This window comes from Streptomyces sp. NPDC048825 (assembly GCF_043198355.1).
Taxonomy (GTDB): Bacteria; Actinomycetota; Actinomycetes; order Streptomycetales; family Streptomycetaceae; genus Streptomyces; species Streptomyces xiangluensis.
The window spans coordinates 227579-342921 of the sequence record NZ_JBICUR010000011.1 but is presented as its reverse complement, the minus strand read 5'-3'; the positions used below and the strand labels follow the sequence as shown (position 1 = coordinate 342921).

At 67.5% G+C, this 115343-nt stretch carries 91 protein-coding genes, 3 tRNA genes and 2 pseudogenes (2 of these 96 running past the window's edge); 40 read left to right on the top strand and 56 right to left on the bottom strand.

The annotated features are described in order from the left end of the window. The 4 genes from ACGFNK_RS26805 to ACGFNK_RS26790 all read right to left on the bottom strand — a co-directional run. On the bottom strand, positions 1-555 hold the 5' end (the start) of the coding sequence (locus ACGFNK_RS26805) for an amino acid adenylation domain-containing protein (RefSeq protein ID WP_393419892.1). It extends 5913 nt beyond the left edge of the window; only the first 555 of its 6468 coding nucleotides appear in the window; it begins with the start codon at positions 553-555; its stop codon lies off the left edge, out of view. Further along, a complete protein-coding gene (locus ACGFNK_RS26800; protein WP_393419890.1) occupies positions 552-3644 on the bottom strand; it encodes an amino acid adenylation domain-containing protein in 3093 nt (1030 codons plus the stop codon). The genes ACGFNK_RS26805 and ACGFNK_RS26800 overlap by 4 nt, the downstream gene beginning before the upstream one ends. 26 nt (positions 3645-3670) lie before the next feature. Beyond that, positions 3671-4714: a TauD/TfdA family dioxygenase gene (locus tag ACGFNK_RS26795; RefSeq protein ID WP_393419888.1), complete on the bottom strand. Its 1044-nt coding sequence runs from the start codon at positions 4712-4714 to the stop codon at positions 3671-3673. 153 nt (positions 4715-4867) lie between these two features. Next, positions 4868-14071 carry an amino acid adenylation domain-containing protein gene (locus ACGFNK_RS26790; RefSeq protein WP_393419886.1) on the bottom strand — a complete coding sequence of 3068 codons (9204 nt, stop codon included), beginning with the start codon at positions 14069-14071 and terminating at the stop codon, positions 4868-4870. Between the two features lie 328 nt (positions 14072-14399). Between ACGFNK_RS26790 and ACGFNK_RS26785 the strand changes: the two genes are divergently transcribed. After that, a complete protein-coding gene (locus ACGFNK_RS26785) occupies positions 14400-15695 on the top strand; it encodes a helix-turn-helix domain-containing protein (RefSeq protein WP_393419885.1) in 1296 nt (431 codons plus the stop codon). A 34-nt stretch (positions 15696-15729) separates the two neighbouring features. On the opposite strand, the gene ACGFNK_RS26780 is transcribed toward ACGFNK_RS26785, so the two are convergent. Together ACGFNK_RS26780 and ACGFNK_RS26775 are read right to left on the bottom strand one after the other, a co-directional pair. Further along, positions 15730-16476: a 4'-phosphopantetheinyl transferase family protein gene (locus ACGFNK_RS26780; protein WP_393419883.1), complete on the bottom strand. Its 747-nt coding sequence runs from the start codon at positions 16474-16476 to the stop codon at positions 15730-15732. An 83-nt stretch (positions 16477-16559) separates the two neighbouring features. Next, entirely contained in the window at positions 16560-18785 is a 2226-nt protein-coding gene (locus ACGFNK_RS26775) for an MMPL family transporter (protein ID WP_393419881.1), read from the bottom strand. A gap of 184 nt (positions 18786-18969) precedes the next feature. Here ACGFNK_RS26775 and ACGFNK_RS26770 point away from each other — a divergent pair, with 184 nt between their 5' ends. The 3 genes from ACGFNK_RS26770 to ACGFNK_RS26760 all read left to right on the top strand — a co-directional run bounded on the left by ACGFNK_RS26770 (position 18970) and on the right by ACGFNK_RS26760 (position 21847). Then, the gene (locus tag ACGFNK_RS26770) at positions 18970-20244 is read left to right on the top strand and encodes a sensor domain-containing protein (protein ID WP_393419879.1); all 1275 of its coding nucleotides are present in this window, start codon (positions 18970-18972) and stop codon (positions 20242-20244) included. 5 nt (positions 20245-20249) lie between these two features. After that, on the top strand, positions 20250-20918 hold the full coding sequence (locus ACGFNK_RS26765) for a response regulator (protein ID WP_393419877.1): 669 nt from the start codon (positions 20250-20252) through the stop codon (positions 20916-20918). 179 nt (positions 20919-21097) lie between these two features. Then, positions 21098-21847 (top strand): DUF4097 family beta strand repeat-containing protein, encoded by a 750-nt coding sequence (locus tag ACGFNK_RS26760; protein ID WP_393419875.1) that lies wholly within the window; start codon positions 21098-21100, stop codon positions 21845-21847. 97 nt (positions 21848-21944) lie between these two features. Here the strand turns inward: ACGFNK_RS26760 and ACGFNK_RS26755 are convergent, their stop codons facing one another. From ACGFNK_RS26755 to ACGFNK_RS26735, 5 genes are read right to left on the bottom strand one after another with little or no spacing between them, the layout of a single operon-like run. Beyond that, entirely contained in the window at positions 21945-23474 is a 1530-nt protein-coding gene (locus ACGFNK_RS26755) for an aldehyde dehydrogenase family protein (protein ID WP_393419873.1), read from the bottom strand. A 38-nt stretch (positions 23475-23512) separates the two neighbouring features. After that, on the bottom strand, positions 23513-23800 hold the full coding sequence (locus tag ACGFNK_RS26750; protein WP_393419871.1) for an acyl carrier protein: 288 nt from the start codon (positions 23798-23800) through the stop codon (positions 23513-23515). A 57-nt stretch (positions 23801-23857) separates the two neighbouring features. Further along, entirely contained in the window at positions 23858-25555 is a 1698-nt protein-coding gene (locus ACGFNK_RS26745) for an acyl-CoA dehydrogenase (protein WP_393419869.1), read from the bottom strand. Beyond that, complete coding sequence (locus ACGFNK_RS26740) at positions 25552-27237, bottom strand: acyl-CoA dehydrogenase family protein (protein ID WP_393419868.1); 1686 nt, start codon at positions 27235-27237, stop codon at positions 25552-25554. The genes ACGFNK_RS26745 and ACGFNK_RS26740 overlap by 4 nt, the downstream gene beginning before the upstream one ends. Next, positions 27234-28997 (bottom strand): fatty acyl-AMP ligase, encoded by a 1764-nt coding sequence (locus tag ACGFNK_RS26735; protein ID WP_393419866.1) that lies wholly within the window; start codon positions 28995-28997, stop codon positions 27234-27236. Before ACGFNK_RS26735 ends, ACGFNK_RS26740 begins: the two co-directional genes overlap by 4 nt. Positions 28998-29562: 565 nt before the next feature. Here ACGFNK_RS26735 and ACGFNK_RS26730 point away from each other — a divergent pair. Further along, on the top strand, positions 29563-30105 hold the full coding sequence (locus ACGFNK_RS26730; RefSeq protein WP_393419864.1) for a DUF1707 domain-containing protein: 543 nt from the start codon (positions 29563-29565) through the stop codon (positions 30103-30105). Positions 30106-30420: 315 nt separating this feature from the next. Here ACGFNK_RS26730 and ACGFNK_RS26725 read toward each other — a convergent pair whose 3' ends face one another. The 3 genes from ACGFNK_RS26725 to ACGFNK_RS26715 form a co-directional block, all read right to left on the bottom strand. Next, on the bottom strand, positions 30421-30786 hold the full coding sequence (locus ACGFNK_RS26725) for a TM2 domain-containing protein (RefSeq protein WP_393419862.1): 366 nt from the start codon (positions 30784-30786) through the stop codon (positions 30421-30423). A 496-nt stretch (positions 30787-31282) separates the two neighbouring features. Beyond that, complete coding sequence (locus ACGFNK_RS26720) at positions 31283-32305, bottom strand: hemolysin family protein (RefSeq protein WP_393419860.1); 1023 nt, start codon at positions 32303-32305, stop codon at positions 31283-31285. After that, on the bottom strand, positions 32302-33639 hold the full coding sequence (locus ACGFNK_RS26715) for a hemolysin family protein (RefSeq protein ID WP_393419858.1): 1338 nt from the start codon (positions 33637-33639) through the stop codon (positions 32302-32304). Before ACGFNK_RS26715 ends, ACGFNK_RS26720 begins: the two co-directional genes overlap by 4 nt. Positions 33640-34914: 1275 nt before the next feature. Here ACGFNK_RS26715 and ACGFNK_RS26710 point away from each other — a divergent pair. Continuing rightward, complete coding sequence (locus ACGFNK_RS26710; RefSeq protein WP_393419856.1) at positions 34915-35367, top strand: hypothetical protein; 453 nt, start codon at positions 34915-34917, stop codon at positions 35365-35367. 251 nt (positions 35368-35618) lie between these two features. Here the strand turns inward: ACGFNK_RS26710 and ACGFNK_RS26705 are convergent, their stop codons facing one another. Then, positions 35619-35915 (bottom strand): multiprotein-bridging factor 1 family protein, encoded by a 297-nt coding sequence (locus ACGFNK_RS26705; RefSeq protein ID WP_393419854.1) that lies wholly within the window; start codon positions 35913-35915, stop codon positions 35619-35621. Between the two features lie 191 nt (positions 35916-36106). On the opposite strand from ACGFNK_RS26705, the gene ACGFNK_RS26700 reads away from it, so the two are divergent. Beyond that, a complete protein-coding gene (locus tag ACGFNK_RS26700) occupies positions 36107-36952 on the top strand; it encodes a hypothetical protein (RefSeq protein WP_393419852.1) in 846 nt (281 codons plus the stop codon). Positions 36953-36998: 46 nt separating this feature from the next. Next, positions 36999-37961: a hypothetical protein gene (locus tag ACGFNK_RS26695; protein WP_393419850.1), complete on the top strand. Its 963-nt coding sequence runs from the start codon at positions 36999-37001 to the stop codon at positions 37959-37961. 100 nt (positions 37962-38061) lie between these two features. On the opposite strand, the gene ACGFNK_RS26690 is transcribed toward ACGFNK_RS26695, so the two are convergent. Then, positions 38062-38145 (bottom strand) — tRNA-Leu (locus tag ACGFNK_RS26690). A 490-nt stretch (positions 38146-38635) separates the two neighbouring features. Between ACGFNK_RS26690 and ACGFNK_RS26685 the strand changes: the two genes are divergently transcribed. The 8 genes from ACGFNK_RS26685 (at position 38636) to ACGFNK_RS26650 (ending at position 48537) form a co-directional block, all read left to right on the top strand. Further along, positions 38636-39493 (top strand): FhaA domain-containing protein, encoded by an 858-nt coding sequence (locus tag ACGFNK_RS26685; protein ID WP_393419848.1) that lies wholly within the window; start codon positions 38636-38638, stop codon positions 39491-39493. A 10-nt stretch (positions 39494-39503) separates the two neighbouring features. Then, positions 39504-40022, top strand: coding sequence for an FHA domain-containing protein (locus ACGFNK_RS26680; RefSeq protein WP_344394504.1), 519 nt, complete (start codon positions 39504-39506; stop codon positions 40020-40022). A 120-nt stretch (positions 40023-40142) separates the two neighbouring features. Continuing rightward, positions 40143-41684, top strand: coding sequence for a Stp1/IreP family PP2C-type Ser/Thr phosphatase (locus tag ACGFNK_RS26675; protein WP_393419846.1), 1542 nt, complete (start codon positions 40143-40145; stop codon positions 41682-41684). A gap of 32 nt (positions 41685-41716) precedes the next feature. Further along, positions 41717-43153: an FtsW/RodA/SpoVE family cell cycle protein gene (locus tag ACGFNK_RS26670; RefSeq protein WP_393419844.1), complete on the top strand. Its 1437-nt coding sequence runs from the start codon at positions 41717-41719 to the stop codon at positions 43151-43153. Beyond that, complete coding sequence (locus tag ACGFNK_RS26665; protein ID WP_393419843.1) at positions 43150-44619, top strand: peptidoglycan D,D-transpeptidase FtsI family protein; 1470 nt, start codon at positions 43150-43152, stop codon at positions 44617-44619. Before ACGFNK_RS26670 ends, ACGFNK_RS26665 begins: the two co-directional genes overlap by 4 nt. A gap of 172 nt (positions 44620-44791) precedes the next feature. Beyond that, on the top strand, positions 44792-46822 hold the full coding sequence (pknB, locus tag ACGFNK_RS26660) for a Stk1 family PASTA domain-containing Ser/Thr kinase (protein ID WP_393419841.1): 2031 nt from the start codon (positions 44792-44794) through the stop codon (positions 46820-46822). A 108-nt stretch (positions 46823-46930) separates the two neighbouring features. Next, positions 46931-47296, top strand: a complete 366-nt coding sequence (locus ACGFNK_RS26655; protein WP_393419839.1) for a hypothetical protein — start codon at positions 46931-46933, stop codon at positions 47294-47296. Between the two features lie 203 nt (positions 47297-47499). Next, positions 47500-48537 carry a restriction endonuclease gene (locus ACGFNK_RS26650; RefSeq protein ID WP_393419837.1) on the top strand — a complete coding sequence of 346 codons (1038 nt, stop codon included), beginning with the start codon at positions 47500-47502 and terminating at the stop codon, positions 48535-48537. 104 nt (positions 48538-48641) lie between these two features. Here the strand turns inward: ACGFNK_RS26650 and ACGFNK_RS26645 are convergent, their stop codons facing one another. From ACGFNK_RS26645 to ACGFNK_RS26620, 6 genes are read right to left on the bottom strand one after another with little or no spacing between them, the layout of a single operon-like run. Further along, on the bottom strand, positions 48642-49388 hold the full coding sequence (locus tag ACGFNK_RS26645) for a class E sortase (RefSeq protein ID WP_393419835.1): 747 nt from the start codon (positions 49386-49388) through the stop codon (positions 48642-48644). Positions 49389-49401: 13 nt separating this feature from the next. Continuing rightward, complete coding sequence (locus tag ACGFNK_RS26640; RefSeq protein ID WP_393419833.1) at positions 49402-50607, bottom strand: class E sortase; 1206 nt, start codon at positions 50605-50607, stop codon at positions 49402-49404. Further along, positions 50604-51242 carry an aminodeoxychorismate/anthranilate synthase component II gene (locus ACGFNK_RS26635; RefSeq protein WP_393419831.1) on the bottom strand — a complete coding sequence of 213 codons (639 nt, stop codon included), beginning with the start codon at positions 51240-51242 and terminating at the stop codon, positions 50604-50606. The genes ACGFNK_RS26640 and ACGFNK_RS26635 overlap by 4 nt, the downstream gene beginning before the upstream one ends. Beyond that, positions 51239-51400: a hypothetical protein gene (locus ACGFNK_RS26630; RefSeq protein ID WP_206440922.1), complete on the bottom strand. Its 162-nt coding sequence runs from the start codon at positions 51398-51400 to the stop codon at positions 51239-51241. The genes ACGFNK_RS26635 and ACGFNK_RS26630 overlap by 4 nt, the downstream gene beginning before the upstream one ends. Positions 51401-51431: 31 nt before the next feature. Next, complete coding sequence (locus tag ACGFNK_RS26625) at positions 51432-52112, bottom strand: class E sortase (protein ID WP_386340005.1); 681 nt, start codon at positions 52110-52112, stop codon at positions 51432-51434. Positions 52113-52130: 18 nt separating this feature from the next. Beyond that, positions 52131-52910 carry a DUF881 domain-containing protein gene (locus tag ACGFNK_RS26620; RefSeq protein ID WP_393419828.1) on the bottom strand — a complete coding sequence of 260 codons (780 nt, stop codon included), beginning with the start codon at positions 52908-52910 and terminating at the stop codon, positions 52131-52133. A gap of 142 nt (positions 52911-53052) precedes the next feature. Here ACGFNK_RS26620 and crgA point away from each other — a divergent pair, with 142 nt between their 5' ends. Continuing rightward, positions 53053-53307 (top strand): cell division protein CrgA, encoded by a 255-nt coding sequence (gene crgA, locus ACGFNK_RS26615; protein WP_388674723.1) that lies wholly within the window; start codon positions 53053-53055, stop codon positions 53305-53307. Between the two features lie 270 nt (positions 53308-53577). Here crgA and ACGFNK_RS26610 read toward each other — a convergent pair whose 3' ends face one another. Together ACGFNK_RS26610 and ACGFNK_RS26605 are read right to left on the bottom strand one after the other, a co-directional pair. Then, a complete protein-coding gene (locus ACGFNK_RS26610) occupies positions 53578-54474 on the bottom strand; it encodes a rhomboid family intramembrane serine protease (RefSeq protein ID WP_393419826.1) in 897 nt (298 codons plus the stop codon). Positions 54475-54702: 228 nt separating this feature from the next. Then, positions 54703-55230 (bottom strand): peptidylprolyl isomerase, encoded by a 528-nt coding sequence (locus ACGFNK_RS26605; protein WP_386340017.1) that lies wholly within the window; start codon positions 55228-55230, stop codon positions 54703-54705. Positions 55231-55562: 332 nt separating this feature from the next. Between ACGFNK_RS26605 and ACGFNK_RS26600 the strand changes: the two genes are divergently transcribed. Then, positions 55563-56276, top strand: a complete 714-nt coding sequence (locus ACGFNK_RS26600; RefSeq protein WP_393419823.1) for a DUF5324 family protein — start codon at positions 55563-55565, stop codon at positions 56274-56276. Between the two features lie 223 nt (positions 56277-56499). On the opposite strand, the gene ACGFNK_RS26595 is transcribed toward ACGFNK_RS26600, so the two are convergent. Continuing rightward, positions 56500-56572 (bottom strand) — tRNA-Ala (locus tag ACGFNK_RS26595). Positions 56573-56748: 176 nt separating this feature from the next. Between ACGFNK_RS26595 and ACGFNK_RS26590 the strand changes: the two genes are divergently transcribed. Both ACGFNK_RS26590 and ACGFNK_RS26585 read left to right on the top strand, forming a co-directional pair. Then, positions 56749-57297, top strand: a complete 549-nt coding sequence (locus ACGFNK_RS26590) for a DNA-binding protein (RefSeq protein WP_344394530.1) — start codon at positions 56749-56751, stop codon at positions 57295-57297. A 130-nt stretch (positions 57298-57427) separates the two neighbouring features. Next, positions 57428-59041 (top strand): protein kinase, encoded by a 1614-nt coding sequence (locus ACGFNK_RS26585; protein ID WP_393419821.1) that lies wholly within the window; start codon positions 57428-57430, stop codon positions 59039-59041. Positions 59042-59120: 79 nt separating this feature from the next. Here ACGFNK_RS26585 and ACGFNK_RS26580 read toward each other — a convergent pair whose 3' ends face one another. Together ACGFNK_RS26580 and ACGFNK_RS26575 are read right to left on the bottom strand one after the other, a co-directional pair. Continuing rightward, on the bottom strand, positions 59121-60548 hold the full coding sequence (locus ACGFNK_RS26580) for a hypothetical protein (RefSeq protein WP_393419819.1): 1428 nt from the start codon (positions 60546-60548) through the stop codon (positions 59121-59123). A 210-nt stretch (positions 60549-60758) separates the two neighbouring features. After that, positions 60759-60887 (bottom strand): DLW-39 family protein, encoded by a 129-nt coding sequence (locus ACGFNK_RS26575; protein ID WP_003999697.1) that lies wholly within the window; start codon positions 60885-60887, stop codon positions 60759-60761. A 326-nt stretch (positions 60888-61213) separates the two neighbouring features. On the opposite strand from ACGFNK_RS26575, the gene ACGFNK_RS26570 reads away from it, so the two are divergent. Then, complete coding sequence (locus ACGFNK_RS26570; RefSeq protein WP_393419817.1) at positions 61214-61546, top strand: DUF6344 domain-containing protein; 333 nt, start codon at positions 61214-61216, stop codon at positions 61544-61546. Between the two features lie 505 nt (positions 61547-62051). On the opposite strand, the gene ACGFNK_RS26565 is transcribed toward ACGFNK_RS26570, so the two are convergent. The 9 genes from ACGFNK_RS26565 to dnaA form a co-directional block, all read right to left on the bottom strand. Continuing rightward, positions 62052-62125 (bottom strand) — tRNA-Ile (locus ACGFNK_RS26565). Positions 62126-62290: 165 nt separating this feature from the next. Further along, entirely contained in the window at positions 62291-62998 is a 708-nt protein-coding gene (locus tag ACGFNK_RS26560; RefSeq protein ID WP_393419815.1) for a DUF3566 domain-containing protein, read from the bottom strand. A 17-nt stretch (positions 62999-63015) separates the two neighbouring features. After that, positions 63016-65607: a DNA gyrase subunit A gene (gyrA, locus tag ACGFNK_RS26555; RefSeq protein ID WP_386340037.1), complete on the bottom strand. Its 2592-nt coding sequence runs from the start codon at positions 65605-65607 to the stop codon at positions 63016-63018. A 42-nt stretch (positions 65608-65649) separates the two neighbouring features. After that, entirely contained in the window at positions 65650-67692 is a 2043-nt protein-coding gene (gene gyrB / locus ACGFNK_RS26550; protein WP_393419813.1) for a DNA topoisomerase (ATP-hydrolyzing) subunit B, read from the bottom strand. A 310-nt stretch (positions 67693-68002) separates the two neighbouring features. Next, complete coding sequence (locus tag ACGFNK_RS26545) at positions 68003-68545, bottom strand: DUF721 domain-containing protein (RefSeq protein ID WP_393419811.1); 543 nt, start codon at positions 68543-68545, stop codon at positions 68003-68005. After that, a complete protein-coding gene (recF, locus tag ACGFNK_RS26540; RefSeq protein ID WP_393419809.1) occupies positions 68542-69666 on the bottom strand; it encodes a DNA replication/repair protein RecF in 1125 nt (374 codons plus the stop codon). The genes ACGFNK_RS26545 and recF overlap by 4 nt, the downstream gene beginning before the upstream one ends. A 106-nt stretch (positions 69667-69772) precedes the next feature. Next, positions 69773-70648: a phosphogluconate dehydrogenase (NAD(+)-dependent, decarboxylating) gene (gene gnd, locus ACGFNK_RS26535; RefSeq protein WP_393419807.1), complete on the bottom strand. Its 876-nt coding sequence runs from the start codon at positions 70646-70648 to the stop codon at positions 69773-69775. A 130-nt stretch (positions 70649-70778) separates the two neighbouring features. Next, positions 70779-71909, bottom strand: a complete 1131-nt coding sequence (gene dnaN, locus ACGFNK_RS26530; protein ID WP_393419805.1) for a DNA polymerase III subunit beta — start codon at positions 71907-71909, stop codon at positions 70779-70781. Positions 71910-72855: 946 nt separating this feature from the next. Beyond that, positions 72856-74784, bottom strand: a complete 1929-nt coding sequence (dnaA, locus tag ACGFNK_RS26525) for a chromosomal replication initiator protein DnaA (RefSeq protein ID WP_393419803.1) — start codon at positions 74782-74784, stop codon at positions 72856-72858. Between the two features lie 418 nt (positions 74785-75202). On the opposite strand from dnaA, the gene rpmH reads away from it, so the two are divergent. The 9 genes from rpmH to ACGFNK_RS26480 all read left to right on the top strand — a co-directional run bounded on the left by rpmH (position 75203) and on the right by ACGFNK_RS26480 (position 82222). Next, positions 75203-75340, top strand: a complete 138-nt coding sequence (rpmH, locus tag ACGFNK_RS26520; RefSeq protein WP_030354375.1) for a 50S ribosomal protein L34 — start codon at positions 75203-75205, stop codon at positions 75338-75340. Between the two features lie 21 nt (positions 75341-75361). Beyond that, positions 75362-75733: a ribonuclease P protein component gene (gene rnpA, locus ACGFNK_RS26515; RefSeq protein ID WP_078491857.1), complete on the top strand. Its 372-nt coding sequence runs from the start codon at positions 75362-75364 to the stop codon at positions 75731-75733. Continuing rightward, positions 75730-76095, top strand: coding sequence for a membrane protein insertion efficiency factor YidD (gene yidD, locus ACGFNK_RS26510; protein WP_033321307.1), 366 nt, complete (start codon positions 75730-75732; stop codon positions 76093-76095). Before rnpA ends, yidD begins: the two co-directional genes overlap by 4 nt. A gap of 3 nt (positions 76096-76098) precedes the next feature. Further along, positions 76099-77412, top strand: a complete 1314-nt coding sequence (gene yidC / locus ACGFNK_RS26505) for a membrane protein insertase YidC (protein WP_393419801.1) — start codon at positions 76099-76101, stop codon at positions 77410-77412. 15 nt (positions 77413-77427) lie between these two features. Further along, the gene (locus ACGFNK_RS26500; RefSeq protein ID WP_344394543.1) at positions 77428-77940 is read left to right on the top strand and encodes a R3H domain-containing nucleic acid-binding protein; all 513 of its coding nucleotides are present in this window, start codon (positions 77428-77430) and stop codon (positions 77938-77940) included. A 139-nt stretch (positions 77941-78079) separates the two neighbouring features. After that, positions 78080-78796, top strand: coding sequence for a 16S rRNA (guanine(527)-N(7))-methyltransferase RsmG (rsmG, locus tag ACGFNK_RS26495; RefSeq protein ID WP_393419799.1), 717 nt, complete (start codon positions 78080-78082; stop codon positions 78794-78796). 301 nt (positions 78797-79097) lie between these two features. Beyond that, positions 79098-80171 (top strand): ParA family protein, encoded by a 1074-nt coding sequence (locus tag ACGFNK_RS26490; protein ID WP_344394699.1) that lies wholly within the window; start codon positions 79098-79100, stop codon positions 80169-80171. Next, entirely contained in the window at positions 80168-81280 is a 1113-nt protein-coding gene (locus tag ACGFNK_RS26485) for a ParB/RepB/Spo0J family partition protein (RefSeq protein WP_393419797.1), read from the top strand. The genes ACGFNK_RS26490 and ACGFNK_RS26485 overlap by 4 nt, the downstream gene beginning before the upstream one ends. Positions 81281-81604: 324 nt before the next feature. Next, positions 81605-82222 carry a GNAT family N-acetyltransferase gene (locus tag ACGFNK_RS26480; RefSeq protein WP_386340067.1) on the top strand — a complete coding sequence of 206 codons (618 nt, stop codon included), beginning with the start codon at positions 81605-81607 and terminating at the stop codon, positions 82220-82222. An 89-nt stretch (positions 82223-82311) separates the two neighbouring features. Here the strand turns inward: ACGFNK_RS26480 and trxA are convergent, their stop codons facing one another. From trxA to ACGFNK_RS26445, 7 genes are all read right to left on the bottom strand, one after another. Continuing rightward, entirely contained in the window at positions 82312-82644 is a 333-nt protein-coding gene (gene trxA, locus ACGFNK_RS26475; protein WP_386340070.1) for a thioredoxin, read from the bottom strand. Positions 82645-82686: 42 nt separating this feature from the next. Continuing rightward, positions 82687-83658 carry a thioredoxin-disulfide reductase gene (trxB, locus tag ACGFNK_RS26470; protein WP_393419794.1) on the bottom strand — a complete coding sequence of 324 codons (972 nt, stop codon included), beginning with the start codon at positions 83656-83658 and terminating at the stop codon, positions 82687-82689. Between the two features lie 175 nt (positions 83659-83833). Then, positions 83834-84760, bottom strand: a complete 927-nt coding sequence (locus ACGFNK_RS26465; protein WP_393419792.1) for an anti-sigma factor family protein — start codon at positions 84758-84760, stop codon at positions 83834-83836. Next, a complete protein-coding gene (sigM, locus tag ACGFNK_RS26460) occupies positions 84757-85473 on the bottom strand; it encodes an RNA polymerase sigma factor SigM (RefSeq protein WP_393419790.1) in 717 nt (238 codons plus the stop codon). Before sigM ends, ACGFNK_RS26465 begins: the two co-directional genes overlap by 4 nt. A gap of 25 nt (positions 85474-85498) precedes the next feature. Then, positions 85499-87217, bottom strand: a complete 1719-nt coding sequence (locus tag ACGFNK_RS26455; RefSeq protein WP_393419788.1) for a protein kinase family protein — start codon at positions 87215-87217, stop codon at positions 85499-85501. A gap of 119 nt (positions 87218-87336) precedes the next feature. Then, positions 87337-89580, bottom strand: a complete 2244-nt coding sequence (murJ, locus tag ACGFNK_RS26450; RefSeq protein WP_393419786.1) for a murein biosynthesis integral membrane protein MurJ — start codon at positions 89578-89580, stop codon at positions 87337-87339. 46 nt (positions 89581-89626) lie between these two features. Beyond that, on the bottom strand, positions 89627-92023 hold the full coding sequence (locus ACGFNK_RS26445) for a DUF6049 family protein (protein WP_393419784.1): 2397 nt from the start codon (positions 92021-92023) through the stop codon (positions 89627-89629). A 233-nt stretch (positions 92024-92256) separates the two neighbouring features. Between ACGFNK_RS26445 and ACGFNK_RS26440 the strand changes: the two genes are divergently transcribed. After that, complete coding sequence (locus tag ACGFNK_RS26440) at positions 92257-93723, top strand: CCA tRNA nucleotidyltransferase (protein ID WP_393419782.1); 1467 nt, start codon at positions 92257-92259, stop codon at positions 93721-93723. Positions 93724-93839: 116 nt separating this feature from the next. Here the strand turns inward: ACGFNK_RS26440 and ACGFNK_RS26435 are convergent, their stop codons facing one another. The 4 genes from ACGFNK_RS26435 to ACGFNK_RS26420 all read right to left on the bottom strand — a co-directional run bounded on the left by ACGFNK_RS26435 (position 93840) and on the right by ACGFNK_RS26420 (position 97600). Further along, complete coding sequence (locus ACGFNK_RS26435; protein ID WP_388674939.1) at positions 93840-94334, bottom strand: hypothetical protein; 495 nt, start codon at positions 94332-94334, stop codon at positions 93840-93842. A gap of 99 nt (positions 94335-94433) precedes the next feature. Beyond that, positions 94434-95714 (bottom strand): MFS transporter, encoded by a 1281-nt coding sequence (locus ACGFNK_RS26430; protein ID WP_393419780.1) that lies wholly within the window; start codon positions 95712-95714, stop codon positions 94434-94436. A gap of 75 nt (positions 95715-95789) precedes the next feature. Next, on the bottom strand, positions 95790-96872 hold the full coding sequence (locus ACGFNK_RS26425) for an inositol-3-phosphate synthase (RefSeq protein WP_393419778.1): 1083 nt from the start codon (positions 96870-96872) through the stop codon (positions 95790-95792). 44 nt (positions 96873-96916) lie between these two features. Continuing rightward, a complete protein-coding gene (locus tag ACGFNK_RS26420) occupies positions 96917-97600 on the bottom strand; it encodes a PadR family transcriptional regulator (RefSeq protein ID WP_386340102.1) in 684 nt (227 codons plus the stop codon). Positions 97601-97975: 375 nt separating this feature from the next. Here ACGFNK_RS26420 and ACGFNK_RS26415 point away from each other — a divergent pair, with 375 nt between their 5' ends. After that, positions 97976-100687, top strand: a complete 2712-nt coding sequence (locus ACGFNK_RS26415) for a transglycosylase domain-containing protein (RefSeq protein WP_393419775.1) — start codon at positions 97976-97978, stop codon at positions 100685-100687. A 173-nt stretch (positions 100688-100860) separates the two neighbouring features. Further along, on the top strand, positions 100861-102375 hold the full coding sequence (locus ACGFNK_RS26410) for a glycosyltransferase family 87 protein (RefSeq protein ID WP_393419773.1): 1515 nt from the start codon (positions 100861-100863) through the stop codon (positions 102373-102375). A gap of 78 nt (positions 102376-102453) precedes the next feature. Here the strand turns inward: ACGFNK_RS26410 and ACGFNK_RS26405 are convergent, their stop codons facing one another. The 3 genes from ACGFNK_RS26405 to ACGFNK_RS26395 form a co-directional block, all read right to left on the bottom strand. Then, positions 102454-103485, bottom strand: coding sequence for an alanine racemase (locus tag ACGFNK_RS26405; RefSeq protein ID WP_386340111.1), 1032 nt, complete (start codon positions 103483-103485; stop codon positions 102454-102456). A 65-nt stretch (positions 103486-103550) separates the two neighbouring features. Further along, positions 103551-104672 (bottom strand): peptidoglycan bridge formation glycyltransferase FemX, encoded by a 1122-nt coding sequence (gene femX, locus ACGFNK_RS26400; RefSeq protein WP_393419771.1) that lies wholly within the window; start codon positions 104670-104672, stop codon positions 103551-103553. A gap of 210 nt (positions 104673-104882) precedes the next feature. Beyond that, the gene (locus tag ACGFNK_RS26395; protein ID WP_393419769.1) at positions 104883-105197 is read right to left on the bottom strand and encodes a hypothetical protein; all 315 of its coding nucleotides are present in this window, start codon (positions 105195-105197) and stop codon (positions 104883-104885) included. A 275-nt stretch (positions 105198-105472) separates the two neighbouring features. Between ACGFNK_RS26395 and rpsF the strand changes: the two genes are divergently transcribed. The 4 genes from rpsF to rplI all read left to right on the top strand — a co-directional run bounded on the left by rpsF (position 105473) and on the right by rplI (position 107190). Then, positions 105473-105763 (top strand): 30S ribosomal protein S6, encoded by a 291-nt coding sequence (gene rpsF, locus ACGFNK_RS26390; protein WP_033321285.1) that lies wholly within the window; start codon positions 105473-105475, stop codon positions 105761-105763. 74 nt (positions 105764-105837) lie between these two features. After that, entirely contained in the window at positions 105838-106443 is a 606-nt protein-coding gene (locus ACGFNK_RS26385; RefSeq protein WP_393419767.1) for a single-stranded DNA-binding protein, read from the top strand. 45 nt (positions 106444-106488) lie between these two features. Next, entirely contained in the window at positions 106489-106725 is a 237-nt protein-coding gene (gene rpsR / locus ACGFNK_RS26380; RefSeq protein WP_003949403.1) for a 30S ribosomal protein S18, read from the top strand. An 18-nt stretch (positions 106726-106743) separates the two neighbouring features. Continuing rightward, entirely contained in the window at positions 106744-107190 is a 447-nt protein-coding gene (gene rplI / locus ACGFNK_RS26375; RefSeq protein WP_393419765.1) for a 50S ribosomal protein L9, read from the top strand. Between the two features lie 241 nt (positions 107191-107431). Here the strand turns inward: rplI and ACGFNK_RS26370 are convergent, their stop codons facing one another. Continuing rightward, complete coding sequence (locus ACGFNK_RS26370) at positions 107432-108784, bottom strand: MATE family efflux transporter (RefSeq protein WP_393419916.1); 1353 nt, start codon at positions 108782-108784, stop codon at positions 107432-107434. 444 nt (positions 108785-109228) lie between these two features. Between ACGFNK_RS26370 and dnaB the strand changes: the two genes are divergently transcribed. Next, positions 109229-110701, top strand: a complete 1473-nt coding sequence (dnaB, locus tag ACGFNK_RS26365; RefSeq protein WP_386340127.1) for a replicative DNA helicase — start codon at positions 109229-109231, stop codon at positions 110699-110701. A gap of 90 nt (positions 110702-110791) precedes the next feature. Here the strand turns inward: dnaB and ACGFNK_RS26360 are convergent, their stop codons facing one another. After that, complete coding sequence (locus ACGFNK_RS26360) at positions 110792-111358, bottom strand: dihydrofolate reductase family protein (RefSeq protein ID WP_393419763.1); 567 nt, start codon at positions 111356-111358, stop codon at positions 110792-110794. Between the two features lie 379 nt (positions 111359-111737). On the opposite strand from ACGFNK_RS26360, the gene ACGFNK_RS26355 reads away from it, so the two are divergent. After that, the gene (locus ACGFNK_RS26355) at positions 111738-113129 is read left to right on the top strand and encodes a serine hydrolase domain-containing protein (protein ID WP_393419761.1); all 1392 of its coding nucleotides are present in this window, start codon (positions 111738-111740) and stop codon (positions 113127-113129) included. Positions 113130-113245: 116 nt separating this feature from the next. Here the strand turns inward: ACGFNK_RS26355 and ACGFNK_RS26350 are convergent, their stop codons facing one another. Both ACGFNK_RS26350 and ACGFNK_RS26345 read right to left on the bottom strand, forming a co-directional pair. Further along, on the bottom strand, positions 113246-113698 hold the full coding sequence (locus ACGFNK_RS26350; protein ID WP_393419759.1) for a GNAT family N-acetyltransferase: 453 nt from the start codon (positions 113696-113698) through the stop codon (positions 113246-113248). A gap of 41 nt (positions 113699-113739) precedes the next feature. Next, positions 113740-113862, bottom strand: a pseudogene (locus tag ACGFNK_RS26345) (MarR family transcriptional regulator); the annotation flags it as partial. Here ACGFNK_RS26345 and ACGFNK_RS26340 point away from each other — a divergent pair. After that, positions 113862-114314 (top strand): annotated as a pseudogene (locus tag ACGFNK_RS26340) (MFS transporter); the annotation flags it as partial. The pseudogenes ACGFNK_RS26345 and ACGFNK_RS26340 overlap by 1 nt on opposite strands. 31 nt (positions 114315-114345) lie before the next feature. Here the strand turns inward: ACGFNK_RS26340 and ACGFNK_RS26335 are convergent. Beyond that, a complete protein-coding gene (locus ACGFNK_RS26335; protein ID WP_393419757.1) occupies positions 114346-115212 on the bottom strand; it encodes a GNAT family N-acetyltransferase in 867 nt (288 codons plus the stop codon). Between the two features lie 5 nt (positions 115213-115217). Then, positions 115218-115343 carry the 3' end of a DUF2269 domain-containing protein gene (locus ACGFNK_RS26330; RefSeq protein WP_393419755.1) on the bottom strand. 411 nt of this gene lie beyond the right edge of the window, so the window shows 126 of its 537 coding nt (coding positions 412-537); its start codon lies off the right edge, out of view; the stop codon is at positions 115218-115220.

The following is a 115343-nucleotide window of genomic DNA, read 5'->3' as shown; positions in this document are numbered from 1 at the left end:
GAGTTCCTGGATGAGGACGCTCACCGACAGTCCGTCGACGACCAGGTGGTGGAAGGCGACGACGAGCCGGTGGCGGTCGGGTGCCAGGGCGATCAGCAGGCCGCGCGTGAGTGTTCCGCCGCTGTCCAGCGCGAAGGGGGCACGCAGTTCGGCGTCGGTCAGCTCGTCCCGGCGCCGTTCGGCAGCAGGGCGATCCAGGTCGGTCAGGTCGGCGTGTCGCAACGGGGGCAGTTCGCTCAGCAGCCGTGCCTGCGGTCTGCCGCGCACCTCCTCGGTGGCCAGGCGCAGTCCTTCGTGCCGTGCGAGCAGCCAATCGAAGGCCCGGGTGAGCGCTGCGGCGTCCAAAGGGCCGTCGATGTCGAGGGCGGCCGGCACGGTGTAGGAGCCGCCGGTCGGGTCGAGAGCATGTGCCGTCCACAGCTGGAGCTGGCTCTCCGAGAGGACGACCTGCAGGGCGTCGGGCCGACGGGGCACATGGGTCGTGGCGGAATGCTGCTGCGGACGGCGTGCTGCGAGGGCACGCCGGGCTCGTTCAAGACGTTCGGAATCGGTCATGACTGTTCCTCGGTGGCGTCATCGGCGGAGCCGGTGGTATGGGTCGAGTCGGCTGCATCGGACGGGTCGTCGAGCGTGGCGAACGCCTCGGCGAACTCGCTGACGAAGCCGTCCTGGTCGTGCTCGAGCAGCAGGCGCGCCTGGTCCGCGACAGTGGGCGCGGTGAGCAGTTCCTGCAGCGGGAGTTCAGCCCCCATCAGTTCGCGGACGCGGGCGACGGTGTGCATGACGCGGATCGAGTCGCCGCCGAGCGCGAAGAAGTTGTCGTGGGCTCCGACGCGCCCGACGCCAAGGACGGTGCGCCAGATCTCCGCGACGACCATTTCAGCCGGGGTACGCGGCGCGACGAACTGGCTTCCCTGTTCAAGATGTCCGTCCACAGGGTCCAGCAGAGCGCGCCGGTCGGTCTTGCCCTGTGCGGTCAACGGCACCCGGTCCAGAGCGACGAAGACCGCAGGCACCAGGTAGGCGGGCAGGACGGCGGCGCAGTGCTCGCGCAGCTGCTCCACGGTGGGCGGCCCGTCCGCGCCTGGTACCACCCAGGCGACCAGACGGCCGTCGCGGGCGTCGGCCACCGCAGCGGTAACGGCGGGGTGACGCAGCAGAACCGCCTCGATCTCGTCGGGCTCGATGCGGTAGCCGCGCACCTTCAGCTGGCTGTCGGCCCGCCCGCAGAACTCCGGCAGGCCGTCGGCGCCGATCCGGACGAGGTCTCCGGTGCGGTACAGCCGGGCGCCGGCTGTGCGGGAGAACGGGTCAGGAACGAACCGTTCGGCGGTCAGCCCGCCCCGGCCCACGTATCCGCGCGCGACGCCGGCGCCGCCGACATACAGCTCCCCGATCACCCCGGGTGGCACGGGTGCCATCGCGTCATCCAGTACGTGGAGCGTGGTGGCGCCAACCGGACCGCCGAGGTTGATCCGCCCCTCGTCTGTGACGATCCCAGCCGTGGCGTTGGCCGTGGTCTCGGAGGGCCCGTACAAGTTCCACAGCCGTACCCCCGGCAGGATCCGGCGGGTACGTTCCACCAGCTCGGCAGTGAGTGCCTCGCCTCCCAGCAGTACATCCAGGGAGCGCTCGCGAGGGGCAGTCCCGGCGTTGGCCGACTCAAGGCCCCGCAGCGTCTCGTCCCACAGCCGGGGGACGGTGTTGACGGTTGTGACGTCGGGGCCTACGACGGCGTCGACAGAGGAGACCGCCGCCGCCAGCGTCTCGGCGGGTCGCTCCCCTGCCGGTGGCAGCATGACCGTGCCGCCGAGCACCAGCGGCCCCCACAGCTGCTTGAGGGATGCGTCGAAGATCGGCGCTGCGGTCGCCGGCAATACGGTGTCCGGTCCGATCAGACCGATTTCGGCCAGCCAGCCGAGGTAGTTGACAACGTTGCGGTGAGTGACCGCGACGGGCTTGGGCCGGCCAGTGGACCCGGAGGTGAAGAGCACATAGGCGAGGTGGTCGGGGCTCAGGGCCGACAGGGTGTCCACTGCCGGCGGGTCGGCGTCTGTCTCATTGCCGACGCTGTTGTCCGGCACCAGGACCAGCTGACGGCCACTGCTGTCCCCCAGCAGTGGCGCCGTGTCCGCCGTGGCCACGCAGACGCGGGCGGACGCGTCGCTGAGGAGGGTGGCGATCCGGTCGGCCGGGTCGCCCGGGTCGACGATCAGGTAGGCGGCCCCGGCGCGCAGTGCGGCCAACTGGGCCACCAGGCGGGTTACGGGCTCCGGCACGAGGATGGCGACGATGTCTTCGGGGCCCGCGTTCAGGCCAGCCGCCAACCGATCGGCATCCGTCAGGAGTTGACCGTACGACAGTTTGCTATTTCCGCTGCGTACAGCAATCGCACCTGGCGTTCGCGCGGCAATGCGGCCGATCAGTCCGGGCAGGGTGGCGTCCTGCCAGTCGATGGCCGTGGGCGTCGCGGGAGCGGCCGACGACGCGGCGGGGGTGCCGAGGCCGACCCGGCCGATCCGCCTCCCGGGCGCCCGCTCGATCTGCTCCAGGACAGCGGTGAGCGCTTCCAGGAGCTGGCCGGTCACCTCCGCGCCCAGCTCGACGGCGTGCGCGCCTTCGAGGTTTAGCTCGACCAGGTCGCCGCGCCGCACAGCAGCGAGGTGGAGCCCGGGCCCGGTGCCCCGCACCGTGAGCCCCACGACGGACCAGCTGCCCACGCGCTCCGGCACCTGAGTGAATGAGAAGCCGATCGGCCCGATCACCGCGGACAGATTCCCCAGCAGCTCGACGCTCTCACGCTGGACGGCCCGTGCTGTCCGCACTGTGTCGACCACGTCCGCCAGAGTGCGGGCAGCGTCGAACTCATGCCTCAGCCCTAGCCAGGAACTCAACGGACCGAGAACATCCCCAAGTTGAGGCACCTCGCGAAGGCCGGTGCGTACCCTAACGCCGAGCGCCTGGGCACCGCCGAACCTGTGCAGGACCACGAGCCAGGCGGCAAGGAGCAGGGCTTCGGCGTCGGCGTCCGGATCAGCTAGGCCGACGGTCCGCGTCCCCGCCTCCGGGGCGGAGGGTTCACCGGCCTCGAGGGCGGCGGCCGAGGGCGCAGTCCCCAGCGAGCGCAGCCGCGCCAGCACCTCACTCGCCTCGTCGAATCCGCCGTGCGCCGCCTCCTGGCCCGCGCGGGCTCGGGCCGCATCGGGATCGTCGAGGACCTCGTGCAGCCACGCGGCGGCATCGACGTACTGCAAGGGATCGCCTTGGTCCGTCGCGGTCGCGGGCCCGTCCCGCAGCTCGCGCTCCAGTTCACCTGCGAGGAGCAACAGGCCCTCGGCGTCCAGGACATGGGTCGATGCAGCGAGTTCGACGCGGCCGTTGTCCACGAGAGCGACGGTCCAGGGGCGGTCTTCGCTCTCGGGCAACGGCTCGGCGAAGACGCTCAGCGTGGGCGGACCGCCCACCGGAGAGGGCACCACTACGGTGCGCAGCACCTCGTGACGCCGTGCAACGGTATCGACCGCGTCGGCGAGCCGGGTCTTCGAGACCGCTGCGGGAACATCGAGCACAAGCGTGGCCACCGTGTCGTCGTGGGTGGCGTCGTTCTGGTGCGGGCCCGCGCGGAAGGTCTCCGCGACGGGCACGGATGTAGTAGCGGATGTCGCCGTGTTCACCGTCTGTCCCCCTGTATGTGTGTGGTGGTGCCGTCCTGCGCGAGGGCGGCGGCTGTCGGCCGGGTCTCCACCTGGTGCCAGTCCGCCGCACCAGCCATGGCGACCCGGATCTCCCGCTTGCCGGTGAAGGGCGCACGGCCGTGTGCGGCCAGCAGGTTGTCGACGACCAGGACATCGCCGAGCTGCCAGTCGAAGCTGGTCGTCTCGGCTGCGAACGCGGCCCGGATCGCGTCGAGTTCGGAATGCGTGAAGTCGCTGCCGTCCCCGGTCCTGCTCGTTTTGGGCACGCGGTCCCGCCCGACCTGCCCGAGGAGTTCTGCGGCCAGCTCGTCGCCGATGGTGCTCAGGTGGAAGCTCGTGGCCTGGTTGAACCAGACCCACTCGCCGGTGTCGGGGTGCCGCACGACAGCGGGCCGCAGGGCTTCCGTGCGCAGGTGGTCGTCGGCGATGCGCTCCAGCCGCACCCGCGTGCGCTCGGCATAGGCGTCCAGGCCGCTCTCGTCGCAGCCCAGCGCCTCCTGCCAGGAGATTCCGACGCCCGGCGTGTAATTGCGTACGTAGCGGACCCCGTGCCGCTCGAGGCGAGCGAGCAGGTCAGCGGGCAGCCGACGCAGCACCTTTCGCGAGTCAGCAAGCGGGGTCTGCCCTCCGCTCTGCGCGGGCAGAGCGCAGGAGAATCCGAGGACGCGGGGCCAACTCCAGCTGTAACAGGCTTCGTTGTGCATCTCGATGGTCTGGTCGGCCGGGTACTCGGTGGAGGAGTAGACACCGTCGTCCAGCTCGCTTCGTGGCGTGGCGCCGTCCTGGTAAGAGAGCGCTCCGTCGCCACCGACGGCCTCGACGACGGGGCGCACCGCGTCGGCGCCCTCGTCGAATTCTCTGAAGAGAACCGCGCCGTACTGGTGCAGCTGCTCGCGAACGAGCTCCGCGTTGGCCCGCACCCACGCGGTCAGCGGGACGCCGGGCTGCTGCGGCGTGGCGAGGACGGGCAGTGCCGAGGGCTCCATCGGGCGGAAGCTGACGACCGATGCGTCGGTCAAAGATCGTCGCCTGAGAGGTGCTTGGGGCATGCGGGACGTACGAAGGGACATGTGTTCTCCGAAGGTTGTCGGATGGCGCGCGAGGGCTCGGGCGTCGCCGGGCAGGCGAAGCCGTACTCCGGGGGATCGCAGCGTGAGAAGGTGCGGCCGGACTCAGCCGCGAGGACGGATGGGTGGACCGAGACGAGCTGCCCGGCGGGCGCGGCCCAGGGCGCGCTCACTCCGGGCCTGCTCCTGCAGTCCCGCGCGCACCTCGCCGACCGTCGCCGTGTCTTCGGCCAGTGCCGTCAGGGCGATACAGAACCGGTCGGCGAGAGCGGCAGCCCGCTCGGCGGAGACCCGCACAGTGTCGTGATTGAGGGCGATGGCGAGCCGGCCCCTCTCCGGGGCGACGGACACCGTGACGGGAAGTTCGGTCTGCTCGTGTGTCTCAGTGCGGGTCACCGACAGTCCCGGGAGCCCCGTACTCAGATCGGCGAAGGGGAAGTTGGCCACGATCACCGAGGTGTCGAAGAGGGCGGACGAGCTGGTCTGCCCGCTCCACACGGCAATCCGCGCGAGAGGGGTGTGGATGTGGTCATGTGCCTGATTCAACGACTGCTGTACGTCCCTGGCCCAGGTGCCGATCGACAGTGCGGCGGGCACTCGGGTGCGCAGGGGAACCGTGTTGATGAACATGCCCACCATGCGGTCCACGTCCTCCAGGTCCGCAGGGCGTCCGGAGCCCACGCTGCCGAAGACCACGTCGTCCCCACCGGTATCAGCAGCGAGGGTGAGGGCCCACGCTGCGTGCACCATGCCGCCCAGGGTGACGCCTAGGCGCCGTGCGGTCTCTTGCAGCCGTGCGGTGTCCGACGCCGGCAGATGCACCATGTGGTCCCGGTGGACCGCAGGGCGCTCCCTCGGCGGGGCGAGTGCCGTCGGGGTGAAGCCGTCGAGTGTTTGAGTCCAGAACTCCCGGGCGGCATCCAGGTCTTGTCGGGCGGACCACCGGGCGAAGGTCCCGAAGTCCAGCGCCTGGGCGAGCCGCAGGGTTTCTCCCTGTCGACTCGCGGCATAGTGCTCGAGTACGTCGCCCAGCAGGATGGGCAGCGACCAGCCATCGAACAGCACGTGGTGGTTGGTCCATACGAAGGCCCAGCGATCGGCCGCGAGCCGGGCCACGGCGAGCCGAGCGAGAGGCCCTTCGCCCAGGTCGAAGCCGATGTGCCGGTCCCGTGCGACGAAGGCGTCGAGACCCGCGTCGGGGTCGGACGTCAAGTCCAGGAAGCTGACTGGAAGCTCACGTGCGGCAGGTACCACGAACAGCGGACGTGCTACGTCCTGCCACACGCACACGCCACGCAGGACGGCGTGCCGGTCGACGGCCGCCTGCCAGGCGTCGGCGAACGCCCGGTGGTCCAGGTCTCCTTCGAGTATGCAGACGAGCTGCTCCACGTAGACGCCCCCGCCCGCGGCACCGTCCTCGGCGAGGGTGCGGAAGACCATGCCTTCCTGCGTCGGTGTGAGTGGCCACACCGCCGTCAGATCGCCCCAGCGCGCGGTCCAGTCGCGCACGGCAGAGACCGGGGCGGTGCCGTGCCGCACCCCGGTGGCGAGCATCGGCGCGTCCCGCTCGTCGGCGAGCGTACTCAATTCGTCGATGACGGCGTCCACAAGCGCGTCAGCCTGTGCCTGCCCGACGTGTTCCACCTCGACGGCGAGACTGCCATCAGTGACCAGGCTCTCCACCACGATCGCCGCGGGACGCGTCCCGTGCTGATTGCGGACCCGGCCGAAGCCGGGCGCGAGGAGTTCGATCGAGGCATCGGAGTCGGTGCTGGTGCTGACCCGGCCCAGATAATTGAAGTTGAGGTGCGGTGCGGGAAGCGACTCGAACAGTCGGGCAAGGTCCTGGTCGTGCGTCAGGTGCCGCACCACGCCGTGATCGATTCCGCGGTGCACAAGGTCGCGCAGCCGGGCACGAACATCCCACAGTGTGCCGAGGGGACTGTCGTCCGCGGCGATCACTGGGAAGGGCGCGAGAGTGGTGAACCAACCGACCGTACGCGACAGATCGAGGTCCGGATGCAGATCCTCGCGGCCATGGCTCTCCAGTTCCACAACGACCGTATTCAGTCCGGCGATCCGGGCCTGGGCGCGGGCCGTCGCGGTCAGGAGCCCTTCCTCGAAGGTGCCGCCCAGCTGCTGCACGAGCGCGTGTCGGATCCGCTCGGTCTGCTCGACGGTGAGTTCGCGTCTAGCCCGGAGTGCGGTGCCCTCGGTCCCGGGCGACGTCATGGTCCGCGTCGGCCCGGTGAGGGCGGCGAGTTCCTCGAGGTCCGCGCGGACCTGATCGAGGACCTGCGGGTCGAGGGCCCGTCGGCGCAGTTCGGCGGTCCACTGCCTGTGTGTGGTGCCCTCGGCCTGGAGTTCCGGAGTCCTGCCCTCACGTACGGCGGCGAGCGCGTACTCCAGGTCCTCCAAAATGATCCGCCAGGAGACGGCGTCCATGACCAGGTGGTGGGCGGCCAGCACCAGCCGCTGTGGGCTTCGTGGGCCGAGGTCGGCCAAGTGTGCCCGCAGGAGCGGGCCGTGAGCCGGGTCGATCCGGGTGTGCAGGTCGTCGGCGACCTCCCGCAGCCGATGTTCGACCTGGTCGCCGGGGACGGCGGACAGGTCGGTGTGCTCCACCGGCACGTCGGCCACCGCCTCGACCACGGCGCGTACTCGGCCATGGTCGCTGTCCGTGAAGCGGGTGCGGAGTGCCTCGTGCGCGCCGGCCACGGCGTTCAGCGCGGTGGCCAACTCGTCAGTGCTGACCCGGGTACGCACCCCGAGGAGCAGGCCCATGTTCCAGTGGGCCGGTGCGATCAGGTCTAGTTCGTGGAACCACTGCTGGATCGGGCTGAGCTCGTCGGTGCTGTCGCCCTGCGGGCGGGTTCCGGCTGTCGTGCCGGTGGTGACGTGCGGGGCGAGGAGGGCGATGGTCGGGTGCTGGAACAACTGCCGTGGCGTGAGTCGGATACCGCTCCGTCGGGCCCTGGCCACCACCTGGATCGACTGGATGGAGTCCCCGCCCAGGGCCAGGAAGTCGTCGTGGACTCCGACCCGTTCCAGGCCCAGAGCCTCGCACCAGATTTCGGCCAGTCGTCGTTCCACCTCGTTGCGGGGTGCCACGAGGTCCTGCGCGGCCGATTCCCAGGAGGGCGTCGGCAGAGCCCGGCGGTCCACCTTGCCGTTCACCGACAACGGCAGCGCCTGCACCGCCATCACGACAGCCGGCACCATGTGCGCGGGCAGCCGTTCGGCCACCCATGCGCGTATCGCCTCCGGCTCACACACGGATCCGGCGCGGGCGACGACGTACGCCACCAGGCGCCGTTCGCCCCCGCCCGGTGGCGCCACCGCCGCCACCGCTGCGTCGGCTACCCCGGCCGCTCCGCGTACGACCGCCTCGATCTCGCCCAACTCCACGCGGAAGCCACGGATCTTGACCTGTTCATCGACCCGGCCGTGGAACTCCAGCGCACCTCCGGGGCCAAACCGCACCAGATCACCCGTGCGGTACATACGTGCCCCGGGCACCTTCGAGAACGGATCCGGAACAAACCGCTCGGCCGTCAGCCCGCCCCGTCCCGCATACCCGCGCGCCACACCGGCACCGCCGACGGACAGCTCGCCCACACCTCCCACAGGCACCGGTCGCAGCTCCTCGTCCAGCACATACACAGTGCGGCCCGGCAGCGGCCGTCCCAGCGGAACAGTGCCCACGATGTCGGCGGTGGCCTCGTGGGCGGTGGCGGTGATGACGGTCTCGGTCGGTCCGTAGGCGTTGAGGACGCGGCCTCCCACGGTGCGCTGCCAGCTGTCAATTTCGGCAGCCGGCATGGCATCGCCGCCGACGACGGTGAGGCGGACGGCCAGTCCGTCCGGTACGGCAGCACCGTCGGCGAGATCGGTGGCCAGTTGCCGCCACAGTCCGGTCGGCGGGTTGAAGACGGTGACCCGGCGTTCCTCCAGGAAGGCGAGCAGTTCTTCGGTGCCGAGGAGTCCGTCGGGCCGGATCACGGCCGACCCGCCCGCGGTCAACGGTGCGAACAGTTGCTCGGTGCTGACGTCGAAGGAGAACGAGCCGAAAACCAGGACCCGCTCGCGGGCGGTGAGGCCGAAGGTCTCGCTGATCTGTGCGAGGTGGGCGGCCAGTTGACCGTGTGTCACGGCCACGCCCTTGGGGCGACCGGTGGAGCCGGACGTGAAGACCAGGTACGCCAGGTCGTCCTCGTGCGCCCTGTCCAAGCCTGTCCGGTCGGCGTCAGCAGTGAGGTCGAGACCGTCGATCTCCACTACGGAGGTGCCGGCGGGCAGCAGGCTGCCGATCAGCTCGCGTTGTGCGACACCGCTCACGACGGCCCGGCAACGCGCCTCGTCCGCCATCAGCTGCAGCCGTTCGGCGGGATACGTCGGGTCGAGCACCAGCCAGGCACCGCCCGCCCGCAATACGCCCAGCATTGCCACCGCCATCGCAGCCCCACGCGGGAGGCATAGCCCCACCACCGAGTCCGGACCGGTCCCCGACCGCCGCAGCCGCTCGGCCACCACGGCCGATGCGCGCTCCAACTCTCCGTATGTCCAACTCCGTTCACCATCGACCAGGGCCACATCACCCGGCGCCGACAGCGCATGCGCCACAACCGCCTCCGCCACCGGCCGCCCCGCGGCGGACTCCGCCTGGGCACCCGACCACGTCAGTGCGACCTTGGCATCACTCATGCCCAGTTCGCCGAAGGTTGTTTCCGGATCGCCGGTGAGTGTGTCCAGAGCCCGACCGAAGTCGTCGAGAAGCCGCTGCGCGGCGCCCTCGTCGAAGGCCGCGGCGTCGGCACACAGCCGCAGCTCCAGGTGCTCGCCGGGCATGACTTGCACGCTCACCGGATAGGTGGTGCGCTCCAGAAGGCGGCTGCTCTCCAGCGTGAAGCCATCGGTGGTGAAGCCTTCGAAGGGGTAGTTCTCGACGACGACGATGGAGTCGAAGAGCTGAGCCCCAGCCGGAGCTCCGGCCCAGGACGTGACCTCTGCGAGCGAAGCGTGCTGGTGATCGGTGAGATCGTGCAGTCCCTGGAGGACGGAGTCGAGCAAGTCGTCGGCCCGCATGTCGTCGGAGATCCGCACGCGTAACGGCAGGGTGTTGATGAACAGGCCGACGGTGCCCTCGATGCCATCGATCTCGGTGGGCCGCCCGGACACCACGCTGCCGACCGTCAGATCCCGGGCACCGGTACGCCGGGCGACGACAAGAGCCCAGGCGGCGTGGACCAGCACGGCGAGAGTGACGCCACGTCCACGGGCGGCTTCGTACAGAGCATGCGACTGCTTACCGGTCAGCCGCAGCGTGGGCTCGTACCGGTCGGCGCCGTGCACGGCGGCCGCGGCCCTGGCCGGTGCGAGCAGCGCCGGAGTGCTGAAACCGGTGAGCTGCTTGCGCCAGAAGGTCTCGTCCTCGGCGCCGTCACGGTTCTCCCTCCAGCGCACGAATGCGCCGTAGTCGGGGGCGGGTGCGAGTTCGATGTCAGTGCCGGAGCGCAGGGCGGTGTAGAGCGCGAAGGCGTCGCCCGCGACGACGGGGAGCGACCACCCGTCGAGCAGGATGTGGTGGTTGGTCCACACGAAGGCCCAGCGGTCGTCGGCCATGCGTACCAGCGCGAGGCGTACGAGCGGGCCACCATCAAGCTCGAATCCCGCGCTCCGGTCCCGCGCCAGAAATGTCTCCAGGCGCTCCCGCGCCGGCTCCCCGCTGCCCGCGGCCGTCCAGTCTTCGTATACGACAGGTACGTCGATGTCCTGGGGGACCACTAGCAGAGGGCGGTCGACGTCTTGCCAGGAGCAGCGGGCGCGCAAGGCCGAGTGCCGGGTGATGGCACCGCGCCAGGAATCAAGGAAGGCTCGCGGATCGAGCTCTCCACTCAGGGTGCACACCAGCTGCTCGGTGTAGGCGTCCGATTGCGGCTCGGCGAGGGCGTGGTAGAGCATGCCCTGCTGGAGCGCGGACATGGGCCAGACGGCGTGCAGCGGGCCGAGGGAGCGCTCCCAGGCTGCGAGCCGGTCGGCGGGCAGCCCGGCGGTGTCGACAGTGTCCGAGGCGCTGCCGTCCGTGCCCGGACCGTCGTCGTCTCCGATTGACAGCTCTACCTGGGGAGCAAGGCGGGCGATGGTCGGATGCTGGAACAACTGCCGTGGAGTGAGGCGGACACCGGCCCGCCGGGCCTTGGCCACTACCTGAATCGACAGGATCGAGTCCCCGCCCAGGGCCAGGAAGTCGTCGTGCACACCGACCCGCTCAAACCCCAGAACTTCGCACCACACCTCGGCGAGCCGCCGCTCCACTTCGCTGCGGGGCGCGACAGAGTCCCGGTCGGGCGTCTCCCACGACGGTGCCGGCAGCGCCCGGCGGTCCACCTTGCCGTTCACCGACAACGGCAGCGCCTCCAGCACCATCACGGCGGCGGGCACCATGTGGGCGGGCAGGCGTTCGGCCACCCACTCCCGTATATCCTCCGGCTCAGACACGGTCCCGGCCCGCGTCACCACGTAGGCCACCAGACGCCGGTCACCATCACCCGGCGGCGCCACCGCCGCCACGGCCGCGTCCGCCACCCCGGGCGCGCTCCGGATCACGGCCTCGATCTCGCCCAACTCCACCCGGAAACCACGCACCTTGACTTGCTCGTCGACCCGGCCGTGGAACTCCAGGACACCGGTAGCGTCGAAACGCACCAAGTCACCCGTGCGATACAAGCGCGCCCCCGGCACGTCCGAGAACGGGTCGGGAACAAATCGCTCGGCCGTCAGGCCGCCCCGCCCCGCGTACCCGCGCGCCACACCCGCACCACCGACGTACAGCTCGCCCACGCCTCCGGTGACGACCGGCCGCATCGCCCCGTCCAGCGCGTACACGGTGGTTCCGGCGATCGGGGTGCCGATGGGCACGGAACCGCCGGGAACGTCCGCGCAGACGTAGCCGGTCGCCCAGACAGTGGCCTCGCTCGGCCCGTACTCATTGGCCAGAGCGCACTCCGGGAGCACGGCCCGGTGCTCGGCGACAAGGTCCGGTGGGCAGGACTCGCCCGCGACCACGATGGTGTGCAGCGAACGCCCTGGTCCGCCGGGGCGGTTCAGGAGAGCGCGATAGAAGGAGGGGACGGTCAGAGTGTGTGTCAGCCTGTGCCGCTCCACGAGGTCGGCCAGCTCGTCGGCGTCCTTCACCTGGTCGGCGTCGGGGACCACCAAGGTCCCTCCGAACGTCAGGGCCCAGAAGACGCCGGCGTAGGCGCTGTCGAAAGAGAAGGAGGAGAGCAAGAGGAAGCGCGGTGGGCGCGGGCCGTAGAAAGCGCCGCGCGCGTCGGTGGAGCGGGCCAGCGTCCGGTGGTTCACGGCCACGCCCTTGGGGCGGCCGGTGGAGCCCGAGGTGAAGACCAGGTACGCCAGATCGTCCTCGTGCGCCGCGTCAAGGCCGGTTCGGTCGGCGTCGGCGGTTAGGTCAAGGCCGTCGAGCTCCAGGATGGGGGTGTCCGCGGAGACGACACCGACTGTCAGTTCCCGCTGGGCCGCGCCCCGGACTACTGCGGCGCATCGGGCCTCGGCCGCCATCAGCCGCAGCCGACCTACCGGGTAGGAGGGGTCGAGCGCCAGCCAGGCTCCACCCGCGCGCAGCACGCCCAGCATGGCGACCGTCGTCACCGCCCCGCGTGGCAGGCACAAGCCCACCACCGACTCCGGCCCGACCCCCAACTGCCGCAACCGCGCGGCCACCACAGCAGACGCACGCTCCAACTCCCTGTACGTCCACGCCCGTTCGCCGTCGATCAGGGCCACGTCGTCCGGTGCCGTGAGCGCGTGCGCCACCACCGCCTGGTGCACCGGCCGTCCGTCACCGACCGCGTCGCCCCCGGTGCCCGACCAGCGCAGGGCCAGTTCGGCTTTGGCGCCAAGGCGGGCGACGGTCAGAGTCGGGTCGGCTACGGCCTCGTCCACGACGGTCTCGAACAACCGGGCGTAGCCGGCGACGGTCTCGGCGTCGAGCCGGGTCGGATCGAAGTGGAGGACACCGTGTACGTCTCCGTCGATCTCACCCGCCTGCAGTCGCAGCGGGAACTGCCCGACCTGCTGACGCACCGGCACCGGCACCGTGTCGAAGCCTGCGAAGCGGACTGTGCCCAAGTCCCCCAGGATCGCCTTGGTGCCGTCGGCAAGCCGGTCCGACTCGAACTGGAAACTCACCTGGTAAAGCGACTGCCCTGACAGGGCCGACCCCGGGGTCAGACGCCCCAGGACCGTCGGCGTGGGCAGCGCCCGATGCCGTACGGCATCGATGTGCGCAGTGCGGGTGGCGTCCAGGACTGAGTCGAAAGTGGCGTCGGGAGTAACCGGGGTGCGTAGCAGCAGCGAGTTGGTGAAGTGGCCGACGGTCCGCTTGAAGGATGTCTTGCGGCCCTCAACAGGGAAGCCGACGACGATGTCGTCGCAGGCGGTGAGTTTGTGCAGCAACACGTTGAAAGCGCCGAGCAGCACCGTGGCAGTGGTGCTGCGCCGAGACTCGGCCAACTCCCGTATTCGCACAGTGACTTCTGAACCAAGGCGGAAGCGCACGTGGGCTGGAGCCTCGGGGTCGGCCACCGGGCGAGGTGCGGTCATGCCGGGCAGATCGAGGGCGAACTGGCAGTTGGAGAGCCGCTCCTCCCAGTAGCGGCGCGACTTCTCCGAGCGGGGACCGTCCAGAAATGCCTGTTCGGCCGCGACGTGACGCGCGTAGGAGGTGTCGAAGTCGACAGGCAGCCCTGGTGTGCCATCCGTCTCGGAGCGGTACGCCGTGAGGAGGTCCTCCATGACGATGAAGAGGGAACTCATGTCACCGGCGATGTGGTGAAGGACGAGGTGCAGCGTGGTGCTGTCCGTGTCCTGATAGACGAAGAACCGAGCCGGAGCCTCGCGATCCAGACGGAAGGGGAGTTCGTAGTCACGGATGGCGAGCAACCGTAACTCCTCGGCGCCGATACCCGGCGTCTCACGTACGGCGAACGGCGCCTCGGCCCCGTACCAGCGCTGCACGTACCCCTCGGCGCGGAGAGCGATGACACCGGTGAGCACCGGATGGCGAGCACAGACAGCACGCCAGGCGCGGCGCAGCCGCTCGGAGTCGAGTCGTTCGCCGACCGTCGCGCAAGCGGTGATGTGGTAAGCGGGCGAATCGGGCGCGAGCTCGTGCAGGAAGAGGAGAGACGCCTGCCCCACGGAGAGAGGCGTCTCGGTCTGCGACCCAGTACCCCCGCCTGTTCTCCCGGTGACCGAGGCGCGTTCACCGCCACGTATGTCAGCACGCACAATTCCCCCATGAGTTGTCACAGACTTTGACACCGATCCGTCACGCTCGTCACAACACTAGGCATGGATACAGTCATGCTTCAAGCAAGTTTTGACATAGCTCTTGCCGCACGGTTTTGACCTGCGGAGACTGGATGGATCAGCACGCCCGCTACCGCTCGGCAAGGAATTCGACAGGGTCGACGCGCGCGCCCTAGGCTGCCTCGGGGCAATCGGTGACAGTGTCGTCTTGTTGGGCTCATGCCCGAGAGCGCACCATGCGGCTGAGGCACATGACAGCCGCTCGCCCGCCCGGTCTGGCAAGCCAGGGCGATCCCGGAGGACGATGATGATCGAACAGCCCGCTTTCGGGCGCAGACTACGACGACTGCGGGTTCAGCGTGGACTGTCCCAGAGCGAACTGGCCGGTGACGATGTATCGGCCAGCTATGTCTCCCGGGTAGAGAGCGGCGGGCGGTCGCCAAACGACTTGATAGCCTCCCTCTTCGCCCGTCGGCTCGAGGTGCCCCTGGAGACCCTGACCGGACCCGATTCGCAGGAGGGCGAGGACGAGCACCGCAGTCAGAGGCTCGACGTGGCCAGCCAGCTGCTCACGGCGGGAGCTCTGCGCAAGGACGGTGAACTGGCCGAGGCCGCCGGGCTGTTGCGCAGGATCGTCTCGGCAGGCGCCGGCCACAGCGAAGAGGACCTGCTTTGGGAGGCCGCCTGGGTGCTGGCCGAAGTCCTACGGGAACTGGGGCACATCGCCGAGGAGCACACCGTCCTCACCGGCCTGGCCGAGACCTCTCTGTCACAGGAGACGCCTCGGCTTGCGGCACGAGTTTCCACGGCCCTCTCCGAGAACCTCCGCCACCAGGGGCGACTGGGGGAAGCTGTCCGCGTCGCCGAGGCTGCTGTGTCGGACATCGTCACTCTGCCTCCGACCGCTCACGAGCGGGTGAAGGCGATGTTGGCGCTGCTCAACTCCTACGCTGACAGCGGGGAGTTGGAGAACGCTGCGAGGCTCGCCGACACACTGCAGGAGATCGCTGAGAACATCCCGTCCCGCCAACTGCGTGGCCAGGTCTACTGGGCGGCAGGCAGCACGCGCTTCCTGTGCGGGCTGCCGCAAGAAGCGGCGAGACTGCACGAGCAGGCTTTCGTCTGTCTGCGTCCGGACGTGAATCTGGCGGCCTGGGCCCGGCTGTGCCTGACCTCGGCGGCACTCCGCTTGGAACACGACCCCTCAGACGACGCCTTGGAGAGCGCGGAAGGGCTGCTCGCCCGCGCCCGCCAGGCGATCGAGCTCGTCGGCCGTGCAGACGACCTGGCCGATCTCATGCTGGCCGAGGCCCAGCTGGCGCTGCGTCAGGGGCGGCCGGAACGTGTGCTGGAACTGACCGGCCGCGTACGCGGCGGCGACGCCGAACTGCCCCTGGCGAAACTGGGGCAGTGCCATCTCATGTCAGCCAAGGCACACCGCCTGGCCGGTGACACTGCAGCGGCCCAGGACAGTTACCGGCAGGCGGCCGAGACCCTGGAGCGTGCGGGCGCGTATCGCAAGTCTTCTGAGGCCTGGCGGCAGTTGAGTGAACTTCTCACGCCGGGCGGCCCCCAGACGGGGGCCGCCGGCGCAGCCTGCTGACCGGCTCAGGCGCGGGGGATGTCGCCCGGTCCGGTCAGCAGGAGTTCAGGGGTACGGCGCCCATGGCCGGATTGAACATCCAGGTGTGCAGATCGGTCACCGGGCCGGTGGTCGCAACGGCGGCCACCGTCCCGCGCCCGGTCGGCAGGTCGCGCACGTGCACCTCGGCGACCCCGGCACCGTCGGGCAGCGGCACCGCGACCACGCCCTCGCCGTCCTCCAAGAGCACGTCCACCTCGTCCGGCGGCACCCGAAAGCCGTAGCCGACCGCGCGCAGAACCGCCTCCTTGCGGGTCCACAGGCCGAGGAAGAACATCTGCCGGGCGGACGGGGACAGCCGCCGCAGCAGTTGCTGTTCCCACCGCGTCAAGGCCAGATGGAGATTTTCGCCGTACGTCACGTCACCGTCCTGAACGTCGATGCCGACCGCGCCGTTCAGCGACACGGCGATCAGTTGCTGGCCGCCTCCGTACGCCACGCTGAAGCAGACCTCGCGGTCCACCAAGGCAAGTCTCCCGTGTTCCGAGCGGCAGAACTCGATACTGGCGGGACTGCGCCCGAGCACCCAGCCGAGCACCCTGCGGGTCGTGGCACGGGCACACAGGAAGGCTCGCCCGTCGCCGGGGCGGTCCAATGCCTCGGCCATGGCCCGCTCCTCCTCGCTGACCAGTTCCACCGCTTCTCCCGCGGCCTTGCCGGAGGGATCCAAACGGGTCCTGAACACGTGGAGTTCCCCGGACCGCACCACCAGGCCGGAAGGAACCGCGGCCCACCCACCCATACAGGTAATCTCCTTCGCTCGCTGGCCACCGGGCGCAGGAAGAGAAGGGCCGGGGGCGGCCCTGCCCTCCCTGCGGGGGCCGATCACTCGTGGGAGACGGCCGGAGCTCGCCGCGAAGGCCGCGACTTGGGCCAGGCCCTCGTGCCCAGCAGAGCCAGGGCAGCGGGCAGCAGCACACCGCGGATCAAGGTGGCGTCGAGGAGAATGGCGACGGCGAGTCCCACACCCAGCTGCTTCATGTCCAAGGTCGACAGTGTCGCGAAGACCGCGAAGACGGCGACCATGATCACAGCGGCTGTAGTGACCACGCCCGCGGATGTAAGGATGCCGTGCCTAACGGCCGCATGTGTGGAGCCCCCCCGTTTGACGCCTTCGCGCACCCTGCTCAGAACGAAGACGTGATAGTCCATCGACAGCCCGTAAAGGACTACGAACAGAATAAGCGGGAGCCAGGAAACCACCGCTCCGTTTGAGTCAAACCCCAGCAGGCCTTCGGCCCATTCGCCCTGGAAGACCAGCACGAGTACCCCATAGGCGGCCGCTACGGAAAGCACGTTGAGCGCAGCCGTCAACAGGGCCAGCACCATGGAACGGAACGCCATCAGCATGACCCCGAGGCAGAGCAGGGTGACGAATCCGATGACCAGTGGCAAGCGGTCTTTCAGCGTGTCGGAGAAGTCCGTCGAAAAGGCGGTCTCGCCCCCGACTGCCCACTCGTCGACGTCGGCTCCTTCCAGGACCTGCGGCGCCAGGTCGGTGCGCAGCAGCTTCAACGTCTGCTCTGCCTTCGGGCCGTCCGCGTCGCCCTGAACGTGCAGTTCGAGTCGGGACACCCTGCCGTCCTGCGACAGAGCGATATCGGGCCGCGCGGACTCTGCGAACTGCCCGGTCGCCATGGCGTTCTGGTGCAGTTCCGTCAGCAGCTGGGCGACCTCGTCGGATCGGGCCTTGTCAGCCTCGACCGCCACGGCATGGGCCGTGCCCTCGGTCGGGAACGCCTCGACCACCCGGTCGTACGTCTGCATGATCTCGTACGAGCGCGGCAGGTCCTCGTCGCCGGGCATCTTCAGCTTCATACCGAGCGCGGGTGCGGCCAGAGCGAGCATGGCCACCACTCCGATCACCAAGGACACACCTGGCGCCCTGAGAACAGGGCGCAGCACAGCCGCCCACAGCCTGCTCTCCTTGCCCACGACGGTGCGACGCCGCAACAGCGGTATCCGGGGCCGGTCGATCCTGTCGCCGAGGGCCGCGAGCGCGGCCGGCAGCACCGTGAGGGAGCCGATAACGGCCACCGCGACCACCAGGACGGTCCCCAGGGCGAGCGAGTAGAACAGCATGTTGCCGGAGAAGAACATGCCTGCCATGGCGAACGTCACCGTCAAACCGGAGACCAGGACAGCCCTTCCCGAGGTGGCCGCGGCGATGCGCAGTGCCGCCTCAGGGGAGTTGCCGAGTGCCCGTTCCTCGCGCTGACGCCTGATGTAGAACAGCGAGTAGTCAACCCCGACCGCCAGGCCCATCAAGAGGATAAGACTGGCTTGATTGGCATCCACAGGGACCAGCAGCGAGGTGACGCCGGCCAGGCCGAGGGCGAAGACCACCGAGGTGATACCGAGCAGCACGGGCAACCCGGCCGCGAGCAGGGCGCCGAAGGCGACCAGCAGGATGAGCAACGTCACCGGAACGCTGATGAACTCCGCCCGCTGGAAATCGGCACCGAGCTGTTGGCTCAACTCTCGGGTGACAGAGCCCTTTCCGAGTTGTTCGATGCGTAGGTCGGCATGGGCCTGCTGCTCCGCCTCGGTCGCCTTCAGCATGGGGCCGACAACGCTCTTGGGCTTCTTCTTCTCGTCACCACTGCCCAGGTCGAGGGTGACCGGCAGCAGAACGCTGCGCCCGTCCTCGGAGGTGACCGGATCACCGACCCCGGTCACGTCGTCCAAGGCGTCGTAGCGCTCACGGAGCGAGGTGACCACGGTGTCAGCCGTCGCGGCGGACAGCTTGCCGCTGCGCGCCTGGATCATCACCCGCTCGATGCCGTCGTCCGCGAAATCCGCGCCGTCCAGCATCTGCTCGGCGACGGCGGACTGCCCGGTGAGACCATCGGCGTCGTCCTGCTCACGGACACCGGTCACCATGCTTGCCGCGTAGGCCAGGATCACGAGCGCGATCCACAACACGAGGGTCGTCTTGCGGTGGGCCATGCTCCAGGCGGCCGTTCTCTCCACGAGTCCGCGCGGTGGCGGTGCCACTCCCGACGGCCCGGGGCGCTGGCGCGCGGCGTGCTTTTCTTCGGTGAAGGACATCGTCAAGGCTCCTCGTAGGGGGTACGCCGTGACGCTACGCAGCGGTGCCCCGCGCCGTCGGGCGTGCGATCACTCCTCCGACGGTGGTGCTGGCACTACCGACGATGGGCACGTCTGCACGCTCGGATCAGCCCAAGCCGCCCGCCTAGGATCCGTGTCAGAAGAGCCGAGACCGGGAAGTGCTATGAGGTTGAGACCACCGCGGATCCGAGCGGCGCTGTACCGCGTCGCGCGACGCCTGCTCGCCCGAGACGTACGCGACGACCTCCTGCAACTGCTGACCACGCTGGCGATGTCACCGCTGTACTGCGTGCCCATGGTGCTGTTCCTGACGGGCGCGGCCCTGACCCCGCTGCTTCTGATCGGCCTGCCGCTCCTGCCCCTGGCGATGATGCTGGCCGGCTGGATCGCCCGATTCGATCGCCAACGTCTTTATTTTCTGCGGGAGTTGGAGATCGACATGCCGGTCGCTTCCCCCAGCAGCGGCTGGAAGGACCGTCTGGGGCGGCTCTTCGGCCGACGTGCCTGGCGTGAACTGAGCTTCACGGTGGTCATGTTGCTGTGGGCCATGGGTGCAGGTGGCCTGGTGATGATGGTGCTTGCAGCCGGCCTGCTGCTCCTCCTGCTGCCTCTGCTCAGTCCTCTGCTGCCGGACGGGTCCTCACTGCTTGGTGTCGACATCGGGACCGTGCTCGGCGCAACGTCCGCGGGTGTCGCCGGTCTGGCATTGCTCATGGCCGGGCTGTGGCTCGGCAGACCGCTGGCCCGGGCCGAATCCGACCTGGCCATCCGTATGCTCGGCGCGAACCAGGTCGACCATCTCGTCCGCCGGATGATGGACCTGGAGGACAGCCGCTCGCGGATGGTCGATGCCGCCGAGCAGGAGCGGCAGCGCATCGAGCGCGACCTTCACGACGGTGCACAGCAGCGGCTACTGTCGGTTGCGATGAGCCTGGGCAGGGCCAAGTCCCGTTTCGATCAGGACCCGGACAAAGCGCGACGCCTGCTGACGACCGCACACGAGGAGGCCAAGGCTGCTATGCAGGAGCTGCGTGACGTCACTCGCGGTCTGCACCCGGCCATCCTCACCGAGCAGGGCATGGCGCCCGCTCTGGCGGCGATCGCGGCCCGCTGTCCCGTCCCTGTCGAGCTCACCGTGCAGCTGCCTGAGCGCCCCAGCCCACGGGCCGAGGCAGTCGCTTACTACGTGGTCTCCGAACTGCTCACCAACATCACCAAGCACGCCGGTGCGGACCGGGCGACGGTGAAGATCTACCGGGAGGACGACCTGTTACGGCTCAGGGTCAGCGACGACGGCATCGGCGGTGCCGATGCCGACCGGGGATCAGGCATCCACGGGCTGCGGGACAGGGTCCGTGCGGTTGACGGACATCTCACGCTCTCCAGCCCGTTCGGCGGCCCGACCGTCGTCGACGTCACTCTTCCCTGGAGGGCGTAGCAGACATGTTGCGCGTCGTCATCGCGGAGGACTCCGTCCTGCTGCGCACCGGTCTCGCCAAACTCCTCATGGACGAGGACATCGACGTCGTCGGACAGGCCGGGGACGCCGATGAGCTGCTCGCGCTGGTCGCCGACGTCGATCCGGACCTGTGCGTGGTGGATGTCCGCATGCCACCCACCCACACGGACGAAGGGCTGCGCGCCGCGCTGACGATCCGAGCCTCGGACCCCGACCGGCCCATCCTCGTCCTGTCCCAGTACGTGGAGGCCCGGTACGCCTCCAAGCTCCTCGCGCACGGAAGCGCGGGCATCGGCTATCTACTCAAAGACCGCGTGGCCGACGTGGACGAATTCGTGGCCACCCTGCACCGAGTCGCCGGCGGCAGCACAGCACTGGATTCCGAAGTGGTCAGCCAGATCTTCGCGAGTCACCAGAAGGACGACAGCGGCCTGGGGGCACTCACCCCGCGCGAACAGGAAGTGCTCGCCCTCATGGCCGAAGGGCTCAGCAACAGCGGCCTCGCGAGCCGACTGTTCATCACCGAGCGCTCCGTCGAGAAGCATATCCGCGCCATCTTCACCAAGCTCGATCTCCTTCCTGATGATGAGGGGAACCGTCGCGTGCGAGCTGTCTTGCAGTACCTCGACTCCCTGGCCAACCCCCACGCGTGAGCCTCCTGCGCTCGTCTCTTCGGGTCAGGGTTGGCGCAGCCATATCGTCGCCTGCCGTCCCTCTCCCTTCACCGACCTGCGACCCACGGAAACCGGAGCCAGAGATGTACGACACCATTGACTCGACCCGCTCGGGCCCTCGTCCATCAAGCCGCCCCAGGCGCTCTGTGCTGCGGCGCGTGATCCGCATCCTCGCGATTCTGACTGGCGTCTCGCTGGTCGGCGGAGCCGCGTGGTACTTGCTGATGTTCCTGGTCACCGACACCGAGTCGGGCTCCGCCGCGATCAGCAAGTCGGTACGGAACGTGGAGCTCGCCATCGACAGCGGCGACATCCAGGTCGACGTGGTCGGGCGAGGAGAGAAGCCGGAGTTACACAAGAAGCTGACCAGGTCGCTGCGCTCGCCCGACGAGACGATCAAGCAGGAAGGAGACACCCTGCACGTGACCACCCGCTGTGGTGAGGGCATGGGCAAATGCGCGTCGGACTACCGTCTGACCGTGCCGGTCGGCACCGGTATCAAGGTGGAGACGAGGATGGGCGACGTGTCCGTGCAAGGCGTACGGGCCTCGGTGGAGGGCCGTACCCAGATGGGCAGTGTCAGCTTGGAGCACATCACCGGCAACCGCGTCGTCGCCGCCAGCAAGACCGGCGCCATCACGCTCAAGGACGTCACATTCGACACCGCTGAGGCCACGACCAAGCTCGGTGACGTCCTGGTCGAGGACATCGAAGCGTTCAAGAAACTGACGGCTGTCTCCAAGACAGGCGACGTAGACCTACATCTCCCCGAGGACGCGGGCCCGTTCGCCGTGAACGCCGAGACCAAGATCGGCGACCGGAAGGTGACGGTGGACCAGGACTCCTCCTCCGGCACGAACGTGAATGCCAGGACCAAGATCGGTGACGTGACGGTGCGCGCGAACTGACCGTGGCCACCGTCGTCTTTCCGTCCTCCCTCCGCGCGACGGGGCGGCCGGAGCCCGAAAGGGCTCCGGCCGCCCCGTCGCGGTTTCAGTACGTCGGTCAGGAAAGCTGGAAGCCGAAGTCCGCGTCGATGTCACGGACGTCCATCTGAGCGCGCTGCAAGGTACCGGCGTAGTCCCAGTTCAACGATTGCCACGACGTGAACTGGTCGAGGACCCAGATGCCCGACTGCCGACTTCCATTTCCCGAAAGGCCGTTGCCGCCGAATGGCAGGTGCGCCTCTGCACCCACTGTCGAGTTGTTCACGCTGACCATGCCTGCCGTGCACCGCTCGCGGAAGGAGAAAGCCGTACGCGCCGAACCGGTGTAGACCGCGGCCGAGAGCCCGTATCCGTGTCCGTTGGCGAGCGCGACGGCCTCATCGAACGTGTCGTACTGCATGACCGACACGAGCGGCCCGAAGGTCTCGGTCCGGTACAGCTCGTCGTCCTGTCGCACTCCGGCCACGATGACCGGGTGCGCATACACTCCGGCGTCCGGGTCGCCCACAAAGCCCTTGCGGGGGCTGCCCGTCGTGATCCGGCCTGTGGCACTGGACCCGAAGAGCGTGTGATGTGGTCGCACGAGCTGCAGTGAAGCCAGGAAATCCTCCAGGTACCGCTCGCCGATGAGGGGTCCGTAAAAAACGTCGTCCTGGCGCGGATCACCGATCACAAGGTCCTCGACGGCCGCGCTGAATCGGGTGAGGAACTCATCATGCACATCGCGATGCGCGATCACCGCGCCCAGCGAGGTGCAGCGCTGGCCGGCAGTGGCGAACCCGCTGAACGCCGCGCCCTGGACGGCAAGTTCGAGGTCGGCGTCCTCCGCGACGACGAGTGGGTTCTTGCCACCCAGCTCCAGGCACGGGGACTGAAGGTGTCGCCCGGCCAGCTCGCTCACCCTGCGACCAGCAGCGGTCGACCCCGTGAAGCCGATCTTCTGGACGAGGCCCTCCGCCAGTGCCCGCTCAAGCCCCTCGTATGTGGCATCGCCATCGGCGTGCACGAGGCGCAGCACGTCCTCGGGCACCCCGCCGGCGCGGAAGAGCCCGAGCAGTGCCTCCGCGACGGCGACCGCGGTTTCCGAGGGCTTCCACACCACGGTGTTGCCGCAGAGCAGGGCCGGTACGAGGTACCAGGCAGGCACCGCGGCCGGAAAGTTCGCCGCCGTGATCACCGCGGCGGTACCCAGCGGTTTGCGATAGGTGAACAGTTGCTTGTCCGGCATTTCGCTGGGCACGGTCTGCCCGTACAGCCGACGCCCCTCGCCCAGGAAGAAGTCGCAAGTGTCGATGACCTCCTGCACCTCTCCCAGGGACTCCCCGAACGGCTTGCCTATTTCCCGGGTGATCAGCTCGGCCAGCGCCTCCTTGTTGGAGGCCACGAGCCGCCCCACGTTCTGCACCACCCGACCGCGCAGCGGCGCAGGCCACTCTGCCCACGCCGGCTGCGCCTCGTGAGCAGACCGGGCTGCTCCCACCAGCCCGTCCGCGTCGTCCAGTTCCTGCTCCGCGACAACGTCGGCCAGGTCAGCGGGGTTGCGCGACACGGTCAGTCGCTTGCCTGCCACATTCTTCAGCTCAGCCATATTGGGCAGTCCTCTCCTTGAGGCGTGAAAGATCGTTGTCAGGCTGTCGCTGTCTGCTGCCGTTCTCTCTCCGTCAGCAGGTACTTGGCGAGCTGCGCGACCGTCGGGTGGTCCCATACCGCAGTCGGGTTCACCTGGATCCCGAGCCGGTCCTCGACGTCTGCTGTGAAGGCCACTACCGCGATGGAGTCGAGTCCGTACTCCCCGAGTTGCTGGCCGGGATCGACCGGTTCGTCCAGATCGGGCACGTACTCACCGACGCACTCGACGAGCCAGTTCTCCAGTTCTTCGAGAGACATGGAGCCGAGCTTGTCCATCTTGTCCATCTGATTACTCCTCAAGAGCTGAAAAACAGTGCATTGTCCCGAGCGGAATTGTTCTGTTCACCGGTATCGGCGTGCGGACACCCCGAAGCTCGCTGTGCGGTCATGGCGGTCCAGCAGTTCCTCGAGGAGCGCCCCCTCCACCTCGGCCGGCACGTCCTCGGGCTGTCCGACGGCACGGCCTGTGAGTCGGGTCAGTGCGGCGACCAGCCACTCGGGCCGGGCGAGGAAGCCGCCAGGTGTCGCGTGCTGCCAGGTTCCGACACTCGCGGCGGCGGCGAGCACCGAGGCGTATCCGGCCGCGAGGTCACGTACCTCGACCGAGGCGGCGATCGACAGGTCCCGCGGCCTGAGTCCCGCGCAGGCTTCAGCGAGCATTTCCAGACGCCTCGCGTGGGCATCGACCACGGGACGCAGCGGCGCCGGGAGGTCATCGTCGAGTGCGGCGCCGAGAGTCCCGGCCAGCCCGTCCTGTCTGCCCACGGCGATCCGAAGCCCTGCCAGATCGAGTGGTGGCAGTTCGCTGTCCGTAGCGAACAGCGCAGCGGGGGCCGGTGCGGCGTCCCGCCACGCGCGGCGGGCGAGTACGGGGAGCTGCGGCAGCATCGCGGACAGACAGGCCGCGCGCGCGATGTGCCCGAAGGCGACCGGCTTGATGTCCCGGGTCATCTTCTGGAACACCGCGTGCTCTCCGTCGCGGCGGTAGAACTCGGCTCCCATCACGAGTGAGAGCTGTTCGACTGCGTCGAGCAGAACCCCGGCCAGGAGGTACTTCACGGCGGGGGCGTACACGCTGCCGAGCTCCGGCAGCACGTGCAGGGACCGGGCAGCCGCTGCTGCGAATGCCTCGCACAGCAGCAGGTCGGCGAACGCGTTGGCCAGGGTCGTGCGCACCATGGGGATGTCCGCGACTCCCCGGCCGTAGAGCCGACGCCTGAGCACGTGGTGCAGCGTGACGCGCAGTGCGGTGTCCAACATCGCGGTGCTCATCGCCGGCAGTGCGATGCGGGTCAGTTGGAAGGCGCGTGCAATCGTCTCCATGCCGGTACCACGGGCGCCGAGCAGTGCGGCCGCATCCACGGGACAGTCGTCCACGGTGATCCCGCCCAGACGCACGCCGCGCATGCCGACCGAACGGAATCGCGGGAGGAACCGGGTCCGCTCCGGGTCAAGGCTCGACACCGGCACGAACAGCTGCGAGTTGGAGCGCGGACCACCGGCGGGGTCGGTGCGGGCCAGGAACACCACGGCGTCGGCCCGGTCCAGGTTGGTGATCGACTCCTTGCGGCCGTTCAGCAGGAGCCTGCCGTCTGCGGGGGTGGCCGCGAACTCGACGGAGCCGATGTCATTGCCGTGCGCAAGCTCATGAAATGCGCACGAGATCTTGTTGCCGCCCAGCAGCAGGTCGGCTGCGTAGCGGCGTTGCTCGGGGGAGCCTGCGGTCCACACGTTGACCGCGCCGAGCAGTGAACTGGAGCAGTGGCCCAGCCCCAGGCTCGGATCGCGCCGGTAGACCGAGCGCATCAACTCGACCAGGTGATCCACTCGTTCGAGCCGGCCACCCAGACTGCTGGGCACGAACTCGGCGAGGATCCCGAAACCGTCCAGAGCAGCCCTGCCGCCCTCCGGGGTCTCCTCATGCTCGTCTGCGGCCACGATGGCTGCGAACCCCGCCGAGTTGGCCGGATCCCAGGGATCTCCCAGTCGCTCTTCCAACGCCTCCATACGCGTACCGGCGTCGGTCCGGATGTCGCTCATACGGGCACCACCGTCGATCTGTGCAGCAGCGAGATGTGGGCACCCTCGTCGCTCAGCAGGTGGTCACAGAGTTCGTCGAAGACACTGTTGGCCTCCGGAGTCCGCAATCCGAGGCCGTTCAGGACGAGAGCGAGACAGCCGCGCAGCCACGTCCCTTCACGCCACATGCCACGGTCGTGGTACTGCGGGTTCGCGATCCACAGCGCGATCGCCGCGGCGCCTGCAAAGCACCACTCGTAGCGCTCCGCGAGCCGCATCGTGTGGGTGTCGGGAGGTCCGGCGGTCGGACGGAGTCGGGTGATGCGCTCCGTCAACTCGTTGTAAGCGTCGAGTAGTTCGGCGGCCAGGTGGTCGGCGCCGCCGGGTGGATCGGCCGCGAGCCGGGCCACGAGGTCGCCCAGGCTGCTCAGTATCGAATCGTCACGTGCCATCACGCCGAGTCGGAGCGGGTCAAGGGGAGCGAGGTCCGCCTCATCCGACAACCACTCGCTCACCGGGCGGCGGGCCGTCGACACCAGGCGGCGGCCGGGACGGAGCAGCGGGAGGCTCGATGCGAGCGCGCTGCGGTTCACCCACGTACTGCCGTCGAAGATGGAGACAATCTGGTGGTCCCGCTCGACTTTCGCGAAGCCGCCGTAGCCCTCCACCTCTGTCAAGAAGCTTCGGGCACCGAGCAGTTCGGCAACGAGACGGAGCTGGCCCTGGACCAGAGTCGGTGCGAACGCCTTGGTGACCGCGGAGACGACGCTCAACTCCTCGGGTATCTCGTGGACCGCCCGCGCGGCCGTGTACGAGACCACCTCGGCGAGCAGCAGGCGGGCCACAGCCTGGCCGGCGGTGACGCGCGCGTGCGGCAGCTCCGCCAGAGCCCGCCCGTGCAGTCGGCGCTCGAGGAGGAAACTCCGGGCCAGTCCCAAGGCATGGTCTCCGGCCCCGAGAGAGAGGGCGACGCACGCGATCCGGGTCAACTGCAGTGCTTTGAGGACGAGTTCCAGCCCACCGCCGACAGCTCCGACGAGCGCGTGACCAGGAACATCAGCGTCGCGGAACTCCACCCCACTGATGTCGGCGCCCCGAATGCCGTGCGTCGGCATCTTCCGCAAGGACCGAACGGCTCCGGGCGCAGTGGCCGACTTGTCGACCAGGAAGACGCTGAATCCACGCGGCCCGCCCTTGGGATCGGTGCGCGCCAGAACTGTGACGAACCGCCCGCGAGACGCGTTGTTCACAGGCCACTTGCGACCGGACAGACGCCATCCCGATCCCTGCCGCGTCGCCGTCAAGCCCCCGGCGAGCAGGTCGCTGCCCCCTCCCGGCTCGGTGAGTCCCCAGGCCACGGCCTCGCCCGCCATGATGTGCCTGGCGAGACGGACGGCTGTGTCGCTGTCTCCCGAAGCCCACACCGAGGCGGCGCCGAGGAAGGTCTTGCCGTGCGCCACCGCGACGGTCAGGTCTCGCGACGCGACGGTTCGGAGTAGCGCATGCATCTCGTCGAGACGTGCCAGCCGACCTCCGTACGAGGTGGGGACGTAGTAACTCGGCAGGCCACACTGGTCGAGTGCCGCGCACGCCTCGGCCGGAAACACCTCGGCCTCGTCATGCGCGTTCAGCAGGACCGGATCAAAAGGACCGCCCGAAAGCGACCAGTCATCGACTGCTGCGGCGAGCTCGGATGTTCTCACCTCGGCTCCCCCGTTCCGGACGCAGCCAGCTCGGCCCGCGGCACGTAGCCGTCCGCCCACAGCGGCTGCAACTCACCCTGGACGTACAGCGATCGCATCACGGACCGTTGCACCTTGCCGCTTGTGGTGCGTCGTACTCCGCCGCGCCGCAGGATCAGCACGGCATCGGCATGCAGGCCGAATTCACGAGCCACTGTGGTCCGCATCTGAGCAGCGAGTTGGGACAGTTCCTGCTCGGGGGCCTGACGGCGCACCTCATGGATCACCACGAGGCGTCCGTCGTCACCTTGGTCAGTGGGCACCGACACGACCGAGCCGACGACGTCCCGCAGCGGCTGATGGTGTTGACGTAGTTCGTCTTCTATGTCGTGGGGATAGATGTTCCGGCCCCGGATGATCATCATTTCCTTGATGCGGCCGGTTACGTACAGTTCGCCCCCGATGAGCACGCCGAGGTCTCCGGTGCGCAAGAAGCCTTCCTCGCCGCCGAGTAGTTGGCCGAACGTCGCTTGGGTCGACACGTCGTTGCGCCAGTAGCCCTGCACGACGGACTGCCCGCGCAGCCATATCTCCCCGACCCTGCCGGGCGGAAGTTCCTCAAGGGTCTGCGGATCAACGATCCGGACATCAAGGTCCAGTGGTTCACCGCAGCTGACAAGGGCCCGGCCGGTGCCGTCGCCCGCCGGCTCCACGCGGTCCTGCTCCAGCGCCTCAGGATCACAGTGCAGGACCACGGGAGAACGCCTTGGGGTGGCAGAGACGAGCAGTGTCGCTTCCGCCATGCCAAAGCACGGCGCGAAGGTCTCAGGCCTGAATCCGGCCGACGCGAACCGGGCGGCGAAGTCGTCGAGCACGCGCGCGCTGATCGGTTCCGAGCCACTGACGGCGTACTTCCAACCCGACAGGTCGACTCCACGGGCATCGTCCTCGGACACCTTGCTGAGACAGAGGTCATAGGCGAAGTTCGGGGCGGCAGAGAGAGCTATGTTGAAGTTCTCGATCAGCTGGAGCCAGGCTCTGGGCCGACGTAGGAAGGCCGCAGGGCTCATCAGGGCAGTGCCGCATCCGGCCAACAGGGGCGACAGGATCAGCCCGATCAGGCCCATGTCGTGGTAGTTCGGCAGCCAGCCGCCGAATCTCTCCCCCTCCTCCAGCGGGAAGGCCGCCGCTGTCGTCGCCGCGTTCGCCAGCAGGTTCCCGTGGGTGACCACGCTGCCCTTGGGGTCGGTCGTGGAGCCGGAGGTGTACTGCAGGACTGCCACGGTCTCCTGGTCGGCCTCGTAGACCCTCACGTCGTCGGCACGGCGTGCGGGATCGATCCGTAAGGAGAGCACCGGCATGGTGAAGCCCTGCTGCTCAGCCCAGTCGACCACCTCCTCACGCTCCTCGAGCGTGGTCAGCACACAGCCGACCGCAGCATCGTGGGCGATGCCGAGCACCCTTCGCTGATCCTGCTGGTAGCGACCGGGCATTGAGGAAGGCACAGCGATCATGCCGGCGTAGATGCAGCCGAGGACGGACGCGACGAACTCAGCCGAAGTCGGCTGGAGCAACAGCACGCGCGAGCCGGCCGGGCACACCTGAAGCAGCTCCTGAGCGAACACACGGGCGGCCTGGTCCAGTTGGGCGTAGCTGAGCCACTGGGCGGATGCAGGGTCCGAGGGGTCTCTGACGATCGCGACTGCGGGCCGGTCCCCACGTTCGCGTGCGTGCAGTGCGAAGATCTCGGACACACTTCTCGCGCCGAGGAGATCCACCATTCTTCGTTACTCCTGTGTCGAAGGGGGCCGGGGACTTTGTCGGCCGGGCAAGGAGTCCCACTGGTCGGCGGGACGGCCTCCAGGGAGCCGACCGGGCCGCTGGGCCAACGCCGTTCACGGAAGTCAAGGGGGATGAGAGGAGAGAGCTACCCCACGGAGAGAGGTGTCTCGATCTCCGGCTCGGAGCTCCGCCCTCGGCCTTCCGGACACCGAGGTGCGCTCCCTGCCGCGCACGTCGGCCATTCCAGCTCCCCCCGCAAGTTGTCACAGAACTTGACAGCAATCCGCCGCGTGCGGCACAACCCTAGGCGGATCTCTTGTCAAATCTCAAGCAAAATCTGACAGACCATCTGTCAACATGCTTTGATCTGCAGTCACTACGGGATCGCGCCCATGTCTGGCCTCGCACCCCGACGGAGGCGCAGGTGCGTACGTGGCACCTCGCACGCCGACTGGCTTAGGCGATGGGTCGGAGCACGGGGGCGTCCAAGTGCGAGGGCTGGTCAGCCTGTTGGGGCCAAGAAGCGCTGGACGGATGTGACACGACCGACGCTATGGTTGTCGCATGTCCTCTGTGCCAGAGAACTTACCGCCGCGGATTTCCGAAGTTGATCGTGACGCGGCCGTTGAGCGTCTCCAAGACGCATTCGCCGAGGGGCACATCCCCTCCGAGGAGATGGACGCACGGCTCCAGGCCGCGCTTACCGCGACGACGCACGGCGAACTGACGTCGGCCCTGGTATCACTCCCTGACAGAGATGCCGGCCCGACCGTCACAGTGAACGCCGTGGGCGGGTTGATCCAGCGACGTGGCGGGTGGCAGGTGCCGCGGCACTTCAAGGTCACCTCCAGGATGGCCAAGGTGTACCTGGACCTGTCACGAGCGGTCATCGAGTACCCCGTGGTCGACATCGAGCTCCATCTGCAGTACGGATGGGCCCGGGTCGTCGTACCGCCAGACGCGACGGTCAACTTCGAGAGCTTGCAAGCCGACTGGAAGCAGCCCGTCTACAAGACTCCGCGCCACAGCGAATCGAACGGACCGCGCATCCATATTTCCGGAACCATGGGCTACGGCCGGTTGAGAATCAAGCACCGGCGCAGCTGACCACGTCGTCACCGACCGTTCTGGAAACCGCCGACGCACCTCTCTCCAAAGAACCACTGAGCGGTGTCAGTCATTGGCCAGCGAAACTCTACGGACGAGCACACGAACATCAGGTCCGTAGTCCAGTCGGAATATCCGTTCCGTGACAGGCATGTCAGAAGGTGACGAACGAGAGCCAGTGTTCCCTGCAAAAGGGCTGTTCAGCCGCATACAGGCTGTAGCACCGAGGACAGAGGAACCCGCCTGTCTGACACAACAGAAGCACGGCAGTTGCGCTCTGCACTTCCGTATCGCCTTGAAACCGAATTCCGGACCTCAGCCGCGGAGGATACGGCCTTCGGCGTCGGTCTTGTCGTTGCTGACGAGCAGCACGATCCCGTCGATCAGTGTCCAGACCCCAAGGCCGCCCAAAGTGACGAGTTGAGCGATGGCCATGCCGGTGTGGCCGGTGTAGAAACGACCGATACCCAGCGGCCCTAGGAAGACCGAGAGCACTCCCGCCACGATCTTTGACTTGCCGGAGTACGGTCGTCCGAACGGGTCATAACCGTAAGGGGCATTGGGCTCTGCGGGGTAACTGGCGGCGTTGCTGGCCAGGCCCGCGCCGGGGTAACCGTAACTGACCTCGGCGGGCTGCTGCGGTTGCTCGCCGTACGGGCTGTTCAATTCCGGGTAGCTCACGCGCAGGAGTCCTCCGAGCGGTGTAGGTGAGTACGAAACGGGATTGATCACACAGAGGGTCAGCATTCAGAGCCGCGTGTCACAACGCCAGCATCTGTTCCAGATTCCTCAGTCGGGGTCGACTGTGTCCAGTAAGGTTCCGGACTTTCATACGAGTCGCGGCCTGCTCCACCGGGGACCGCTCAGTCTGGTGGCGGATCCTTGCCGAAAACCTGCACCGCGTCCTGCTCACCGAACTACACGCAGCCGACGCACTCGGCTGGTCTTGGCGTGCGTGGACGGCTCCCCTGTGCGCGCGAAAAGAGGCGGGCCGCGACCGGTCTTCCGCCAGGTCGACCGGCGCCAGAGGGGGCAGCAAGCACCATCTAATGGTGAGTCACGGGGTCGGTGAAGTCTGAAGCACCACGGCCAACGTCATGTGCATCCCTGCCGAATACGAGCCTGCGTGCGCCGGGCCGTCCTGTGGGTGGGCCCGGCGCACAGGACGGCCCGGCGGTCACGCGGCGGCCGGGGTCGGGCCGACCAGCTCCGTCAGGACGTCCTCCATGGTGACGAAACCGAGCACGGTGCCCGTCTCGCCGGTGACCGCGGCCAGGTGGCTGCCGTCGGCCCGCAGCGCGGTGAGGGTGTCGTCCAGCGGCGTGTCGATGCGGACCTTGGTGACGAGATGCAGAGCGGTGCGCGGGAAGGGCTGGTCCCGGTCGGCGATGCCGAGGGTGTCCTTGATGTGGAGGTAGCCGAGCAGGGCCTTGTCCCGTCCGGTGACGGGGAAGCGGGAGTACCCCGCCCGGGCGGCCGTCCGCTCCAGCTCGGCCGGGGTGATCGCCTGGTCGACGGTGTGCATCTGCTGAGCCGGCACCAGGATCTCACCGACAGGGCGGGTACCCAACTCCAGCGCGTCGCGCAGCCGTTCGCCGTCGGCCGGTGAGAGCAGTCCGGCCTGGCTGGAGTCGAGCACCATGCGAGCGAGCTGATCGTCGGTGAAGACGGCCTCCACCTCGTCCTTCGGCTCGACCCTCAAGAGCTTCAGCAGCACGTTGGCGAAGGCGTTGATGCCGAAGACGAACGGCTTCAGCGCCCGGGTGAGGGCGACCAGCGGCGGGCCGAGCAGAAGCGCGGTGGGGACCGGCGCGGCGAGCGCGATGTTCTTCGGGACCATCTCCCCAATCAACATGTGAAGATACGTCGCCACGGTGAGCGCGATCACGAACGCGACCGGGTGCACAAGGGCATGCGGGATGTGGGCCGCCTCGAAGCCGGGCTCCAGCAGGTGCGCGATGGCGGGCTCGGCCACCGCGCCGAGCACCAGCGAGGAGACGGTGATGCCGAGCTGGGCGGTAGCCATCATCGCGGAGATGTGCTCCAGGCCCCACAGAGTCATGCGGGCGCGCTTGTTGCCTTCCTGGGCACGCGGTTCGATCTGACTGCGGCGCACTGAGATCAGGGCGAACTCCGCGCCGACGAAGAAGGCGTTGGTCAGTAGCGTCAAGGCGCCGATGGCGAGTTGCAGGACGGTCATCGGGCGGCCTCCTGCCGCTCCTGACCGAACACCTCCACCGGCGCCGTGATGCGTACGCGGTCGGCACGGTGGTGGTCGACGTCGAGGACATCGAGGCGCCAGCCGTCCAGGTCGAGCGCGTCGCCCTTGGCCGGGATACGCGCCAGGCGGGTAGCGACCAGGCCGGCCACCGTCTCGTACGGGCCTTCGGGCGCGGCCAGTCCTATCTCGGTCAACTGGTCGATGCGGACGCTGCCGTCCGCCTCCCACGCTGCGCGGCCGTCAGCCGCCTCAGCGGCGGGCAGCAGGGCGGGGATCTCGATCGGATCGTGCTCGTCGCGGACCTCGCCGACGACCTCCTCGACAATGTCCTCGACCGTGGCCACGCCCGCGGTGCCGCCGTACTCGTCGATGACGACGGCCATAGTGCGCGTCGAGCGCATCCGCTCCAGCAGCCGGTCCGCAGGCAGGCTGTCGGGCACCATCAGCGGGGCGGTGGCCAGCTCGGTCACGGGCGTGATGGCCCGCATCTCGGGCGGCAGGGCGAGTACGTCGCGGATGTGGACGGTGCCGACGACCTCGTCCAGGCTGTCGCGGTAGACCGGGAAACGGGACAGCCCCGTCGCGTGGGTGAGGTTGGCGGCGTCGGCGACCGTGGCATGTGCTTCGAGGGCGCGGACGTCGACGCGCGGGGTCATCACATTCTCGGCGGTCAGCTCGCTCAAGTGCAGGGTGCGCACGAACAGCTCGGCGGAGTCCGGATCCAGCGCCCCTTCGGCGGCCGAGTGCTGGGCCAGCGCGACGAGTTCCTCGGGGCCGCGGGCGGAGGCCAGCTCCTCGGCGGGCTCCAGGCCGAAGCGCCGTACGAAGCGGTTCGCGGTGTTGTTGAGGTGCCGGATGAACGGGCCGAACGCGGCTGTGAAGCCGCGCTGCGGTCCCGCGACCACCTTGGCGACGGCCAGCGGACGGGAGATCGCCCAGTTCTTCGGTACCAGCTCGCCGACCACCATCAGGACCACGGTGGACACGACCACGCCCAGCACGGTCGCCACGGACGAAGCCGCGCTGCCCAGACCGGCCGCCTCCAGAGGCCCTCGGAGGAGCGCGGCGAGCGACGGTTCGGCGAGCATGCCGATCACCAGCGAGGTGACCGTGATGCCCAGCTGGGCGCCGGACAGCTGGAAGGTAAGCCGACGGACCGCCTTCAACGCGCCGTCCGCGCCCCGCTCACCCGCCTCCGCGGCCCGCTCAAGGTCACCGCGCTCGACGGTGGTCAACGAGAACTCGGCCGCCACGAACAGCGCGCATGCCAGCGTGAGCAGCAGGGCCAGCAGAAGCAGCAGGATCTCGGTCACCGTGCCACCCCCGCTTCCTCACGTGTATGTCTCGGGCGGGTCGTGGCACGGCTGGTACTGGGAGGCTCACCCATTGCGGGACGTCGCTCCTCGTCGGCTCGGAGGGTCGAGCAGACCCTCGGGGGTCGGGAGGGCGGACACCCTCTGGGATCATCGTAAAAGACGGGCAAAGCGGCCTGGTCAAGTCATGCAGCGCTGCCAACCCCCGGACCAGGCAGCGCAACCTCAACAGGCCGTCGTCTTGGAGCGCCTTCATTGAGCCTCTGAGTGCAACACACAGGACTCGGGAGGCGCAGGTCCTGCACCAGGTTTGTCTCCCTTGCCGGCTGTCCCTGTGCGTGTTCTGGCGCTGCCGGACAGGATCCTCTCGCCACGGGGTACTTGCTGAGGACTTGGTGGTCCCACCCGGCACTCGTCCCTGTGTGGCTGAGCCTGGCCGTTCCTGAGGCGCCCCTGGCTACTGCCCCCGTTCATACAGACAGGGACGGCCGTCAAAATCGTCGCCATCCGCTCCCGCCTTCCTTACACAGCCCTGTCTCGGTCATCCGCCACCAGCTGCGTACCGAGGGCCGCCTCTGCCCCGAGGCATACCCCCCTTGCCCAGGGATCGCTGAGACACCAGGGCCAGAAGGGCAAGCACTACGGAAGAACGGCGTGCCTTAGGCCACCGCGTTTATGCCGAGCTGACCAGCTCCGTCGCCACCCTGGAGCTCTGTTCCCTTGCCGGTCAACCCATGCGTACTGCAAGGCTCCTGCAGGCCTCCACGCCGCACGCAGGCCCTGCTCTGACGAACCGCCCCTACCTGTCCCAGGTGCCGGCCCACATCCCCGGGCCTTGGGACCAGCTATCCATCGCCAAGACAAGTTGCAGGGGGACTTCTCCCGACCTTTCCCTACTGCCTGTCGGAGCAGTTGCCCGCGCCATGGTGCTCAGGACACATTGCCCGCGACAGGGGTTGTCTCTCCATGCCCCACGAAACGAAACAGGGGTTTCCGGGCCGGGGAACAGAGAACTACAAACGAAGACAGCCTCTCCCTTCCGAAAATTACCTCTGCACCACAGGGGCTGAAATGTCAGTCGGATAAAGCAGTCCTGTCTTTCTAGCGAGACAGCGAAACGTTCCTCTCCCTCAGACAGGCCCTGGATACCAAATCGGGAATTTTCGACACTGTTCGTGCAGGTAACCCGACAGGTAATTGACCTTGTCGCTACTTCGAGTGAAGCACCCCTTGCGAGCGGGGTAACTTATGCACTCTCATAGGTAGGGTTCTGCAATGATCGAAAACCTTCCATGGGAAGAAGTAGCCGGCAATCCCGACAAGTACATTCAGCTCTTGGAGGAGAAGGATGTCGAACTTCAGCGCGAGTCGTTCAAGGTCCGCCAGGAGCTTCGCCTCGTACGTCAGGTAAAGAAGCAGATGCAGATCGCGGACGAGTGGCGGTCATCAGGCATCCCTGACCAGCGGCAGCCCCACACAGACTCCGAAAAAGCCGAGACGACGACAGCAGCCAGCGGCTTGCAGGCCGTGCCCCGCAAGACCCGCATCTTGCGACTCATGGCCCAAGATCCTCTGCGGCAGTGGAAAGCGCTGGAAGTAGCCAACGCCCTCAACGAAGCAGACAAGATCAAGAGCGTTCGAGTGGCAGCGGATGAGCCGGCAAAAGCCGGATCTCTGATCAAGCTGCCGAATGCCTTTTACCAGTACGCACCGACTCAGCAGCCTTAAACCAAAGAAGGCCGCCACCAAGGAGTCCAGTCCAAGGTGACGGCCAATGGCGACGAACCCACCTAGAACCTTCCACAGTGCCGGATCAGTTCGTCACGTTGCATTTTACGAGCGGCCGAGGGCCGCCGGTAGCGCACGACGAAATATGGTCCTGCCCTTCGCCCGAAGGGATGACCGCCCCCATGTTCGGCTTCGAACAGCCATTCCGTGCCCCACGTCCGCATACCGGCGGCTCCGTACAGCGGCCCGTTTCACACATTCCGGCCGGGCCAGAGATCGCAGTCCAGCGCCTTTTCCAGGTTGGCAATGGTCAGCAGGTCGGGCCACGCCTCACCGGCCAGCGCCTTCGCGATCGTGTAGCGGGCGACGCCACTCTCGCGCGACAGCTCAGCGACAGACCAGCCCCGCTGGTCGAGCGCAGCCTTGAGCCGAGCAGCCATGGCCTGGGCGACCCGCGCCCCGTGGTGCTCCTCCATGACGGCCTCAGGCCACGCACCGCCGGCGCAGTACGCGCGCGGCGGCAGTCGGCGGGCATCTCCTTGGGGCATGAAGTGAAGTCTGACCCATCCGGTCCTCCCCGGTCGCGCGCGGCTGCTGCCACGGATAGATGTTATTCGAATAGCACCCCTCCTCCTGCCGGGGTGTTGGTGTGGCGGCATGTGATGGTCAGCGCATTGATTCCTATCGCCCGTCCGGCTCCCCCGCGGGGTGGAGCCGCGTCGGCGATGAAGTGCGCCGCGTGATCCGGCTCGCCGACCCGCTGCTGCCCCACAAGGCGCGTGAACTGCTCACTGCACTCGCCCAGTTGGCGCTCTTCTGCGACGGCGAGGGCCTGCCCGGGAAAGCCGAGGTGTGGCTCTCCCGAGAGGCGATCGAGCGGTTCATCGCTGTCGGCTGCCCCCACGTGCGCGAAAGCACCCGGGGCAACTACCGGTCCAGGCTCCTACGACTGCACGAGATCGTGCTGGGTGGCGTATGCCGGACCGGGAAACCCGCCAAGCTGTCGGCCTCTGTTCCCAACAGCCCCTACAGCCGGACTGAACTCGCGGATCTGTGGGGGTGGGCCAGCGGGCAGCCCACCGAAGAGCTTCGCTGGGGATGCAAGACCCTCATGGCGCTCGGTCTCGGCGTCGGCCTCGATTCACCGGAGGTCATCCCGCTGCGCGTGCATGACGTCCGAAGAACCTCCAACGGTGGCGGTCCAGTCGTCGTGGCCACTCGCGGAGCCCGGAAAAGAGACATCCTGTGCCGCCGTCCTTGGGAGGGCGTCCTGGCATCGGCTGCCGACCGTCTCGACACCACGGGCACCGCCCAGTACCTGTTCCGCCCGAACTGCTTCAGCCGCGGCACCAACACCGTCACGAACTTCCTGGACCGCACCAAGCCCAGCTCGGAGGTGCCCCGCCTGGTTATGGGCCGCCTCAGGTCGACCTGGCTGGTCGAACTCTTCGAGGAGCGGCTGCCCATCACCGTCATCGTGGCAGCCGCCGGAGTCGACACCCTCCACGGCCTCTCCCGCATCCTGCCGTTCCTGAGCGCGGTCCCCGCCGACGAAGCGGCCCGCCTGCTGCGAGGCGGCCAGTGACGACCCTCCACAGGCTGCCCAGCGACCGCCACGAGGCCTGATCTCCATGCGCGCGGAGCGACGACACATCGCCGACAACGACGTCGAAGTGGCCGTCGACGAGGTGGACAAGAGCGAACTCGTCCCGCTCCTCGAGGAATTCGTCCACCTCCCGCGCGGCCGACACCGCACACTGCATCTGAGAAGCCTCCTGATCGGCCTGCATCTGTGCACGCAGGACACCGGCGGCAAGATCGTGCTGGAGCGCGTCACCGACATCCTGTACTTCCGCATCAGCCCGCGACTGCGCTCGCTGCTCGGCATTCCCGAGTACGAAGACCACGACCGGGGCTTCGAGGCGGCCTACGCCGTCGTCCGGCGTCTCTTCCACGCGATGAAGGACGCGATGAACCCGTCCCCGCTGCCGCCCAACGGGCACCTCTCCCGTGAGGAAGCCCACGACCTGACCGCAGCGGCGGACATCGACGACCTGGCCGAGCGCGAGCGGCGTCTGGCCCTGTTCACCGAGTTCGTGCTGGACGCCTCCGTGCGGCCCCTCCACAACCTGCTGACCGAACTGGCAGAGGTCTCCCTGGGTGTGGACGGCACCCCCATCCGCACGTTCCCTGGACTACGGCAGTCCGGAATGGCAGAAGATCTACTTCCGGCTCCGCAACAGCGTCGAGGGCTACAACGGCTACGCCAAGAACCCTCTGGCCGAAGGCATCGAGTCCGCGGGCTCCCGCCGCATCCGCGGCATCGCAGACCAAACGATCCTGCTCACCTTCCAGCTGGCCCACGCGAACCGCCGCAAGATCAAGAAGTGGCTGGACACGCTTTCGCTCGGCGCCGAGCGCCCCCGCCGACGCACCCACCACCGTCGTCAGACAAAAGAACCGAGGAGCTGGACCCCGACCGGCCACCTGGCGCCAGCGGCATAGATCAATCCGCTCCCGGCCGCTGCAGCACCACGAAGACAGGCCCCACCCGTGAGATAGCTCACGCGCCGGGGGCCTGTTGGGTGCCTTGACCAGGCTGTGTGATGCCCCACAACGATCATGGAAACGAGAAACGGGCCCCTGCGATGACTTCCGTCACCTGCAGAGACCCGTTCCGTCGGTTTCTCTCTGTGCGCGAGGGGGGAGTTGAACCCCCACGCCCTTGCGGGCACTGGAACCTGAATCCAGCGCGTCTGCCTATTCCGCCACCCGCGCATTGGGTGTGTCGTCCGTCTCTCACCGATGGGTGGGAGCGCCTGGCGACATGCAGAAGATTAGCACGCTGCCAAGGGTGGATTCACATCCCTTTCCGGGGGCAGCAACGAGGCAGGGACGAGGCGGCAGACCCCGGCATCACCTGCGCACCCGCCCCTCACAGCGCCTTGTGCCCCACCACACCCACCCCGTCCGTATCGGCCAGAACCTGTTCACGTATCAACCTCGTACCGGTCCCGGCCATCTCCCCAGGAGGGGGGCAGGGTCCACAGTCGGGTGCGGGACACTGTGGTGAAACCGCCTCTACGATCCTTCCCATGGGAGTGCCCAGGGAGAGTTCGAAGAGGAACTCTGAAGGGAACTTCGGGAGGGGACTTCAGTGGACGTCGACATCCGTCGACGGTGCCGACAGGGGGAACCAGCCGATTTCCCGGCGCGTGGATACGATCAGTAAGCAGTACCAGGACAGCGACGAAGGAGGAGGTGCCCCATGGGAGTCCTGAAGAAGTTCGAGCAGCGTCTCGAAGGTCTGGTCAACGGCACCTTCGCCAAGGTGTTCAAGTCCGAGGTCCAGCCCGTCGAGATCGCGGGAGCGCTGCAGCGCGAGTGCGACAACAACGCGACGATCTGGAACCGTGAGCGGACCGTCGTCCCCAACGACTTCATCGTGGAGCTGAGTACGCCGGACTTCGAGCGTCTCAGCCCCTACTCCGGCCAGCTCGGCGACGAGCTCGCCGGCATGGTGCGCGACTACGCGAAGCAGCAGCGCTACACCTTCATGGGCCCCATCAAGGTCCATCTGGAGAAGGCGGACGACCTCGACACCGGTCTGTACCGGGTACGCAGCCGTACGCTCGCCTCCTCCGCCAGCCAGCAGGCTCCGGAGCGCGCTCCGACGGGAGGCCCGGCCGCCCGCCCCGGGGGCTACGGCTACCCGCCGCCCGCCGCCGCTCAGCCGGCGGGCGCTCCCCCCATGCCGTCCGCGCCACCGCCCGGCGGCCGTCCCGGCCCCGCGTCGCCGATGGCCCAGGGCCGCGCCGCGGCGCCCGGCCCGCTGCCCGGTGCGCGCGTACGGCACTGGATCGAGATCAACGGCACCCGCCATCAGATCTCCCGCCCGACGCTGGTGCTGGGTCGCAGCACCGACGCCGACGTGCGGATCGACGACCCCGGCGTCTCGCGCCGGCACTGTGAGATCCGGACCGGAACGCCCTCGACGATCCAGGATCTCGGGTCCACCAACGGCATCGTGGTGGACGGGCAGCACACCACCCGCGCTACGCTCCGCGACGGCTCGCGGATCGTCGTGGGCAGCACCACCATCATTTACCGGCAAGCCGAAGGGTGAAGCGGGGGCAATGTCAGAGCTGACCCTCACGGTCATGCGGCTGGGTTTCCTGGCCGTACTGTGGCTGTTCGTGATCGTGGCCGTGCAGGTCATCCGCAGCGATCTGTTCGGAACGCGTGTCACACAGCGCGGCTCGCGCCGGGAGAGCGGACGGCCGCAAGCGGCCGCCCGGCAGCAGGCCGCGCCTCCGCAGCAGCGCCAGCAGGCGAGCGGCGGCGGCCGTCAACGCCGTGGCGCGCCCACCAAGCTCGTCGTCTCCGAGGGCATCCTCACGGGTACGACGGTCGCGCTGCAGGGGCAGACCATCACGCTGGGGCGTGCGCACGACTCCACAATCGTCCTGGATGACGACTACGCCTCCAGCAGGCATGCCAGGATCTACCCGGACCGTGACGGCCAGTGGATCGTGGAGGACCTCGGGTCCACCAACGGCACGTATCTCGACCGGACCCGGCTGACGACCCCCACGCCGGTTCCGCTGGGCGCGCCGATCCGCATCGGCAAGACCGTCATCGAGCTGCGGAAGTAGTACGACAATGAGCGAGCGGAGCGAGCACGCAGCGGCGGTCCACTGGGTGGACCCCGGCGCGCTCCCGACCGGAGGGTGGGCACCGTGCGGATGTACCCGGAGCCGACGGGCGAGGTGCGCATGAGTCTGTCACTGCGCTTCGCCGCCGGATCGCACAAAGGCATGATCCGCGAGGGCAATGAGGACTCCGGCTACGCCGGTCCGCGCCTGCTCGCGATCGCCGACGGGATGGGCGGCCAGGCCGCCGGTGAGGTCGCCAGCTCCGAGGTGATCTCCACCATCGTCGCGCTCGACGACGACGTGCCGGGTTCCGACATCCTGACCTCCCTCGGCACGGCCGTACAGCGCGCCAACGACCAGCTTCGGCTGATGGTCGAGGAGGACCCCCAGCTCGAGGGCATGGGCACAACCCTCACGGCACTGCTGTGGACCGGGCAGCGGCTCGGCCTCGTGCATGTCGGCGACTCCCGCGCGTACCTGCTGCGGGACGGCGTGCTGACACAGATCACCCAGGACCACACCTGGGTGCAGCGGCTCGTCGACGAGGGACGCATCACCGAGGATGAGGCCACCACGCACCCGCAGCGCTCGCTGCTGATGCGTGCGCTGGGCAGCGGCGACCATGTCGAGCCGGATCTGTCGATCCGTGAAGTCCGCGCCGGCGACCGGTACTTGATCTGCTCCGACGGTCTGTCGGGGGTGGTCAGCCATCAGACGATGGAAGACACCCTCGCCAGCTACCAAGGCCCGCAGGAGACCGTGCAGCAGCTGATCGAGCTCGCGCTGCGGGGTGGCGGCCCTGACAACATCACGGTGATCGTGGCCGACGTACTCGACATCGACGGCGGGGACACCCTCGCGGGGCAGATGTCCGACACCCCGGTCGTCGTGGGCGCGGTCGCCGAGAACCAGCAGCAGCAGTTGTTGCACGACGACGGCACGATGCAGACGCCCGCGGGCCGCGCCTCCAGCCTCGGCCGCCCCGCGCCTGGAGGAGGCGGCGGCGAGTTCGGCCCGCCCGGCAGCGGCGACACGACGGGGTACGTACCCACGGACGGCTTCGGCGACTACACCGACGACGACTTCGTCAAACCCCGCCGCGGACGCAAGTGGCTGAAGAGATCCCTCTACAGCGTGCTCGCGCTCGCCGTCATCGGCGGCGGCCTGTACGGCGGTTACCGCTGGACACAGACGCAGTACTACGTCGGCACCAAGGGCGAGCACGTCGCGCTGTACCGCGGTATCAGCCAGGACCTGGCCTGGGTTTCGCTGTCGAAGGTGGAGAAGGACCACCCCGAGATCGAACTCAAGTACCTGCCGCCGTATCAGCAGAAGCAGGTCGAGGCCACGATCGCCGAGGGCGGCCTCACCGACGCCAAGTCGAAAATCGAGGACTTGGCGGCGCAGGCGTCGGCTTGCAAAAAAGACGCCGAACGCAGGCAGGCCGAGAGCCGTAATAACTCTCAGACGGGTGAAGGCGAAGCAGGCGGCACCACGGGAACCACAAGGACCTCCGTGGCGTCGAAGGCGACACCGACGCCGACCCAGAACCCGTCGAAGCCACCGTCCGCCGACCCGTCCCCCACCGCACCCACTCCCACACCCGGTCCCAGCCTCTCGGAGGAAGAGCAGAAGCTGGTCTCGCTGTGCGGTAAGCAGTAAGCAACGCACGCTGTGAGAGGCCCCGTTACACGATGAGCAGTACTACGAACCCATCGACGCACCATACGTCCACGATCGGCGCCATCGGCGCGCCCAGCCGGCGCAACACCGAGCTGGCGCTGCTGGTGTTCGCCGTCGTCATCCCGGTGTTCGCCTACGCCAACGTGGGCCTGGCCGTCAACGACCAGGTCCCCTCGGGCCTGCTCGGCTACGGCCTCGGCCTCGGCCTGCTCGCCGCCGTCGGCCACCTCGTCGTACGGAAGTTCGCGCCCTACGCGGACCCGCTGATGCTGCCGGTGGCCACGCTGCTCAACGGACTCGGCCTGGTGCTCATCTGGCGCCTCGACCAGTCACCGCGGCTACAGCAACTCGCCGAGAACGCCTACGGCTCCTTCAGTCCGTCGGCCCCCAAACAGCTGCTGTACTCCGCCATCGGCATCGCGTTGTTCGTGGCGGTCCTCATGCTGCTCAAGGACCACCGCGTCCTGCAGCGCTACACGTACATCTCCATGGTCGCCGCCATCGTGCTGCTGCTCCTGCCCCTCGTTCCCGGCCTCGGCGCCAACGTCTTCGGTGCCAAGATCTGGATCAACGTCGCCGGGTTCTCCATCCAGCCGGGCGAGTTCGCGAAGATCGTCATCGCCGTCTTCTTCTCCGGCTACCTCATGGTGAAACGGGACGCGCTCGCCCTCGCCAGCCGCCGCTTCCTCGGCCTGTACCTGCCGCGCGGCCGCGACCTCGGCCCGATCCTCACCCTCTGGGCCCTCAGCCTGCTCATCCTCATCTTCGAGAACGACCTCGGCTCGTCCCTGCTGTTCTTCGGCATGTTCGTGATCATGCTGTACGTCGCCACCGAGCGGACCAGCTGGATCGTCATCGGCCTGCTGATGTCCGCCGGCGGGGCGGTCGTCGTCTCCACCTTCGCCAGCCAGGTCCAGGTCCGTGTCAACGCCTGGCTCGACCCCTTCGGCTGCTACGCGGACTCCGGGGCCTGCGAACAGATCGGCCAGTCGATCATGGCCTTCGGCTCCGGCGGCGTGCTCGGCACCGGCCTCGGCCAAGGCAACTCCGACCTCATCGGCTTCGCCGCCAACTCGGACTTCATCTTCGCCACCGTCGGCGAGGAGTTGGGCCTGGCCGGAGTCATGGCGTTCCTGCTGCTGTACGCCTTGATCATCGAGCGGGGCATCCGCACCGCGTTGGCCGCCCGTGACCCCTTCGGCAAGCTGTTCGCCACCGGTCTCTCCGGCGCCTTCGCCCTGCAGATCTTCGTCGTCGCAGGCGGCGTCATGGGCCTGATCCCCCTCACCGGCATGACGATGCCGTTCCTCGCTTCGGGCGGTTCCTCCGTGATCGCCAACTGGGCCCTCATCGGCATCCTGCTCCGCATCAGCGACACCGCACGCCGTCCGGCACCGGCCCCCGCCTCCAACCCCGACGCCGAAATGACCCAGGTGGTCCGCCCGTGAACAAGCCCCTGCGCCGCATCGCGATCTTCTGCGGGCTCCTCGTGATGGCCCTGCTCATCCGCGACAACTGGATCCAGTACGTCCAAGCGGACGCGCTGCAGAAACACGAGAACAACCGCCGCGTCTCCATCGAGCGCTACGCCCAGCCGCGCGGCGACATCATCGTCGACGGCAAGCCGATCACCGGCTCCACCGAGACCTCGAGCAGCGACTACAAGTGGAAGCGCACCTACAAGGACGGCGAGATGTGGGCCCCCGTCACGGGCTACGCCTCGCAGGCCTTCGGCGCGACGCAACTGGAGTCCATCGAGGACGGCATCCTCACCGGCAACGACGACCGGCTGTTCTTCCGCCGCACCCTCGACATGATCACCGGCAAGAAGCAGAAGGGCGGCAACGTCGTCACCACCCTCAACGGCGCCGCGCAGAAGGCCGCCTTCGAGGGCCTCGGCGACAAGAAGGGCGCAGTCGCCGCCATCGACCCGTCCACCGGCGCGATCCTGGCGCTCGCCTCCACGCCGTCGTACGACCCGTCGACGTTCGCCGGGAACTCCACCGACACCGACACCAAAGCCTGGACCAAGCTCCAGAAGAAGCAGAACCCCGACGACCCCATGCTGAACCGGGCGCTGCGCGAGACCTACCCGCCCGGCTCCACCTTCAAGGCCGTCACCGCGGCCGCCGCCCTGGAACACGGCCTCGTCACGGACCCCGACGCGAAGACGGACTCGCCGGACCCGTGGACCATGCCGGACACCACCACCGAGCTGCCGAACGAGGGCAACATCCCGTGTAAGGACGCCACACTCCGCGACGCCCTCAAGTACTCCTGCAACACCGTCTTCGGCAAGGTCGGAGCCGACCTCGGCAAGGACAAGATGCTGGAGACCGCCGAGAAGTTCGGCTTCAACAAGCAGCAGTTCGTACCGGTCCGCTCCAGCGCCTCCGTCTTCCCGACCGCCATGGACAGGCCGCAGACCGCGCTCAGCTCCATCGGCCAGTTCGACACCGCCACGACCCCCCTCCAGATGGCCATGGTGGCCTCGGCCATCGCCAACGACGGCACCCTCATGGAGCCGTACATGGTCGACCGGCTGATGGGCCAGAACGTGGACGTCGTCGAGCAGCACGAACCGAAGCAGATGAGCGAGCCGCTCTCCCCGGACAACGCCCAGAAGCTCCAGTCGATGATGGAGACGGTCGTCGAGGACGGCACTGGCTTCCGCGCGCAGATCCCGAACGTCAAGGTCGGCGGCAAGACCGGTACCGCCCAGCACGGCGTCGACAACGAGCTGGCGCCGTACGCCTGGTTCATCTCGTACGCGAAGGGCGAGGACGGCAGCTCGCCGGTCGCCGTCGCCGTCGTCGTCGAGGACAGCCAGGCCGAACGTGAGGACATCTCCGGCGGCGGTCTCGCCGCACCGATCGCGAAGGACGTGATGAAGGCAGTACTCGAAAGCAAGTGACCCCGCTCACGTCCCCTTCACATCGGTGCACGTTGCGATACCGGTCCTGTATCGGGTGACGGTTGTGGCCAGGTCAGTAAAGGCGAGCCGGGTACGGTATGCCCGGACAGCACACCGCCGGACCACACAACTGGGTGCGGTCGGAACCGACGGAGAGGGCTGGTAGGTAGCTATGGAAGAGCCGCGTCGCCTCGGCGGCCGGTACGAGCTGGGCCAGGTGCTCGGCCGTGGTGGCATGGCGGAGGTACATCTCGCCCATGACACACGGCTTGGCCGCACCGTGGCGGTGAAGACGCTGCGCGCGGATCTCGCGCGCGACCCGTCCTTCCAGGCCCGGTTCCGCCGGGAGGCCCAGTCGGCCGCCTCGCTCAACCATCCCGCGATCGTCGCCGTGTACGACACGGGTGAGGACTACATCGAGGGAATCTCCATCCCGTACATCGTGATGGAGTACGTCGACGGGTCCACGCTGCGCGAGCTGCTGCACTCCGGGCGCAAACTGCTGCCCGAGCGCGCCATGGAGATGACCATCGGCATCCTCCAGGCCCTCGAGTACTCACACCGCAACGGCATCGTCCACCGCGACATCAAGCCCGCGAACGTCATGCTGACGCGCAACGGCCAGGTCAAGGTCATGGACTTCGGCATCGCCCGCGCCATGGGCGACTCCGGCATGACGATGACGCAGACCGCCGCGGTCATCGGCACCGCCCAGTACCTCTCACCGGAGCAGGCCAAGGGCGAGCAGGTCGACGCCCGGTCCGACCTGTACTCCACCGGATGTCTGCTCTACGAGCTGCTGACGGTCCGGCCGCCGTTCGTCGGGGACTCCCCGGTCTCCGTCGCGTACCAGCACGTACGCGAAGAGCCGCAGCCGCCGAGCAACTTCGACCCCGAGATCACGCCCGAGATGGACGCCATCGTCCTCAAGGCCCTGGTCAAGGACCCGGACTACCGCTACCAGTCCGCCGACGAGATGCGCGTCGACATCGAGGCCTGCCTCGACGGCCAGCCCGTCGCGGCCACCGCGGCCCTCGGCTCAGTCGGCTACGGCGGCTACCCCGACGACAAGCCGACCACGGCCCTGCGCGCCACCCCAGGCGGCCAGCAGACATCCATGCTCCCCCCCATGAACCCGGACGACGGCGGCTACGGCTACGACGGAGGCGACCGCCGCCGCCCGAAGAAGAGCAACGCCTCTACGATCCTGCTGGTCGTCGCAGGTGTCCTGGTCCTGGTGGGCGCGATCCTCATCGGGAGGTGGGTGTTCAGCGAAACGGGCGGCACAGGCAACGAGTCGTTCCCAGCACCCAACTTCGTCAACCGGACTTTGGCCGACGCCAAAGACATGGCGAAGAACGTCGACCTGAACGTGGCGACGACGGACAAGGCCTGCGAGGACACTCCGAAGGGCAGCGTCTGCGCGCAGAACCCGGAGGCGAAGGCCGACGTCAGCAAGGGCGACACGATCACACTGACGGTGTCGACGGGGGCGCCGAAGGTGGCGGTGCCGGACGTCGAGGGGCTGACCTTCGAAAAGGCCGAGGCCCAGCTCAGGGAGAAAGGCTTCGAGGTCGAAAAGAAGACCGAGGAGTCGGACAGGAATCCGGACGTCGTCCTCTCTCAGGACCCGAAGGGCAGCACCGAGCAGGAGAAGGGTTCGACCATCACCCTGACCGTCGCCAAGGAGCCGGAGCAGGAAACCGTTCCGGACGTCACGGGCAGGACCTGTGACGAGGCCACGGCACAGATGGAGGCCAACGACCTCACCGGCGTCTGCGTCGAGGTGGAGACCGACGACGACAACCTGATCGGCAAGGTCATCTCCACCGACCCCAGCGCCAACTCCCAGGTCGAGCCGAACTCCACGGTGAATATCCAGATCGGCAAGGAGGCCGAGGACGAGGAGAAGGTCCAGGTCCCGAACGTGGTCGGTCAGAACGTGGGGCAGGCCAAGCAGACCCTGGCCCAGGCCGGCTTCACGAACATCCAGTTCCAGGGCGGCAGCGACCAGAGCGACACCGCACTGGTCTCCGACCAGGACCCGGACGCAGGCCAGGAGGTCGACGACCCGGCCGGCACAAAGATCACCCTCACCACCGTCGGCCTCGGCAACGGCGGCAACAACAACGGAGGCGGCGACAACGGAGGCGGCTTCTTCGGCGGCGTCGACGGCGCCTCCGCCCGCACCGAGGAGGAGTGACGGGCACCACCCCCGGGCTGCAAACCAAGATCGTACTGGTGAGTTGACATTTGTCAGGTCGCGTTGAGCGCGACCTGACAAATGGGGGGATTCATCAAGAAGCGACTCATGGCCGTCCTCGGGGCCGCCTGTGCCCTGAGCGTCCTTTCGGCGGGAACGGCGAGTGCCGGCACCAACAGCGGCTTCGTCTACACGACGGACTGGGATCCCGGCGGCAGGGGTGCCGCCGGTCATGACGGGGACTGCCTGACCGTCTTCGATGACCAGGCTGACGGCTACGCCGTCGAGATCCACCTCTTCCGGATGAGCGACTACAAGACGATCGCCGAACTGAGGACGACGCAGCCCGCCCTCTCGCGCGAGTACAAGTGCTTCGGGTCCCAGGTGCCCGAGAACACCAAGGTCGGTGTACGCGTCTCGCTCATCAAGAGCGGCGACAAATTCAGCGGCTTCAAGTACAACCTCACCACCTGAGCCGTCGACGGAAGAACGAAGAGCCGAAGGGGTCCTGGCTACGTGATACGTAGCCAGGACCCCTTCGGATTTACCGCCACCGCAGCCCTTCGCGGCGTTGACGGCTGCCCCGGTACGGCCAGAGCCCCCGCTCGTTTATCAGTTCGGTGGGGTCTGGATGCCCTGCCCTGGCAGTACGGCCAACCAACACGGAAGGACAGAGCGTGATCAACGAAACTGCTCTGCTGGAATCGAGAACCCTGCGCGACAGCGCACTGGAACGCACGGACGTGCTCGACAGAGTCAAAGCCCTGTCGCTGCTGCCGGACGGCATGCATGTGACTACGGCGATGGTCGCGACGTACTTCCAGGTGGGCATCAAGGCCATCCGTTCCCTGGTGGTTGACCACCGCGAGGAACTGGAAGCCAACGGCTACCGGGTTTTGACAGGTTCAGAACTGAGCTCCTTTAAGGAGCTCAGTGGGATTCAGTCACGCACAGCATCCCTCGCGCTCTTCTCCCGCCGCGCCGTCCTCAACGTCGCCATGCTGCTCCGCGACAGCGAAGTCGCACGTCACGTGCGTACATACCTCCTCGACATGGAGTATCTGGCGCGCACCCAGCCTGTGGATAACCCTGTCCACAGGGAGGCTGCCACCTCCTCCCTCGACGACCGCATCGACCAACGCATCAGCCACGTCCTCGGCAAGACCGTCGTCCCCATGTTCAACGCCCTGATCGAAACATCGAGCGAGCACCGCCGGGAACTGATCGCCCTGCGCACCGGCGTCCAGCGCATCGAGCGCCGACTCCAACAGCACAACGCCCGACTGCAGCGGCTGGAAGGCCCCCGAGAAGACCGGCCCCTCGCCGGAGTCATGGCCTCCATGGACGCGATGAACGGGCGCGAGTTCGAGGAACATGTCGCCCAACTGCTGCGCCGTGACGGCTGCACCGCTGTCGTCGTACGAGGCGGTCATGGAGACCGGGGCGTAGACATCACGGGACGTACCCCCGACGGACGACACATCGCCGTCCAGTGCAAGAGATTCGCACCCTACGTATCCGTGACCAGCCCCGACGTCCAGAAGTTCATCGGGTCGGCCAAGGTCCTGTACAACGCGGACGTGGCGCTCTACGTGGCCACATGCCCCTTCACTCGCGATGCGATGAACGTCGCGGCTGATGGCGGCGTCACACCGGTGGACCGCAGCTTGCTCGAGGCATGGAGCGGCGGTACAGAACTGTCCGCCTTGAGCTGACCCACCGACCCGTCGGAAAGGGCCCGAAGTCGCAAAGGGTAGTTGCGGCTTCGGGCCCAGCTCATGTCGAGAGTGACATCACGTCACTCTCGCCCTTCAGAGTCTCACTGACGCAGCTCCGTCGGCGGCGTCCGCTCATCATTCACCTTCTCCACCCGGTCCAGCTCCCCCCACACCACGTACCGGTAGGTGGAGGTGAAGACCGGGGTGCAGGTCGTCAGCGTGATGTAGCGGCCCGCCTTCTTCTTGCCCGATTCCTTGGGGACGGGGGCGAGGACATCGACGTTGTACTTGGAGGTCTCGGGGAGGATCTCGTAGACCTTGTAGACGTACCACTCGTCCTTGGTCTCGAAGACGATCGGGTCGCCCTTTTTCAGCTTGTCGATGTTGTGGAACTTCGCGCCGTGACCGTCGCGGTGCGCGGCCAGCGAGAAGTTGCCCTTCTTGTCCTGTGGGAGCGCGGACTTGATCGGGTCGGTGTAGTAGCCGGCGGTGCCGTCGTTGAGGGACTTGGCAGCGGTGCCCTTCTTGACCAGCACCTCGCCGTTCTTCATCGCGGGTACATGCAGGAAACCGATGCCGTCCTTGGTGTCCAGGCCGATAGGACCGCGGCCCTCGGCCCAGTGGTCGCGCACCTTGTCACCCTGCTTGTCGGCCTTGCGGTCCGCGACGACGTTCGTCCACCACAGCGAGTAGGCCACGAACAGGCCGAGAATCAGGCCCGTCGTGATGAGGAGTTCACCGAAGACGCTGACGGCCATCGCGATCCGGCCGGGGCCGCGGCGGCGGCGCCGCGCGGGCGAGTGCGCCGACGCGGCGGTCTGCTCTTCGTGGTCGGTCGTCGCTGCCACTCTTCATCTGTCCTTAACTGACGAGCGCATCCGGCTTCCCCTTGCTGCGCGGCCGTTCCTCGACCATCTTGCCCCAGACGATCATCCGGTACTTGCTGGTGAACTCCGGAGTGCAGGTCGTCAGAGTGATGTAGCGGCCCGCCGTGGTGAAACCCGACCCCTTGGGGACCGCGTCCAGGACGGCCGTATTGCTCGGCGCCGTCACCGGCAGGATCGACGCCATCTTGTAGACGAAGTACTGGTCCTGCGTCTCCACGACAATCGGATCGCCCGGCTGAAGCCGGTTGATGTACCGGAACGGCTCGCCATGCGTGTTGCGATGCCCGGCAAGCCCGAAGTTGCCCGCCTTCTCCTCCGGCATCGCCGTCTTCAGATCGTCCTCCGCGTAGTGACCGACCATGCCGCGGTCCAGCACCCGCTTCTTGTCGATGCCCTCGGCGATCGGCACGACCACGTCCAGCTTCGGAATGTGCAGGAGAGCGAAACCCTGCCCCGGCTCGAACGCCCCCGGCTTCCGCTTACCGGCCGCCCAGTCGTCCTGCAGACTGCTCGCGGCACTGCCCGCCTGCGCCTCCGCACGGATATTCGTCCACCACAGCTGATAGGTCACGAACAGCAGCATCAGTACACCGGTGGTTATGAACACCTCACCGATCGCCCGGCTGGCCATCACCGCCGCCCCCGGCTTCCGCGCCCGCGCCGCCCGCCGTGCCTCCACCCGCGAGAGCGGCGTCGCGCCCGGCTCCTCCGCCGACTGCTCCTGCCCCGGCCCGCCGGCCCCGCCATGCCGCCCATGCCGCTTGGCGGCCTTACGCCGGGCCGCACGGCCACCGGCGGCGGAGGCGTAGGAGCCGGCCGGCGTGGCAGTCCTGGCCGCCCGCACGGACTCGCTGTCCGGTACGCGCAGCGCGACGGTCTCTTCATCGATCGGGGGCATCGGAGCGGGCGTCGGAGCAGGCTCGTACCCCTGGGAGTACGCCTCCTCCTGCCACGCCTCTCCGTACGGCTCCCCACGCGACGGCTCGTCGTACGAGGGCGAAGACTGCCGCTCCCTGGAGGACGAGGCCCTCTGCTCCCCGTACCAGTCCCGCGCATACCCCTCAGGGTCGTACCACTCCTGCTCCGACCCGGCAGCGCCTCCATACGCGGCAGCGGCCCCGTACACGGTGTCCTCACCGTACGGGGCAGCACTGTCGCGCTCGGGGCGCAGGGCGGTCACGCCGTGGCCCTGCCCACCACCGGGGCAAGCCCCGTCGACCTGGCCACGGCCCCCCGGTCACCGCACTCGGCCAGCCAGTTGGCCAGCATGCGGTGGCCGTGCTCGGTCAGCACGGACTCGGGATGGAACTGCACACCCTCGACAGGCAGTTCACGATGCCGCAGCCCCATGATGATCCCGTCATGCGTACGAGCCGTGACCTCCAGCTCGGCCGGAACCGTCCCCGGCTCGGCGGCCAACGAGTGGTAACGCGTCGCCGTGAAAGGCGACGGCAGCCCCGCGAAAACACCCCGCCCCTCGTGCTCGACGAGCGAGGTCTTGCCGTGCAGCAGCTCAGGCGCACGGTCCACGACACCGCCGTACGCCACCTGCATCGACTGCATACCCAAGCAGACCCCGAAGACGGGGACACCGGTCGCAGCACAGTGCCGCACCATGTCGACGCAGACACCCGCCTCCTCGGGAGTGCCCGGCCCCGGCGACAGCAGCACACCGGCGAAGCCGTCCTGGGCATGCGCCGTCGACACCTCGTCGTTGCGCAGCACCTCGCACTCGGCGCCCAGCTGGTACAGGTACTGGACCAGGTTGAAGACGAAGCTGTCGTAATTGTCGACGACGAGAATCCGCGCGCTCACTGGTTGTCCACCGTCACATCGTTGAAGGGCAGCAGCGGTTCGGCCCACGGGAAGACGTACTGGAACAGCACATAGACCACCGCGAGCACAAGCACGAGCGAAATCAGCGCCCGCACCAAAGCGTTTCCCGGCAGATGCCGCCAGATCCAGCCGTACATGCCGTCCCTTCCGTCGCCGTACCACACCAGACTAACGGCGCAGCGCCTCAGGTTTCCCAGCCTCCACGGGCTGTGTGGCATCAAGGTGCGCCCACACGATCAGCCGGTGACTGCGCCCCCACTCCGGCTCGCAGGTCGTCAGCGTCAGATAACGGCCCGGCCGCGTATACCCGGACTTCCTAGGCACAGGGTCAATGACCGCGACATCACTGGGCAGCGTCTTGTACGGCTTGTTGTCGATCCGGTACGTGAACCAGGTCGTGCCATCGGTCAGCACCACCGCGTCACCCGGGCGCAGCTTGGGGAAGTCCTTGAACGGGTCCCCGTACGTGCGGCGATGGCCCGCGACAGCGAAATTTCCCTCCTGGCCGAGCTGCGCCGTACTCGCGTAGTGACCAAGCCCCTTCTTCAACGTGCTCGTCTTCGTACCTTCGAGCACGGGCTTGTTCCACGTGAAACCAAGCCTCGGGACATACATGACCGCGAACGGCTTGCCATCCTCGTACGCCGCCGGCGGCTCGGGATTCTCGAGCGCGGGAGCCTCGGCCGCGACCGTCCCCTTCGACCACTGGTCCTGAAGACTGTCGACCTGGTCGTCCATCGCACTGTCGGCCTTCACACCCGTCCAGAACAGCACGTAAACGACAAAGAGCACGATCACGCCGCCCACAGTGATACACAGTTCGCTTAACGTCCTGACGATCACTCGCATCGGCGGCTCCCGGCGCGCTTACTCCACAGGCTTCGCGTAGTGGAGATCCACTGTGCCCGAGTAGCCGGGAAGAGTCACTGCCCCTTCCTCCTTCACTTTCCAGCCGAGCCCATAGACATTGACGTACACCATGTAGTTCTGGATCGCCGGAGACGCGGTGAGGGCCCTCTGCAGCTTCTCCGGATCACCGACCGCCGTGATCCTGTACGGCGGCGAGTAGACCCGGCCCTGAAGGATCAGGGTATTGCCCACACAGCGCACGGCACTGGTGGAGATCAACCGCTGATCCATGACCTTGATCCCCTTGGCACCGCCCTGCCACATGGCGTTGACCACAGCCTGCAGATCCTGCTGGTGAATGACCAGGTAGTCCGGCTGCGGCTCCGGATAGCCAGGGAGCTTGGCCGTGGCATTCGGCGGCGCATCGTTCAGCGTGACCGTGAGCGCCTTGCCCTTGAGCCTCTGCGTACCCGCATTCCCCTCCAGAGCCGCCAGCCTGTCGTCCTCTGCCTTCGTACTCCCGTCATCACGCTCGGCCAGCGCCTCGACATCCTCGCGCAACGTCGCGTTGCTCTCGTCGAGCCGGCCGTTCTTGTGACTGCGCTCCTGAATGAGATCGGACAGCTTCAGCAACGAGGCATCCGTCCGGATATTGGTGCCCTTGGCCGTATTGAAACTAGTGAAGAAGATCAACCCGGCGAGAGCGAACACAGCCGCGGTCAGCACACGCACCGGACGAAATCGCCGCATACGCGCAGGGCTGGAACCCGCCTGGGGCGAGTCGGCAGAATTGCTCAACGTACCCTTATCTCCTTCGGCGCCGCGGAAGCACTACGCTAACGGACGCCCGGGGGAGCGCTAAGAGTCCCCTTGTACGCTGCCCCGGAGCCAGCCAACGTTCCCTGCGCGGCCACGCAGCGCATCGACAGGAGAGACCCTCGTGCCGAAGTCACGTATCCGCAAGAAGGCCGACTACACGCCGCCCCCGGCGAAGCAGGCAACCAATATCAAGCTGACCAGCCGCGGCTGGGTCGCTCCGGTCATGCTGGCCATGTTCCTCATCGGCCTCGCCTGGATCGTCGTTTTCTATGTGACGGACGGCTCACTGCCGATCGACGCCTTCGGCAACTGGAACATCGTGGTCGGCTTCGGGTTCATCGCCGCGGGATTCGCCGTTTCGACGCAGTGGAAGTAACGCGGCCCCAAGGTGTCGGGAAGCTGTACGGCTAGCCCCGACTCAAGCTGTCCACTGGAGTTATCCACAGTCATCCACAGCGGTGGAAAACGTCCGAAGATCTGTGGATAACTCATTGAGCGTTGACTCCGGTGTGACAGACCTACCGGGATCCGGATGTCTGTTCGCCCCTTGTCCTGCCTGGGGAAACCCAGGTCAGCGGCAGGGGGCACACCTGTTCCCACACAGCATGCACAAGATCCGGCACAGTCTGTGGACAACGCCGGCTCCTCAGGTGAGCTGACCGGTCCTGATGAGTGTCATGACCACAACCGCGACCAGCACCAGTGCGCAGACGCCGTACTGGATGAGGGCCCGCCGTCCGCGAGGTGCGTGGACCATCGCGTAGCCGATCACCACGCCGCCGACGAGGCCGCCGATGTGGGCTTCCCAGGCGATGTTGCTCCACCCGAAGGTGAAGATCAGGTTGATCACCAGCAGGGCGATGACGGGGCGCATGTCGTAGTTGAGCCGCCGCATGAGTATGGCGGTTGCCCCGAAGAGGCCGAAGATCGCGCCGGAGGCGCCGAGCGAGGGCTGGTTGGGTTCGGCGAGCAGGTAGGTGAGGGCGCTGCCTGCGAGGCCGGAGATTGCGTATAGGGCGATGTAGCGGGCGCGGCCGAGGGCTGCTTCGAGGGGGCCGCCGATCCACCAGAGGCTGAGCATGTTGAAGGCGATGTGGATGACGCTGCCGTGCAGGAACATGGCTGTGGCGAGGCGGTACCACTGTCCTTCGGCGACGCCTTCGACGCTGCCGAGGCCCGGCACGTATGCGAGCCCGAGAAGTTCGAATCGCTCATCGAAGCGTTCGCCGACGGAGAGCTGGACCAGGAAGAGGGCGAGGTTGAGGCCGACGAGGATCTTGGTGATGAGCCGGGGGTCTTCGGTGATCGTGCCGCCTGCGAGGGTGCGCGGCTGGCTGGCGGTCGGTGAGTGGCCTGTGCCGGAGTCGCCTCGTACGCACTCGGGGCATTGGAAGCCGACGGAGGCGCTGACCATGCACTCGGGGCAGATGGAGCGCTCGCAGCGGGTGCAGCGGATGCCGGTCTCCCGGTCGGGGTGCCGGTAGCAGGTGGGCAGGCTTTGGGCGTCCTGCGGTCCCTGCGGGCTGCCTGGCACCTGGTCCATGGGTGTCCCCTCATTCTCCGTACGACGGGCACACGGCGGTGTCCCAGGGACGCGTACCCCAATGCACCGCCCCGCCCTTCCTTCTACGGACGGGCGGGGCACATTGGTTCCCTGGCCTTGGTTTTCGGCCCTGACTCGCGTCCTGACTTCGGCGGGTGCGGGCGGGCAGGCCCGGCCTCGGTGGCGGCCGGCGTCAGCGGAGGTCGGTTCTGAGCGGAGGTTCGGGTCTCAGCGGGTCTCGACGACGACCGACTCGATGACCACGTCGTTGACGGGGCGGTCGGTGCGCGGGTTGGTCTGCGTCGTGGCGATGGCGTCGACGACCTTCTGGCTGGCCGCGTCGGTGACCTCGCCGAAGATGGTGTGTTTGCGGGTCAGCCAGGCCGTTGGGGAGACGGTGATGAAGAACTGCGAGCCGTTGGTGCCCGGGCCGGCGTTCGCCATGGCCAGTAGGTACGGCTTGTCGAAGGCGAGGTCGGGGTGGAACTCGTCCTCGAACTGGTAGCCGGGGCCGCCTGTGCCGTTGCCCAGGGGATCGCCGCCCTGGATCATGAATCCGCTGATCACCCGGTGGAAGACCGTGCCGTCGTAGAGCTTGTCCGTGGTCTTCTCCCCGGTCTCGGGGTTGGTCCACTCACGCTCACCCTTGGCGAGCTCGACGAAGTTCCGGACCGTCTTGGGCGCGTGGTTCGGCAGGAGCCGCACTTCGATATCGCCTTGGTTGGTCTTCAGGGTGGCGTAGAGCTGCTCAGCCACGATCTGCCTTCCGTTGTCCTTTGTGACTTCTCGATCCTCGCATGGTCGGCGCTGCCCGTCGTGCGTCGCCGCCGTTCTGAGCTGCTTCGTACCAAAGGGGCGCATGGCAGGAGAATTCATGGCATTGTCGTCGGCAAGCCCTTGTTGCACCGTATTGATCAATTATTGCCCTGAGTGCGCATGCAGTCGGTGCGCGCATGACCCGGATGCTCGCTCGCGTATGCCCCGGGGTGCTCCGACAGGCATGATCCCGATAAGGGTGGAAAGGTGAACTGTGTCTTGCTGGGGGATCTCCCCAATTCCCCACGTACGCCACCGAGGAGGAGGATCCCGTGACCCGCATCGACAGCGTGCGCGCCGCGACCGGCTCGGCGAAGGGCAGCGTGCTGCACGCCGCGGAAGCGGTGGCGCCCTACGCCGACACGGCCAAGGACCGGGCCGCGCACTATGCGCATGAAGCACGCGTACGGCTCGCGCCGAAGGTGTCGGCCGTCGCTCACCAGGCCGCCGATCAGGCTCGTACGCAGTACGACGCCCATCTCGCGCCGCGTGTGGAGCAGGCGCGCACTCATGTGCCGCCGAAGGTCGACTACGCCGCCCACGAGGCTGCGCTGCGCGCCCGCATCGCCGCACGGCAGGCCACCGACTACTCCCGGCCGAGGATCGAGCAGGCCAGGGCGGCGGCTGGGCCTGTCCGTGAGGAGGCCGCGGCTCGTAGCGCGGCGGCGCTAGCGGCGCTGCGTGGACAGGTTTCGCCGAAGGAGATCGAGAAGCTGGTCCGTAAGCATCAGCGGCGGGCCAGTGTCGGGCGCCTCGCGAAGGGTCTGGCTGTTCTTGGCGTCCTGGCGGGCGGCGCCTTCGCCGCCTGGAAGTGGTGGGACAAGCAGGCCAACCCCGATTGGCTGGTGGAGCCGCCGGCGGCCACGGAGGTGCCGGACAACGGTCAGCTGACTTCGGTCGATGGCAGTGGCCAGGACGCGCTGGACCCTGAGGTTCAGGCGAAGCAGGCCGCGGCGGAGGCGGCGGAGCGCGACGAGCGCGGCTGACGTCGCCGGTTCGTGTCGGCTCGCGTCCACCGGTTTCGACATCGCATGGTTTCAACATCGCTGTGGGCGGGAGGCCTGTGGTCTTCCGCCCCAGCGGTGTTTCACGTGGAACCTGTGGGCCGGTGGAGCCGGCCGGGCCGACTGAGGCTCATGGATCGGGCAAAGCCGTTACAGATAGGCCCCTCCGACCGCGTTTCCGCAGGTCGGAGGGGCCTTCAAGGGGTGGAGCCTAGGGGAGTCGAACCCCTGACATCTGCCATGCAAAGACAGCGCTCTACCAACTGAGCTAAGGCCCCGGATGGGAAGCGTCCGCCGGGAGAATCTTCTCCCGAAGAGCGCCGCAGCCCAGAGTACCGGGTTACCCCCAGGATCCTGCAAAAGGATTGGGGTCCCAGCGAACGACCACTCTCCATAAGATGCTCGACGTGGTTCGCTTCAGCGAACCGCGGTACGAAGCGATGGGGAGACGCGAATGGACGCCGCACAGCAGGAAGCAACCGCAAGAGCGCGGGAGCTGCAGCGGAATTGGTACGGGGAGCCGCTGGGGGCGCTCTTCCGTAGGCTCATAGATGACCTGGGGCTCAACCAGGCTCGTCTGGCGGGGGTATTGGGACTGTCCGCACCGATGCTGTCGCAGCTGATGAGTGGTCAGCGCGCCAAGATCGGCAACCCGGCGGTGGTGCAGCGAGTGCAGTTGCTGCAGGACCTCTCCGGGCAGGTCGCCGACGGCAGTGTGAGCGCGGCCGAGGCCACCGAGCGCATGGAGGAGATCAAGAAGTCGCAGGGGGGATCGGTGCTCAGCAACAGCACGCAGTCGTCGAGCAGTTCGGGTGCGCCCACGGTCAAGCGCGTGGTACGCGAGATACAGTCGCTGCTCCGTTCCGTGGCGGCCGCGGGGGACATCATCGAGGCGGCTGACACCCTCGCCCCGAGCCACCCGGAGCTGGCAGAGTTCCTCCGGGTGTATGGGGCCGGCCGCACTTCCGACGCGGTCTCGCACTACCAGTCCCACCAGAGCTGAGCCCGCCGCCCGGCTGTTGAACACCCCGTATCCGTAGGGCCTTTGAGCTTGCTGGATGCGGGGAGCGGGGCAGCCGGGCCTCTTGATGAGGTCGCCGTGCCGACCGCCGAAGAGGGAGCGACGCACGACCATGGGTGAGGTCTTCGCCGGCAGGTATGAACTGGTCGATCCGATCGGACGCGGGGGAGTCGGTGCGGTCTGGCGTGCCTGGGACCATCGGCGGCGCCGGTATGTGGCCGCCAAGGTCCTGCAACAGAGCGACGCGCATGCGCTGTTGCGCTTCGTGCGGGAGCAGGCGCTGCGGATCGATCACCCGCATGTGCTCGCTCCCGCCAGCTGGGCGGCCGACGACGACAAGGTTCTGTTCACCATGGACCTGGTCGGCGGAGGCTCGCTGGTCCATCTGATCGGGGACTACGGTCCCCTGCCGCCGGTGTTCGTCTGTACCCTGCTCGATCAGCTGCTGGCGGGGCTTGCCGCGGTGCACGCGGAGGGGGTCGTGCACCGCGACATCAAGCCCGCCAACATCCTGCTGGAGGCGACCGGGACGGGCCGTCCGCGGCTGCGGCTGTCCGACTTCGGCATCGCGATGCGTCTGGGGGAGCCACGGCTGACGGAGACCAACTACGTGGTGGGGACGCCCGGTTACCTTGCACCCGAGCAACTGCTCGGTGAGGAGCCGGACTTCCCTGCTGACCTGTTCGCCGTGGGCCTGGTCGCTCTCTATCTGCTGGAGGGCGCCAAGCCCGATGCCAAGGCACTCATCGAGTACTTCGCGGCGCATGGCACGCCGGGTGCCCCGAAGGGCGTTCCCGAGCCGCTGTGGCAGGTCGTGGCCGCCTTGCTGCAGCCGGACCCGCAAGCGCGGTTCCGCACCGCCACGGGGGCGCGCAAGGCCCTTGCCTCGGCCCGGGAGCTCCTGCCGGACCCCGGCCCCGAGGACGAAGTGATCGAGATCTTCGACCAACTCGGCCCGCTTCCGCCAGGGTTCGGCCCGGATGGTCCACTCCCGGCGGGGTCCGAGCCGGGCGGTCTGCCAGCGACGGAGTCCGGCCCGGACGGCCCGCTCCGGAACACGTCTGGCCGGGTGCACAACAGCGTTCCTCAGCACACCAACCCAGGCCTCGACAACGCGTCTCAGGACATCAGCGCGGGCAGCGCGCCGCCGCATCCGCAGACGGGTCCCGTCCCGTCTGCGGCCCACGCGGGCGCCGTACTCCCTGACGGCACGCCTATGCCCGACGCCGAACCGCCTCCCCCCGCCCCCGATGCCGTATCCCCACAGCCCTCCCCGACGTCGCCGATGTCGGACACCGGCAGCTTCCACCTGCCGCCTCCGCCTCAGCCCCGGACGGCCACCTCTTACACGCAGCGGCACCAGCGGCAGGCCCACCCGCAGCGCCCTCCAAAGCCCCAGGAACCAGCTCATCCACACCTGGGGCAGGCCCCCACTCCCCCCAGCTCCTTCCCGCTCCCGGCTCCCGCCCACGCTCCGTCGTACGGATCCGCGCATGTGAACTCCCCCCAGGGCGCGACCCCCGCGTCGCAGCCGCACGCATTTGCCTCTACTGCTTCATACACCGCTCGCGACGTTCAGGTTCCACCTCAGCCACAGCCAGTTGCGCGGCACCGTGGCAGGCGCGCGCTCCGGCGTCCCGGGCCGCCCGCGCAGGTGGCGATTCCGGTGCTGCTGCTCGCGCTGGTCTGCTTCGCGGTCGGGTTCTGGGCCCTGACTCGGATCTGAGCCCGACATCCCGCAGGGCCCGGAACTGAGCAGGTGAGGTCAGGAACTGAGCAGGTGAGGCCCGGCCTGGGTCGGCGAGCTACCGGGCCCGCGGCGGCTCGTACCCTCGCGCGACCGCACCGCCGGCCATCGCCGCCGTTCCACCGGCCCGGCGCCGGGCGATCACAGTCCACACCCCGAGTCCCAGCACGAGCACGCTCCCCGCGCCGATCCCGCCCGCGGCCACCAGCTTCATCGTGGCGTCGCTGTCACCGTCGTCACGTCCGCCCGTCGCCCCGGCCCCGCTCGCCGCCGCTTCGTTGTCCTCCTCCGTGACATCGAACACACCGCGAGGCCTGGCCGCCCCCTTGTACGCCGGTTCGGCGCTCGCCGCACCGCCCACCCGCACACTCAGCATCAGGTCGATCGCCCCGTCGCTGAACTTTTCGGCCGCCTCGGCGCCGAGATGCACGGCGAGGTAGTACCAGCCGGCGAACCGCATCCCGCTGACCTGGTCGTCGAGGGTGTACCGGTTCTCGTAAGCGACCGCGGGCAGCGGCTCCAGGGCAGCCGACTTCGGTGTGCCGTCGTATCCGGTGCGAGCGTCGTCCACGAAGGCGCGCACCGGGTTGTGGAGCGAGATGACGAGGGCGTTGCCCAGGAAGCCGTCGCCGTCGGCCGCGCCCAGTTCGGCCGTGGCGTAGAGCTGCTGTCCCCAGTCGACCGGGATCCGGTAGAAGAGTGTCTGCCCGGCCTGGATGCCGTCTTTCCAGATGCCCTGCTCGAGGGCGCGCGCGTCGTTGAAGCTCGTGCCGCCCCTGCGGGGCTTGGCCGTGCCGCTGACGGGCTCTGGGGAGGCGGAGTTCCAGGTCTCCGGGGCGGTCGTCGGGCCGGTCTTCTTGAGGGCGGGCTCGGACACGTACTGGAGCTCCAGGCTCCACTCGTCCGGTGAGGAATCGGCTCGGCTGGTGCGCTCCACGACCACGGAGTACGTCCCCGCCGTCTGGCAGGCGTACTCGTCGGGGCCGACTCTGCGCGACGCCCAGGCGGTGAGGGGGCGGGGGCTCTCGGTGGGCCCGAATCGGGCTTCTTCGGCGTCTCCGGAGAAGCAGCTGCGGCCGGCAGGGTCCTGGAGGGAGACCTTGATGCCGTCGGAGGAGGCGACCTTCGTCCCCGTCCTGGGGAGGGCGGTGGCAGAGACGTACGCGTTGGAGACGCTGTCGAGCCGGAGGCGGTAGTAGACCTTCTCGTTGTTCTGGACGGAGCTCTGATAGGTCCCGCCCGGGGCCAGCTGTGCCGCCTCGATCGCGTTCGACGCGCCCTCGACCAGCTGGGCGTCCTCGGCGAAGGCGTATGGATCAGGCGTCCCCGCCGCCTTTCCCTGGCCGTGTGTCTGCCCCTGCGCCGGCCCGGGCAGCACCGCGCTCGCGCACAGCGCCGCCAGGCAGGTCATGACCATACGGCCGCGCCACCACACCGTGCGCCGCCCCATCACGCGCCACCCCTCGTCGTAGCCCCGGATCGTCACCCACCGGGCTCCCGCGGACCGGCATCATTGCGCCCCGATCACCGCGAAGCCCCGACCATCCTGCCCCGCCCGCCGTCGCGCCATCCCCGCTTCGGCGACACAAGCGCTTCCTGTGCATGGGTTCGAAGAGGCGGACTCGAGGACATGGAGACAACGAAAAACCCCGACCGCGAGGGCGGTCGGGGTCTGTACTGAGACTGTCGTCGGTACTCACGAACCCGTGGGCACGGAGTCAGTCGCCTCCGTCCACAGATCCTGCTCGGCGCGATCCGCCTGGATCTGGCGGTACACGAGGAGCCCGCCGATGGCGGCCAGTGCGACCAGGAGAAGCTTCTTCACCGCGCGACCTCGTCTTTCCTTGACGTAGGGGACTTCTGGCGCCCGACTATACACACCGACCGATACCGATCGGTGACCTGCGTCGGCCCTCAACTCCCGCCGCGCACACAGCCGTAGAAGCGGACGCCACGGCTCCGACCGCAGAGCGACAACTCGCTACATTCTGCAAATTTCGGCTCCTGTTTCCACTTTACGGACCTCTTGGGTCCATACGGGTGGTGTTCATCTGAAGAGCGACGCGCCACGAGCGTCGGTCCACCACTTCGCGGCCCTCATACACATCATGAGGAAAGTACGCAAATCGCCCAACCCGAAAGTGAGGGACCATGGCCAGGAACAAGGTCATGAAGCTGTGGACCGCCGTCATCACCGCCTTCATCGCTCTGTGCACGGCGCTCGGACTGGTCACCACAGCGGATGCGGCCACCGCGGTATCCCATACCGAAGCCGCCCGCAAGACGAGCCCCGCGGTCACGGCCCCCACGATGTCCCGCTGGACCTGGTCCTTCAGCCGCACCCTGCCTCCCACGATGAAGCAGCGCATCCACGCCGAGGCCCACGGCTCCTCACCCAGCTGCCGCCACCGCCCGCCAACGGACGTGGACACACCGTCCGAGGACGAGGAGGAAGCGGACTCCACCGCCCCGTGCACGACCTGACGTAGACGCCGCGCCCCCTCGCAAGCCTCACAGCCGGGCGAACTTGCGTACGCCACCGAACGAAAAGACCCCCAACCATGACTGCTTGGGGGTCTTCGTGGTGTGGGGCCAACAGCATGTGAACCTGTGGCCTCACCTTGATCTGCCATTTGAAACAAACAGACATCGAGCACGCCCGGGTACGTCCTTGTTCAGACGTCGCCCGAAACAGCTTCTTCCTCGGCCGCAGCCTCACCTGGGCCGATGGTCCTGGACCAGCGCACGGACGAGGGCGCTTCGACAGAGGCAGTCCCCTTGCCTCACACCGCACCGCCACAATCAGCGCGTCACCCTGCTTCCCCCTTGTCGAACTCGATACTGCGACTCCCATGCGTCACAGGGTGCTCGGCAGCAAGGAGAGTCCTGGGAGAAGTTACGGGGCAGCAGCGGGGTAACAAGATCCACAAACGTAGAAGCCCGGTAGATCCTGTGGACCCACCGGGCTTCTTACCTGGCACAACAGATGTGGGGCTAACAGGATTTGAACCTGTGGCCTCATCCTTATCAGGGATGCGCTCTAACCAACTGAGCTATAGCCCCGCCGCGCTCTGCGGTGTACGTCCCGCGCGCTGACCTCTGAAGATTAGCGCACCTCCGGGTCAGTCCCAAAATCGATATCCGAGGTGGCCTCCTGCCGGCCCGGACAGTGTTGGAGCGCATCCCTGACCAGGATGCGCTCACACCGTCAAGAGGCCCTGAAGACGATTACTCGTCTTCCGCGAGCGTCAGCTCGATGCCGCCGACAAAGCCCGCCGAGAGGTTGTAGATGAACGCGCCAAGGGTGGCGAGCGCGGTGGCGAGGACGACGTCGATGACCGCGATGATCGACGTGAAGATGAGCACGCGCGGCAGCGACAGGAAGGACTGCAGATCAAAGCCGTTGGACTCGTTCGAGCCCGTGGCCTCGGAGATCGTGCCGCCCACCGTGGAGAAGACGCCCATGGCGTCCATGACCATCCACAGCACCGCGGCCGCGACGATCGTGCAGATGCCGAGCGCGATGGAGAGCAGGAAGCTGACCTTCATCACCGACCAGGGGTCGGCCTTGGCCACCCGAAGGCGCGCCTTACGGGTACGGGGCGTCGTACGCGCCCCGGTGCGCGGCCGGCGAACGGCACCGGCCGCCGGCGGCGGCTGTGTCGGGTACGCCTGCGGCGGGTGGTACGGCTGAGCGGGCTGCTGAGGCTGCCGCTCGCCGGGCAACGGCGAACCGGGAGCCGGAGGCACCGGCGCGCCGCCTGGCGCCGCACCCGCCGCGTACTGCGGCGTCTGCGCGCCTCGGGTGTCCGTCACGGTTCCCCCCTGGGATCCCTGGGAGTCATGGGACGCTTGGGAGTCCTTCGCGTCCGTGGCGGGGCCACGGCCGCCGTCCGTCTCCGTACCGGTCGATCCGGCGCCCGTGGCTCCGCTCACGATGACTCACTCCTCGCCTACTCGGCCGTGGACTCGTCGCCCTCGTCCGTCGTGCCGACGACCGTGTCGGCCTCGTCCGATTCGTCGACGTCCACAGCGTCGACCTCCTCGGCCTCGCGACCGGCCTCGGCGTTCCGAGCGATACCGACGACGGCATCGCGCTTGCCCAGGTTGATCAGTTGGACGCCCATGGTGTCACGGCCCGTCTCCCTGACCTCGTTGACTCGCGTACGAATCACACCGCCCGACAGCGTGATGGCGAGGATCTCGTCCGTCTCCTCGACCACCAGCGCGCCGACGAGCGATCCACGGTCCTCCACGATCTTGGCGGCCTTGATGCCGAGGCCACCGCGACCCTGGACGCGGTACTCGTCGACGGGCGTCCGCTTTGCGTACCCACCGTCGGTGGCGGTGAACACGAACGTACCCGTTCGAACAACATTCATCGAGAGCAGCTCGTCACCCTCGCGGAAACTCATGCCCTTCACACCCGAGGTCGCACGGCCCATGGGGCGGAGGGCGTCATCGGTCGCCGTGAACCTGATCGACTGCGCCTTCTTGCTGATCAGAAGCAGATCATCCTCGGCCGAAACCAGTTCGGCACCGATCAGTTCATCGTCGGAACCGGCCTCCGTTTCACGGAGGTTGATCGCGATGACGCCGCCGGAACGCGGGGAATCGTAATCCTTAAGTGGCGTCTTCTTAACCAGCCCACCCTTGGTGGCCAGTACGAGATAGGGCGCCGCTTCGTAGTCACGGATCGCGAGGATCTCGGCGATCGCCTCGTCCGGCTGGAAGGCCAGCAGGTTCGCGACGTGCTGGCCGCGCGCGTCCCGGCCGGCGTCCGGCAGCTCGTACGCCTTGGCACGGTAGACGCGGCCCTTGTTGGTGAAGAACAACAGCCAGTGGTGCGTCGTCGACACGAAGAAGTGGTCGACGATGTCGTCTTCCTTCAGCTTTGTGCCGCGTACGCCCTTGCCGCCGCGCTTCTGGGAGCGGTAGTCGTCCGTTTTTGTGCGCTTGACGTAGCCGCCGCGCGAGATGGTGACGACGATGTCCTCTTCTGCGATGAGGTCCTCGATGGACATGTCACCGTCGAAGGGCACCAGCTTGGAGCGGCGGTCGTCGGCGAACTTCTCGACGATCGCGGCGAGTTCCTCGCTGATGATGCCGCGCTGACGGACCGGCGAGGCGAGGATCGCGTTGTACTCGGTGATCTTCGCCTGGAGTTCGTCGTGCTCCTGGACGATCTTCTGACGCTCCAGGGCGGCGAGGCGCCGCAGCTGCATCTCGAGGATGGCGTTGGCCTGGATCTCGTCGATCTCCAGGAGGCCCATCAGGCCCTCTCGCGCGATCTCGACGGTGTCACTGCGCCGGATCAGTGCGATGACGTCGTCGATGGCGTCCAGGGCCTTCAGAAGGCCGCGCAGGATGTGCGCGCGCTCCTCGGCCTTGCGCAGCCTGAAGCGCGTACGACGGACGATGACCTCGATCTGGTGGCTCACCCAGTGGCGGATGAACGCGTCGAGCGACAGCGTGCGCGGCACGCCGTCCACCAGCGCCAGCATGTTGGCGCCGAAGTTCGTCTGCAGGTCGGTGTGCTTGTAGAGGTTGTTCAGTACGACCTTGGCGACCGCGTCCCGCTTCAGGACGATGACCAGGCGCTGGCCGGTACGGGACGACGTCTCGTCGCGTACGTCCGCGATACCGCCGATCTTGCCGTCCTTCACCAGGTCGGCGATCTTCTGCGCGAGGTTGTCCGGGTTGACCTGGTAGGGGAGCTCGGTGACCACCAGGCACTGGCGGTTCTGGATCTCCTCGACCTCGACGACCGCACGCATCGTGATGGAGCCGCGGCCCGTGCGGTAGGCCTCCTCGATGCCTTTTCGGCCCACTACCAGGGCACCGCTCGGGAAATCGGGTCCCTTGATGCGCTCGATCAGGGCGTCCAGGAGCTCCTCGTGGGAAGCGTCCGGGTTCTCCAGATACCACTGGGCACCGGCCGCGACCTCGCGCAGGTTGTGCGGCGGGATGTTGGTGGCCATGCCGACCGCGATGCCCGCCGAGCCGTTGATCAGCAGGTTCGGGAAGCGGGCCGGCAGGACAGTCGGCTCCTGGGAGCGGCCGTCGTAGTTGTCCGTGAAGTCGACGGTCTCCTCGTCGATGTCGCGGACCATCTCCATGGACTGCGGCATCAACTTGCACTCGGTGTACCGCATGGCGGCGGCCGGGTCGTTGCCCGGGGAACCGAAGTTGCCGTTGGAGTCCACCAGCGGCATCCGCATCGACCACGGCTGAGCGAGGCGGACCAGCGCGTCGTAGATCGAGGAGTCGCCGTGCGGGTGGTAGTTGCCCATGACGTCGCCGACGACGCGGGCGCACTTGTAGAAGCCCTTCTCGGGCCGGTAGCCGCCGTCGTACATGGCGTACAGCACACGGCGGTGGACGGGCTTGAGACCGTCCCGTACGTCCGGCAGCGCGCGCGAGACGATGACGGACATCGCGTAGTCGAGGTAGGAGCGCTGCATCTCCGTCTCGAGCCCGACGGGCTCGACACGGAGGGCCAGGCCCTCTTCCTCAGGAATGGCTGGAATGTTCTCGTCGGTCATTGCTGGTGAAGATCCTTTCTGGTGCGGTCAGCTGAGACCGACTCAGATGTCGAGGAACCGGACGTCCTTGGCGTTGCGCTGGATGAACTGGCGGCGCGCCTCGACGTCCTCGCCCATCAGGACCGAGAACAGGTCGTCGGCCTGGGCGGCGTCGTCGAGCGTGACCTGGCCGAGAACTCGGTGCTCCTGGTCCATGGTCGTGATGCGCAGCTCCTCGGCGTTCATCTCACCGAGACCCTTGAAGCGCTGGACCGAGTCGTCGCGGATGCGCTTGCCGTTCTGGCGGCCGAGCTCGATCAGCGCGTCGCGCTCGCGGTCCGAGTACGCGTACTCGAAGTCGTCCCGGCCCCACTTGATCTTGTAGAGCGGAGGGCGCGACAGGAAGACGTGGCCCGCCTCGACCAGCGGCCGCATGAAGCGGAACAGGAACGTCAGCAGCAGGGTGTTGATGTGCTGACCGTCGACATCGGCGTCCGCCATCAGGATGATCTTGTGATAGCGGAGCCTTGCGATGTCGAAGTCCTCGTGGACTCCGGTACCGAAGGCCGAGATCAGCGCCTGGATCTCCTGGTTCTGCAGGATCTTGTCGATCCGCGCCTTCTCGACGTTGAGGATCTTGCCTCGGATCGGAAGGATCGCCTGGTACTCGGGGTTGCGGCCGGACTTGGCGGAGCCGCCGGCGGAGTCACCCTCGACGATGAAGATCTCGCACTTGGTGGGGTCGTTCGACTGGCAGTCGGAGAGCTTGCCCGGCAGGGACGCCGACTCCAGCAGGCCCTTGCGGCGCGTCAGGTCGCGCGCCTTGCGGGCCGCCACGCGCGCGGTGGCCGCCTGGATGCCCTTGCGGATGATGTCCGCCGCCTCGGTCGGGTTGCGGTCCAGCCAGTCGTTGAGGTGCTCGTAGACGACCTTCTGGACGAAGGTCTTCACCTCGGTGTTGCCCAGCTTGGTCTTGGTCTGGCCCTCGAACTGGGGCTCGCTCAGCTTGACCGAGATGATCGCGGTCAGACCCTCGCGGATGTCGTCGCCCGTGAGGTTGTCGTCCTTCTCACGCAGCAGCTTCTTGTCGCGCGCGTACTTGTTGATCAGGTTCGTCAGCGCGGCGCGGAAGCCCTCTTCGTGCGTACCGCCCTCATGTGTGTGGATGATGTTGGCGAAGGAGTACACACCCTCGCTGTAACCGCTGTTCCACTGCATGGCGAGTTCGAGGGAAAGGCTCTTGTCCTTGTCTTCCGCCTCGAGGTCGATCACGGTGGGATGCACCACGTCTCCCTTGCGGGAGTTGAGGTACTTCACGAAATCGACGATGCCGCCCTCGTAGTGGTACGAGACGCTCTTGACCTCGTGCTTCTCGTCCTCGCCCGCCTCGTCCGCCCCGGCCGTGGCCTTCGCCGACTCGCGCTCGTCGGTGAGGTTGATCCTCAGCCCCTTGTTGAGGAACGCCATCTCCTGGAAACGCCGAGAGAGCGTCTCGAAGGAGTACTCGGTGGTCTCGAAGATGTCCGGGTCGGCCCAGAAGGTGACCGTGGTGCCGTGCTCGTCCGTGGCCTCGTGTTTGGCAAGCGGGGCCGTCGGGACCCCCAACTTGTAGTCCTGCGTCCAGCGATGGCCGTCGGTCTTGATCTCGACGGAGACCTTGCTCGACAGGGCGTTCACGACGGAGACACCCACGCCGTGCAGACCACCGGAGACCGCGTAGCCGCCGCCGCCGAACTTTCCGCCCGCGTGCAGGACCGTCAGCACGACTTCGACGGCCGGCTTGCCCTCGGAGGGGACGATGCCGACCGGGATGCCACGACCATTGTCGACAACCCGAACGCCGCCGTCGGCGAGGATCGTGACGTCGATGGTGTCCGCGTGGCCGGCCAGCGCCTCGTCGACGGAGTTGTCGACGACCTCTTGCACGAGGTGGTGCAGTCCGCGCTCACCGGTCGAGCCGATGTACATGCCGGGTCGCTTGCGGACCGCGTCCAGGCCCTCGAGGACGGTGATGGCACTGGCGTCGTACAACGAGGCTGTGACCTCGCCGTTCGCGCCGGCGTCGGTGGACGGGATGTTCTCGTTGGGGTTGCCGGAATCGGCCACGAAGCGCCCTTTCTGGCACAGCACAGGCCAAGCTCTCAGCGGATGGCCGGAGCGGCTGCGGCGTGTTGCGTTGGTAAGCCTTAGTCAGCGTTGCTCGGTGAGTCCCACAAGTGAGGCGGGATTAGCCTCCAGTCTACCGGTAGCGCCGACAGTGATGGGCGTTTGCCGGTACCTGAGTCCGCATGTGCCGCCCTGAACCGGACTCGGCCGACTCCCCATACGTCGACTGGGAGTCCAAGAGGCTCACAGCGGCACTCAGCGCTTCGGGATGCCAACCCCGCGCGACGAACGGCATACCGCCCGGTCTGGCTCACTCGTAGGTGTCGCCGGGACCCTTGCTGCCGGGCGCGCGCAGGGGGCCGAAGCGGCGGACGGGACCCCCGGGACCGTGCACCTTGATCAGCCGCACCGTGCCGTGGCCGAGGTCCTGGTTCAGGCGGGCCACCAGCTGCGGGGCACGCAGTCTGATCTCGGTGGCCCATGCCGTGGAGTCGCAGCGGACCGTCAGCTCTTGCGCTTCCTCGTCGTACCGCTCCGGCTGGCAGTGCAGGGCAATTACTTCGCCGACGATCTCCGGCCATCGGCCCATGACCCCGCCCACAGCGGCCGGAGTCTCCCAGCCGCGCTCGGTGATCAGCCGGTTGATGGCGGAGCCGAGCGCCATCGGATCGCGGCCGTCGGCACGTGCACCGGAGCGCAGGCCACCGCGCCGCGCCTGCTTCTTCTGCTGCGCCGCGTCTCCACGCGCGCGTGCCTGCTCTTTCGCCGCACGCAGGGCCACGCGCGCGAGGTCGATGCCGGACGGCTCGGGAGGCTTGGGGCTCTTCTCCGGCTCCGGTGTGTTTTTGCTCATACGCGCTCCACCGTGCCCTCCGCCACTACGTACCGCGTCCCCGTCAGTACGGTCGGTACGTCGTCGTCGACCGCCGCCGTCACCAGGACCTGCTCACCCGGCGCGACCAGCTCGGCGAGACGTTCGCGGCGCCGGGTGTCGAGCTCGGCGAACACGTCGTCGAGGACCAGCACCGGCTCGTTGCCCTCGGCCCGCAGCAGGTCGTACGAGGCCAGGCGCAGCGCCAGCGCGTACGACCAGGACTCGCCGTGTGACGCATATCCCTTCGCGGGCATCTGGCCAAGTTTGAGCAGCAGTTCGTCCCTGTGCGGGCCGACCAGGGTGACGCCCCGCTCGATCTCCTGCTTACGGGACTCCGCCAGGGCAGCCATCAGCTGCTCGTGCAGCTCCTCGCGCGCGTGGCCGACGATTTCGGGCGAGGAGGGCTTGTACTCCAGGGCAACGGGGCCGCCACCGGGCGCCAGCTGCTCGTACGCCTTGTCAGCCAGCGGCTGGAGCGCGGCGATCAGATCGAGCCGCTGCGCGAGCAACTCGGCACCCACGCGCGCGAGGTGCTGGTCCCACACGTCGAGCGTGGACAGGTCCATGGAACGACCACCGTGGCGGCGGGCGAGCGCGGCCGACTTGAGGAGCGTGTTCCGCTGCCTGAGTACGCGGTCGTAGTCGGAGCGCACGCCCGCCATGCGCGGGGCGCGTGCGGTGATCAGCTCGTCCAGGAAGCGCCGGCGTTCGCCCGGATCGCCCTTGACGAGCGCGAGATCCTCGGGGGCGAACAGCACGGTTCGTACGATGCCGAGTACGTCACGGGGTCTGACCTGCGACGACCTGTTGATACGGGCGCGGTTCGCCTTGCCGGGGTTCAGCTCCAGCTCGACGAGCTGCTGGCGCTCCCCCTGCCGTACCTGCGCCCGGATGATCGCGCGGTCCGCACCCACCCGTACAAGAGGCGCATCGGAGGAGACGCGATGACTTCCCAGAGTCGCCAGATAACCGACCGCCTCGACGAGGTTCGTCTTGCCCTGCCCGTTGGGGCCCACGAACGCCGTGACTCCCGGATCGAGCGCGACCTCGACCCGGGCATACGAGCGGAAGTCAGCCAGCGACAGATGCGTGACGTGCATGGTCGTTCGCCGACCTCCCCAACGTGATGCTTCCGGTTACCCCCCAGCCTGTCCCCTGCTTGTGGACAACCGGGCCATCCCAGGTATGGAGAACCCAGGAGGTGGACTACTTCTTCTCGACCGCGTGGCCGCCAAACTGGTTCCGCAGCGCCGCGATCATCTTCATCTGCGGCGAATCGTCCTGCCTTGAGGCGAAGCGCGCGAAGAGCGACGCGGTGATCGCCGGCAGCGGAACCGCGTTGTCGATCGCGGCTTCCACAGTCCAGCGGCCCTCTCCGGAATCCTGTGCATAACCCTTGAGCTGCTCCAGGTGCTCGTCCCTGTCGAGAGCGTTGACCGCCAGGTCGAGCAGCCAGGAGCGGATGACGGTGCCCTCCTGCCAGGAGCGGAAGACCTCGCGTACGTCGGTGACGGAGTCGACGGCCTCCAGGAGCTCCCAGCCCTCGGCGTAGGCCTGCATCATCGCGTACTCGATGCCGTTGTGGACCATCTTCGCGAAGTGCCCGGCGCCGACCTTGCCCGCGTGCACGGCGCCCGCGTCGCCCTCCGGCTTGAGCGCGTCGAAGACCGGCCGCACCTTGGCTATGTTCTCGGCGTCGCCGCCGTACATCAGCGCATAGCCGTTCTCCAGGCCCCAGACGCCGCCCGAGACACCGCAGTCGACGAAGCCGATGCCCTTGGCCGCCAGCTCCTCGGCGTGCCTCTCGTCGTCGGTCCAGCGCGAATTGCCGCCGTCCACGACGACGTCGCCGGGCTCCAGGAGATCAGCGAGCTCGTCGATGGTGGACTGGGTCGCCGCCCCGGCCGGGACCATCACCCACACCACGCGTGGAGCGTCGAGCTTGCCCACAAGCTCCTCGAGGCTGTGGACATCGGCGAGGTCCGGATTGCGGTCGTATCCGAAGACGGTGTGGCCTGCGCGGCGTATGCGCTCCCGCATATTGCCGCCCATCTTGCCGAGACCGACGAGACCGAGCTCCATCAGGGTGTTCCTTCACTGACGACGTGACGTGAGGGGCACTTTCGTACCCGCGTCCGAGCCTAAACCCGGACGCTCCCGCACATCTGTGGGCATAGCCGCTCAGACGTACGCCCTCACCTGCGGACTGTCGTCAGCCGCTCAGCCGCACCGGCATGATCAGGTACTTGTACGCCTCGTCCGCCTCCGCGTCCACGGCCGGCTTGCCGCTGAGGAGCGCCGGCTTGGTGGACGTCGTGAAGGAGAGCTGGGCCACCGGGGAGTCGATGGCGCTGAGTCCGTCGAGCAGGAACGTCGGGTTGAAGGCGATCGAGACGTCGTCACCCTCCAGCTGGGCGTCGACCCTTTCCACAGCCTGTGCGTCGTCACTGGAGCCCGCCTCCAGGATCAGCACACCCTGCTCGAAGCTGAGCCGCACCGGGGTATTACGCTCGGCGACCAGGGCCACACGCTTGACGGCCTCCACGAAGGGGCCGGTCTCGATGACGGCCACGGAGTTGAACTCCGTCGGGAACAGCGTGCGGTACTTCGGGAGGTCGCCTTCCAGCAGGCGCGTGGTCGTACGCCGTCCCGCGCCCTCGAAGCCGATCAGACCTTCGCCCGCGCCCGAACCGGACAGCGCCAGGATCACGCTGTCGCCGCTCGTGAGGGCCTTGGCGGTGTCCAGGAGCGTCTTGGCGGGCACCAGGGCGACCGCGGACGCCTCCGGGTTCTCCGGCTTCCACAGGAACTCACGGACCGCGAAGCGGTAACGGTCGGTGGACGCCAGCGTGACCGTGTCGCCCTCGATCTCGATGCGTACGCCGGTGAGGACGGGCAGCGTGTCGTCGCGGCCGGCGGCGATGGCCACTTGGGCGGCTGCGGAGGCAAAGACTTCACCGGGGACAGTGCCCGTCGCCGACGGCATCTGCGGCAGCGCCGGATACTCCTCCACAGGCAGGGTGTGGAGCGTGAAGCGCGAGGAGCCGCAGACCACCGTCGCCCGTACACCGTCTGTGGAAATCTCCACCGGCCGGTTGGGCAGGGCACGGCAGATGTCGGCGAGCAGGCGGCCGGAGACCAGCACCGTGCCTTCCTCGTCGACCTCGGCGTCCACGGAGACGCGTGCCGAGACCTCGTAGTCGAAGCTGGACAGGCTCAGCGCGCCCTCCTCGGCCTTCAGCAGAAGGCCGGCGAGCACAGGCGCCGGCGGTCGTGCCGGGAGGCTACGTGCCGCCCAGGCCACTGCCTCCGCGAGTACGTCGCGTTCCACCCGGATCTTCACCGTTGCCGCCTCCGTCTGTTGCCGGCGCTCTCGCCCTGCTTCGCGTTCGTCGTCTGACTCGGTGTCGCTCGGTCCGCTCAGGGGAAGGACACCGGGAACCAGTCTGACGCACAGCACTGACAGTCGGTGCCCCTCGGGGTCAAGTCGTTCCGAGCGGCACCTGAGGCGCCGAGCGCGAGTTGTGCACAGCCCCGTCTTCGAAACGAATTCCCAGCTCTCTCTAGTTGGGAGTAGTAGTAGGGGCTGTGGATACCGTGGATAACCTCGTATGCGCAGGTCAGCGCCGGTTTTTTGTCCACTGGTCCTGTGGGCGGAGGCGGTGGACAACTCGGGTCTTCTGTGGACGGGGAAAAGTTCTGCACACTCGATGCACAGGATCGGGGTAGTTCTCCCCAGCGGCGTCCCCAGGTTTGCCCAGGTTCCCCACAGCCCAACCGGACACCTTGGTGTGACGCCTTTCACTCCGGGCGGTGAAAGTGCACGTCACGTTGCCGAACAGTGGACAGCGATGTGGAGAAGTCGGAGATCGCTGGGGACAACTGGCCTCAGCCTGTGGGCCACCAGTGGACAACGTTCCGCACAGCCTGTGGATCTTCTCGCCGTCCACAGACTGTGGAGATCGCCTGTCCACGAATCCACAGTCGGCTGACCTGGCTTGACCCGCTTTCGGCAGCGCACCCTGTGGACACAGTCTGGACAACTTCCAGGTCCCCAGGGTGTGGACGCGAGAAAGTCCCGGAATCTGTGGAGCATGGCCGTAACGCGGCGCGTATTCGAACAGCGGGTGCTCCTGGGGTGACCGCGGTTCGATGCGGAACACGGTCCGCAGCGGCGGAGGACGACCGCACAGGGCCTGCCAGAACCGGGCAGGCGCCGTACGAGATCAGCGAAAGGCGCCCTCGGGGAAGTGTCCCGGGGCGCCCTCAGCGATGTACGGAAGGAACTGTCAGCCGTTCTTGATGCGGTTCGTGAGCTCGGTGACCTGGTTGTAGATGGAGCGCCGCTCGGCCATCAGGGCGCGGATCTTGCGGTCGGCGTGCATGACGGTCGTGTGGTCGCGGTTGCCGAACTGCGCGCCGATCTTCGGGAGCGACAGGTCGGTGAGTTCCCGGCAGAGGTACATGGCGATCTGGCGGGCCGTGACCAGAACCCGGCTGCGCGAGGCTCCGCACAGGTCCTCCACGGTGTGCCCGAAGTAGTCGGCGGTCGCGGCCATGATGGCCGTCGCCGTGATCTCCGGGGCCGCGTTCTCGCCGCCCGGGATCAGGTCCTTGAGGACGATCTCCGTGAGGCCGAGGTCTACCGGCTGCCGGTTGAGCGAGGCGAACGCCGTGACGCGGATCAACGCGCCTTCCAGCTCGCGGATGTTCCGTGAGATCCGCGAGGCGATGAACTCCAGGACCTCCGGAGGGGCGTTGAGCTGCTCCTGCACCGCCTTCTTACGAAGGATGGCGATGCGTGTCTCCAGCTCGGGCGGCTGGACGTCGGTGATCAGCCCCCACTCGAAACGGTTCCGCAGCCGGTCCTCCAGGGTGACCAGCTGCTTGGGCGGCCGGTCCGAGGACAGCACGATCTGCTTGTTGGCGTTGTGGAGTGTGTTGAAGGTGTGGAAGAACTCCTCCTGCGTCGACTCCTTGTCCGCGAGGAACTGGATGTCGTCGACAAGGAGGATGTCCATCTCGCGGTAGCGCTTGCGGAAGCTGTCACCCTTGCCGTCGCGGATGGAGTTGATGAACTCGTTGGTGAACTCCTCGGAGCTCACGTACCGCACGCGCGTGCCCGGATAGAGGCTGCGGGCGTAGTGGCCGATCGCGTGCAACAGGTGCGTTTTGCCGAGTCCCGACTCCCCGTAGATGAAGAGGGGGTTGTACGCCTTGGCAGGTGCCTCGGCGACGGCGACCGCGGCGGCGTGCGCGAAGCGGTTCGAGGCTCCGATGACGAACGTGTCGAAGAGGTACTTCGGGTTGAGGCGCGCGGTGGGCTCGCCCGGACCTGTGGCGGGTGCCGGCTGCGCGGCCAGCGGGCCTGGTGCGCCGCTGGGGGCGGGCAGAGCCGAGCCGACGGGGCCGCCGCGGTGGACGTGGCCACTGCCGGATGGCGACGGTTGTTCGGGCAGCTCGCGGCGGTCCGGCCGCTGGTCGTAGTCGGAGCGTGGCTGGTCGTAGTCGGACCGCTGCTGCTCGTAGCGCCGGCGCTCCAGGGACTGCGGCCGGTAGTCCTGCGGAGGCGTCGCGTACGGGTCACGCTCCGGGAAGCCGAGTCGCTGCTGCTGCCAGCCGTAGTCGTCGCCCTGCGAGGGCCGCGGCCAGCTGCCCTGCTCGGGACGAGGCTGGTAGTCGGGATAGGCAGGGCGGGCGGTGGGGAGCTGGTCTGCGCGGGGGGCCGGGAGTTGGTCGGGGCGGCTCTGGGGGTGGTCGTGGTTGCGGTCGTGCGGTCGGTCGTCCGCGCGGTGGCGGCCGTACCCCTCGTATTCGTCGCGCCCCTCGTATCCGTCCCTCCCGTCCCGTCCCTCGTATCCGTCTCTGCCGCTCTGCGACGGGAGTTCGGTCTCTTCGTAGCGCGGCCGGCGCTGGGCGGGGGGCGTCGGCGGGGGCTCGCCGGCGGAGTCGTCGACGGTGATCGCGATACGGATCGGACGGCCGCACTCGCGGCTCAGCGTGTCACTGACGATCGGCGCCAAGCGCCCCTCGAGCACACCTTTCGCGAATTCGTTCGGTACGGCGAGCAGCGCGGTGTCCGCGACCAGGGCCAGCGGCTGGCAGCGCTTGATCCAGTGCTCGTCCTTCACCTCGACGCCCTGCCCTCGTCCCTCACCGAGGAGTTGCTCCAGTACGCGTGGCCACACTGCGGCAAGATCGGCAGGTACGTCAGCCACAGGGCACGCTCTCTCACGGGTCCCTCGAACGAGTGGTTCGCGGGACGGGTCGGTATGTCACTCGGGTGGGCGGGTGGAACGAGGCGGTTCGGGCGGGGCGAACGATTCAGATGGGTCAAAGAGAAGGGAACGAATCGAAGTCCCGTCACGGTAGTCAGGGCGACCGCTGCGGTTCAAGTTGTTGTCCCCAGCCTGTGGATAGTGTCTCCTGTCGCCGCTGGTTTGACCGGATGGCGTAGCCGCGCGTACCGTTGCCAGGTCGAGTTGTCGATGGCTGCTGCCGCCTGCCTCCGATGGGCATAGATCACGTACGAGTGATCGGGAAGCGGTGCACTCGGGCGTAAGCGAGCTACTCGTGGGCGCACGGTGACAGCCATGACGGCACCCCGCAACTACCGATTCTTTCTGGAGCCCCCGAGTGAGCAAGCGCACCTTCCAGCCGAACAACCGTCGTCGCGCCAAGACCCACGGCTTCCGGCTGCGTATGCGCACCCGTGCCGGACGCGCGATTCTCGCGACCCGCCGTGGCAAGGGTCGCGCCCGCCTGTCCGCCTGATCTCGCAGCACAGGTCATGACGTGCTGCCTACCGAGAATCGGCTGAGGCGGCGCGAGGACTTCGCGACCGCGGTACGCCGGGGACGCCGGGCCGGACGCCCGCTTCTCGTCGTCCACCTGCGTAGTGGTGCAATGGACCCGCACGCGCCTGGGGAGAGCGCTCCCCCGTCGCGTGCGGGTTTCGTTGTCAGCAAGGCAGTGGGCGGCGCTGTCGTACGCAACAAGGTGAAGCGCAGACTTCGTCACCTGATGCGCGATCGAGTGGCCCTGCTGCCCCCCGGTAGCCTGGTAGTCGTACGAGCGCTGCCCGGTGCGGGTGACGCCGACCATGCACAGCTGGCCCAAGACCTGGATGCCGCTCTGCGGCGGCTACTGGGAGGGGGCGCGCGATGAAGTACCCACTGCTGGCTCTCATCAAGCTGTACCAGTGGACCATCAGCCCGCTGCTCGGGCCGGTGTGCAAGTACTACCCGTCGTGCTCCCACTACGGGTACCAGGCCATCGACCGCCACGGTGCGATCAAGGGAACGGCACTCACTGCCTGGCGGATCCTGCGGTGCAATCCGTGGTCGCTGGGCGGTGTGGACCATGTCCCGCCGCGCAAGCGTCCGCGGTGGCACGAAATGCTGCGTAACACCTGGCGCGCACGCAAGGGCGGGAACTCCGCCGCCGAACCGGCCATTGGAGGGCACGGTATGTCCGACCAGCCCTCGAGCCCGGCCGCCGAGACCCCGTCGCATGCTCAAGGAGCCTGATTAGTGGACACGATTGCCAGTATTTTCAGCTTCATCACGACGCCCGTTTCCTGGGTCATCGTCCAGTTCCACTCGGTGTACGGCGCTCTCTTCGGCCCGGACACGGGCTGGGCCTGGGGCCTTTCCATCGTGTCCCTGGTGATCCTGATCCGAATCTGCTTGATCCCGCTCTTTGTGAAGCAGATCAAGGCGACCCGGGCCATGCAGACGCTCCAGCCCGAGATGAAGAAGATCCAGGAGCGTTACAAGAACGACAAGCAGCGTCAGTCCGAAGAGATGATGAAGCTGTACAAGGAGACGGGCACCAACCCGCTCTCCTCGTGCCTTCCCATCCTGGCGCAGTCCCCGTTCTTCTTTGCCTTGTACCACGTGCTCAACAGCATCGCGTCGAACGACACCGTCGGTGTGATCAACGAGCGGCTGCTGGAGAGCGCGCAGAAGGCGCACATTGTCGGTGCCCCGCTGGCAGCGAAGTTCACGGACAGCTCCAGCAAGGTCGAGGCGCTCGGTGCTTCGCTGACGGACGTCCGTGTCGTCACAGCGGTCATGATCGTGCTGATGTCGGCGTCGCAGTTCTACACGCAGCGCCAGCTGATGACGAAGAACGTCGACACCACGGTGAAGACGCCGTTCATGCAGCAGCAGAAGATGCTGATGTATGTCTTCCCCATCATGTTCGCCGTCTTCGGCATCAACTTCCCCGTCGGTGTCCTCGTCTACTGGCTGACCACCAACGTGTGGACGATGGGCCAGCAGATGTACGTGATCCACAACAACCCGACCCCGGGCAGCAAGGCTCAGTCCGCCTACCTGGACCGTCTTGACAAGCGCGTCACGCACCACGGCGGGACCCGCGGCCGCGGTGAACGCGCCATCGTGAAGGCCATCGTCGCCAAGGGCCGTGACCGCAACGAGTACGAGCGCAAGTTCATCAACGGTCTGACCAAGGCGGGCCTCGCGGCTCAGGCCGACGGCACGGTGGTGAAGAGCGAGGTCACGACCGTCGCCGAGACCGAGGACGGTGCTCCGGCGACCAGCACTCCCAAGCGCCAGCAGCCGAAGCGGCAGAGCAAGTCCCGGCGTCAGTCGGGCGGCACCCAGGGCGGCGCCAGTGGCGCCAAGACGACGGGTGACTCCGGGGAGAAGACCTCCTTGAGCAAGTCCGACGGGCCACAGGATGCCAAGCCGGCGGGCGGCAAGTCCGCCTCCGGCGGCAAGCCTGCTTCGGGTGGCAAGTCTGCCTCGGGTGGCGCACGCAGCAAGGCCCAGTCCGGACGCAAGGGTCCGCAGCGGCCCAAGTCCCCCTCCAAGAAGTAAGAAGGAGTCCATCCCGTGACGGAAGGCACCACCTCCGCCGCCACCGAGGGTGGCGACACCCTGACCCGCCTTGAGCAGGAGGGTGAGATCGCGGCGGACTACCTCGAGGGTCTGCTGGACATCGCCGACCTCGACGGTGACATCGACATGGATGTCGAGGCCGATCGCGCCGCTGTCTCGATCATCAGCGACACGGGCAGCCGTGATCTGCAGAAGCTGGTCGGCCGTGACGGCGAGGTGCTTGAGGCTCTTCAGGAACTCACGCGGCTGGCCGTTCACCGGGAGACCGGAGACCGTAGTCGTCTGATGCTGGACATCGCCGGCTACCGCGCCAGGAAGCGCGAGGAGCTGTCCGAACTGGGCGCCAAGGCCGCCGCCGAGGTCAGGAGCTCCGGCGAGGCCGTGAAGCTGAAGCCGATGACGCCTTTCGAGCGCAAGGTCGTGCACGACGCGGTCAAGGCCGCGGGCCTGCGCAGCGAGTCCGAGGGCGAGGAGCCGCAGCGCTTCGTCGTCGTGCTTCCCGCCTGAATCGGTACGTACGTTCCTCCGGCCCCGTCTGTTGCGCAGGCGGGGCCGGACTTTGTCAGCCTGATAGTGCCTGTTGGTTCCTTGTGGCCCTGGTGATCAGCGCCCAGTGCGCTTGTGCGGTACGGAAGGACGGTTCCCCGTGACGGAGGCAGCGGAGCTCCCCCCTGCGCCTGAGCAGGCCCGGGCGGTATTCGGCGATCGCTTCTCAGACGCGGTCCGGTACGCGGAACTGCTTGCGGACGCAGGAGTGCGGCGCGGTCTCATTGGTCCCCGCGAAGTGCCTCGCCTGTGGGAGCGGCACCTGCTGAACTGTGCGGTGCTCTCGGAAGTCGTGCCCGAGGGTGTGACCGTGTGCGACGTCGGCTCCGGTGCCGGGCTGCCCGGCATCCCACTGGCCCTCGTCCGGCCGGACCTGAAGATCACGCTGCTTGAACCGCTGCTGCGGCGTACGACCTTCCTCACCGAGGTCGTCGAGCTGCTCGGCCTCGACCATGTCACCGTGGTCCGCGGCCGTGCCGAGGAGGTCCTGGGCAAGCTGCCTCCGGTCCATGTCGTGACGGCACGGGCCGTCGCGCCTCTGGACCGCCTCGCAGCATGGGGCGTGCCGCTCCTGCGCCCCTACGGAGAGATGCTTCTGCTCAAGGGCGACACTGCGGAGGAAGAAGTCAAGGGCGCCGGGGCCGCGCTGAGTAAGCTCGGTGCCGTGGAGACCTCCGTGCTCCATGTTGGCGAGGGTGTGGTGAGTCCGCTCTCCACCGTGGTGCGGGTCGAGGTCGGGGAGAGCCCCGGAGGGGTGCGCTTCGCGGCCAAGCGTGCCAAGGCTGCACGGATCGGACGGGCGCGCCGCCGTCGCTGAACCGTGCTGGCGGTGAGACGTACTCCACACAAGCTGCCATAACTGTGCATGTCGGAGTGTCGTGCGGGCGCCGTCGCGGGCCCTGTGCATCGTGTTTCACGTGAAACGTCGCTCACTCCTGCATGGCATCATCAGTCGGGGCCGCGCTGCGGCCGAACCCCGCGACCGCAATCCCCTCGGATCCCTCAGAGGAAAACCCTCTCCGGGCAACAACACGTCCCCCGGGGAGGGTGCGGAGTTGTCCACAGAGGTGGATTTCTCCACAGAAGACCGGGCCTCGCTGGTTCACGACCCCGAAGACATGGGAGGCTCTGTTCATTGCGAGCCTGAAGTCGAGGAGAGTGAATCCTTGCGGTCCGACGCCAACATCGCGGGACCGATGACCGATCCGGTCCCCGGTCCCCGTACCGAGTCGATGGGGGACGATGTTTCACGTGAAACACCGCCCCCGATGGACGACACTCCCATCGGTCGTGCTGCCCAACTGGCGGTGGAGGCTCTAGGCCGCGCCGGCGAGGGCCTGCCACGGCCTGAGCAGACCCGTGTGATGGTTGTCGCCAATCAGAAGGGCGGGGTGGGCAAGACCACGACGACGGTCAACCTCGCCGCTTCGCTCGCCTTGCACGGGGGGCGAGTCCTGGTGATCGACCTCGACCCTCAGGGCAATGCGTCCACTGCGCTGGGCATCGACCATCACGCGGAAGTTCCGTCCGTCTACGACGTCTTGGTCGAGAGTAAGCCGCTCTCCGAGGTCGTCCAGCCGGTCCCCGATGTCGAGGGTCTCTTCTGTGCACCTGCCACGATCGATCTCGCCGGTGCGGAGATCGAGCTGGTCTCTTTGGTGGCACGGGAGAGTCGGCTGCAACGAGCGATCCAGGCGTACGAGCAGCCGCTGGACTACATCCTCATCGACTGCCCGCCGTCGCTGGGCCTGCTGACGGTCAACGCACTGGTCGCCGGTGCGGAGGTCCTGATCCCGATTCAGTGCGAGTATTACGCGCTGGAGGGTCTGGGCCAGCTGTTGCGGAACGTCGACTTGGTGCGCGGGCATCTCAACCCCACGCTGCATGTCTCGACGATCCTGCTCACCATGTACGACGGCCGGACGAGACTGGCCTCCCAGGTCGCGGACGAGGTGCGCAGCCACTTCGGCGAGGAGGTGCTGCGGACGAGCATTCCGCGCTCGGTCCGCATCTCCGAGGCGCCGAGTTATGGGCAGACAGTGCTGACCTACGACCCGGGGTCGAGTGGCGCCCTCTCCTATCTTGAGGCGGCACGGGAAATCGCGTTGCGGGGCGTCGGCGTGACGTATGACGCGCAGCATGCCCATTTGGGCGCACACAATGATCAGAGCATGGTGGAGGGGATCCAGTGAGCGAGCGACGGAGGGGGTTGGGCCGTGGTCTCGGCGCACTGATCCCGGCGGCCCCGGCAGGGGAGAAGACGGCACCTCCGGCGGCGGGCGGAGCGTCGACCTCGCCAGCCGCGGTGCCCGTACTCACCGCAGAGCGCGGAGTGGCGGCGGCGAAGGTCGCCACGCTTCCGCCGGGCAATGTTTCACATGAAACCGCGGAGCCATCGGCGAACGGTGTCGCGGAAGTGCCGGCGGCTCCCGTCGGGGCGCACTTCGCCGAGCTGCCCCTCGACTCCATTTCGCCGAACCCCCGCCAGCCCCGTGAGGTGTTCGACGAGGACGCTCTCGCTGAACTCGTCACCTCCATCAAGGAGGTCGGACTTCTCCAGCCCGTCGTCGTACGACAGTTGGGCCCGGCTCGCTACGAGCTGATCATGGGCGAACGGCGCTGGCGGGCTTGCCGTGAGGCAGGGCTCGAGGCCATCCCGGCGATTGTGCGGGCCACGGAGGACGAGAAGCTCCTCCTGGACGCGCTTCTGGAGAACCTGCACCGCGCTCAGCTGAACCCACTGGAAGAGGCAGCCGCCTACGACCAGTTGCTGAAGGACTTCAACTGCACGCACGACCAGTTGGCGGACCGGATCGGCCGGTCCCGTCCGCAGGTCTCCAACACCTTGCGTCTGCTGAAGCTCTCGCCCGCGGTCCAGCGCCGTGTCGCCGCCGGGGTGCTCTCCGCAGGCCATGCGCGGGCCCTGCTCTCTGTCGATGACTCGGAGGAGCAGGACCGTCTGGCGCACCGCATCGTGGCCGAGGGGCTCTCGGTGCGGGCCGTCGAGGAGATCGTCACCCTTATGGGGTCGCGGCCCCAGTCCGCTCCACGCTCCAAGGGGCCGCGGGCCGGCACGCGGGTCTCTCCGGCGCTGACCGACCTGGCCACGCGCCTCTCGGACCGCTTCGAGACCCGCGTGAAGGTCGACCTCGGCCAGAAGAAGGGAAAGATCACCGTTGAGTTCGCCTCAATAGATGATCTGGAACGAATCCTCGGCGCGCTGGCCCCGGGTGAGGGTCCGGTCCTCCAGAAGAGCCTCTTGGACGACGACTCTGGGGATTCTGAGGGGTCTGAAGCCTGAGCCTCAAGGGTGGGCACGATCCGATCGGCCAATCATCAGAGCGGGCCGTGTCCGGTGTGTACCGGAACACGGCCCGCTCTTTGCTTTCTGGCGGTATCGATGGAATCGCATCGTGGATACGATGCGATTGGGTATGGCGCATCCACCTGGCAGCACCTTCTGTGGGGAGGCGGGGGCCATGCGGGCGATGAACCGCACCGGACTGGTGAGCGCGGGCCTGGGGCTTGGCGCGGTCGGCGGGTTCGTCGGCAGCCTGCTCAGGGAAAGGAGCGCCCTGACAGCCGCTCGTGATGCCGCGGGCGAAGGAAGCGAGGAACTGCCTTCATGGGGCGTCGGCTCGTACCGCTCACGCTGGACAACCTCAAGGATCTTCCCAAGCGCTGCCGCACGTGTGTCTTCTGGGAGTTGGACCCAGTCAGCGGTCAGGCCGCGGTAAAGGCAGGCACACCCGAGCTGGAGAAGGAAGCGTGGATCTCCGCCGTCCTGCTGGAATGGGGATCCTGCGGCCGGGTCGTCTACGTGGACGAGGTGCCGGTGGGCTTTGTGCTCTACGCGCCGCCCGCGTATGTGCCGCGATCCACGGCGTTTCCCACGAGTCCGGTCTCCCCTGACGCGGTCCAATTGATGACGGCCTTCATCATGCCGGGCTATCAGGGACAGGGACTCGGACGTGTGATGGTCCAGACGGTCGCCAAGGATCTGCTGCGGCGGGGCTTCAAGGCGATCGAGGCCTTCGGAGACGCCCGGTGGAAGGAACCGGCCTGTGTCCTGCCCGCAGACCATCTGACGGCGGTGGGCTTCAAGACGGTCCGGCCCCATCCGACGTACCCGAGACTGCGGCTGGAGCTGCGGACAACGCTCTCCTGGAAGGAAGACGTGGAGTTGGCGCTCGACCGGCTCTTGGGGGCGGTGCAGAAGGAGCCGGCTCTGCGGCCGCTCTAAACGCTCATGCGAATGGGCCAACCCTTCTGGGTTGGCCCATTCGTGTTTCACGTGAAACAACGCCGCGTTTGTGCAACGGGCATAGCCGATTACTCGGTGATGAAGTCCTCGAGGTCCCGGACGATCGCAGCCTTCGGCTTGGCACCGACGATGGTCTTCGCTACTTCGCCGTCCTGGTAGACGTTCAGGGTCGGGATGGACATGACGCCGTACTTGGCGGCCGTACCCGGGTTTTCGTCGATGTTGAGCTTGACGACCTCGATCTTGTCGCCGTACTCGGCGGCGATCGCCTCGAGGGACGGCGCGATCTGACGGCACGGACCGCACCAGGCGGCCCAAAAGTCCACCAGGACGGGCTTGTCGCTCTTGAGGACGTCCTGCTCGAAGGAGTCGTCGGTCACATGCTTCAGGGTGCCGGCCACTGCGGGCTCCTTAACTGGTTGGTGCGGTGAGGTGGTTGGGGGTCAGACGGTGGTTTTCTCGGGCTCGGCCACGGCCTCGCCGTCCGCGAGGGCGGCGAGGAAGCGCTCGGCGTCGAGGGCGGCGGAGCAGCCGGTGCCGGCCGCGGTGATCGCCTGGCGGTAGGTGTGGTCCACCACGTCACCGGAGGCGAAGACACCCTGCATGTTCGTCCGGGTCGAGGGCGCGTCGACCTTGAGGTAGCCCTCGTCGTCCAAGTCGAGCTGGCTCTTGAACAGCTCCGTGCGCGGGTCGTGGCCGATCGCGATAAAGAGGCCCGTCACCGGCAGTTCGGAGAGCTCCCCCGTCTTCACATTGCGCAACTTCAGGCCGGAGAGCTTCTGGTCACCTTGGATCTCGGCGACCTCGCTGTCCCAGACGAACTTGATCTTCGAGTCGGCGAACGCGCGCTCCTGCATCGCCTTCGAGGCGCGCAGAGTGTCACGGCGGTGGACGACCGTCACGGACCTGGCGAACCGGGAGAGGAAGGTGGCCTCCTCCATCGCGGTGTCACCGCCGCCGATCACGGCGATGTCCTGGTCCTTGAAGAAGAAGCCGTCACAGGTCGCGCACCAGGAGACGCCTCGTCCGGAGAGCGCGTCCTCGTTGGGCAGACCCAGCTTGCGGTGCTGGGAACCCGTGGCGATGATCACAGCCCTGGCCTGGTGCACCGTGCCCGCGGTGTCCGTGACCGTCTTGATCTCACCGCTGAGGTCGACAGCGACGACGTCGTCGGGAACGAGCTCGGCGCCGAATCGCTCGGCCTGGGCCCGCATGTTGTCCATGAGCTCGGGGCCCATGATGCCGTCCTGGAAGCCGGGGAAGTTCTCCACCTCGGTGGTGGTCATCAGCGCGCCACCTGCGGTGACGGCGCCCTCGAACACCAGCGGCTTGAGCGACGCGCGCGCGGTGTAGAGCGCCGCCGTATAGCCGGCGGGCCCGGAGCCGATGATGATCACGTTACGGACGTCGCTCACGGCTTGATTCCTCGTCTCTGAAGACTGCTTCGTACGACCGGTGGGAGCCTGTCTCAGACTTCTCACCCCACCCAACGGATCCTACGGGGCGTGCATTCCCGACTGTGTCCGGGCACACGGCGACGCGTGACCGCACGGCGACAGCACGGATGCCATGGACCGGAGTGGAGGTCCCTCAGCGTCGCTCGTAGGACTGTCGCAGCAGCACCTTGCCGGCCGAGTCCGGAGACTTGGCCACGCAGGCGGAGTCGACGACATAGGCCGTGACCCGGGTGGCGCTGGAGGCGTCAGGCAGCACCACGAGATAGACGTTGGTGCCTTTGTAGGTGCCTGTCTTGTAGGCGAGAGCGGCTTCGTTACGACCGATGCCCTGCTGGATGCACGGGGGCACCGTGACTTTGGGTTCCTTCAGAGTGCTCGGCTCGTCGGGATCGGACGCGGAGCCCCAGGGTGACTGGTCCTTGCTATTGCCGCTGTCTTCGCCTTCGTTCGGGGCGAGGAGATCCGCGACCTGGCTCTCCAGCTTCCCCTCGGTGAAGGTGTTCGCGGACTGGGCGCGCTCCTGCTCTGGAGTGGTGCCCGGGGTCTCGTCGCCCATCGACTGAAGAAGCAGGCCACCCAGCCCGAGCGCGGCAGCCGTGAACATGGCGCCGAGGACGACGGCGCCGCGACGGCCCCGGCGCGTGCGCTTCGTACGACCCGGTCCGGTGGCGGCGCGAGGGCGTCCTGCGGGGCGGTCGGCCACAGGCGATGTTTCACGTGAAACACGCGCGCCGTCGCTCTCGCCTGCCATGAGACGGGAGGCCCTCACGGGCTCCTGTGCGTCCACGGCATCGGCGTCCGGCTCCGTGGCATTCAGCAGTGCCTCCGCGGCGAGAGCAGCATCGATGCGCTCCGCGACGTCGGCAGGCATACGCGAGGGGCCCGGCAACGTGCCGAGCATGCCGCGGATCTCTTCCAGCGATGCGTACACGTCGGCACAGAGCGCGCAGTCGTCGAGGTGCCGACGCACATCTGCCGTACGGGAGGGCGGGAGCAGACCTTCGGTGAGGTCGGAGATCTCCGTGACTTCTGGGTGCCCGGCCGTGTCGGTCGATGTCACGCTCGCCCACCTCCGCCCTTCACAGCAGTTGGATCGCTTGGCCCTGCATCGTGTACTCCCGCTGCGGGTGGGACGGACGTCCCCTGCGTGCGGTTCCGTCCCTCGCCCGACTTCTTGCTGTCCTCGCCACTTCTGGCGTCCGTACGCAGGTGTCTGAGCAGGGGGAGGAGTCTGGCTCTGCCACGTGCGCAACGGCTCTTGACCGTGCCGGTCGGCACGTCGAGTACGCGGGCGGCCTCCGCCACGGGGTAGCCCTGCATGTCCACCAGGACGAGGGCGGCCCGCTGATCGGGCGGCAGGGTGCCGAGAGCTTCGAGGAGCTCGCGGTGCAGATCGTTGCGCTCGGCCGGCGCGGACGCCGACTCGTGCGGCTCCAGGAGTTGCTCAAGACGTTCCGTGTCGTCGACGGGAGACGTCTTCCGCGAGGCCGCCTTGCGTGCGCGGTCGAGGCAGGCGTTCACCGTGATGCGGTGCAGCCACGTCGTGACGGCCGACTGGCCACGGAAGGTGTGGGCGGCACGATAGGCGGAGACGAGAGCGTCCTGGACCGCGTCAGCGGCCTCCTCGCGGTCTCCCAGAGTCCGCAGGGCCACCGCCCAGAGCCGGTCGCGGTGGCGCCGCACAAGCTCACCGAAGGCCTCCTGGTCACCCTCTACATGGCGGGCAAGGAGGTCCTGATCGCTTGTTCCGGCGTATACGGCGTCGTCCGCCATCGGACCCTCCCCCCTCGGTGAGCTGTCAGCCCGTGAACTTTACGTCGGTGATCGCCTGCTTGTATCCGGCCTGGCTGTAACCGTCGGCCGGTGCCTGCGGCAACGCGGTGAGCCACACGAGTACGTACCGGCTCTTCACCGGCTTGTCGATCGTCACCTTCGCGTCGGTGTCGCTTGTCTTCACCGTTCCCAGCTTCTGCATCGAACTCAGCGATGTCGAGGAACTCATCGAGTCCGTGGCGTACAGAGTGATCGTGGTGTGGTCACCGGCGTACCGAAGCCCCATCGAGGCGGCCGAAATCTCCTGTTCCGAACCGAGGTCGTACACGATGCCGACACCAGGCTTGATGACCATCTCCGGACCGTCCAGGAAGCTCTTGGTCCGCCAGTAAGTCGAGCCTTTGCCGTCGTACGTGTTGGCCACGTCCTCGGGCGCCTGAGCGTCGCCCTTGGCGATGTACTCCTGAGCACCCTCAATGGCGATCGGCTTGCTGACCGGTTTCTTCGCGCCCTTGTCGCTGTCGTCCGTCGGCTGCGTCTTGTTGGTGTCGTCGGACTTCCCACGCTCCATCAGGGCGTCCGCCAGCTGCCAACTGCCAAGGCCCAGCGCGGCGATGAGCAATGCGGACACGGCCCACTTGAGGGCCTTGCCGGTACGGCTCTGCAACGGGGGCGGCGGGGTCGGCACCGGCTGCGTGGCCCCGGGCCCCGGTGTCTGACGCCCGTAGGAACCTTGCTGGTACGTGGTGCGCTGGTAGTCCGGCGGCCCGGCGAACGTGGGCTCCGGCGGGCGGATGCGCGGCATCTCGCCGATCGCCTTCACCAGCTCCTCCGGCGTCGTGCACGGCGGTTCCTGGCGGGACGCCGTCGCTCCATCGTTGACGAGCGCGCGCATCGAGAGTTCCGCCAGTCCGCGGTGCACCCCGGCGCGCACCTGGTCGGGCGCGATGAGCCCAACGCCCTTCGGCAGCCCGGAGAGGCCGTACGCGTCGTTCTCGTACGGCCAGCGCTGAGTGAGGGCGGCGTACAGGAGCGCGCCGATCCCCTCCGTGTCGGTGCGCTGCGGTGTGTCAGAGCTGATGCCGCGCAGCGCGGCATTCACGGCGAGCCCGCGGATGCGCCACTGGCCGGACGAGGAACGCAGCACCGCGCCCGGGGTCAGTCGCAGATGCGCCAGTCCCTCGCGGTGCGCGGCCGCCATCGCCTGGGAGACCTGACTGACCATCTGATACGCGTCGTGCACGTCCAGCGGGCCGGCGGCCAGAAGCGTCGTCAGCTCTGTGGAGTCAGGAAGCCACTCCTGCACCACATAGACCAGGTCGTTCTCCTCGACCGCGTCCAGCACTTGGACGAAGCGGGGATCGCCCAGGAGCGCAGCGGAACGGGCCGCCGCCAGGACGGAGCGCGCCCGCGGATGATCGGCGGGCAGCAGGTGCACGCCGACGGCGCGACGCAGCTTCTCGTCCACGGCACGCCAACTACTGAAACCGTCCAGACGGGTGACGCACTCTTCGAGCCGGTAGCGTCTGGCGAGCTTGTGGCCGCTGTGCAACTCGGGCGGTGAGGTCCTGCCGGGGCTCTCGTCCCCGCCGCTCCCCTGTGCCTCTTCGCTCTCCGAGCTTTTCGTGTCCCGCTCCCGGTTCTGGGCCACCCCGTCGGCCGTGGACTGGTCCGCCTTGGCGGTCAGCGGCTCATCACCGCTGTTGTCTGCCACGTCGACGGCAGCCGTGCTCCGTTCCGCCACCGTCGTTCCTGCCTCCCCATCTCCATTGCCCGCTGTCCGACGCCAAAGCCAATTGTGCCCACAGTCCGCCGCTATGCACGACACGCGGTCCCGGACGATGGTTGTGCGCGTACTCCGCCTCAGCGCCCGAGGCGCCCCCGCACCATGCCGACCATTCCGTTCAGTTCCTCGATGCGCATACGCCGAGCCGCGACGAAGAAGATGCCGAGCAGGGCGATGCCCCCGCCAAGGAGGGCGGCCAGGGAGCCAAGGACGCCCTGCCCCAGCCCCTGGGTGATTCCGTAACAGGCCGCTGCCGCTAGCAACGCCGCCGGTACCGAGGCGATGCCGAGACGGGCGTACGTACGCAGGACGCGAGCTCCGTCCAGGTCGCCGCCCAGCCGCTTGCGCAGCCGCTGCCAGGCCACGCCCACGCCGATCGCGTACGCGAGACCGTAGGAGGCGGCCATGCCAGCCACCGCCCAGAGGGGTGGCAGAAGGATGTAGCAGAGTGCCGAGGCGCCCGCGTTGACGGCGGCCACAATGACCGTGTTGTAGAAGGGAGTCCGGGTGTCCTCGTACGCGTAGAAGGCGCGCAGCACGACGTACTGCACGGAGTACGGGATGAGGCCGAGCCCGAAGGCCATCAGCATGTAACCCATCTTCGTGGCCGCGTCGATGCCGGAGGAGCCGAAGATCAGTGTGCACATCGGGATGCCGAGTGCGACGAAGCCGAAAGCGATCGGCACGATCGCGACGGCCGTGGTGCGCAGGCCCTGGGAGATGTCGTCGCGGACGGCGCCCGCATCGTCCTCCGCGGCCGAGCGCGAGAGTCTCGGCAAGAGGGCAGCCATCAGCGAGACGGTGATGATGGCCTGCGGGAGACCCCAGATGAGCTGGGCGTTGGCGTAGGCGCTGAAGCCGGTACCGCCGGTCCCAGTTTCCGTGACCGCCGCGGTTGCCAGCTGGGTGACGACGACGGCGCCCGCCTGGTTCGCGAGGACGAACAGAATCGTCCACTTGGCGAGCATCGCGGCCTTGCCGAGGCCGTGACCCTTCCAGTCGAAGCGCAGCCGCAGCCGGAACCCGGTCTCGCGCAGGTACGGGATCATCGCGAGGGCCTGGACGACAAGGCCGAGCAGGACACCGACACCGAGCAGCCGCTGGCCCTCCGGCGGGATGTTCCCAACGGCCATCCCGGAGTTCGCCGAAGTGCCGTACACCCAGAGGAACATGCCGAGCGTCACGATGATGACGATGTTGTTGAGGACCGGAGTCCACATCATCGCGCCGAAGCTGCCGCGGGCATTGAGGATCTGGCCCATCACCACGTGGATGCCCATGAAGAAGATCGTTGGCAGGAAGTACTGGCTGAAGGTGATGGCGACCTCGTTGGCCGCGGCGTCATTGGCGACCGGCGTCGACAGCATGCGGACCAGGAGTGGTGCGGCGAACACCGCGAGCAGGGTCAGCGCGCCGAGCGCCACCATGACAAGGGTCAACAGACGGTTCGCATAGGCCTCACCGCCGTCGTCGTCCTCCTTCATGGCGCGCACCAGCTGCGGTACGAAGACGGAGTTGAGGCCGCCTCCCACCGTCAGGATGTAGATCATCGTCGGCAGCTGGTATGCGACCTGGAAGGTGTCGCCCAGGAGGGCAGTACCCAGCGCGGCGACGATCAGCGCGGACCGGATGAAGCCGGTCAGGCGGGACACCATCGTGCCCGCCGCCATGACCGCGCTCGACTTCAGCAGACTCGACGCGCGGCCCCCGGACTTCTTCGGTGCGGGCGTGGGCGCCGATGCGGGCGCAGGCGGCGGAGACTGAGGGGCCGCGGGAGCCGGCTCGGGCGTGGGGGACGGCACACCAGGCGGGGCAGGCACACCGGGCGGACCCGCAGGAGGGTACGTGCCGCCCTGCTGCTGGTCACGGAAGAGATACGCGAAGGCATCCGGCTCGTGGCGTTCCTCGCCCGCCTGTGTCACCAGGTCGTCCACGCCCACGAACTGGGTCGTACGGGCGTCGTCACCGTAGGGCAGATGCTGCGTCAGGCCTTCCGGTTCGGGCGCCGGGGTCTGCGCCCACACACGTGGATCGGGAGCGTACGGCGACTGCGGCGGCTGGGCGTAGAGCTGCTGCGGCGGGTATGTGCCCGGCGGTGGCGGGGGATGCGCGGCGCGGTCGTACAGCGCCTCACCGACCGGGTCCTGGGCGGCGAGATCTCGAACCCCGTAGGGATCCTGTCCGTAGGTGTCCTGAAGGTACATGTCGGCGGGAGGCTGTGGCGGCACCTGGCCGGGCTCCGGCGGCCCCTGCGGCGGGTCGTCGGGGTAGCCGGAGCCACCCGCGCCCTGACCGCGGTCACCGTCGTACGGCGCGTTCATGGTTACCCCACCTCATCGTCCCCGGGCCCACCGGCCACGACATCGCTCAACGGTCCACTCTCTCACCCGTGCCGGACGGGTCGGTGCTTTCCGGTGCGGTGTCCGGTGAAGGGTCACTCGGCTGCTCCGGGTCGTCTGCCCTCGATTCCACTGGCGACGCCAAACCCGATTCCGCTTCGGACGCCGTCCCCGACTCCGAGCGGAACTCTTTCTCGCGACCATCCTCGGCGTCGTCCTCAAGGCCGTCGTCCAGCCCTTCCTCCGCCTGCCGGGCAACCGCGCGCTTGCGCTGGGTGTACATCCGGAATCCGGCGAGTACGAGCAGCAGGACACCGCCGGCGATGACAAGCATCACTGTGGGGGTGATCTCGGTGACGTTCACGTCGAACGTGATGGACCGGCCGTACGGCTGGCCGTCCTCCGTGAAGAGCTGGGCAGTCACCGCGTACTGGCCGTTGGCCCGGCCGTTGGCGGTGAACTTCACCGACTGGCTGTGCCCGCCCGACACCTCCACCCGCTGTTCCCTGTAGGCACGATCACCGATGCGCAGGCGCGTCGGCTTCTCCGACGTCAGGCGCAGCACCAGATGGTCGACGCCCTGGACAAGGTTGTTCTGCACAGTGATCGGAATCGTGGCGCTGCGGCCCGACAGCTTCGCCTCCGACTTCTTGATCAGTGCAACCTGCTTGGTGAGATCGTCGATATACGTCTCCACACCGCTGCGGTACACGACCTCGTCGGCTTCGTGGCCGCGCCAGGACGTGGACATCACCCGGTTGAGGGCCCGCCCGAACGGGGTGACCACGCGGGACTCGTCGGTGAGGATCACCCGGAACTTGTCGAGCTTCTTCTGCGTGCTCTCGATCTGCTCGAAGGTTTCCGGCGGCAGCTCCTGCTTGCGCAGCGAGGAAGGGTACGCCGAGGGGACCCGCGTGGTGGCGCCGGGGTCGGGCTTGGCTTCGGTGGCCGCGGACAGGTCCGCCGACTGCGACCAGTTCCCGCTCTGGAGAGCTGTGAGCGCCTGCGCCATCGTCTGGGCCTGGCTGGCGGACGGCATGCGCTGGGGGGCAACCACGATGCTGCGCTGCTTCCCCGGCTGCTGAAGAGCGATCATCAAGGTCTGGGCCAGGAATTCCTGCACGGCGAGCGTGGAGTTGTCGGCCACCGCCATGTCGCCCTGGAACGCCGTCGACAGGCGGGCGTCCGCGACCACCGCCGTGGTCCCGCCGCCGATGGGGCGGGCAGCACTGGGCGTGTACGACAGGCCGCCGGTCTCGTCCAGGCTGTCACTGCGGGAGATCACCGTGTCGGCGCCGGCGGAGGTGGCGACCTTGACGATCGACGGGTCGATCGCGCCGTTCGCAGGCCAGGCGTAGTCCGTGCTCGGCGTCACATGGAGGATCGATTCCACCGTGGTGGCGGCCACCTCCGTGGCGTCCTTGAGATGGCTCAGCGACCCGGTGACCTTCGTGCCCCTGTGGGCCAGCGACGCCAGATCCGGGTCGGCGAAGGGGAGGGCGACGACCTCCTTGCCCTGGACTGCCTTCTCCAGCTCGGCGAGCCATTGCTTGGCGACCGCCTGGTGGGTCCCCGGCGTGGTGGTTTCGGCACTGGTCTGGATCTCGTAGCCGCTCGTCATCGCGACCACAGAGGCCAGGAGGTCCGGATCGATCACCCATGTGACGTCCAGCTCTTTGCCGAGAGTGAGGAGCTGCTGCAGTCGGCCGCCGGGCGCGAGCTCCGCGGCGAGGTCGTCGTCCTGGAAGACAGGCGTCTGCTGCTCGTTCGAACCCGTCTCGGCCGTCACATGGGGGGTGGAGATCAGGGGCCAGAGGTACGTCGTCCTGGTCTTCGTCTCCGCCGCTTCCGGCTGCCACGGCAGGAAGGTCCGCTCGATCCCGAGAATCCGCTCGTACGGCTGGGCGGCAGTCTCCCCGGTGAGCGTGACCCCGAGCTGGTAGACGCCATCAGCGCCGAGGTCCAGCTCGTCTACGGGGACGGAAATACTGAAGCTCTGCGGGACACCCGGCGCCAGCTTGGCGAAATCCTGCACGTACGAGCCGCCGACTTCGGCGCCCGCCTCCGGGTTGTTCTTCGCGGCCGTGTCGATCGACGAGCGGCCGTTCATCGTCGGTCCTACGCGCAGACCGACCTGGGCGTCCGTGACCGACTGCTTGCCCTTGTTGGTGATTCGGCCGGAGACGGTGAGCGTGTCCCCGTCCGAGGGGACGGTGGGGCTGAGCGAGTTCAGGGAGACGTCAACCGTCTTGGAGCCGGTGGCCTCGGCCACAGCGGTGCGCTCGGCGGCATCCGCGGAGGGCGAGGCGGGCAGCTGGAGAAGGCCGGCCAGCAGAGGCGCTCCGGCGAGCAGTACTCCGGTGCGCCGAAGCCACCGGCGGGCAGGTGAGGCACTCGTCCCCTGGAAGTCTGCCGCCTCGGCCACGCGCTCGCCCGTCCCTCGTCGTCGTCAGTGGTCGTCGGAATGTGCGTCCACGCATGGTAACGATGCGCGCTGAGGGGAAGTGCCGCGGTCCGCCCCACAAGATCGGGGGGCCAGGCCGGGCTGTCGCCTATGTGCACGTATTGAGGGAGGCGCCCCACCAGGTACGGGGGAAGCACTTGTGCACGCGTAATGGGGGCGCTCGCCGTCGCCCGCGCCACGTACCCTTTTCTGTTGTGCCGAACGCCAACGAAGACAATCCCAATGCCCTGAGCCAGGTGCAGCACCGCGCCGTGAGCGAACTACTGCGGGTGTCCCCCGTCGCCGACGATCTCGCCCGCCGTTTCCAGGAGGCCGGATTCTCCCTCGCCCTGGTCGGCGGCTCGGTCCGGGACGCCCTTCTGGGCAGGCTCGGAAACGACCTGGACTTCACGACGGACGCCCGCCCCGAGGACGTACTGAAGATCGTGCGGCCCTGGGCGGACGCCGTGTGGGAGGTTGGGATCGCCTTCGGGACGGTAGGGGCGCAGAAGGAGGCCCGTGTCGAGGACGCAGTTCAGCGCTTCGACATCGAGGTGACGACGTACCGCTCGGAGGCGTACGACCGGACCTCACGCAAGCCCGAGGTGTCGTACGGCGACTCGATCGAGGAAGACCTCGTACGCCGCGATTTCACGGTCAACGCGATGGCCGTGGCGCTGCCGGAGAAGGAGTTCATCGACCCGCACGACGGGCTGCGGGACCTGGCGCAGCGCGTGCTGCGTACCCCGGGCACTCCCGAGGCGTCCTTCTCCGACGATCCACTGCGGATGATGAGGGCCGCCCGCTTCGCGGCGCAGCTCGACTTCGAGGTGGCATCGGACGTCGTCGCCGCGATGAAGGCCATGGCCGAACGAATCGAGATCGTCTCCGCCGAGCGTGTCCGGGACGAGCTGAACAAGCTGATCCTCTCCGCGTACCCGCGCAAGGGGCTGACGCTGCTCGTCGACACCGGACTCGCCGCGCATGTGCTGCCCGAGTTGCCCGCGCTGCGTCTGGAGCGTGACGAGCACCACCGGCACAAGGACGTCTACGACCACTCGCTCATCGTGCTGGAGCAGGCGATCGAGTTGGAGGAGGACGGTCCGGACCTCACCCTCCGACTTGCTGCGCTGCTGCACGACATCGGAAAGCCGCGCACGCGCCGCTTCGAGAAGGACGGTCGGGTCTCGTTCCACCATCACGAGGTGGTGGGCGCCAAAATGACCAAGAAGCGCATGACGGCCCTCAAGTACTCCAATGATCTTGTGAAGGACGTCTCGCGACTGGTCGAGTTGCACCTGCGCTTCCACGGCTACGGCACCGGTGAGTGGACGGACTCGGCGGTCCGCCGCTACGTACGGGACGCTGGCCCGCTCCTCGACCGCCTCCATAAGCTGACCCGCTCCGACTGCACCACGCGCAACAAGCGCAAGGCCGCCGCGCTCTCCCGTGCGTACGACGGTCTGGAGGAGCGCATCGCCCAACTCCAGGAGCAGGAGGAGCTGGACGCCATCCGGCCCGACCTCGATGGCAACCAGATCATGGAGGTCCTCGGTGTCGGGCCTGGCCCAGTCATCGGCCAGGCGTACAAGTTCCTGCTGGAGCTGCGCCTGGAGAACGGGCCGATGGAGCACGATGCGGCGGTGTCGGCACTCAAGGAGTGGTGGGCCGCGCAGAGCTGAGTCGTGAAACGGGCGATGTTTCACGTGAAACATGACCTGGCACCGACTGGATCCGGATACGCCGAGGGCCGTTGTTTCACGTGAAACAACGGCCCTCGGCGTATCCGGATGAGTTTCTACTTGGCGGAGTACTCCGACAGGCAGAGCGTGAAGTCGCTGCTGCCACCGGTCTCGGTGTACTCGGCGTACTTGGTGCGGTCGCAGCCGGAGTCGTCGGTCTTCTTCTGCTCGACCTTGTACGCGGCCTTGGAGTCGCCGCAGTCCACGACCTCGAGCTCCGGGTTGGTGGTGCTGTCCGGGTTGCCGATGCTCATGCAGTCGCCGACCTTGGCGGCTTGCGCGTCGTCTCGGCTAGCCACCCAGCCGATGCCCGCGGCGATGAGGGCAGCCACGACGATCGCGATGCGCAGGTAGAACTTGAAGCCGCGCTTCTGCTGCTGGGGCGGGACCGGGGCGTACGGCGCGTTCGGCTGCTGCGGGTAGCCGGGCTGGCCCGGGAACTGAGGCTGGCCCTGAGGTGTCGTCTGGCCCTGGGCGAACGGGTTCTGGCCCTGAGGCGGCTGCCCCTGAGCGTATGGGTTCTGCCCCTGGGGCGGCGGCGGAGTGGTCACTTGAGGGTCCCCCTATGACGTAGGAGCGCATGGCGCGAAATAAGACCTACGTAAACTATCGGCCCCACTGGCAACTCGATGTTCCAGAGACGCTCTGTGTCACTGATGTGACACTCGTCGCCGCTCAAATCGGGCCATAGACGCAGCAACTGCCGCGTAGATAACGGCCACCGTGACCACCAGCGGGACTGAGCGGCCGTCAGGGGGCAGCATCAGGGCGGCCACCGCGGCGGCGCCCACGAAGGCGACGTTGAACAGCACGTCGTACACGGAGAAGATCCGGCCGCGGAAGCCGTCGTCGACGGACGACTGGACCACGGTGTCGGTGGCGATTTTCGCGCCCTGGGTGGTGAGGCCGAGGACGAAGGCCGAGATCAGAACGGGCACTTCGGTGAACGACAGACCGAGCGTGGGTTCCAGGACCGCGGCGGATCCGGCGCAGACGACGATCCAGCCGCCCGGCCCGAGTTTCCCGGCTGCCGTCGGAGTCACCACCGCCGCCGCGAAGAAGCCCGCCCCTGAGATCCCCACGGCCAGCCCCAGCAGAGCAAGACCGTCCTCCCCGGAGCCGGACGACCATGCGTACCGACAGAGCATCAGCACCATGACCGTCAGTGCGCCGAAACAGAACCGCATCAGCGTCATCGCGGTCAACGCCCAGGCCGCCTCGCGGCGTGCGGGCTCGGCCAGATGGCGTACGCCGGCCGCCAGGCCACGTGCTGTACCCGCCAGGGCCGCCTTCAGATGCGGCTGCACCAACTCCTGGCCGGGACCCAGCAGTTCCCGCGCCATACGCAGCGAGGCGAGCGCCGCGCACAGATAGAGCGCCGCTCCGACGAGGACGACCGCGGCATCGGAGTCCGAGATGACGAGACGTACGACGAAGGCGATGCCGCCGCCCGCGGTCGCGGCGAGCGTCCCGGCCGTGGGCGACAGGGAGTTGGCCATCACCAGGCGCTCGGAGTCGACGACACGCGGTAGCGCGGCGGACAGACCTGCCAGGACGAAGCGGTTGACCGCGGTGACGCTCAGTGCGGAGACGTAGAAGAGCCAGTCCGGGACGCTGCTCACGATCAGCACGGCCGTCAGAGAGGCCAGCAGCGCCCGCAGGAGGTTCCCGTACAGAAAGACCTGCCGCCGTCGCCAGCGGTCCAGCAGCACCCCCGCGAAGGGGCCGACGAGCGAATACGGGAGGAGGAGTACCGCCATCGCCGAGGCGATCGCGGCCGCCGAGGTCTGCCGCTCCGGAGAGAAGACGACGTACGTGGCGAGCGCGACCTGGTAGACACCGTCGGCGCCCTGGGACAGCAGCCGTACGGCGAGCAGGCGCCGGAAGTTCCGGAAGCGCAGGAGTACGCGCAGGTCACGTACGACAGCCATGGGGCACAGCCTCACATACGAGGAGGGTCCCCGGGCGCACTACCCGGAGACCCTCAACATCGCTGAGCGAAGCTCTTAGCGCTCGACCTCGCCGCTGATGAACTTCTCGACGTTCTCGCGGGCCTCGTCGTCGTAGTACTGGACCGGCGGGGACTTCATGAAGTAGCTCGATGCCGAGAGGATCGGGCCGCCGATGCCACGGTCCTTGGCGATCTTCGCGGCGCGCAGGGCGTCGATGATGACACCCGCGGAGTTCGGGGAGTCCCAGACCTCGAGCTTGTACTCCAGGTTCAGCGGGACGTCACCGAAGGCGCGGCCCTCGAGACGGACGTACGCCCACTTGCGGTCGTCCAGCCAGGCCACGTAGTCGGACGGGCCGATGTGGACGTTGTCCGCACCCATGTCGCGGTCGCGGATCTGGGAGGTGACGGCCTGGGTCTTGGAGATCTTCTTCGACTCCAGGCGGTCACGCTCGAGCATGTTCTTGAAGTCCATGTTGCCGCCGACGTTCAGCTGCATCGTGCGGTCCAGGATCGCACCCCGGTCCTCGAACAGCTTTGCCATCACGCGGTGCGTGATCGTGGCGCCGACCTGCGACTTGATGTCGTCACCGACGATCGGGACACCGGCCTCGGTGAACTTGTCCGCCCACTCCTTGGTGCCCGCGATGAAGACCGGAAGGGCGTTGACGAAGGCGACCTTGGCGTCGATGGCGCACTGGGCGTAGAACTTCGCAGCATCCTCGGACCCCACCGGCAGGTAGCAGACGAGGACGTCGACCTGCTTGTCCTTGAGGACCTGGACGACGTCGACCGGGGCCTCGGCGGACTCCTCGATGGTCTCGCGGTAGTACTTGCCGAGCCCGTCCAGAGTGTGGCCGCGCTGCACGGGCACACCGGAGTTCGGGACGTCGCAGATCTTGATGGTGTTGTTCTCGCTGGCACCGATGGCGTCCGCGAGGTCGAGGCCGACCTTCTTCGAGTCGACGTCGAAGGCAGCCACGAACTCGATGTCACTGACGTGGTAGTCGCCGAACTGGACGTGCATCAGACCCGGGACCTTGGCGGCCGGGTCGGCGTCCTTGTAGTACTCGACGCCCTGGACCAGCGAGGCGGCGCAGTTGCCCACGCCGACGATGGCTACGCGAACCGAACCCATTCCGGTTGCTCCCTGTGTGTACTCGGTGAAGCCCTGAGCGGACTTCACGTGTCGGTGTCGTCGGACGGATCCGGCCGGGAGGTTTCCCCGTGCCGGGGCAGGCCGCCCGACTCTCCAGATGTGCTGTCCTGCTGAGCGGAGCCGTCCGCGGCGGGACGCCGCTGGTCCCGTCCGGCCCGCTCGCTCTCGATGAGCTCGTTCAGCCAGCGCACTTCGCGCTCCACGGACTCCATCCCGTGTCGCTGGAGCTCAAGGGTGTAGTCGTCGAGGCGCTCCCGGGTGCGCGCCAGGGAGGCGCGCATCTTTTCCAGGCGCTCCTCGAGACGACTGCGGCGGCCTTCGAGGACCCGCATACGTACATCCCGCGACGTCTGCCCGAAGAAGGCGAAACGAGCGGCGAAGTGCTCGTCCTCGTACGCGTCGGGACCCGTCTGCGAGAGCAGTTCCTCGAAGTGCTCCTTACCTTCCGCCGTCAACCGATAGACGATCTTGGCGCGGCGCCCCGCGAGTGGAGCGGCAGGTGCTTCATCGCGGGCACCTCCCGATTCCTCGATCAACCAGCCGTTGGCGACCAGCGTCTTGAGGCAGGGGTAGAGCGTCCCGTAGCTGAAGGCACGGAACACGCCCAGTGAGGTATTGAGCCGTTTACGCAGCTCATAGCCGTGCATCGGGGACTCGCGGAGCAGGCCGAGTACGGCGAACTCGAGGATCCCGGAACGCCGGCTCATCGTCGCCTCCTCTCTGCAGCAGTCTTGCCGTGACGGTCGTTATGCCGAGCTGATGTATCGACTCGATACATCAGCACGATAGAACGGCCATCCGTATGCGACAAGAGGGGGCATGGTGAACGGCGTCACATCACCGATTCGTGGGACACAGGTTGCCTGTTTTGGGGTGAACTTCGGCCCTCGGTGGGTTTTGCCGGTGCGTAGTCTGTGCGCCATGCACATCACCGGGAACCAAGTGACGTTTGGGGGCGTCTTCGTCCTCGGTGCAGTACGGGTGAATGACAGAACGACCGCATCCGTACTTCGGGGGGACCGGGAAACCAGCCGCCGTTTCCAGGCGCGCAAAGGTGCGCCTGCCCGAGGAGTAACCGTTCGATGAGCGAGCACCGTCGCAAACCGCCGCAGCCGCAAGGCGGCGGACGTGCCGCAGCCCGACGCGGCCTTACCGGCTCGTCCTCCGGCCGCCGCGCGGCACCGCGAGGCGCCACTGGGTCTCCTTCCGCCTCCTATGGATCGGGGGGTGAGGAACAGCCGTACGGTGGCCGTGCGGAGGCCCGAAGGGCTGCCCAGAGAAGTACCAGCGGCGGTGGCCGGCGCAGAGCGGCCGACGGCGCGGGAGGTGGTGGCCGCCGGGGCGGGCCTGGCGGGCCGAACGGGCCCGGGCGTGGCAGGGGCCGCGGCGTCGAGCCGCCCAGGAAGCGCCTCATCGACTATCCGCGCGCGGGCAAGTACGGCGCGGCGCGATGGGTGCCGTCATGGAGGCTTGTGACGGGCACTTTTGTCGGCTTCCTCGGCAGCATGATGGCCGTGGCCGGCATCGCGTACGCCATGGTGGGCGTCCCGAAAGTCGACGATGCGGCGACGGCGCAGAACAACGTCTACAAATGGGCCGACGGCACCACGATGGTCGCCACCGGCGGCGAGACGAACCGCCAGATCATCGGCTACGCCCAGATCCCCGAGGAGATGCGCTACGCCGTCATCTCGGCCGAGAACAAGACGTTCGAGACCGACAAGGGCGTGGACCCCATGGGCATCGGTCGTGCCCTGTTCAACATGGCCAAGGGCGGCGATACGCAGGGTGGCTCAACCATCACCCAGCAGTACGTGAAGAACGCGAGGCTCGGCGACCAGTCGCAGACGCTCACGCGTAAGTTCAAGGAGCTGTTCATCTCCATCAAGGTCGGCGCCTCGGTCGACAAGGATGAGATCATGGCCGGCTACCTGAACACCGCCTACTACGGACGCGGCGCCTATGGAATCCAGGCGGCCGCGCGTGCGTACTTCAACAAGGAGGCGCAGGAGCTCAACGCGAGCCAGTGCGCCTTCCTGGCGGCGGTGCTCAAGGGAGCCACGTACTACGACCCGGCGGGCTCGGAATCGATCGACCCTGCCGCCACTCGCGAGGCCAACACCAAGCGGGCCACGGAGCGATGGAGCTGGATCCTCGGCGAAATGGTCAAGGACGGTCATCTGCCGGCCTCGGATGGCGCCAAGTACAGGAAGATGGGGTTCCCCAAGACCCAGAACCCGCGCCTGAACACCGCGCTGAGCGGCCAGATCGGCTATCTCGTCGACCTCGCCAAGGCGTACATCGTGAACAACAGCGACAAGACCGGGATCACCGCCGAGAAACTCCAGCGGGGCGGCTACACGATTCAGACGACCTTCGAGAAGAAGAAGGTCGATCAGCTCGAAGACGCGGTGAAGAAGGTCCAGAAGGAGAACATCAAGCCGGACGAGCGTCCCAAGACGGACAAGTACGTCCAGTTCGGCGGGGCCTCCGTGGATCCGGAGGACGGTGCCATCAGGGCCATCTACGGCGGTGAGGACGCGACGAAGCACTTCACCAACAACGCCGACCAGACCGGCGCCCAGGTGGGTTCGACGTTCAAGCCGTTCGTGCTGGCGTCCGCCATGTCGTGGGGTGTGCGCGATCCCGAAGGTGACGAGATCCAGGCGCAGGACGAGCGGACGATCGTCTCGCCGAAGAGCCTTTACAGCGGCAAGAACAAGCTGAAGATCGAGGATTACGACGGCAACGTCTGGCAGGACAAGAAGGGCAGGGAGTGGCTGCAGACGAACGACGGCGGTGAGTCGTACAACGCGCCGAGCTACCAGATCGACCTCCGCGAGGCGATGAGGGTCTCGGCGAACTCCGCCTACGTGCAGCTCGGTATGGACGTCGGTCTGGACAAGGTCAGGGAGGCAGCGCTGGACGCCGGCGTCCTGGAGGGCAGTCTGGCCAGCGCGAACTACCCGTCCTTCTCGCTCGGCACGTCCGACCCGAGCGCGATCCGCATGGCAGGCGCGTACTCTACCTTCGCGGCCAGCGGCAAGCAGAACGACCCGTATTCGGTCACCGAGATCGAGGACGCGGACGGGATCGTCTTCAGGCACGCGGACGTCGCCAAGACCAGGACGGCCTTCACTCCCGAGGTCGCCGACAACGTCACCGACGTTCTGAAGACCGTCGTGGAAGACGGCACGGGCACCGCGGCGGCGCTCGACGACCGTGAGGTGGCGGGCAAGACCGGTACCACTGACGGCAACAAGTCCGCCTGGTTCGTCGGCTACACCCCGCAGCTCTCGACGGCGATCTCCATGTATCGCATGGACGACGACGCGAACAACAAGAAGCGCAAGTTCCTGGAGATGTACGGGACGGGTGGCCAGAAGAAGATCCACGGTGCCTCGTTCCCGGCCGAGATCTGGCACGACTACATGGAGGACGCGCTCAAGGGCAAGCCTGCGGAGAAGTTCCCGACGCCCGAACCCATCGGTAAGGTCGTCAACGACATCCCGACCCCGACCCCGACGCCCTCGCTTCCCGAGCCCGAGGAGGAGGAGGAGTCCCCGACGCCGAGCCCGACTCCCAGTGAGCCGACGACGAGTCCCTCACCCTCGCCGAGCAACACCTGCGACCCCTTCGACTTCGAGTGCAACAACACCGGCGGAGAGGACAACGGTGGTGCTGGTAACGGCGGAGTCGACGGAGGTGTGAGTGCTTCGCCGACGGAGTCCGATCCCCCCGGCAACAACGGCGGCAACGACAACGGAGGCCTCTTCGGGGGAGGCACCGGGTAGCCCACACTGTGTGTGTTTCACGTGAAACACGCTGTTTCACGTGAAACGAGGGCCGCCGCACCGACAGGGTGCGGCGGCCCTCGTCGTACTCAGAGGCGAAGGCCTTCAGTCAGGCGACCAGCCACGGCCACGCGACAGGACGACCCAGCACACTCTCAGCTACGTACGGCAGGATGGTCCGCATGCCCAGTGCAGAGACGAAGCGAGCGAGCTCGCATGAGCCGGAGCCGGTACGGCCGACCAAGGAGGACGCGGTCGCCGCAACCGGCAGCGAGCTGATCGGTGGCCCCATCGGGCGGCGCGCGCTGCTCGGGACGTCCTGGTGGACCCCTGTACGTGTCATCGCGCTTGTCGCGATCGGCATGTTCGCTCTTGGCATGGTGCAGAAGCTGCCGTGCTACGACGGCGCCTGGTTCTTCGGGGCCAGCTCGCAGTACACGCACGCGTGCTACTCCGACATCCCGCATCTCTACCAGGGCCGCGGTTTCGCCGAGGGGCTCGTGCCGTACTTCGACAAACTCAGCGGCGATATGGAGTACCTCGAATACCCGGTGCTGACCGGCGTGTTCATGGAGGTCGCCTCCTGGCTGACACCCGGCAGCGGCAGCATCCAGGACCAGGCAAACGTCTACTGGATGGTCAACGCCGGGATGCTGATGGTGTGCGCGGCGGTCATCGCCGTTTGCGTGACCCGCACCCACCGCCGGAGGCCCTGGGACGGTCTGCTGGTCGCCCTCGCACCCGCCTTCGCGCTCACCGCCACCGTCAACTGGGACCTGCTGGCCGTCGCCCTGACGGCCGCCGCGATGCTGATGTGGGCGCGGAGCCGCCCGCTCGCTTTCGGCGTCCTCCTGGGCCTTGCCACGGCCGCCAAGCTCTATCCCTTCCTGCTCCTCGGGCCGCTGCTCGTGCTGTGCTGGCGTGCTGGCAGGTGGCGGGAGTTCGGCACCGCGCTGCGCGGTGCAGCGGGCGCCTGGCTGGTCGTGAACCTCCCGGTGATGCTGCTCGCCCCAGAGGGCTGGTCGAAGTTCTACACATTCAGCCAGGAGCGCGGCGTCGACTTCGGCTCGTTCTGGCTCGTCCTCTCTCATCGCATGGACAGCCCGCCCACCACCGACACTGTCAACACACTCGCCATGGTGCTGATGCTGCTTTCCTGCTTGGGGGTAGCGGGACTGGCGCTGACTGCCCCGCGCAGGCCGCGCTTCGCCCAACTCGCCTTTCTGGTCGTTGCGGCCTTCATCCTCACCAACAAGGTCTATTCACCGCAGTACGTGCTGTGGCTGGTCCCCCTCGCCGCGCTGGCCCGCCCCAAGTGGCGGGACATCCTGATCTGGCAGGCGTGCGAGGTCGCGTACTTCCTCGGGATCTGGATGTACCTCGCGTACACGACCAGCGGCGACGCTCACAAGGGACTGCCGACCGACGGCTATCACGTCGTCATCGTCATCCACCTGTTGGGGACGCTCTACCTGTGTGCCGTCGTCGTACGCGACATCCTCATGCCGGAACGGGACGTGGTACGCCGGTCCGGGGACGACGATCCGTCGGGCGGGGTACTCGATGGCGCGGAGGACGCCTTCGTCCTGGGAGCCGCGGCCCATCCGCCGCAGCATGCGGCCCACTTCGACGGGCCGCACGTGGAGTGGGGCAGCCGGGGCCCCTCGGCGGGCGCCGGTTCGCCCTGAGTGAACAGGGCGTAGAGAGCTACACAAACAGGCCGTACACGGAGTCCGTGTACGGCCTCTCCGCTGAGGTCCGGGCGGTCAGCGCTCGACGATCCGGTCGAACTGCGTGGTGGTGTGCCGCAGATGGGCCACCAGTTCCTCGCCGACCTTCGGTTCCGGGGCGTCTGAGGGCACGAAAAGGATCGAGACCTGCATGTGCGGAGGCTCCGCGAACCAGCGCTGCTTGCCGCCCCAGACGAACGGCGAGAGGTTCCGGTTGACCGTGGCGAGGCCGGCCCGGGCGACGCCCTTGGCGCGCGGCATGACGCCGTGCAGGGCCTTCGGGGCCTCGAGGCCCACCCCGTGCGACGTACCGCCCGCCACGACCACCAGCCAGCCGTCAGAGGCGGCCTTCTGCTGGCGGTAGCCGAAGCGGTCGCCCTTGGAGACGCGAGTGACGTCCAGGACGGCTCCGCGGTACTCCGTCGCCTCGTGGTCCCCCAGCCACAGCCGCGTACCGATGCGGGCGCGGAAACGCGTCTGCGGGAACTGCTGCTGCAGACGGGCGAGTTCCTCGGCCTTCAGATGGCTGACGAACATGGTGTGCAGCGGCAGCCGGGCCGCGCGCAGCCGGTCCATCCAGCCGATGACCTCCTCGACGGCGTCGGAGCCGTCGGTGCGGTCCAGCGGCAGGTGAATCGCGAAGCCCTCCAGCCGCACGTTCTCTATGGCGGCGTGGAGCTGAGGCAGATCGTGCTCGCTCACACCGTGCCGCTTCATCGAGGACATGACCTCGATGACGACGCGGGCGCCCACGAGGCCGTAGACCCCGTCGATCGACGACACGGAGCGGATCACACGATCGGGCAGCGGCACGGGCTCCTCGCCCCGCCGGAACGGCGTCAGCACCAGCAGGTCTCCGCCGAACCAGTCCTTGATCCGGGCGGCCTCGTACGTCGTGCCGACGGCCAGGATGTCCGAGCCCAGCCGCGTGGCCTCGTCCGCCAGCCGCTCATGACCGAAGCCGTAGCCATTGCCCTTGCACACAGGGACGAGTCCGGGGAACTGCTCGGAGACCTGCTTGTGGTGCGCCCGCCAGCGTGCGGTGTCGACGTAGAGCGTGAGCGCCATGGCCGGACCTGGAACCTTTCTCGTGGCTGCGGTGTATCAGAGGTATGAAGGCAAATTCTGGTGCGTCAGCGGCGGGACATGTAGATGTCGAGCGCCTTGTGGAGCAGCTTGTTGAGCGGGAAGTCCCACTCGCCGAGGTATTCGGCGGCTTGCCCGCCCGTGCCCACTTTGAACTGGATGAGGCCGAAAAGGTGGTCGGTCTCATCCAGCGAATCGGAGATACCCCGCAGGTCATAGACCGTGGCACCGAGCGCGTATGCGTCCCGCAGCATGCGCCATTGCATCGCGTTCGAGGGCCGGACCTCACGCCCGATGTTGTCCGAGGCACCGTACGAGTACCAGACATGCCCGCCCACGACCAGCATCGTCGCAGCGGACAGGTTCACACCGTCGTGCCGGGCGAAGTAGAGCCGCATGCGGTTGGGGTCCTCGTTGTTGAGGGCCGTCCACATGCGCTGGAAGTACGAGAGCGGGCGGGGCCGGAAGTGGTCGCGGACGGCCGTGATCTCGTAGAGGCGCTGCCACTCCTCGAGATCCTGGTAGCCACCCTGGACAACCTCGACGCCCGCCTTCTCGGCCTTCTTGATGTTGCGCCGCCACAGCTGGTTGAAGCCCTTGTGGACGTCCTCCAACGACCGGTTGGCCAGCGGTACTTGGAAGACATAGCGGGGTTGTACGTCGCCGAAGCCGGCCCCGCCGTCCTCGCCCTGCTGCCAGCCCATGCGACGCAGCCGGTCGGCGACCTCGAAAGCGCGCGGCTCGATGAAGTCGGCCTCGATGTCGCGCAACCGCTTCACGTCCGGATCCTGGATGCCTTTTTTGATGGAAGCGGCCTCCCAGCGCCGGATGATGACCGGTGGGCCCATCTTTACGGAGAAGGCGCCCTGCTGCTTGAGATGCGCGAGCATCGGATCCAGCCACTCGGTCAAATTCGGCGCGAACCAGTTGATGACCGGCCCCTCGGGCAGATAGGCGAGGTAGCGCTTGATCTTGGGCAGCTGCCGGTACAGCACGAGGCCCGCCCCGACCATGTCGCCCGTCCTGTCGTCGAACCAGCCGAGATTCTCGGCACGCCACTCCGCCTTGACGTCTGCCCAGGCCGGGACCTGCATGTGGCTCGCCGCGGGCAGGCTCTGGATGTACGCCAGATGCTGCTCTCGACTGATGGTCCTCAGGGTCAGGCTCATACGGGGCGCTCCTCGGGCTGGTGTGTCCCCATGGGTACAGGGGCTCCGGCTCTCGCGCCGAAGCCTACTGCGCCCTGCGAGCGCCCTGTCTGGCCCTACGGAACCTGGGCCCGGCGCATGCGCGGCCGGGAGGTCCGGAAGGGGTGTCCGGCCCTCGAGCCGGGAGTGGGAAGGCCGTTGGCCGATATCCCCGTCCGCCGGGGGAATCGCTCAGCCGATGATCCCGCCGAAGAGACCGCCGTGCGCCATGCCGAGCATGAAGCCGACACCCGCCGCACCGAGACCCACAATCAGACCGAAGCGCTCCCGCGTCGTCACGGAGACGAACTGTCCGGCCGCTCCCGTGAGAATCCCCACCAGCCCCGTCCAGGAGCTGATCAGATGCAGGTGGTGGAACATCGCCGTGATGAAGGACGTCGCCCCCAGCACCAGCGTCACGGCGAGCAGCGTGTCCTGGAGCGGGTGGCGCTTGTGATCGGTGGCGAACAGGGATCCGGCGACTTTGGGGCGCACTGTCTGTGCCATAGGGCACCTCCTGCGGAAAACGGCGCATCGTAGCGCCATACACACCCGATGTGTACAGATTGACGGCCCCCGCCCCCGGATTTCAACCGGAAGCCGGTGTCCGGGTAGTCTGTACCGTCTGCACCGGTGTCTGCCCATGCCATGACGCGACTCCCACTCAGTTCACTGAGCGGCGAGCCCGATTGTCAGTGGTGGCCGATACCGTTGCTAACGCATCACAACCCTCCTGCCACGGAACGACCGTGGCCGCCGAGTCCAAAGGAGGTGGGTTCCACATGCGTCACTACGAGGTGATGGTCATCCTCGACCCCGATCTCGAGGAGCGCGCTGTCTCCCCGCTGATCGAGAACTTCCTCTCCGTCGTCCGTGAGGGCAACGGAAAGGTGGAGAAGGTCGACACCTGGGGCCGTCGTCGTCTCGCGTACGAGATCAAGAAGAAGCCCGAGGGTATCTACTCGGTCATCGACCTGCAGGCCGAGCCTGCGGTCGTCAAGGAGCTCGACCGCCAGATGAACCTGAACGAGTCGGTCCTCCGGACCAAGGTCCTCCGCCCCGAGATGCACTGAGCTCTCCCGCTCAGTTGATCTCGGGCATCGAGTAGCAGCAAGCAGCCAGCAGCAAACCCGCCGAGAGGTTCCCAATGGCAGGCGAGACCGTCATCACGGTCGTCGGCAATCTTGTCGACGATCCCGAGCTGCGCTTCACCCCTTCCGGTGCGGCGGTCGCGAAGTTCCGTGTCGCGTCCACTCCCCGCACCTTCGACCGTCAGACCAATGAATGGAAGGACGGCGAGAGCCTGTTCCTGACGTGCTCGGTCTGGCGTCAGGCGGCGGAGAACGTCGCCGAGTCGCTCCAGCGAGGCATGCGCGTCATCGTGCAGGGCCGGCTGAAGCAGCGGTCCTACGAGGACCGTGAGGGCGTCAAGCGCACGGTCTACGAACTCGACGTCGACGAGGTCGGCGCGAGCCTGCGCAGCGCCACGGCCAAGGTCACCAAGACCACCGGCCGAGGCGGCCAGGGTGGTTACGGCGGCGGCGGTGGCGGCGGCCAGCAGGGCGGCGGCTGGGGCTCAGGTCCCGGTGGCGGTCAGCAGCAGGGCGGCGGCGCTCCCGCCGACGATCCCTGGGCGACCGGTGCGCCGGCCGGCGGCGGTCAGCAGGGCGGTGGCGGTGGCGGCTGGGGCGGAAGCTCCGGCGGCTCCGGTTCCGGCTCCGGCGGCGGCTACTCGGACGAGCCCCCCTTCTGAGGGCGGGTTCGCACCCACACTTCTTGATCACACAGGAGATACACCATGGCGAAGCCGCCTGTGCGCAAGCCGAAGAAGAAGGTCTGCGCTTTCTGCAAGGACAAGGTCACGTACGTGGACTACAAGGACACGAACATGCTGCGGAAGTTCATTTCCGACCGTGGCAAGATTCGTGCCCGCCGCGTGACCGGCAACTGCACGCAGCACCAGCGTGACGTCGCCACGGCCGTCAAGAACAGCCGTGAGATGGCGCTGCTGCCCTACACCTCCACCGCGCGATAAGGGAAGGGTGACCGACACATGAAGATCATCCTCACCCACGAGGTCTCTGGCCTCGGCGCCGCGGGCGAAGTCGTCGACGTCAAGGACGGTTACGCCCGCAACTACCTGATCCCGCGGAACTTTGCGATCCGCTGGACCAAGGGCGGCGAGAAGGACGTCGAGCAGATCCGTCGTGCTCGCAAGATCCATGAGATCCAGACCATCGAGCAGGCCAACGAGATCAAGGCCCGCCTCGAGGGCGTCAAGGTCCGCCTGGCCGTCCGCTCGGGCGACGCCGGTCGGCTCTTCGGTTCTGTCACCCCGGCCGACATCGCCTCGGCGATCAAGGCTTCGGGTGGCCCCGAGGTCGACAAGCGCCGCATCGAGTTGGGTGCGCCGATCAAGACGCTGGGCGCCCATGAGACGTCCGTGCGTCTGCACCCCGAGGTTGCTGCCAAGGTCAACATCGAGGTCGTCGCTGCCTAAGCGCTGCGCTCGCTGAAGCAGTGCATTGTGGGGCCGTGCCTTTCGGGGCACGGCCCCACACGCTTGCCCCCTCGCCTGCCGGCCGTGTCTCTTGGCGGCCGACGTGTGGGCGGCGGGGACGCATGGAGGGCATGTTTCACGTGAAACGGTGTGCATCGGTCCCCGAGTTGGTTCGCCGTTTCACGTGAAACAGAGCGAGCTTGGTTGCGGTCGACATCACCCGGTGCAGGGTCGGCTTTGCTCAGCGCGTGGCACCCGTGACGATCCAGCGACCCGAGCGGGAGCGCAGCCATAGGGTCAGCATTCGCATGGCCATCATCAGGGTCATTGCTCCCCACAGCGCCGTCAGGCCGCCGCCGAGAACAGGTACGAGCAGAGCGGCGGGCGTGAAGATGGCGAGCGTCACGAGCATCGCCCGCGCCAAGTAAGGGCCGTCCCCGGCGCCCATCAGGACGCCGTCGAGTACGTAGACGATGCCGCAGACCGGCTGGGAGAGAGCCACCACGATGAGGGCGGGCAGTGCCGCCTCCTTGACCATGGAGTCACTGGTGAAGAGCGGGACGAAGAGCGGCCGGGTGACGATCACCAGCACACCGAGTGCGACGCCGATCGCGATGCCCCACTCCACCATGCGGCGACAGGCCTCGCGGGCGCGTTGGGCGTCACCCGCGCCGAGGTAGCGGCCGATGATCGCCTGACCGGCGATGGCGATCGCGTCCAGGGCGAAGGCAAGCAGACTCCACAACCCGAGGATGATCTGGTGTGCGGCGATGTCCGCGTCACCGAGCCGGGCCGCCACGCCGGTGGCGATCATCAGGATGGCCCGCAGCGAGAGCGTACGTATCAGCAGAGGTGCTCCGGCCTGGGCGCAGGCGCGTATCCCGGCGGCGTCCGGCCGCAGCGGGGCGCCGTGCTTTCGTGCTCCACGGACGACGACGGCGAGATACACCGCGGCCATACCGCACTGGGCGATGACGGTGCCCCAGGCGGAGCCGGCGATGCCGAGGTCCGCGCCGTAGACGAGGCCGACGTTGAGGGCTCCGTTGGCGATGAAGCCCGCGATGGCGACGTACAGCGGTGTCTTTGTGTCCTGCAGTCCGCGGAGGACTCCGGAAGCGGCGAGAACGACGAGCATCGCGGGAATGCCGAGCGCCGAGATCCGTAGATACGTGGTGGCGTAGGGGGCGGCGGTGTCCGAGGCTCCGAAGAGTTCCACCAGGGCGGGGGCCGTCGGTACGACGACGGCGATGATGGCTGCCCCCAGCAGGAGCGCGAGCCAGATGCCGTCCATGCCCTGACGGATTGCGGCTTGCAGATCTCCCGCGCCGACGCGGCGCGCGACGGCGGCTGTGGTGGCATACGCCAGGAAGACGAAGATGCTGACGGCTGTGGTGAGGAGGGCGGAGGCGACACCGAGACCGGCGAGTTGCGGAGTGCCGAGATGGCCGATGATGGCGCTGTCGGCCAGGAGAAAGAGAGGCTCGACGACGAGTGCGCCGAAGGCCGGAACGGCCAGCGCGACGATCTCTCGGTCGTGCCGACGCCGGGCGGCCTTGGGTGCCGCGGAAGCCTGTGTCATGCACATCAATCTAATCTTCCACAGGTAAGTGGCGCAACTGTCGTGGGGGTCTTACTTCTCCTTCCATGGAAAGCGTCGTTGCGGGGTGTTCGTAACGATCTCGGTTCTACTGTGGAAGTTTTTCTTCTGCACAGCCGGTGGACGGGATAAGTGCAGGTGAGGGCGGGTGTGGAACTCGGGGCACGAGCTTGTTCACAGGCCTGTCCACCGAGTCGTGCACAGGTTTTGCGAGGTTCTCCACAGCATCAGGGCGGTCGTCCACATGGCCTGTGGATAACCAGATTGGCTGACGGTGCCCGCAGGCCTAACGTGGTCCGGCGCCCCGCTCCTCTTTCGACCTCGGAAACCTCGCAAAACCGACGTGTGAGAACCGGAGTTGGGACTCTCATTTGTCAGTGCCGTGCCGTAGAAAGATGAGGCACGGCTAGGTCCGCTCGGCGGACGGGAGGAGGTGGCTCGGTGAGTATTTCCGAGCCCTTGGACGACCCGTGGGCCGACAGCGGTCCCAGTGATCGTCTGCCAGCCTCCCGTCGCCGTGACGGTGGCAGGGGTCGCGACGAGCAACACGATCGCGGACGGGACAACGGGGTCTGGGACGGCGGAGGTTCGTCCTTCGAGCGTGTGCCGCCGCAGGATCTGGACGCCGAGCAGTCCGTCCTCGGAGGCATGCTGCTGTCCAAGGACGCCATTGCCGATGTCGTCGAGTTGCTCAAGGGACACGACTTCTACCGGCCGGCGCACGAGACCATCTACAGCGCGATCCTCGACCTCTACGCGAAGGGGGAGCCGGCCGACCCGATCACGATCGCCGCCGAGCTCACCAAGCGGGGCGAGATCACCAAGGTCGGCGGCGTGTCGTATCTGCACGGCCTCGTTCAGACGGTGCCTACGGCGGCGAACGCCGAGTACTACGCAGAGATCGTTCATGAGCGTGCTGTGCTGCGTCGCCTGGTGGAGGCCGGCACGCGCATCACGCAGATGGGGTACGCGGCCGACGGTGACGTCGACGAGATCGTCAACAGCGCCCAGGCCGAGATCTACGCGGTCACCGAGCAGCGCACCACGGAGGACTATCTGCCGCTCGGCGACATCATGGAAGGTGCGCTCGACGAGATCGAGGCGATCGGTTCGCGCTCGGGGGAGATGACCGGTGTGCCGACCGGCTTCACCGATCTCGACCAGCTCACAAATGGTCTACACCCGGGCCAGATGATCATCATCGCGGCGCGTCCTGCCATGGGTAAGTCCACGCTGGCGCTGGACTTCGCGCGGACCTGCTCGATCAAGCACAACATGCCGAGTGTGATCTTCTCGCTCGAAATGGGCCGCAACGAGATCGCGATGCGTCTGCTGTCCGCGGAAGCGCGTGTGGCTCTGCATCACATGCGTTCGGGCACGATGACCGACGAGGACTGGACCCGGCTCGCGCGCCGGATGCCGGATGTTTCGGCCGCTCCCCTCTATATCGACGACTCCCCGAACCTGTCGATGATGGAAATCCGCGCCAAGTGCCGTCGACTCAAGCAGCGCAGCGACCTGAAGCTAGTGGTCATCGACTATCTGCAGCTGATGCAGTCGGGCGGTTCCAAGCGGGCCGAGAGCCGACAGCAGGAGGTCTCCGACATGTCGCGGAACCTGAAGCTTCTGGCCAAGGAGCTGGAGCTTCCGGTCATCGCGCTGTCGCAGCTGAACCGTGGCCCCGAGCAGCGGACGGACAAGAAGCCCATGGTCTCCGACCTCCGTGAATCCGGGTCGATCGAGCAGGACGCGGACATGGTGATCCTGCTGCACCGCGAGGACGCGTACGAGAAGGAGTCTCCGCGCGCGGGTGAGGCGGACATCATCGTGGGCAAGCACCGTAACGGTCCAACGGCGACGATCACGGTCGCCTTCCAGGGCCACTACTCGCGCTTTGTGGATATGCAGGCCTGAGCCTGACCTGCCATGTAGATCTCACACGGGCCGTGTCGTACCGATGTCGTATATGACATCACCGTGAGACTAGCGCGTGGGTGCTGCTGCTCAGCGCCTCGTCTCGTACCTGGCCAGGACCACGCCGCCGGGAAACGTCCGCGTCTCCACCAGGTTCAGGTTCACCCAGCTGTCCAGCGCGGTGAAGAACGGCGTGCCGCTGCCCACCAGGACTGGATGGGCGGCGATCGCGTACTCGTCGATCAGCCCGGCGCGCATGGCCGCCCCGGCGAGCGTTGCGCCGCCGATGTTCATTGGGCCGCCGTCCTCGGCCTTGAGCCGGCTGATCTCGGCGATCGCGTCGCCGGTGACCAAGCGGGTGTTCCAGCCGACCTTGTCGATCGTCGAGGAGAACACCACCTTCGGAGTGTCCCGCCAGTTCCGCGCGAACTCGATCTCCGCCGGGGTGGCGTTGGGCTGCTGGTCGCCGGTTGGCCAGTAGGAGCTCATCGTCTCCCACAGCTTGCGCCCATACAACGACAGGCCACTCGCCTGCTCGTGGTCGAGCCACCACTGGAACAGCTCGTCGCTCGGCGGTCCGCTCCAGCCGATGTCGTCGCCGGCCGTGGCTATGTAGCCGTCCAGGGTCAGGTTCATGCCGTAGATCAGTTTCCGCATGACGCAGCCTTCCGGCCGTGGGTGTCCGGCGTATAGACCAGCGCGGCGCGGGAAACTCATCGGTGCGCGATCTGGGCTCGCCGGTAGTCCTCGTGCTCGGGGCTCAGCGTGGTGTACTCGGCCGGCTCGGGCGAGCCGCCTGATCTCGACCTCGCCCTCGCGAGGAAATGCCAGGGATTTGAGACTGATCATGGGTGACAAGGCCGTGAGACAGCCAAGAACGCCCAGGTCACGCAAGATCGACATGTCACGAGCGGCGAGACCCTACACCTGCCAGGGCAGGCATGCTTGACCTGGTGGCCGCCCTCTACTTGCTGTCGACCCGGCCGTGCTCCTGTCGGCGCTCGACGCCGGGCGACCGGTCAGGTGGACTGGGCTCATGACGACATCTCAGGAAGAGCTGCTGCCCGGTACGCGCCGGGCCCTGCTGCACCGTATTGCCACCGCTCAGGCCGAGGGACGGGCGCCGTCGATGGTGGCGGTGGTCGTACGGGGTGGGGAGGCGGTGTGGCACGGGGCGCGTACCTCAGTGGACGGGCACGGGCCGGACGAGAACGTGCAGTACCGGATTGGGTCGATCACCAAGACGTTCACCGCGGTCCTGGTGCTTCGGTTGCGGGACGAGGGAGTGCTGGACCTCGGCGATCCGCTGGAGAAGCATCTGCCGGACACCGGAGCGGGGGAGTCGACGATCGCCGAACTGCTCGCGCACACGGGCGGGTTGGCGGCCGAGTCGCCCGCGCCCTGGTGGGAGCGCACGCCGGGATCGCTGCGCCCCGAGCTCGCCGATGTGCTGGGCGAGGAGCCGTACCGGCACCCCGTGGGGAGGCGGCACCATTACTCGAACCCCGGTTATACGTTGCTGGGCGCGTTGGTCGAGGAGTTGAGGGGCGCCTCCTGGGAGGAGGTTCTGCGGCGTGAGGTCCTCGAGCCTCTGGGGTTGCACCGTACGAGCAGCCGTCCACAGGAACCGCACGCGGGCGGCTGGGCCGTGCATCCCTGGGCGGATGTGATGCTGCCGGAGCCCGCCGAGGATCTGGGCCGGATGGCGCCGGCCGGTCAGCTCTGGTCGACCACAGGCGATCTGGCGCGCTTCGCAGCGTTCCTGGCCGAGGGGGACGACCGGGTGTTGAGTGCGCGGTCGGTGCTGGAGATGCGTACGCCCGCGGCGCCGCCCGAGGCCGAGGAGGTGGCGGCAGGTACGGCGTATGGCCTCGGCATGCAGATTCAGCACCGGGGAGGGCGGATCCTTGTGGGGCATTCGGGGTCCCTACCAGGCTTCCTCGCCGGTCTTGTGATCAGCGTCGAGGACGATCTGGCCTCCGTCGTGCTCGCCAACTGCACCTCGGGCCCGATGGTGATGACGGTTGCTGCGGATCTCGTACGCATCGTCGCCGAGGCCGAACCCCGGGTCCCCGAGCCGTGGCGCCCGTTGTCTGAAGTCGACGCATCCGTACTCGAGTTGGCGGGGCCCTGGTACTGGGGCACGCAGGCCTCCGCGCTGCGTCTCACCGCCGAGGGAGGCGTCTCGCTAGGACCCCTGTCCGGCGGTGGCCGTCGCTCGCGCTTCCGGGCCAATGGCGATGGGACATGGACGGGGCTCGATGGCTACTACGCGGGCGAGCTCTTGCGGGCCGTACGGCGCCCCGACGGGTCGGTGAGTCATCTGGACCTGGGGTCGTTCGTCTTCACGCGGCAGCCGTACGACGAGGGGGCGCCGGTGCCGGGCGGTGTGGATCCGGAGGGCTGGCGCGGGATTCGGTGGCCGTAGCGTCGGACGAGCAGCGCCGCGCGCGACAGGGCTCCTTTTCAGCAAGAGCGTTCCGTACGACGAGAGGCGTCATGTTTCACGTGAAACATGACGCCTCAGCGGATGCATGCACCGCCTCAGAGAGGAAGCTTGAACCCCACGTGGGAGGCCGTGAACCCGAGCCGTTCGTAGAACCGGTGGGCGTCGATGCGGGTGGCGTCGGAGGTCAGCTGGACCAACTGGCAGCCCTCGCAACGGGATTGGTCGACGGCCCATTCGATGAGCCGGGAACCCAGGCCGCTGCCGCGCTCATCGGCGTGAACGCGTACGCCTTCGATGATTGAGCGGGTCGCTCCCCTGCGGGACAGGCCGGAAATGATCGTGAGTTGGAGGGTGCCGACGACACGGCCTCCGCGTACGGCGACGACCAGGTGCTGGTTCGGGTCGCCGTTCAGGCGGTCCAGCGCGGCCAGGTACGGGGACAGGTCGTCCGGTGACTCGCGCTGGGCGCCCAACGGGTCATCGGCGAGCATGGCGACGATGACCGGGACGTCGTCCGTGACGGCGGGTCGTATCTCAAGGTCTCCCATGGCGGCAGCCTATGCGGGCTCGTCAAAGGCGATGGCGCGTCCTAGGCGGGCGCGCGTGTGGATACGCTCACCGACTCCACGACCCGGACCAGCGGGGCCAGTCCGGGGTTCTTGGCCGCTTCGTCGAGTGCCTCACGCAGGGCGGTGTCGTTGGTGGAGCGCGCTCGTCGGCGGCAGGTTCGCCGACCGCGCGCTGATGCCGATGATGTAGGTCTCACCGGGTGCCCTCCCCGTCTACTGGCCCTGTTCACGCTCACCGCGCACAACAAGATCGCGGCTGCTGTGACCATCGCGCTGACAGGAGCCCTCGGCTTCGTATTCGTGCCGCCACTGCAGAAGCGGGTCCTCGACCAGGCACACGGAGCCCCACGCTGGCCTCGGCTGTGAACATCGGAGCCTTCAACCTCGGCAATGCCCTGTCCGCCTGGCTCGGAGGCCTCGTCATCGCGGCCGGCCCGGGCTACACACCGCCCCCAAATGGGCCGGCGCCGCTCTGGCCGCCGCGGCCCTCCTGCTCGCCATGGGTTCGGCCGCTCTGGAGCGCCGTGCCGACGTCCCGAACCTCGCCGTGGCAGCCGCGGGGCCCGCCGGACAGCAGACCGCCGTCCACCACTGATCCGCGGCCGGGGCAGCCTCCGACAGAGGCCTCAGCCCGCCGCCACCGTCAGCGGAGCGAACCGACGCGTCCAGTCGCCGGGGAGTTCCGGGATGCCGTACGTCATGACCGCGTTGAAGCCGGCAGAGGCGAGGCCACGGGCCTTGACCCAGGTCAGCAGTTCCTCGTGCCGTACGTCGATATCGGTGCGCAGTGCGTCGGTGGTATGGGCGGCCAGCGAGGCGATGAGCTCCTTCGCAGTCTCCGTGTCCTGGGCGATCAGCGGGCCCACGACTTGGTTGTCCATATTGGGCCAGGCGGCCGCGTACCCGGTGATCCGCCCGTCCTCCTCAGCGACGCGCAGTTGCTCGGCGAAAGCCGGCAGTCGCGTGATCATGTGCGTGCGGTCGGTGCCGAAGACCTCCTGGTCGAGCCGGAGGATCGCGGGAAGATCCTCGGCCGTGGCCGCACGCGTGGTGGCCTCCGGATCCGGACCGCCGGGCGTGAAGTGCCCGCGGACCATCTCGGCCCGGCCCGTGGTCTTGAAGCCCAACTCCTCGTAGAGAGGGCGGCCGTACGGCGTCGCGTGCAGGGTCAGCGGGGTGGTGCCCAGTGCCGCGACGACATGCTGCATCAGACGGCGGCCGACGCCTTGCCGTGCGTGTCGTTCGGCGACCAGTACCATGCCGATCGCGGCCAGACCGGGGCGCTCCTGTGGTCCGTACGAGGTCACGACGCAGGCGCTGATGAGACCGCCGTCCGGGTCGTCGATCCCGTAACCCCTGCCCGCCGCCAGTAGCAGGCCCCACTTGTGCTCCTCACGGGGCCAGCCCCGGTTCTCGGCCAGGTCGGCGCAGGCGGCGAGGTCACGAGGCGTCAGACGGCGGATGGGCAGGGTGGCGAGGGAAGGAATTGGCACGCTGGTCAGGCTGTCTGACGGGCGCGCTCGACGTCCACCGATTTCCGGGCAGCCATGCGCAGATTTTGACCACGGCGAGTCAATCCCCAGGGCTTGAGGACCGAGATGACCGTCATGAAGACATATGCGGA

Coding starts and splice junctions, on each gene's coding strand:
- ACGFNK_RS26785 (WP_393419885.1), top strand. CDS start 14,400: ATGATCGAACAGCCCGCTTTCGGGCGCAGACTACGACGACTGCGGGTT.
- ACGFNK_RS26780 (WP_393419883.1), bottom strand. CDS start 16,476: ATGGGTGGGTGGGCCGCGGTTCCTTCCGGCCTGGTGGTGCGGTCCGGG.
- ACGFNK_RS26775 (WP_393419881.1), bottom strand. CDS start 18,785: ATGTCCTTCACCGAAGAAAAGCACGCCGCGCGCCAGCGCCCCGGGCCG.
- ACGFNK_RS26770 (WP_393419879.1), top strand. CDS start 18,970: ATGAGGTTGAGACCACCGCGGATCCGAGCGGCGCTGTACCGCGTCGCG.
- ACGFNK_RS26765 (WP_393419877.1), top strand. CDS start 20,250: ATGTTGCGCGTCGTCATCGCGGAGGACTCCGTCCTGCTGCGCACCGGT.
- ACGFNK_RS26755 (WP_393419873.1), bottom strand. CDS start 23,474: ATGGCTGAGCTGAAGAATGTGGCAGGCAAGCGACTGACCGTGTCGCGC.
- ACGFNK_RS26750 (WP_393419871.1), bottom strand. CDS start 23,800: ATGGACAAGATGGACAAGCTCGGCTCCATGTCTCTCGAAGAACTGGAG.
- ACGFNK_RS26745 (WP_393419869.1), bottom strand. CDS start 25,555: ATGAGCGACATCCGGACCGACGCCGGTACGCGTATGGAGGCGTTGGAA.
- ACGFNK_RS26735 (WP_393419866.1), bottom strand. CDS start 28,997: ATGGTGGATCTCCTCGGCGCGAGAAGTGTGTCCGAGATCTTCGCACTG.
- ACGFNK_RS26730 (WP_393419864.1), top strand. CDS start 29,563: ATGTCCTCTGTGCCAGAGAACTTACCGCCGCGGATTTCCGAAGTTGAT.
- ACGFNK_RS26720 (WP_393419860.1), bottom strand. CDS start 32,305: ATGACCGTCCTGCAACTCGCCATCGGCGCCTTGACGCTACTGACCAAC.
- ACGFNK_RS26710 (WP_393419856.1), top strand. CDS start 34,915: ATGATCGAAAACCTTCCATGGGAAGAAGTAGCCGGCAATCCCGACAAG.
- ACGFNK_RS26705 (WP_393419854.1), bottom strand. CDS start 35,915: ATGCCCCAAGGAGATGCCCGCCGACTGCCGCCGCGCGCGTACTGCGCC.
- ACGFNK_RS26695 (WP_393419850.1), top strand. CDS start 36,999: ATGCGCGCGGAGCGACGACACATCGCCGACAACGACGTCGAAGTGGCC.
- ACGFNK_RS26685 (WP_393419848.1), top strand. CDS start 38,636: ATGGGAGTCCTGAAGAAGTTCGAGCAGCGTCTCGAAGGTCTGGTCAAC.
- ACGFNK_RS26680 (WP_344394504.1), top strand. CDS start 39,504: ATGTCAGAGCTGACCCTCACGGTCATGCGGCTGGGTTTCCTGGCCGTA.
- ACGFNK_RS26675 (WP_393419846.1), top strand. CDS start 40,143: ATGAGTCTGTCACTGCGCTTCGCCGCCGGATCGCACAAAGGCATGATC.
- ACGFNK_RS26670 (WP_393419844.1), top strand. CDS start 41,717: ATGAGCAGTACTACGAACCCATCGACGCACCATACGTCCACGATCGGC.
- pknB (WP_393419841.1), top strand. CDS start 44,792: ATGGAAGAGCCGCGTCGCCTCGGCGGCCGGTACGAGCTGGGCCAGGTG.
- ACGFNK_RS26655 (WP_393419839.1), top strand. CDS start 46,931: ATGGCCGTCCTCGGGGCCGCCTGTGCCCTGAGCGTCCTTTCGGCGGGA.
- ACGFNK_RS26630 (WP_206440922.1), bottom strand. CDS start 51,400: ATGTACGGCTGGATCTGGCGGCATCTGCCGGGAAACGCTTTGGTGCGG.
- ACGFNK_RS26625 (WP_386340005.1), bottom strand. CDS start 52,112: ATGCGAGTGATCGTCAGGACGTTAAGCGAACTGTGTATCACTGTGGGC.
- ACGFNK_RS26610 (WP_393419826.1), bottom strand. CDS start 54,474: ATGGACCAGGTGCCAGGCAGCCCGCAGGGACCGCAGGACGCCCAAAGC.
- ACGFNK_RS26590 (WP_344394530.1), top strand. CDS start 56,749: ATGGACGCCGCACAGCAGGAAGCAACCGCAAGAGCGCGGGAGCTGCAG.
- ACGFNK_RS26585 (WP_393419821.1), top strand. CDS start 57,428: ATGGGTGAGGTCTTCGCCGGCAGGTATGAACTGGTCGATCCGATCGGA.
- ACGFNK_RS26570 (WP_393419817.1), top strand. CDS start 61,214: ATGGCCAGGAACAAGGTCATGAAGCTGTGGACCGCCGTCATCACCGCC.
- gyrA (WP_386340037.1), bottom strand. CDS start 65,607: ATGACCGACGAGAACATTCCAGCCATTCCTGAGGAAGAGGGCCTGGCC.
- ACGFNK_RS26545 (WP_393419811.1), bottom strand. CDS start 68,545: ATGAGCAAAAACACACCGGAGCCGGAGAAGAGCCCCAAGCCTCCCGAG.
- recF (WP_393419809.1), bottom strand. CDS start 69,666: ATGCACGTCACGCATCTGTCGCTGGCTGACTTCCGCTCGTATGCCCGG.
- gnd (WP_393419807.1), bottom strand. CDS start 70,648: ATGGAGCTCGGTCTCGTCGGTCTCGGCAAGATGGGCGGCAATATGCGG.
- yidD (WP_033321307.1), top strand. CDS start 75,730: ATGAAGTACCCACTGCTGGCTCTCATCAAGCTGTACCAGTGGACCATC.
- ACGFNK_RS26490 (WP_344394699.1), top strand. CDS start 79,098: ATGGGAGGCTCTGTTCATTGCGAGCCTGAAGTCGAGGAGAGTGAATCC.
- ACGFNK_RS26480 (WP_386340067.1), top strand. CDS start 81,605: ATGGGGCGTCGGCTCGTACCGCTCACGCTGGACAACCTCAAGGATCTT.
- sigM (WP_393419790.1), bottom strand. CDS start 85,473: ATGGCGGACGACGCCGTATACGCCGGAACAAGCGATCAGGACCTCCTT.
- murJ (WP_393419786.1), bottom strand. CDS start 89,580: ATGAACGCGCCGTACGACGGTGACCGCGGTCAGGGCGCGGGTGGCTCC.
- ACGFNK_RS26430 (WP_393419780.1), bottom strand. CDS start 95,714: ATGGCTGTCGTACGTGACCTGCGCGTACTCCTGCGCTTCCGGAACTTC.
- ACGFNK_RS26425 (WP_393419778.1), bottom strand. CDS start 96,872: ATGGGTTCGGTTCGCGTAGCCATCGTCGGCGTGGGCAACTGCGCCGCC.
- ACGFNK_RS26420 (WP_386340102.1), bottom strand. CDS start 97,600: ATGAGCCGGCGTTCCGGGATCCTCGAGTTCGCCGTACTCGGCCTGCTC.
- ACGFNK_RS26415 (WP_393419775.1), top strand. CDS start 97,976: ATGAGCGAGCACCGTCGCAAACCGCCGCAGCCGCAAGGCGGCGGACGT.
- ACGFNK_RS26410 (WP_393419773.1), top strand. CDS start 100,861: ATGGTCCGCATGCCCAGTGCAGAGACGAAGCGAGCGAGCTCGCATGAG.
- ACGFNK_RS26405 (WP_386340111.1), bottom strand. CDS start 103,485: ATGGCGCTCACGCTCTACGTCGACACCGCACGCTGGCGGGCGCACCAC.
- femX (WP_393419771.1), bottom strand. CDS start 104,672: ATGAGCCTGACCCTGAGGACCATCAGTCGAGAGCAGCATCTGGCGTAC.
- ACGFNK_RS26395 (WP_393419769.1), bottom strand. CDS start 105,197: ATGGCACAGACAGTGCGCCCCAAAGTCGCCGGATCCCTGTTCGCCACC.
- rpsF (WP_033321285.1), top strand. CDS start 105,473: ATGCGTCACTACGAGGTGATGGTCATCCTCGACCCCGATCTCGAGGAG.
- ACGFNK_RS26385 (WP_393419767.1), top strand. CDS start 105,838: ATGGCAGGCGAGACCGTCATCACGGTCGTCGGCAATCTTGTCGACGAT.
- rpsR (WP_003949403.1), top strand. CDS start 106,489: ATGGCGAAGCCGCCTGTGCGCAAGCCGAAGAAGAAGGTCTGCGCTTTC.
- rplI (WP_393419765.1), top strand. CDS start 106,744: ATGAAGATCATCCTCACCCACGAGGTCTCTGGCCTCGGCGCCGCGGGC.
- ACGFNK_RS26360 (WP_393419763.1), bottom strand. CDS start 111,358: ATGCGGAAACTGATCTACGGCATGAACCTGACCCTGGACGGCTACATA.
- ACGFNK_RS26355 (WP_393419761.1), top strand. CDS start 111,738: ATGACGACATCTCAGGAAGAGCTGCTGCCCGGTACGCGCCGGGCCCTG.
- ACGFNK_RS26350 (WP_393419759.1), bottom strand. CDS start 113,698: ATGGGAGACCTTGAGATACGACCCGCCGTCACGGACGACGTCCCGGTC.